General features: G+C 62.7%; 103 protein-coding genes, 1 pseudogene and 1 riboswitch (2 of these 105 cut by a window edge). Of the genes and pseudogenes, 63 read left to right on the top strand and 41 right to left on the bottom strand.

What is annotated here, in order from left to right:
• On the top strand, positions 1-5,045 hold the 3' portion of the coding sequence (locus tag LAN70_01075) for a DUF11 domain-containing protein (GenBank protein MBZ5509740.1). 7,933 nt of this gene lie to the left of the window's left edge; the window shows 5,045 of its 12,978 coding nt (coding positions 7,934-12,978); its start codon lies off the left edge, out of view; it ends in the stop codon at positions 5,043-5,045.
• Positions 5,046-5,206: 161 nt separating this feature from the next.
• On the opposite strand, the gene LAN70_01070 is transcribed toward LAN70_01075, so the two are convergent.
• On the bottom strand, positions 5,207-5,581 hold the full coding sequence (locus tag LAN70_01070; protein ID MBZ5509739.1) for a hypothetical protein: 375 nt from the start codon (positions 5,579-5,581) through the stop codon (positions 5,207-5,209).
• Between the two features lie 212 nt (positions 5,582-5,793).
• Between LAN70_01070 and kdsB the strand changes: the two genes are divergently transcribed.
• Both kdsB and LAN70_01060 read left to right on the top strand, forming a co-directional pair.
• Positions 5,794-6,522 (top strand): 3-deoxy-manno-octulosonate cytidylyltransferase, encoded by a 729-nt coding sequence (kdsB, locus tag LAN70_01065; GenBank protein MBZ5509738.1) that lies wholly within the window; start codon positions 5,794-5,796, stop codon positions 6,520-6,522.
• A 169-nt stretch (positions 6,523-6,691) separates the two neighbouring features.
• Positions 6,692-6,895: a hypothetical protein gene (locus LAN70_01060; protein ID MBZ5509737.1), complete on the top strand. Its 204-nt coding sequence runs from the start codon at positions 6,692-6,694 to the stop codon at positions 6,893-6,895.
• On the opposite strand, the gene LAN70_01055 is transcribed toward LAN70_01060, so the two are convergent.
• The 6 genes and pseudogenes from LAN70_01055 to coaD all read right to left on the bottom strand — a co-directional run bounded on the left by LAN70_01055 (position 6,896) and on the right by coaD (position 13,741).
• Positions 6,896-8,074 (bottom strand): M48 family metallopeptidase, encoded by a 1,179-nt coding sequence (locus tag LAN70_01055; GenBank protein ID MBZ5509736.1) that lies wholly within the window; start codon positions 8,072-8,074, stop codon positions 6,896-6,898.
• A gap of 154 nt (positions 8,075-8,228) precedes the next feature.
• Positions 8,229-9,668 (bottom strand): phosphoglucomutase/phosphomannomutase family protein, encoded by a 1,440-nt coding sequence (locus tag LAN70_01050; protein ID MBZ5509735.1) that lies wholly within the window; start codon positions 9,666-9,668, stop codon positions 8,229-8,231.
• Positions 9,669-9,822: 154 nt separating this feature from the next.
• A pseudogene (locus tag LAN70_01045) lies at positions 9,823-10,917 on the bottom strand (NTP transferase domain-containing protein).
• Between the two features lie 8 nt (positions 10,918-10,925).
• On the bottom strand, positions 10,926-11,918 hold the full coding sequence (locus LAN70_01040) for a class I mannose-6-phosphate isomerase (GenBank protein MBZ5509734.1): 993 nt from the start codon (positions 11,916-11,918) through the stop codon (positions 10,926-10,928).
• Between the two features lie 51 nt (positions 11,919-11,969).
• Positions 11,970-13,169, bottom strand: coding sequence for a pyridoxal phosphate-dependent aminotransferase (locus LAN70_01035; protein ID MBZ5509733.1), 1,200 nt, complete (start codon positions 13,167-13,169; stop codon positions 11,970-11,972).
• Positions 13,169-13,741, bottom strand: a complete 573-nt coding sequence (coaD, locus tag LAN70_01030; protein MBZ5509732.1) for a pantetheine-phosphate adenylyltransferase — start codon at positions 13,739-13,741, stop codon at positions 13,169-13,171. The genes LAN70_01035 and coaD overlap by 1 nt, the downstream gene beginning before the upstream one ends.
• Before the next feature lie 279 nt (positions 13,742-14,020).
• Between coaD and LAN70_01025 the strand changes: the two genes are divergently transcribed.
• Positions 14,021-15,475 (top strand): amidase, encoded by a 1,455-nt coding sequence (locus tag LAN70_01025; protein MBZ5509731.1) that lies wholly within the window; start codon positions 14,021-14,023, stop codon positions 15,473-15,475.
• A gap of 38 nt (positions 15,476-15,513) precedes the next feature.
• Here LAN70_01025 and LAN70_01020 read toward each other — a convergent pair whose 3' ends face one another.
• The 3 genes from LAN70_01020 to recA are packed head-to-tail and all read right to left on the bottom strand — an operon-like array spanning position 15,514 to position 17,096.
• Positions 15,514-15,771, bottom strand: a complete 258-nt coding sequence (locus tag LAN70_01020) for a DUF2442 domain-containing protein (protein MBZ5509730.1) — start codon at positions 15,769-15,771, stop codon at positions 15,514-15,516.
• Positions 15,752-15,988, bottom strand: a complete 237-nt coding sequence (locus tag LAN70_01015; GenBank protein MBZ5509729.1) for a DUF4160 domain-containing protein — start codon at positions 15,986-15,988, stop codon at positions 15,752-15,754. Before LAN70_01015 ends, LAN70_01020 begins: the two co-directional genes overlap by 20 nt.
• Before the next feature lie 13 nt (positions 15,989-16,001).
• Entirely contained in the window at positions 16,002-17,096 is a 1,095-nt protein-coding gene (gene recA / locus LAN70_01010; protein MBZ5509728.1) for a recombinase RecA, read from the bottom strand.
• Between the two features lie 269 nt (positions 17,097-17,365).
• Here recA and LAN70_01005 point away from each other — a divergent pair, with 269 nt between their 5' ends.
• From LAN70_01005 to LAN70_00995, 3 genes are all read left to right on the top strand, one after another.
• Positions 17,366-17,950, top strand: coding sequence for a YdcF family protein (locus tag LAN70_01005; protein ID MBZ5509727.1), 585 nt, complete (start codon positions 17,366-17,368; stop codon positions 17,948-17,950).
• A 75-nt stretch (positions 17,951-18,025) separates the two neighbouring features.
• Complete coding sequence (locus LAN70_01000) at positions 18,026-18,385, top strand: hypothetical protein (protein ID MBZ5509726.1); 360 nt, start codon at positions 18,026-18,028, stop codon at positions 18,383-18,385.
• A gap of 102 nt (positions 18,386-18,487) precedes the next feature.
• Positions 18,488-18,640 carry a hypothetical protein gene (locus LAN70_00995; GenBank protein ID MBZ5509725.1) on the top strand — a complete coding sequence of 51 codons (153 nt, stop codon included), beginning with the start codon at positions 18,488-18,490 and terminating at the stop codon, positions 18,638-18,640.
• Between the two features lie 53 nt (positions 18,641-18,693).
• On the opposite strand, the gene LAN70_00990 is transcribed toward LAN70_00995, so the two are convergent.
• On the bottom strand, positions 18,694-20,274 hold the full coding sequence (locus LAN70_00990) for an FAD-dependent thymidylate synthase (protein ID MBZ5509724.1): 1,581 nt from the start codon (positions 20,272-20,274) through the stop codon (positions 18,694-18,696).
• 192 nt (positions 20,275-20,466) lie between these two features.
• Here LAN70_00990 and LAN70_00985 point away from each other — a divergent pair, with 192 nt between their 5' ends.
• The 4 genes from LAN70_00985 to fabF all read left to right on the top strand — a co-directional run bounded on the left by LAN70_00985 (position 20,467) and on the right by fabF (position 23,421).
• Positions 20,467-21,348: a hypothetical protein gene (locus tag LAN70_00985; GenBank protein ID MBZ5509723.1), complete on the top strand. Its 882-nt coding sequence runs from the start codon at positions 20,467-20,469 to the stop codon at positions 21,346-21,348.
• A 201-nt stretch (positions 21,349-21,549) separates the two neighbouring features.
• Complete coding sequence (gene acpP / locus LAN70_00980) at positions 21,550-21,798, top strand: acyl carrier protein (GenBank protein ID MBZ5509722.1); 249 nt, start codon at positions 21,550-21,552, stop codon at positions 21,796-21,798.
• A 137-nt stretch (positions 21,799-21,935) separates the two neighbouring features.
• Positions 21,936-22,178, top strand: coding sequence for an acyl carrier protein (gene acpP, locus LAN70_00975; GenBank protein ID MBZ5509721.1), 243 nt, complete (start codon positions 21,936-21,938; stop codon positions 22,176-22,178).
• Positions 22,105-23,421 carry a beta-ketoacyl-ACP synthase II gene (fabF, locus tag LAN70_00970; GenBank protein ID MBZ5509720.1) on the top strand — a complete coding sequence of 439 codons (1,317 nt, stop codon included), beginning with the start codon at positions 22,105-22,107 and terminating at the stop codon, positions 23,419-23,421. The genes acpP (LAN70_00975) and fabF overlap by 74 nt, the downstream gene beginning before the upstream one ends.
• Before the next feature lie 116 nt (positions 23,422-23,537).
• On the opposite strand, the gene LAN70_00965 is transcribed toward fabF, so the two are convergent.
• Complete coding sequence (locus LAN70_00965) at positions 23,538-23,897, bottom strand: hypothetical protein (GenBank protein MBZ5509719.1); 360 nt, start codon at positions 23,895-23,897, stop codon at positions 23,538-23,540.
• Positions 23,898-24,133: 236 nt separating this feature from the next.
• Between LAN70_00965 and LAN70_00960 the strand changes: the two genes are divergently transcribed.
• The 7 genes from LAN70_00960 (at position 24,134) to LAN70_00930 (ending at position 32,265) form a co-directional block, all read left to right on the top strand.
• Positions 24,134-24,835 carry a PilZ domain-containing protein gene (locus LAN70_00960; protein MBZ5509718.1) on the top strand — a complete coding sequence of 234 codons (702 nt, stop codon included), beginning with the start codon at positions 24,134-24,136 and terminating at the stop codon, positions 24,833-24,835.
• A gap of 8 nt (positions 24,836-24,843) precedes the next feature.
• Positions 24,844-25,749 carry an ATP-binding cassette domain-containing protein gene (locus LAN70_00955; protein MBZ5509717.1) on the top strand — a complete coding sequence of 302 codons (906 nt, stop codon included), beginning with the start codon at positions 24,844-24,846 and terminating at the stop codon, positions 25,747-25,749.
• Positions 25,742-27,010 carry an ABC transporter permease gene (locus LAN70_00950; protein MBZ5509716.1) on the top strand — a complete coding sequence of 423 codons (1,269 nt, stop codon included), beginning with the start codon at positions 25,742-25,744 and terminating at the stop codon, positions 27,008-27,010. Before LAN70_00955 ends, LAN70_00950 begins: the two co-directional genes overlap by 8 nt.
• 161 nt (positions 27,011-27,171) lie before the next feature.
• On the top strand, positions 27,172-27,867 hold the full coding sequence (locus LAN70_00945) for a lysophospholipid acyltransferase family protein (GenBank protein MBZ5509715.1): 696 nt from the start codon (positions 27,172-27,174) through the stop codon (positions 27,865-27,867).
• A 203-nt stretch (positions 27,868-28,070) separates the two neighbouring features.
• Positions 28,071-28,976: an FkbM family methyltransferase gene (locus LAN70_00940; GenBank protein ID MBZ5509714.1), complete on the top strand. Its 906-nt coding sequence runs from the start codon at positions 28,071-28,073 to the stop codon at positions 28,974-28,976.
• Positions 28,977-29,315: 339 nt separating this feature from the next.
• Positions 29,316-29,519, top strand: coding sequence for a hypothetical protein (locus LAN70_00935; protein MBZ5509713.1), 204 nt, complete (start codon positions 29,316-29,318; stop codon positions 29,517-29,519).
• Between the two features lie 98 nt (positions 29,520-29,617).
• A riboswitch (cobalamin riboswitch) is annotated at positions 29,618-29,880 on the top strand.
• Positions 29,881-29,907: 27 nt separating this feature from the next.
• On the top strand, positions 29,908-32,265 hold the full coding sequence (locus tag LAN70_00930; protein MBZ5509712.1) for a TonB-dependent receptor: 2,358 nt from the start codon (positions 29,908-29,910) through the stop codon (positions 32,263-32,265).
• Positions 32,266-32,381: 116 nt separating this feature from the next.
• Here the strand turns inward: LAN70_00930 and LAN70_00925 are convergent, their stop codons facing one another.
• The 5 genes from LAN70_00925 to LAN70_00905 form a co-directional block, all read right to left on the bottom strand.
• Entirely contained in the window at positions 32,382-32,663 is a 282-nt protein-coding gene (locus LAN70_00925; protein ID MBZ5509711.1) for a EutN/CcmL family microcompartment protein, read from the bottom strand.
• A complete protein-coding gene (locus LAN70_00920; protein ID MBZ5509710.1) occupies positions 32,660-33,040 on the bottom strand; it encodes a EutN/CcmL family microcompartment protein in 381 nt (126 codons plus the stop codon). Before LAN70_00920 ends, LAN70_00925 begins: the two co-directional genes overlap by 4 nt.
• Positions 33,041-33,132: 92 nt before the next feature.
• Complete coding sequence (locus LAN70_00915; GenBank protein ID MBZ5509709.1) at positions 33,133-33,459, bottom strand: EutN/CcmL family microcompartment protein; 327 nt, start codon at positions 33,457-33,459, stop codon at positions 33,133-33,135.
• 137 nt (positions 33,460-33,596) lie between these two features.
• Complete coding sequence (gene eutM / locus LAN70_00910) at positions 33,597-33,896, bottom strand: ethanolamine utilization microcompartment protein EutM (GenBank protein MBZ5509708.1); 300 nt, start codon at positions 33,894-33,896, stop codon at positions 33,597-33,599.
• 113 nt (positions 33,897-34,009) lie between these two features.
• The gene (locus LAN70_00905) at positions 34,010-34,864 is read right to left on the bottom strand and encodes a class II aldolase/adducin family protein (protein ID MBZ5509707.1); all 855 of its coding nucleotides are present in this window, start codon (positions 34,862-34,864) and stop codon (positions 34,010-34,012) included.
• 174 nt (positions 34,865-35,038) lie between these two features.
• Here LAN70_00905 and queA point away from each other — a divergent pair, with 174 nt between their 5' ends.
• Positions 35,039-36,202 (top strand): tRNA preQ1(34) S-adenosylmethionine ribosyltransferase-isomerase QueA, encoded by a 1,164-nt coding sequence (queA, locus tag LAN70_00900; protein ID MBZ5509706.1) that lies wholly within the window; start codon positions 35,039-35,041, stop codon positions 36,200-36,202.
• Here queA and LAN70_00895 read toward each other — a convergent pair.
• The 5 genes from LAN70_00895 to LAN70_00875 all read right to left on the bottom strand — a co-directional run bounded on the left by LAN70_00895 (position 36,199) and on the right by LAN70_00875 (position 40,647).
• A complete protein-coding gene (locus LAN70_00895; GenBank protein MBZ5509705.1) occupies positions 36,199-36,735 on the bottom strand; it encodes a hypothetical protein in 537 nt (178 codons plus the stop codon). The two genes, queA and LAN70_00895, sit on opposite strands and share 4 nt — an antisense overlap.
• 169 nt (positions 36,736-36,904) lie before the next feature.
• Complete coding sequence (locus LAN70_00890; GenBank protein ID MBZ5509704.1) at positions 36,905-38,239, bottom strand: dihydroorotase; 1,335 nt, start codon at positions 38,237-38,239, stop codon at positions 36,905-36,907.
• Between the two features lie 39 nt (positions 38,240-38,278).
• A complete protein-coding gene (locus LAN70_00885; GenBank protein MBZ5509703.1) occupies positions 38,279-39,184 on the bottom strand; it encodes an aspartate carbamoyltransferase catalytic subunit in 906 nt (301 codons plus the stop codon).
• 35 nt (positions 39,185-39,219) lie between these two features.
• Complete coding sequence (gene pyrR / locus LAN70_00880; protein MBZ5509702.1) at positions 39,220-39,741, bottom strand: bifunctional pyr operon transcriptional regulator/uracil phosphoribosyltransferase PyrR; 522 nt, start codon at positions 39,739-39,741, stop codon at positions 39,220-39,222.
• 222 nt (positions 39,742-39,963) lie between these two features.
• On the bottom strand, positions 39,964-40,647 hold the full coding sequence (locus LAN70_00875; GenBank protein MBZ5509701.1) for a zinc ribbon domain-containing protein: 684 nt from the start codon (positions 40,645-40,647) through the stop codon (positions 39,964-39,966).
• Between the two features lie 258 nt (positions 40,648-40,905).
• Between LAN70_00875 and LAN70_00870 the strand changes: the two genes are divergently transcribed.
• On the top strand, positions 40,906-42,024 hold the full coding sequence (locus tag LAN70_00870) for a TRAM domain-containing protein (GenBank protein MBZ5509700.1): 1,119 nt from the start codon (positions 40,906-40,908) through the stop codon (positions 42,022-42,024).
• A gap of 212 nt (positions 42,025-42,236) precedes the next feature.
• Complete coding sequence (locus tag LAN70_00865) at positions 42,237-42,917, top strand: hypothetical protein (protein MBZ5509699.1); 681 nt, start codon at positions 42,237-42,239, stop codon at positions 42,915-42,917.
• Here the strand turns inward: LAN70_00865 and LAN70_00860 are convergent.
• From LAN70_00860 to LAN70_00850, 3 genes are all read right to left on the bottom strand, one after another.
• Positions 42,891-43,979 carry an IS630 family transposase gene (locus tag LAN70_00860; protein MBZ5509698.1) on the bottom strand — a complete coding sequence of 363 codons (1,089 nt, stop codon included), beginning with the start codon at positions 43,977-43,979 and terminating at the stop codon, positions 42,891-42,893. The two genes, LAN70_00865 and LAN70_00860, sit on opposite strands and share 27 nt — an antisense overlap.
• A gap of 147 nt (positions 43,980-44,126) precedes the next feature.
• A complete protein-coding gene (locus LAN70_00855) occupies positions 44,127-44,306 on the bottom strand; it encodes a hypothetical protein (GenBank protein ID MBZ5509697.1) in 180 nt (59 codons plus the stop codon).
• Between the two features lie 46 nt (positions 44,307-44,352).
• Entirely contained in the window at positions 44,353-45,786 is a 1,434-nt protein-coding gene (locus tag LAN70_00850; protein MBZ5509696.1) for an amino acid permease, read from the bottom strand.
• A 293-nt stretch (positions 45,787-46,079) separates the two neighbouring features.
• Here LAN70_00850 and LAN70_00845 point away from each other — a divergent pair, with 293 nt between their 5' ends.
• From LAN70_00845 to LAN70_00795, 11 genes are all read left to right on the top strand, one after another.
• Positions 46,080-46,562 (top strand): SAM-dependent methyltransferase, encoded by a 483-nt coding sequence (locus LAN70_00845; protein MBZ5509695.1) that lies wholly within the window; start codon positions 46,080-46,082, stop codon positions 46,560-46,562.
• A 39-nt stretch (positions 46,563-46,601) separates the two neighbouring features.
• Positions 46,602-47,378 carry a hypothetical protein gene (locus LAN70_00840; GenBank protein ID MBZ5509694.1) on the top strand — a complete coding sequence of 259 codons (777 nt, stop codon included), beginning with the start codon at positions 46,602-46,604 and terminating at the stop codon, positions 47,376-47,378.
• A gap of 52 nt (positions 47,379-47,430) precedes the next feature.
• Positions 47,431-47,985, top strand: coding sequence for a c-type cytochrome (locus tag LAN70_00835; protein MBZ5509693.1), 555 nt, complete (start codon positions 47,431-47,433; stop codon positions 47,983-47,985).
• Between the two features lie 78 nt (positions 47,986-48,063).
• Positions 48,064-48,873, top strand: coding sequence for an indole-3-glycerol phosphate synthase TrpC (trpC, locus tag LAN70_00830; GenBank protein ID MBZ5509692.1), 810 nt, complete (start codon positions 48,064-48,066; stop codon positions 48,871-48,873).
• Positions 48,870-49,316 carry a hypothetical protein gene (locus LAN70_00825; GenBank protein MBZ5509691.1) on the top strand — a complete coding sequence of 149 codons (447 nt, stop codon included), beginning with the start codon at positions 48,870-48,872 and terminating at the stop codon, positions 49,314-49,316. Before trpC ends, LAN70_00825 begins: the two co-directional genes overlap by 4 nt.
• Before the next feature lie 501 nt (positions 49,317-49,817).
• Positions 49,818-50,537, top strand: a complete 720-nt coding sequence (locus tag LAN70_00820) for a phosphoribosylanthranilate isomerase (GenBank protein ID MBZ5509690.1) — start codon at positions 49,818-49,820, stop codon at positions 50,535-50,537.
• Between the two features lie 12 nt (positions 50,538-50,549).
• Positions 50,550-51,761 (top strand): tryptophan synthase subunit beta, encoded by a 1,212-nt coding sequence (trpB, locus tag LAN70_00815; protein MBZ5509689.1) that lies wholly within the window; start codon positions 50,550-50,552, stop codon positions 51,759-51,761.
• Positions 51,751-52,581, top strand: a complete 831-nt coding sequence (gene trpA / locus LAN70_00810) for a tryptophan synthase subunit alpha (protein ID MBZ5509688.1) — start codon at positions 51,751-51,753, stop codon at positions 52,579-52,581. Before trpB ends, trpA begins: the two co-directional genes overlap by 11 nt.
• Positions 52,582-52,651: 70 nt before the next feature.
• Positions 52,652-52,972 carry a chorismate mutase gene (locus tag LAN70_00805; protein ID MBZ5509687.1) on the top strand — a complete coding sequence of 107 codons (321 nt, stop codon included), beginning with the start codon at positions 52,652-52,654 and terminating at the stop codon, positions 52,970-52,972.
• Between the two features lie 71 nt (positions 52,973-53,043).
• Positions 53,044-54,063, top strand: coding sequence for a 3-deoxy-7-phosphoheptulonate synthase (aroF, locus tag LAN70_00800; GenBank protein MBZ5509686.1), 1,020 nt, complete (start codon positions 53,044-53,046; stop codon positions 54,061-54,063).
• 36 nt (positions 54,064-54,099) lie between these two features.
• A complete protein-coding gene (locus LAN70_00795; protein MBZ5509685.1) occupies positions 54,100-54,252 on the top strand; it encodes a hypothetical protein in 153 nt (50 codons plus the stop codon).
• 37 nt (positions 54,253-54,289) lie between these two features.
• On the opposite strand, the gene LAN70_00790 is transcribed toward LAN70_00795, so the two are convergent.
• Positions 54,290-56,167 (bottom strand): lipase maturation factor family protein, encoded by a 1,878-nt coding sequence (locus LAN70_00790; protein MBZ5509684.1) that lies wholly within the window; start codon positions 56,165-56,167, stop codon positions 54,290-54,292.
• 292 nt (positions 56,168-56,459) lie between these two features.
• On the opposite strand from LAN70_00790, the gene LAN70_00785 reads away from it, so the two are divergent.
• Complete coding sequence (locus tag LAN70_00785) at positions 56,460-57,275, top strand: prephenate dehydrogenase (protein ID MBZ5509683.1); 816 nt, start codon at positions 56,460-56,462, stop codon at positions 57,273-57,275.
• A 202-nt stretch (positions 57,276-57,477) separates the two neighbouring features.
• On the opposite strand, the gene LAN70_00780 is transcribed toward LAN70_00785, so the two are convergent.
• Positions 57,478-58,455: an SEL1-like repeat protein gene (locus tag LAN70_00780; protein ID MBZ5509682.1), complete on the bottom strand. Its 978-nt coding sequence runs from the start codon at positions 58,453-58,455 to the stop codon at positions 57,478-57,480.
• A gap of 358 nt (positions 58,456-58,813) precedes the next feature.
• Here LAN70_00780 and LAN70_00775 point away from each other — a divergent pair, with 358 nt between their 5' ends.
• Positions 58,814-59,635, top strand: coding sequence for a hypothetical protein (locus tag LAN70_00775; protein MBZ5509681.1), 822 nt, complete (start codon positions 58,814-58,816; stop codon positions 59,633-59,635).
• A 220-nt stretch (positions 59,636-59,855) separates the two neighbouring features.
• Positions 59,856-60,185: an STAS domain-containing protein gene (locus LAN70_00770; protein MBZ5509680.1), complete on the top strand. Its 330-nt coding sequence runs from the start codon at positions 59,856-59,858 to the stop codon at positions 60,183-60,185.
• 90 nt (positions 60,186-60,275) lie between these two features.
• On the opposite strand, the gene LAN70_00765 is transcribed toward LAN70_00770, so the two are convergent.
• A complete protein-coding gene (locus LAN70_00765) occupies positions 60,276-61,322 on the bottom strand; it encodes a hypothetical protein (GenBank protein MBZ5509679.1) in 1,047 nt (348 codons plus the stop codon).
• A 490-nt stretch (positions 61,323-61,812) separates the two neighbouring features.
• Between LAN70_00765 and LAN70_00760 the strand changes: the two genes are divergently transcribed.
• The 7 genes from LAN70_00760 to LAN70_00730 all read left to right on the top strand — a co-directional run bounded on the left by LAN70_00760 (position 61,813) and on the right by LAN70_00730 (position 76,512).
• Complete coding sequence (locus LAN70_00760; GenBank protein MBZ5509678.1) at positions 61,813-64,158, top strand: hypothetical protein; 2,346 nt, start codon at positions 61,813-61,815, stop codon at positions 64,156-64,158.
• The gene (locus LAN70_00755) at positions 64,155-66,563 is read left to right on the top strand and encodes an adenylate/guanylate cyclase domain-containing protein (protein ID MBZ5509677.1); all 2,409 of its coding nucleotides are present in this window, start codon (positions 64,155-64,157) and stop codon (positions 66,561-66,563) included. Before LAN70_00760 ends, LAN70_00755 begins: the two co-directional genes overlap by 4 nt.
• A gap of 148 nt (positions 66,564-66,711) precedes the next feature.
• Positions 66,712-73,338 carry a FecR domain-containing protein gene (locus tag LAN70_00750; protein ID MBZ5509676.1) on the top strand — a complete coding sequence of 2,209 codons (6,627 nt, stop codon included), beginning with the start codon at positions 66,712-66,714 and terminating at the stop codon, positions 73,336-73,338.
• Between the two features lie 116 nt (positions 73,339-73,454).
• Positions 73,455-74,018: a hypothetical protein gene (locus LAN70_00745; GenBank protein MBZ5509675.1), complete on the top strand. Its 564-nt coding sequence runs from the start codon at positions 73,455-73,457 to the stop codon at positions 74,016-74,018.
• A gap of 159 nt (positions 74,019-74,177) precedes the next feature.
• Positions 74,178-74,615: an NUDIX hydrolase gene (locus LAN70_00740; GenBank protein ID MBZ5509674.1), complete on the top strand. Its 438-nt coding sequence runs from the start codon at positions 74,178-74,180 to the stop codon at positions 74,613-74,615.
• 603 nt (positions 74,616-75,218) lie between these two features.
• Complete coding sequence (locus LAN70_00735; GenBank protein ID MBZ5509673.1) at positions 75,219-75,950, top strand: ZIP family metal transporter; 732 nt, start codon at positions 75,219-75,221, stop codon at positions 75,948-75,950.
• Between the two features lie 127 nt (positions 75,951-76,077).
• Positions 76,078-76,512 (top strand): hypothetical protein, encoded by a 435-nt coding sequence (locus LAN70_00730; protein ID MBZ5509672.1) that lies wholly within the window; start codon positions 76,078-76,080, stop codon positions 76,510-76,512.
• Positions 76,513-76,551: 39 nt separating this feature from the next.
• Here the strand turns inward: LAN70_00730 and LAN70_00725 are convergent, their stop codons facing one another.
• Entirely contained in the window at positions 76,552-77,766 is a 1,215-nt protein-coding gene (locus LAN70_00725) for a VWA domain-containing protein (GenBank protein MBZ5509671.1), read from the bottom strand.
• A gap of 204 nt (positions 77,767-77,970) precedes the next feature.
• Between LAN70_00725 and LAN70_00720 the strand changes: the two genes are divergently transcribed.
• From LAN70_00720 to LAN70_00700, 5 genes are all read left to right on the top strand, one after another.
• Positions 77,971-79,779 carry a SpoIVB peptidase S55 gene (locus LAN70_00720; protein ID MBZ5509670.1) on the top strand — a complete coding sequence of 603 codons (1,809 nt, stop codon included), beginning with the start codon at positions 77,971-77,973 and terminating at the stop codon, positions 79,777-79,779.
• 418 nt (positions 79,780-80,197) lie between these two features.
• Positions 80,198-80,932, top strand: coding sequence for a Crp/Fnr family transcriptional regulator (locus tag LAN70_00715; protein ID MBZ5509669.1), 735 nt, complete (start codon positions 80,198-80,200; stop codon positions 80,930-80,932).
• 27 nt (positions 80,933-80,959) lie between these two features.
• Positions 80,960-81,376, top strand: a complete 417-nt coding sequence (locus LAN70_00710) for a hypothetical protein (GenBank protein MBZ5509668.1) — start codon at positions 80,960-80,962, stop codon at positions 81,374-81,376.
• A 205-nt stretch (positions 81,377-81,581) separates the two neighbouring features.
• Complete coding sequence (locus tag LAN70_00705) at positions 81,582-83,912, top strand: hypothetical protein (protein MBZ5509667.1); 2,331 nt, start codon at positions 81,582-81,584, stop codon at positions 83,910-83,912.
• 138 nt (positions 83,913-84,050) lie between these two features.
• On the top strand, positions 84,051-84,623 hold the full coding sequence (locus tag LAN70_00700; GenBank protein MBZ5509666.1) for an isoprenylcysteine carboxylmethyltransferase family protein: 573 nt from the start codon (positions 84,051-84,053) through the stop codon (positions 84,621-84,623).
• Positions 84,624-84,663: 40 nt separating this feature from the next.
• On the opposite strand, the gene LAN70_00695 is transcribed toward LAN70_00700, so the two are convergent.
• Entirely contained in the window at positions 84,664-85,149 is a 486-nt protein-coding gene (locus LAN70_00695) for a hypothetical protein (GenBank protein ID MBZ5509665.1), read from the bottom strand.
• 237 nt (positions 85,150-85,386) lie between these two features.
• Here LAN70_00695 and LAN70_00690 point away from each other — a divergent pair, with 237 nt between their 5' ends.
• The 6 genes from LAN70_00690 to LAN70_00665 all read left to right on the top strand — a co-directional run bounded on the left by LAN70_00690 (position 85,387) and on the right by LAN70_00665 (position 91,846).
• The gene (locus tag LAN70_00690; protein MBZ5509664.1) at positions 85,387-86,679 is read left to right on the top strand and encodes an ABC transporter permease; all 1,293 of its coding nucleotides are present in this window, start codon (positions 85,387-85,389) and stop codon (positions 86,677-86,679) included.
• 150 nt (positions 86,680-86,829) lie between these two features.
• Complete coding sequence (locus LAN70_00685) at positions 86,830-87,537, top strand: ABC transporter ATP-binding protein (protein MBZ5509663.1); 708 nt, start codon at positions 86,830-86,832, stop codon at positions 87,535-87,537.
• 115 nt (positions 87,538-87,652) lie between these two features.
• A complete protein-coding gene (locus LAN70_00680) occupies positions 87,653-90,097 on the top strand; it encodes an ATP-dependent Clp protease ATP-binding subunit (GenBank protein ID MBZ5509662.1) in 2,445 nt (814 codons plus the stop codon).
• Between the two features lie 121 nt (positions 90,098-90,218).
• Positions 90,219-91,109: a hypothetical protein gene (locus LAN70_00675; GenBank protein MBZ5509661.1), complete on the top strand. Its 891-nt coding sequence runs from the start codon at positions 90,219-90,221 to the stop codon at positions 91,107-91,109.
• Positions 91,090-91,386, top strand: a complete 297-nt coding sequence (locus LAN70_00670) for a hypothetical protein (protein ID MBZ5509660.1) — start codon at positions 91,090-91,092, stop codon at positions 91,384-91,386. The genes LAN70_00675 and LAN70_00670 overlap by 20 nt, the downstream gene beginning before the upstream one ends.
• 16 nt (positions 91,387-91,402) lie before the next feature.
• Positions 91,403-91,846, top strand: a complete 444-nt coding sequence (locus tag LAN70_00665; GenBank protein MBZ5509659.1) for a PIN domain-containing protein — start codon at positions 91,403-91,405, stop codon at positions 91,844-91,846.
• Between the two features lie 200 nt (positions 91,847-92,046).
• On the opposite strand, the gene LAN70_00660 is transcribed toward LAN70_00665, so the two are convergent.
• Positions 92,047-92,322, bottom strand: a complete 276-nt coding sequence (locus LAN70_00660) for a glutaredoxin family protein (protein ID MBZ5509658.1) — start codon at positions 92,320-92,322, stop codon at positions 92,047-92,049.
• Positions 92,323-92,520: 198 nt separating this feature from the next.
• Complete coding sequence (locus tag LAN70_00655) at positions 92,521-92,988, bottom strand: MarR family winged helix-turn-helix transcriptional regulator (protein ID MBZ5509657.1); 468 nt, start codon at positions 92,986-92,988, stop codon at positions 92,521-92,523.
• A 297-nt stretch (positions 92,989-93,285) separates the two neighbouring features.
• On the opposite strand from LAN70_00655, the gene purB reads away from it, so the two are divergent.
• A complete protein-coding gene (gene purB / locus LAN70_00650) occupies positions 93,286-94,620 on the top strand; it encodes an adenylosuccinate lyase (protein MBZ5509656.1) in 1,335 nt (444 codons plus the stop codon).
• A gap of 137 nt (positions 94,621-94,757) precedes the next feature.
• Here purB and LAN70_00645 read toward each other — a convergent pair whose 3' ends face one another.
• The 4 genes from LAN70_00645 to LAN70_00630 form a co-directional block, all read right to left on the bottom strand.
• A complete protein-coding gene (locus LAN70_00645) occupies positions 94,758-95,336 on the bottom strand; it encodes a GNAT family N-acetyltransferase (protein ID MBZ5509655.1) in 579 nt (192 codons plus the stop codon).
• Positions 95,337-95,453: 117 nt separating this feature from the next.
• Complete coding sequence (ychF, locus tag LAN70_00640) at positions 95,454-96,563, bottom strand: redox-regulated ATPase YchF (protein ID MBZ5509654.1); 1,110 nt, start codon at positions 96,561-96,563, stop codon at positions 95,454-95,456.
• A gap of 96 nt (positions 96,564-96,659) precedes the next feature.
• Positions 96,660-97,184, bottom strand: a complete 525-nt coding sequence (locus tag LAN70_00635; protein ID MBZ5509653.1) for a DUF4149 domain-containing protein — start codon at positions 97,182-97,184, stop codon at positions 96,660-96,662.
• A gap of 63 nt (positions 97,185-97,247) precedes the next feature.
• A complete protein-coding gene (locus tag LAN70_00630) occupies positions 97,248-98,207 on the bottom strand; it encodes a MoxR family ATPase (protein MBZ5509652.1) in 960 nt (319 codons plus the stop codon).
• Positions 98,208-98,403: 196 nt separating this feature from the next.
• On the opposite strand from LAN70_00630, the gene LAN70_00625 reads away from it, so the two are divergent.
• Complete coding sequence (locus LAN70_00625; GenBank protein MBZ5509651.1) at positions 98,404-100,995, top strand: protein kinase; 2,592 nt, start codon at positions 98,404-98,406, stop codon at positions 100,993-100,995.
• Between the two features lie 22 nt (positions 100,996-101,017).
• Positions 101,018-101,374 (top strand): hypothetical protein, encoded by a 357-nt coding sequence (locus LAN70_00620; GenBank protein ID MBZ5509650.1) that lies wholly within the window; start codon positions 101,018-101,020, stop codon positions 101,372-101,374.
• Between the two features lie 77 nt (positions 101,375-101,451).
• Here the strand turns inward: LAN70_00620 and LAN70_00615 are convergent, their stop codons facing one another.
• On the bottom strand, positions 101,452-102,321 hold the full coding sequence (locus tag LAN70_00615) for a zinc metalloprotease HtpX (GenBank protein MBZ5509649.1): 870 nt from the start codon (positions 102,319-102,321) through the stop codon (positions 101,452-101,454).
• A 203-nt stretch (positions 102,322-102,524) separates the two neighbouring features.
• On the opposite strand from LAN70_00615, the gene LAN70_00610 reads away from it, so the two are divergent.
• Positions 102,525-104,672 (top strand): protein kinase, encoded by a 2,148-nt coding sequence (locus LAN70_00610; protein ID MBZ5509648.1) that lies wholly within the window; start codon positions 102,525-102,527, stop codon positions 104,670-104,672.
• Positions 104,673-104,743: 71 nt separating this feature from the next.
• On the opposite strand, the gene LAN70_00605 is transcribed toward LAN70_00610, so the two are convergent.
• Both LAN70_00605 and LAN70_00600 read right to left on the bottom strand, forming a co-directional pair.
• Entirely contained in the window at positions 104,744-104,998 is a 255-nt protein-coding gene (locus LAN70_00605; protein MBZ5509647.1) for a DUF507 family protein, read from the bottom strand.
• Positions 104,999-105,048: 50 nt separating this feature from the next.
• Positions 105,049-105,327, bottom strand: coding sequence for a DUF507 family protein (locus LAN70_00600; GenBank protein ID MBZ5509646.1), 279 nt, complete (start codon positions 105,325-105,327; stop codon positions 105,049-105,051).
• A 160-nt stretch (positions 105,328-105,487) separates the two neighbouring features.
• Here LAN70_00600 and LAN70_00595 point away from each other — a divergent pair, with 160 nt between their 5' ends.
• From LAN70_00595 to recJ, 4 genes are all read left to right on the top strand, one after another.
• Positions 105,488-105,799: a BMC domain-containing protein gene (locus tag LAN70_00595; protein MBZ5509645.1), complete on the top strand. Its 312-nt coding sequence runs from the start codon at positions 105,488-105,490 to the stop codon at positions 105,797-105,799.
• Positions 105,800-105,912: 113 nt separating this feature from the next.
• Positions 105,913-107,730 carry an aldehyde dehydrogenase family protein gene (locus LAN70_00590; protein ID MBZ5509644.1) on the top strand — a complete coding sequence of 606 codons (1,818 nt, stop codon included), beginning with the start codon at positions 105,913-105,915 and terminating at the stop codon, positions 107,728-107,730.
• 18 nt (positions 107,731-107,748) lie between these two features.
• Positions 107,749-108,216 carry a hypothetical protein gene (locus LAN70_00585; GenBank protein ID MBZ5509643.1) on the top strand — a complete coding sequence of 156 codons (468 nt, stop codon included), beginning with the start codon at positions 107,749-107,751 and terminating at the stop codon, positions 108,214-108,216.
• A 198-nt stretch (positions 108,217-108,414) separates the two neighbouring features.
• Entirely contained in the window at positions 108,415-110,157 is a 1,743-nt protein-coding gene (gene recJ, locus LAN70_00580) for a single-stranded-DNA-specific exonuclease RecJ (protein MBZ5509642.1), read from the top strand.
• 67 nt (positions 110,158-110,224) lie between these two features.
• On the opposite strand, the gene LAN70_00575 is transcribed toward recJ, so the two are convergent.
• A complete protein-coding gene (locus LAN70_00575; GenBank protein MBZ5509641.1) occupies positions 110,225-111,001 on the bottom strand; it encodes a PEGA domain-containing protein in 777 nt (258 codons plus the stop codon).
• A gap of 1,183 nt (positions 111,002-112,184) precedes the next feature.
• Here LAN70_00575 and LAN70_00570 point away from each other — a divergent pair.
• On the top strand, positions 112,185-113,501 hold the full coding sequence (locus LAN70_00570; GenBank protein MBZ5509640.1) for an aspartate aminotransferase family protein: 1,317 nt from the start codon (positions 112,185-112,187) through the stop codon (positions 113,499-113,501).
• 7 nt (positions 113,502-113,508) lie between these two features.
• Here the strand turns inward: LAN70_00570 and LAN70_00565 are convergent, their stop codons facing one another.
• A complete protein-coding gene (locus tag LAN70_00565) occupies positions 113,509-114,378 on the bottom strand; it encodes a universal stress protein (GenBank protein ID MBZ5509639.1) in 870 nt (289 codons plus the stop codon).
• 358 nt (positions 114,379-114,736) lie between these two features.
• On the opposite strand from LAN70_00565, the gene LAN70_00560 reads away from it, so the two are divergent.
• Positions 114,737-115,343 carry the start of an amino acid permease gene (locus tag LAN70_00560; GenBank protein ID MBZ5509638.1) on the top strand. The gene runs 764 nt beyond the window's last position, so the window shows 607 of its 1,371 coding nt (coding positions 1-607); the start codon lies at positions 114,737-114,739; its stop codon lies off the right edge, out of view.

Below are 115,343 nucleotides of genomic sequence, written 5' to 3'. Positions count from 1 at the left end.
CCTTCAACTCTTCGAATCAGCTTCAGGTAATCGTTCCGGCCGGATCAGCCGCCCAGGAAGCGCCGTTGGTAGTCACGAATCCCAATACCGCGGCGCCGCCGAATGGGCAAAACTTGAGCGGAATCTTCACTGGCACGCCGGGCGCGATTGGCACGTCGGGCACCGGAGTGAATGGTGTAGACATCCTCTCGCCGCTCTCTTTCCAGCCGAAATATCAGGTCGCAGTTGTGGATAATGCCGATACCCAGATTAACTTTATCGAGAGAGAACTGCGGCATCGCGGCACAACCGCCGGATATTCCCATACAGGGGGGATCGCATTTGCGCCCGACGGGTCCCAGTTCTTTCTGCCAAGTTTCTTCACGCCGACGTCGCCATCCTCTACGGGCTTTGGGGTGATTGCCGGCGTGGTCGGCGGTTCCAGCACCACGATTGATCTGCCTAGCAGTAACTTTCCAAACGGGGATACGATTGCAACCGGCCCGAATCCACGAACTGGGCGGCCAGTCGCGTACGTAATGTCGGTAACCCCGACCGGGAATCTCAGGCAGCTGAATCTGATTGACGCCGACCCATACTCGCCCGCGGTCAATACCGTGATCGACAGCATCGCCACTAACACGAGCACCACACTTACGGGAGGACTGGCAGTTACTTCGGATGGAAAGTACGTTTACACCAGCATTTCTTCTGCTACAGCATCGCTGCTGATCTTCGACATTCTCAACCACACGGCTACGCCAATTACCGCAAGCAGCCTAGGGACATTGCCGGGCAGCAGCTTGCAGCACGTCGAGGTCACGCCGGATGGGCAGAGCTTGATCCTGCAGGGTGCGACTACCGGCCAGGTGCTGGTGTTTGACCTCAGCGTCAACCCGCTTACGGGGGCCAGCCCGCTCTCGCCCAAACTGCTGACAACCATCACCGGCGTCGTTCCGCCGGGCTTGGTGGCTGGACCGCTCAGCACCTCCAGGGTCGTCGGCAATCACCTGTTTATCCACAATCCGTCCCAGAAGCTGGTCGAGGTGTTCAATTTCGACCGCGCCACCTCGAACTTCTCGTTCGTGAACTACTTCATCGTCCCGACTGCGACCGGCGGGCCCGGCATGATCGTCACTCCGGATGGGCTCATCTACGTGTCGCTGGGCGCATTGGACGACGGCGTAGCCATCATTGACGGCAACGCGCTGATCGCCTCGGCGGTGCAGGGCGACCCATCGGTGCTCATCACCAAAGTTGCCACCGGTCGTCGTCCGTGGCAACTGGCTGTCAATCCCAAGCGCCTCGACACTGCGCCGGCGGACTTCGGCATTGCCATTTCCCACTCGCCCGATCCCGTGGCATTGGGCAGCAACATCACCTTTAACGTCACCGTCTCCGACTTCGGTCCATTTCTGGGTACCGGGAACGACTCCAACGGCTCTAACGGCGGCTTCTTGATCAACTTCGACAAGAGCCTCAGCGCGATTTCCAGCAGCTTCTTCAATTCCCCCTTCTTTGACTGCACGCTCTCCGGTAACCAGTTGCTCTGCGGCTTCAGCCATAACGGCCCGAACCCCGGCCCACCCCCCATTTCGATCAGCGGCACCCTCGTCCTGCAGACGACCACCCCCGGCGCCGTCACCGTGCAGGGCAAAATTGACGGCGGCAGCTACGACCCGAACCCCGCCAACAACACTGCCACCGATACCGCCAATGTGGTCGCCGCTGACCTCGGCGTGACCATGACCGCCTCCGCGGCGACCGTCGCGCCCGGCGCCAATCTCACCTACACCATCGTGGTGACGAACAACGGCCCGTCCGTTTCGAGCGGGTACACCCTGACGGACACGCTCCCGGCCAACGTCACTTTCGTGGGCGCGACCTCCGGTTGCGTGCTCACTACCGTCCTGACCTGCAGCGGCCCCGCCCTCGGCGTGGGACTCAACGCAACCTACGTCGTGGTGGTCACGCCGACCGCGCTGGGCGCGCTCTCCAACACCGCCAGCGTGACGGGCAACGAGCCGGATACGGCGCCGGGCAACAATTCCGCCACGAGTACCGTCACGGTCGCCGCCGCCGTCGCCGATGTCGCCGTGGCCATGACCGCTTCGCCTTCCCCAGTGGCGGTCCTCGGCAGCGTCACGTATCAGATTACGCTGACGAATAATGGCCCGAGTCCGGCCACGGGCGTGGTCCTCACCGACACTCTGCCCGTAGGCACCCTGTTTGCCAGCATCGACGATCTGACCGACTGCGCGGTGTCCAACGGTGCGCTGACCTGCAACTTCACTTCTATTGCTGCGGGCAACAGCCCCACTGTCAATCTCATCCTGGTCCCGCTGGCCGTGCCCTCGGGTGAGGGGACATTCACCAACACCGCGACCGTTACTGCCAACGAGCCCGATCCGGCTCTGCCCAACAATAGCGCCACTCAGACCGTGCAAGTCACGGGCGCAAACTTGTCGGGCGGTGGCGCCCTCCGCAACCTGCCTGGATTCTCCAACACCATCACCCTGCCGAATGATGACGACTCCTTCGGCCCCGTGCCCCTTGGTTTCACTGTCAACTTCTTTGGTGTGCAGGTCAGTTCGCTGTTCGTCAACAATAACGGCAACGTCACTTTTGGTTCGCCGCTCGGAACGTATACGCCGTTCCCCCTTCCCACCACGAACCTGCAGATCATCGCTCCCTATTTCTCGGACGTGGGGACCTACCAAATCGGATCTGGCCTGGTGACGTACGGCAACGACACGGTGAACGGCCGCCCGGCTTTCGGGGTGAACTGGCCTAATGTGGATTACTTCGGCGAAGCTGCGCCCACCCTGCTCAACTTGTTCCAGTTGGTTCTGGTGGACCGTTCCGACGTGAATCCCGGTGACCTCGACATTGAATTCAACTACGACAAAATACAATGGGAGACCGGCGCCGCCAGCGGCGGCGTTGACGGGCTGGGCGGTGATTCGGCCCGTGTCGGCTATTCCAACGGCACTGGGACTACCGGTTCCTATTTCGAACTCTCCGGCTCCGCTGTGCCGGGCTCCTTCCTTGACGGCAACGCGGCCACGGGGCTGATTTACAGCACCCTGAATAGTACCCAGCCGGGACGCTACATTTTCCAGGTGAGAAATGGCGTGGTGCAGTCATCTGCTGATCTGGCGATCACTGCGACCGGGCCGCAATATGCCGTGGCGGGTAGCACCGTCACCTACGCCCTCACGGCGGTCAATGGCGGACCCAACACGGCCACCGGCGTGACCGTCACCGATACGTTGCCCGTGGGCTTGACGTTCGTTTCGGCAACGCCGGGCACGATTTGTCCGACCCCGCCTATCCCCGCCGCAGACCAACCTGTCGTCGTGACCTGCAATGTCGGATCCATCGCCAACGGATCAACGGTAAATATCGCCATCCAGGCCACTGTTGCGGCCGGCGTTTCCGGTTCGCTCACCAATACTGCGGTGATTGCGGCCCCGAATAACCAGGACCTGAACCTTGGCAATAACACTGCCACGGTGGTAACCAGTGCCAATGTCGCCGACCTTGCCGTCTCCGCCGCCGGCGCGCCCAGCCCCGTGGGAGGCTTCCCCGCCTTCGCCGCCACGGTTACCAATAACGGTCCGGCCGGCGCGACCAACGTGGTGCTTACCGACCTGCTCGACAACTACGGCTTCGTCTCCGCGTCCAGCACGCAGGGCGCGTGCACCTTTAGCGCCCCGACCGTGACTTGCAGCCTGGGTGCGCTCGCCAATGGCGCCAGTGCCGTGGTAACCGTCGCTGTCACGGCGCCGAATGCCGGGTGGGCGGCCAACACCTACCACGCCAGCGCCGACCAACCCGATCTCAACCCGATCAACAACAGCTTCCGCCTCGGCCCGTCGCTCGACAGCTTCAACACGCCCGTGGGAACCAACATCGCCGTCAACATCTCCGATCCGGCCGACAACCTGATTGCTTTGACGACCTTCAGCACCGTCACCCGCATCGGCAGCACGACGATGGCTTCAATGTCCGCCACCAGCCCGCCGCCCGGCTTCCGCAGCGGGCTTCAGCCGGCCTTCTTCGACATCAGCACCAACGCAGAATACGTCGGCGCCATCGCTCTCAACATCCACTTCTCGCCCGCCAACTTCCGTCATCCCGCGCTCCTCCGCCTGTTCCACTTCGAAGGCGGAACGTGGGTGGACCGCACCACGGGCTTGAATGCGTCCTCGGGCGTGATCGCCGGCCAAGTGATGTCGCTTTCGCCGTTCGCACTGCTGGAACCGGTGGACACGATCCCGGTGGCCAATGCCGGCGGCGACCGCTCCGTGCCCGGCGCCATGACCGCCGGCGCCCGCGTCACCCTTGACGGCTCCGCTTCCGTGGACGCTGACGGCGATCCGCTGACCTATCGCTGGTCGGGTCCGTTCCCCGAAGGCGGCGGCACGGTCACAGGAGTCAACCCCACGGTGACGCTGGCGCTCGGTGTGTCGAAGGTCTCGCTCGTGGTCAACGACGGCGAGGCCGACTCGCCCGCAGTCGCGGCCAACATCGCCGTCGCCGATTTCCAGGTGAGCGCACCGGCAGGTTCGGTGGCCCTCAACCGCGGCCAGTCCACTACCTTCACCATCACCATGACGCCGCAGTACGGCGCCTTTGGCGCGCCTATCAACCTGTCGTGCGCGCCGGGCGCCGCTGACGTGACCTGCTCGTTCTCCTCGGCGAGCGTCACGCCGGGAGCAGCCGCGGCCACCGCTACCCTGACCGTTACTGCGGTTTCGACGGTGGCGCGTGCTCCAGGCCGGTCCACGCCCGCTTACATCGCTGTGTGGTTTGGAACCTTGCCGGTCTTCGGCATGGTGTTCCTCGCCGCCGGCCGCCGCAAGAAGTGGCAGATGGCGGTGCTGCTCATGCTGTTGCTGCTCTTGGTGGCGTCGCACATCGGCTGCGGCGGCGGGGGCACAACCCAGACGCAATCCTCTTCCCGATCGACGCCGGGTGCAAAGGCTGTAAGCATTACGGTGACCGGTACCTCGGGGACGTTGCAGCACTCGTCCTCGGTGACGGTCACGATTCCGCAGTAGCGCGAACGCGTCAGGTTGCGCGGGGTAGAACTTTGCCAGTTTGTGCGGGAGAGTCGACAGGGAGCAGGACCGCCGGCCTGCTCCCTGTTTTCATTCCGGGCGAGTCATCGGCAATCGGCGATGATGCGAGTACCGACAACCGAAAAGCGAAAGCCGAGAACCTAATTACCAGCCTGGAAAATGTGTTCCGCGCGGTCGCCCTTGAACACCATGCGCGCAATCACATGTTCCTTGGCCGCATTCAGCCTGTACTCGACCTGGGACTGCGCTGCCGGCGCGCTCAGCGGCCTCAGCGTGCATTTCAAACGGGCTTCAACCGGTTTGCGGCCAACCCTGGTGAACACCATGATGTGTTCATCACCCTGCATCTGGTGCGTTACCACGTAGTTGCCCGCGGGCAGCAAGGTATCGCCCACGCGGACTGTGTCATAGAACGTGACCGGCCGCGTGTCCGCGATTCCAAACTGATTGGCCGCCATTGCGGCTGTGCCGAGGATAAGGACTGCGACTGCAATCAAGAATGCCGTCTTGCGCATGAATCGTGCCTGCCTTCTGGTCCCAACGAGAGCCTAACCGTCGGACCACTAATAGCCTAGTGCTGCGCTGCGGCGCTGGCTGTGACCTGGGTCAACTGCAGTTGTGAGCAGCATTACATCATTGTGCTTCCGCTCTCCAAGCTTTTCGCCGCGATAGCCCTTCCCCACGATTCACCTTGCAAGTTGAAAGGTGAAACTCGAAACTGTATCGCATGCGGGTGCTGGCGGTGATTCCGGCGAGGCTGGCCTCCACGCGGTTGCCGCGCAAACCCCTGCGCGAGATCGCGGGACGGCCCATGCTGGCGCACGTCTATGAGGCGGTGCGGTCCTCGCCGCTGCTGCGCGCCGAAGATGTGGTGGTGGCCACCGACGCGGAGGAGATCGCGCATCTGTGCCGCACTTGCGGATGGGAATTCATGCTGACCTCGGCCGGGCACCGCAGCGGCACCGAGCGGGTGAATGAAGTCGCGGGCAGGATCGCGGCGGACGTGTACCTGAACATCCAGGGTGACGAGCCGATGACGCGCCCGGAACACATCGCCGCGCTGCTGGCGCTGATGCGCGACGCGGCCGTGCAGGTGGGCACGTTGAAGACCCCCGCCAGCGCCGCCGACGTGAACAACCCGAACGCGGTCAAGGTGGTGACCGACGCGGCGGGGCGGGCGCTGTATTTCTCGCGCGCCACCATCCCCTTCGACCGCGACGCCACCGGGGCAACCCGCTACTTCAAGCACCTTGGCTTCTATGCCTACCGGCCGGAGGCTCTGGCGCGCTTCTGCCGCTTGCCGGAATCGCCGCTGGAACAGAGCGAGCGCCTGGAACAACTCCGGTTCCTGGAAAACGGCATCGCCATCCACGTCGCCGAAACGACGCACGACACCATCGGAGTTGACACCGAGGAAGACCTGCGCCGCGTGGAAAAGCCTCTGCGCGAGCGGTAGGTCCCGCGGCCGGTTCCCGCCATTCCCCGGGGCCACGACAAATCGGCGCCGGAACCCCGGGCCAAGCGCGGCTTTCGCATGACCCAATAGTCACCAAGATGGGTTACCCCGGTCATTCGCGCTTCCGCCATTCCGGCGCTACGATGCGCGGTTTACCGGGGTCACCAACATGTTTCGTCGCCTGTGTCCACGATGCCTGTCGTGGTACGTCTACAAATCGCGATTCTTGCACCTGGAGTACCTGTTGCTGCTGCTGATGTTGCGGCCAGTGCGGTGCCGCGACTGCAACCGGCGCTATTACCGGCTGATTTTCCTGGAAGCGCTCCACCACCACAACCCGGAACAGCGCGTCCCCAGCGACTTCTCGGATTAATTATCTTGCGCGTGTGGCGCCGCGCCGGCGGCGAAACATCTCGGCAGCGCGAATGCGCCGCCAGATCGCGGGATGCGAATGGAACAGCCACTCCACCGCCGGCGACGGCCGGCGCTCCGCCAGGTTCTGCTGTGCCAGTTTTTCCATGGATGAAATGAACGGGGCGACGTCGGGGACCGACTGGAAGCAATAGCGGTCGGCCTGGCGCTCGTTGTAACGCGAATACGCGTTGAGCGCCGGCATCAGCAGCAGCGACATGACGGCGGAAACCAGCGCCAGCAGCGGAAGATTGGCGAAGTCGGTGAGAGTTTCGAACAGGTGCCGTTGTTCGACGGCGTAGCGCAGGATGGCGGCCGTCGCCCAGAAGCCGAAAAACGTGATCACCACCTGCACCAGGATGCCTTTCGCGATGTGGCGGTGCACGTGGTGGCCGAGTTCGTGGGCCAGGATCGTTTCAATTTCCTCGGGCGAATAGTTCTCCAGCAGCGTGTCGGCGAGAATGATGCGGCGGGTGCGGCCCAGGCCGGTGAGCGCGGCGTTGGCCTTTTTGCTCTTCTCGGAAAGCTTCCACTCGTAGACGCCTCGGACGCGCGTGCCGGCGCGCGCGCTGAGCCGCACCAGGCGCTCGCGCAAGTCCTCGTTCTCCAGCGGCTGAAATTTGTAGAACAGCGGGAAGAGCACGACGGGGGCGATCTGCGCGAAGAATATGGCCAGCGCCGTGAACACCGCCCACGCGATCAGCCACCAGCGCTGCGGCGCCTGGCGGATGGTCCAGTAAACCAGCTCGGCCACGATGCCGCCCAGCACCAGGCCGACCAGCCAGCCCTTGACCTCGTCCCACGCCCAGGAGCGCAGCTTCTGGTTGGAGAGGTTGTAGCGGTGCTCGAGGCGGAAACTGTAGAAGTCGAGCGGGAGGCCAAGCAGCTTGCCGATCAGCAACAGCATGGCGACGTAGAGGAACACGGCGAGCGTGTAGTGCTGCCGCGCCGCGAGCCACGCCCAGTCGCGCAGCACTTCGCTCCAGCGCGCGCCGCGTGAGGTAGTGACCAACAGCAACACCAGCAGGAAGGCCAGTCCGAGCAGGAAATCGACGACGCTGAGCCGGCGGCGAAGGCGGTTGTAGGCGCGCGCCTCGGGCGTGTCAGGTTGCTGCTCGGACGTAGTGGCAGCGAAGGTCACGGTTGATTCGCAATGTACAGCGGAGGAACGCCCCACGCGCTCATCGCTTTCATGGCCCTACCTTATCCGCCCGAAGCCTGAAGCCTAAAGCCTGAAGCCCGATGCCTGAAGCCTGAAGCCTGAAGCCTAAAGCCTAAAGCCTGAAGCCCGAAGCCTAAAGCCTGGAGCCCGCGGTGGCCTTTTCCTCGACGAAGCCGACGGCCGCATCCAGAATTTCGGTGACCAGCTCGGGCGAGGCTGCCTCGCAGTAGATGCGCATCAGCGGCTCGGTGCCGGAGGCGCGCATGAGCACCCAGGCCTCGGCGCCCTTGCCGTTGGTCGGCGCATCGAGAAAAAACTTTACGCCGTCCAGATTCTCTTTCCGCAAGACTTTGTACGGCCCGAGCCGGCGCACTTTGCGAGAATCGGCGCGGCGGATGGCCGCCTGCTTAATCTCCTCGCCAATGTGCAGGTCGCGGCGCCCGTAGTAATGCGCCCCGAATTCCTTTTGCAGGTGGGCGACGATCTCGCCCAGCGTCATGTGCGATTCCGCCATGGCGTTGGCCAGCAGCAGCGCGTTGAGCACCCCATCGCGCTCCGGCAGGTGGCGCGGAATGCCGATGCCGCCCGATTCCTCGCCGCCGATCAGCACTTCCTTGCCGCTCAGCACGACGTCGCAAACGTACTTGAAGCCGATGCCGTGCTCGATCAGTTCGCGCCCGTACTTTTTCGCGATGCGGTCGAGCATGCGCGTGGTGTTGAAGGCGCGCGTCACCGCGCCCGGCCAATTCTTGTATTCCAAGAGCCACCACAGCAGGATGGCGTAACACTTGTGCGCGTCCACGAAGCTGCCGTCCTCGGTAACGGCGCCGATGCGGTCGGCGTCGCCGTCGTTGGCGAATCCGGCGTGGCAGCGCTCCTTCACCACCGTGTCCTGCAGCATGCGCACGTGCGGCTCGATCGGCTCCGGGTTTATTCCCGGGAACAGCGGGTTGACGTCGCTGCGGATCTCCACCACGTCCACGCCGCGCTGCCGCAGAATGTTGCCGAGCACGAACCGCCCCGCGCCGTACATGTAATCAATCGCAAATTTGAAGCCGGCGCTGCCAATCAGTTCCAGGTCGGCAAACTTGGTGATCGCCGCGACGTAGGGCGCCTTGAAATCCGCCTCTTCGATATTGGCGGGAGTCCCCTGCGGCATGGCGCCCGCGGCGATTTCGGCCTCAATCTGCCGGATGATCGCCGGGCGCGCCGAGCCGCCGAATTTCTCCTTGAATTTCATTCCGTTCCAGCTCCAGGGATTGTGGCTGGAGGTGATTACCACGCCGCCGGCGGTGTCGAGGTGCTTGGCCATGTAGGAAATCGCCGGGGTCGGAATGTAATCGTTGGAGAAGCGCACGGGAATGCCCGCGCCCGCCAGCACTTCCGCGGCAGCGCGGGCGAAGCTGCGCGATCCGAAACGCGTGTCGTAGCCGACGACCACGCCTTTGCGCGGGTCTTCGTTCTTCAGGATGTAAGCAGCGATCGCGCCCGCCGCGCGGCGCACGTTTTCGAAGGTGTAGTCATCCGCGATAACGCCGCGCCAGCCATCGGTGCCGAACTTGATTTCTGACATAGGGAGTTTTCGGTTTTCGGTCGTCGGTCTTCGGTTTTCGGTGTGAGTTGCGCGCACACCCTGTAGATAGGCGCGCCACGAGACGCTCAGGTGGTCAGAGCGGATTTCGTCCAACCCGTGACCGAAAACCGTGAACCGACAACCGACGACTGTATCAAACCAGCTTGGACAGCTTCTTCTCGTCGAGGTACTGCACCACCTTGCCGACGTCCTGCGCATGCTCGCGCGAGGTCACCAGCAGCGCGTCGTCGGTCTCGACGATCACCAGGTTCTTGACGCCCACGGCGGCGACGAATTTGCCGGGCGCATGGATGTAGTTGCCGTCCGCGTTGAGGGCGAAGCTCTTCTCCGCCTGAATGACGTTGACGTTCTCGCCTGGGCGGCCACCGCGCGCCCGGTGCTCGTAGAGCGCCGCCCACGAGCCCAGGTCGTTCCAGGCGAAGTCGGCCGGAATGCAGTACAGGTTGGACGCGTGCTCACCCTTGGCGGAGCGCGGCTCCAGCACCGCGTAATCCACGCTGATGTTCTCGCACTTGGGGTAGAGCTGGCGGAAGGTGCTCTCGAATTTCTTCGTCCCGTACGCGGCGGCGATTTTCTCCAGGTAGGGTGCGGTCTCCGACAAGTGCTCGCGCAGCGCGTTGGCCAGGGTTTGCGCGCTCCACACGAACATGCCGCTGTTCCAGAAATAATTTCCCGCGGCGACGAACTCCTCGGCGCGGACCAGGTTCGGTTTCTCGGTGAAGCGCCGCACGCGCCGGATGCCGCCGGGCAATTTTTCGCCGGCCTCGATATAACCGTAACCGGTTTCCGGACGCGTCGGACGTATACCCAGCACGACGATGCAGCCATCTTCGGTCGCCATGCGAACCGCCGCTTGGATGTTCTTGCGAAAGTTTGCCGGGTTGGCGATGACGTGGTCGGAAGGGAACATGCCGATCACGGCGTCCGGGTCGCGCCGCAGCAAGATGAACGCCGCCAGGCCGATCGCGGGAGCGGTGTTGCGTCCCACGGGCTCGGCAATGATCTGCCGCCGGTCCAGTTGCGCCACCTGCCTGGCGATCCCGTCACGCAGGTCCTGGTTGCTGATGACCCAGAAACACGGTTCCGGCGCGAGCGGGCGCAGGCGCTCGACGGTTTGCTGGATCATGGTGCGGTCGCCGTCCAGCGCCAGCATCTGCTTGGCGCGGCGCTTGCGGCTGAGCGGCCAGAAGCGCGTGCCGCGCCCGCCGGCGAGAATCACGGGATAGAAACTTGCTTTCAAATCGTTGTCTCAGGCTCGGGCACGTTGCCGCCCTGAACCCTTGCGTGCAACACTTCGATGTTCCACTGGCCGCGAAGCGTGTACCGGCGCACGCTCGCCGGCACGACGACCGCCTCGCCGCGAGCCAGCGTTACCGGTTGTGCGCCGTCACATTCCACGACGCCGCATCCGTCCAGTGCGACTAGGACCTCAGCGGAAGTCGGCCTGGGTGCATCGTCAGCCTGCTTCGTCAGTTGTTTGCCGTCGCGCAGCGCGGCTTTGCTCACCATAAACCGCGGCGAATTCACCAGCGCCGTCCAATAGCCGTTGGCAGTGCTCTGCGCGCGCACTTTGCCGGCCCTTGTCATTTCCTTCAGCGCCGCCAGTCCTTGTTGCACGTGCAGCTCGCGCGGGCGCCCGTAATCATACAGCCGATAGGTGGTGTCGGAATTCTGCTGGGTCTCCAGCAGAATCACGCCCGGCCCGATCGCGTGCACCGTTCCCGCGTCCACGTAAATCATCTCGCCGGCGCGGACATCGATCCAATTTAGCAACTGCTCGGCGCGGACTTCCTCGATGGCGCGCGCGAATTCTTCGCGCGTGGTGCCCACCTTCAGGCCCAAGCCGATCTTTGCTCCCGGCTCGGCTTGCACCACGTACCAGCACTCGGTCTTGCCGCAGGGCAATCCGGCGCGCCGAGCGGTCTCGTCGTCGGGATGGACTTGCACCGACAGCTTATCGTGAGGAAAAAGAAACTTCACCAGCAGGGGGAAGCGTTCGGCCTCGGGCGCGGTTTCGCCCACCAGGTCGCGGCCATAGCGGCGGCACAGTTCGCCGAGCGACATGCCGGCCAACGCGCCGTTTGCTACCCGGCACTCATCGCCGGTGAGCCAGACTTCTCCGATCGGCGCCTCGCCCGGCGCCGGCCCATACAGCGGCGACAAATCGCGCGCACCCCAGATACGCTCGCGAAATTCCGGCTTCAACAGCAAAGGATACAGGTCAGACATGGGGAATACGGCGCCCGCGTTATGCACCGATCACCGACAACCGAAAACCGATCACCGCAGTTCAGCAAAGAACTTCCGCATGCGCTCCAGCCCGCGGTCAATCTGGCGCGGCGAGGTGGGATAGGAAATGCGGATGTGCTGCGTGGTGCCGAACGCCTCTCCCGGCACGGTGACCACCTCCGCCTCGCGCAGCAGCCGGGCGGCGACGTCGCTGGCCGAATTGATCCCCTTGCGTCCGAAAAACGCCGCGACGTTGGGATAGGCATAGAACGCCCCATTCGGCATATTGCATTGAATGCCGGGAATGGCGCGCAGCCCGCCCACCATACGGTCGCGCAGCCGTATGTATTCCTCCACCATCTCCTTGATGCAATCCTGCGGACCATTCAGCGCGCCCACCGCCGCCTTCTGCACGATCGAAGTCGCATTCGAGGTGGACTGGCTCTGCAGCTTTTGCATCGCCGACACCACCTCCTTCGGGGCCAGCGCGAAGCCCAGCCGCCAGCCGGTCATGGCGTAGGTCTTGGAGAGCGAACCGATAATCACCATACGTTCCTTCGCCTCGCTCAGCGCACCCGCGGAAAATCGCCGCCCGCTGTAATCGAGGTAGACGTAGCACTCGTCGGCGATCACCCAGATGCCGCGGTCGGCGGCCACGCGCACGATCGAAGTGAAGTCTTCCTGCGCCAGCACCGCGCCGGTCGGGTTCGACGGCGAATTGATGATGATGGCCTTCGTCTTCGGGGTGATGGCGCTTGCAATCATCGCCGGCGAGACGGCAAATCCCTTGCTCTCGTCGGTTTCGACGAATACCGGCTCGCCGCCGCCGTAGCGGATGATGTCCTTGAACGACACCCACGCCGGCACCGGCAGGATGACTTCATCGCCATGGTCCACCAGCACCTGGATGGCATTGAACAGCGCGTGCTTGCCGCCGGTGGAGGCGATGCACTCCTCGCGCTTGTAGGCGGAGCCGAAGTCCTGCGCGTGGCGGTGGATAATGGCGTCGCGCAGTTCCGCCGTGCCGCCCACCGGCGTGTACCGGGTGAAATTCGCCTGGATGGCCGCGATGGCCGCGTCCTTCACGTGCTGCGGTGTATTGAAATGGGGCTCACCCGCGCCGAAATCCACCAGGTCGGCGCCCGCCAGGCGCATGCGGTCGGCTTCGTTGACCACCGCCAGCGTGGCCGAAATCTCGATGCGGTTGATGCGCTCGGTCAGCGGCGTTCTCACTTGCGTTCCCACCGTCATTACTTCCTTCTTCCTCGCGGTTGGCGATGCCGGCTTTCTGACGTGATTTCCTGACGACTGACGACTGGCGCCTGGCGCCTGTTCTTCCCATTCAATTTTTCCGTCAGCTTCTTTTCCACCAGGTCGGGAATGAGCCCGTGCACCGAGCCGCCGAGTTGCACGATCTCCTTCACCAGCCGCGAACTGACGTAGGAATAAGTATCGGCCGGCATCATGAACACCGTCTCCAGTTTCGGATCGAGCTTGCGGTTCATCAGCGCCATCTGCAGTTCGTACTCGTAATCGCTGATGGCGCGGATGCCGCGCAGCAGCGCCCGCGCGCCGACGCGCATGGCGTAGTCCACCAGCAGCCCGCCGAAGGTGTCCACGCGCACGTTTTCGAAGGGCTTGGTGAGCGCCTCGAGCATGACGCGCCGCTCCGCCAGCGAGAACAGCGCCGGCTCTTTTTCCGGATTGCACAGAATGGCGACGATCAACTCATCGAAAATGTGGCTGCCGCGCTGGATCAGGTCGAGATGGCCGTTGGTCGGAGGATCAAACGTGCCCGGGTAGATGGCAATGACGTGCTTCAATTGGCCTCGATGTAGATTGGTCGGCCCACGTATTGGGACGCAAACGGTGGGCTTGCATGTCGACCGCAAATTCTAAGCCTGCGCACCTGCCGGGAGCAATCAAAAGCTCCGTCGCTGGCAGCGGCGAGTCCCTTTGCGGTACCATCCGCGAACCTGGCGGCCGGGACATTCCGCCGGGGAGTGGCTAGTGGCTAGTGGCCAGAACCACGAGCCCTGACTTCCGACCCCTGATTCCTGGAGTGAACCTCGGTGACTGTCGTTGATGCCGCTCACCCGCAACTGCACTTCGCCTCCGCAACCGACGCCGCGCAAGCCATCCGTACCCGCCGCATTTCTTCGGTCGAGCTGACCGGACACATGCTGGAGCGCATCCGCTCGTTCAACCCCAAGCTCAATGCGCTGGTGACCCAGACGGCCGAGTCGGCGATGGAACGCGCCCGCCACGCCGATGAAGCGCTGGCGCGCGGCGCATGGTGGGGGCCGCTCCATGGCGTGCCCTGTACGGTGAAGGATGTCTTTGAGACCGCCGGCGTGCGCACCACCGCCGGCGCGCCATTCCTGGCTGAGTACGTGCCGCAGCAGGACGCGCCGGTAGTCGCGCGCCTCAAGGCCGCCGGTGCGGTCATCGTCGGCAAGACGAATGTTCCTGTGATGGCCGCGGACTGGCAAAGCTACAACCCCGTTTTCGGCACGACCAACAATCCCTGGGACATCACTCGCACGCCGGGCGGCTCCAGCGGAGGTGAAGCTGCCGCCATCGCCGCCGGCCTGAGCTTTCTCGGAGTCGGCAGCGACATCGGCGGGTCCATCCGCATTCCGGCGCACTTCTGCGGCATCTACGGGCACAAGCCCACTCTTGACGTTATCGCGCAGGGCGGACACATCCCGCCGCCGCCCGGACTGCCGCAACGCCCGCTTGCCATGGGGGTCGGCAATCTGCCGGTCTGCGGCCCGCTCGCTCGCAGCGCCTCCGATTTAAAGATCGCCATGGAGGTGCTCGGCGGCCCCGACTCGTACGATGCTGTCGCCTATCGCTGGACCATGCCGCAGCCGCGCCACTCGCGCCTGGCCGACTATCGCATCGGTTATGTGCTCGACGATCCGCTCTGCCCGGTGTCGGCGCCGGTGAAAAAAGTGTTGAGCGACGCTGCCGCGGCCTTGCGCAAGGCGGGCGCGAGGCTGCAGGAGGGCTGGCCCGCCGGCCTCGATCCCGCGGTCCAGGTCGAGACCTATCGCTACATGGTGTTCACGGTGATGGCGAGCTTCATGCGGCCGGAAGATGTCGCGCACATTCGCGCCGCTGCCGCCGCCGGAGATCCCGGGTCCCAAGCGATGGAGATGGCCATCACCGCGCCCCATTCCGTCTTCTTTGAGGCCAACACGCGCCGTTGCGCCTCGCTGGCGCTGTGGCAGGATTATTTCCGCACCCACGACGCCTTCCTGCTGCCCACCGCTTTCACAACGGCCATCGCGCACGATCACAGCGAGCCCATGGACGCGCGCCGCATCGCCACCCCTGAAGGCGCGCGCAACTACATGGACCTGCTGTTCTGGATGACTCCTGCGACATTGAACGGATTGCCGGCCACGGTGGCGCCCGCGGGCCTCACGCCGGACGGGTTGCCCGTCGGACTGCAGATTCTCGGGCCTTACCTGGAAGACGCTACGCCCATTGACCTCGCCGGCCGCCTGGCGGACCTGATCGGCGGCTTCCGTGCGCCGCAGGGATACTGAGTGATTGTGTGGCACGCGCGCCCTCGCGTGTGCAGTGCTTACTTTCGCCTATGCTGCGGAGGAGCGAGCAGGTTCTCTACCGAAATGTCTTCATCAATGAGGGGCCAGTGGATCCCGATGCCGCCGCCAATCAGCTCCCAATGTTTCCGCTGCGAGGGCGAGGCGTTTTTCAAGCGAGGGAACCAGCTCAGGGGCACGGACAATTCGCGGCCATCTGCCATGGTCACGCGAAGCTTACCGTGACTGACTTCCACGTGGGAAGCGAGGGGTTCGAGTTTAGCCGCTGAAATGCTCATACCATGCCACCAGCAAATGTTTCTGGTGCTCCACCACTAATTGATGCAGGTAAGTCAGCTCACTTCGCCTGAAACTAATATTCCGGGCTAGTGCAACCGGATCAAGCCAAAACTTAGCATACCTTTCCGCCTGCTTCACGTGAATGTGAGGCGGTTCGCTCGTTTCATTGCTAAAGAAGAAAAATCTATACCCTTCGACTCGCAGTACCGTTGGCATCGCAGCGCCGCCGCTATTTCTTCATCGTGCCCATCGCCCGCGCCGCGATTACCGGAGGCACCGGCGCGGTGCGGCCGTCGGTCGGAACGGCGACGGGCTGCGGCTTCTCGCCCGCTCCGCCGATGTTGAGCACCCTGCGCACCTCGGCCTCGATCTTGGCGGTGATGTCCTTGTTCTCTTTCAAGAACTGTTTGGCGTTCTCGCGTCCCTGGCCGATGCGTTCGCCCTTGTAGCTGAACCACGCGCCCGATTTCTCCACGATATTGTGATTGGCCGCCAGGTCGAGCAGGTCGCCTTCCTTGGAAATGCCCTCGCCGTACATGATGTCGAATTCAGCCTCGCGGAACGGCGCCGCCACCTTGTTCTTCACCACTTTCACTTTGGTGCGCGAGCCCACCACCACGTCGCCTTCCTTGATGGCCGCAATGCGGCGGATGTCAATGCGCATGGAGGAATAGAATTTCAGCGCGCGCCCGCCGGTGGTGGTTTCGGGATTGCCGAACATGACGCCAATTTTTTCGCGGATCTGGTTGATGAAGATCAAGCAGGTGCGCGACTTCGAAACCGTGCCCGTCAGCTTGCGCAGCGCCTGCGACATCAGCCGCGCCTGCAGTCCCATGTGGCTGTCGCCCATCTCGCCGTCCAGTTCCGCCTTGGGGACCAGCGCCGCCACCGAGTCCACCACCAGCACGTCAATAGCGTTGGAGCGCACCAGCGCCTCGGTGATCTCCAGCGCCTGCTCGCCGTAGTCCGGCTGCGAGACCAGCAGGTTGTCCACATCCACGCCGAGCTTCTTGGCGTACTTCGGATCGAGCGCGTGCTCGGCGTCCACGAACGCCGCCATGCCTCCGGCCTTCTGCGCTTCGGCCACCACCTGCAGCGCGATGGTGGTTTTGCCCGATGACTCCGGCCCGAAAACCTCCACCACGCGACCGCGCGGGAAGCCGCCCACGCCCAGGGCCGCGTCGAAGGCAAGCGAGCCCGTGGGAATCACCGCGATGGGAACGATCGCCTCCTTGCTTCCCAATCGCATGATCGAGCCCTTGCCGAACTGCTTTTCAATTTGCGACAGCGCCAACTCGATTGCTCGTGCCTTCTCGTCCGCCATAAATCTGCTCCCTTACCGCCAATCTTTTTTGCGGGTTGATAAGAACCTCGCAGGTTAACGCAGAACCGCCTTCATCGCCCCAAAATCTCGGCTTGCCGGCTCGCCGGATTCCCATTCTAAACTTTGCGGAGTATACAGGCGCTTTGCGCTAAAGGCGAATGAAAAGCGAATATCTAGAGTTTTGAAGTTATCCACAATTGTTCCGCGTAGAACATTGGCCGCCACTGCCGGTCTCGGCAACCCGGGTATATTGTTGATTCCACTGCAAGATGCGATTCCTCGTCAAAGCCGGGCTGGCGTTCATCGTCATCGTGCTGATTCTGCTCGGGTTACGTCATGCCGGCCCGGCGCTGGTGGTGAACCAGCCGCAGCCCTCCGATGTCATTCTGCTGCTGGCGGGCGACGCTGACGATTCCCGCTACTGGAAGGGAATCGAGCTGCTGCGCGCCGGCTACGCACCCCGGATGCTGGTGGACGCGCGCGTGGACGCGGTCAGCTACGGGCACACACCGGCCGAGTTGACGGAAGATTTCATCCGGCGCTCGGCGGGTGGCCTCCCCATTCATGTCTGCCCGACCAGGGGCACATCCACGCTACGGGAATTGCAGTCGGCGGCGGCGTGCCTGCAGCCGGCCGCGCCGCACAGCATCCTGCTGGTCACCTCCGATTACCACACCCGGCGCGCGCTCTCGATTGCGCGCAAGGCGTACCCGGGTTACTCCTGGTCGGTGGCGGCGGCGAACAACGGTTTGCTGTCGGCGCCGCGCTGGTGGACGGACCGCGAGATCGCCAAGAACGTTTTTCTGGAATGGCAGAAGGTGGTGTGGTGGGAACTGGTGGAACGCCACAAGTGATGCGCGTAATCGTGGTGCAGCGCATGCAAGGGTTGGTAGTGTCCCAATTTGATGCGGCGTACACTGTGGTGCGGTATGCCCAACAGAAACCTCAACGCCGATGAGCTAAAGCACGCCAATGAACTGCTGGCCAATATTCGGGAACGGCTGACCAGCTTAGCAGGTGGCGACCCTCTCTTGCTGTTCGCCTATCGTCGAAAAGTGGTTAAGGAACTTGGCTACGATGAGCGAGGTAAGCCCGGTGTCCGTGCCCAACTCAAAGCGCTAAAATGGGGACAGCAGAATGGCAAATGTGCTGAGTGCGGCGACGAACTGCCTCTGAAATATTCCGAGCTTGACCGGAAGAACGCTGCGGATGGGTACACCGTAGAAAACACGGAATTGGTGCACGCAAAGTGCCATCAGGCACGCCAAGCGTCAAAACGCTATACATAACTCAACATTCAAACTGGGGCGCTATTCAATCGTTAGAACGCTTGCGATTCGCCCCAACGTCAGATTATGCACAAGGTTATGGCCACAATCCCAAAACGATCGGTGAAGAAGACAAAAATCGATGAGTTCGCAGCCAAGCTGATCGCCGAGATCAGTCGGCGCTTGGAAGAAATGTCCCCCGAAGCGCGCGCCGAAGTTGACCGGAAGATATTGGAGATCGCAGCTAGAGTCCGTGCAAAGCGCGGTAAGAAGTAACCGCCGTTTCTATCTCTTGGTCCGATTTTCCCCACGAGCGAAGCAGATCCCTCTTACCGCTGCAGCAGGTCCACGGGCTGGTTAATGTCGTGGACGCGGAACAGGGCGCCCAGCGCGGGGTGGCGGCGCGCGACCGCCTCGTACATCTGGTAGGCAATACGCCGGTAGGAGATGTGCCCGCCCGGACCGGTGCGCAGCTCCGCAATATAGACCGCCTCGGCGAAATCCATCTTGAACAGCGTGCGTTTGCGAAAGCCAAGCGGGACCAGGTATTGGGCGCTGGCCTCGGCGTCGTCGCGCCCGGCGCGCTGCAACTCTTCGCGCACATGCTGCACTGCGGTGGCCGCGCGCTGCATCGCTTCCGTGTAGCGCTCTTCGGCGCCTGCCGCCCGTACCTCGTCCGGCGTATCGAAGCCATGCGCGGTGGTGATCCCCTGCCCGATTTGGGTGCAGCGCCGGTGACGGTGCATGTCGCGGAAGCCGCCGATGTCCATGAGGATGTCAAAGCGGAAACTCTGCCCGGCATGGAAGGCGCGCAGCAGCTCGTCGTGGCGACCGCGATGCTTGACGCCGAGGTCAACGATTTCCCGGCGTCGTTGCTCTCCCAGCGCCTCGACGTGCTCTCGGACTTGCCGGTAGGGGTGGTGACAGTGCTCATACAGCAGGGTGGCGGCCACTTCGATTTCCAGCGGATCGTCGTCGAGCAGATGCACCGCGGGAGCATCCTCGATGGCGGCACTGCCCATGATTTCCCCAGCCGCCTGCTGGAGTTCACGCCGGGTTTCGATTTCGTAGGGATTCGCTTCCGCGTACTTCACCAGCGTGGGCGCGACGCGCACCGGCTTGAGGACTTGTGCCTCCAACTCCCGCCCCACGCCTTCGTCCATTCCCTTGATCTCTTCCAGGATCTTGGCCCACGTGAGCGCGTTGACGTTGTACGCGGGTTCCCTGGCGGCCTGCTTGAGCAAGCCGCCGAGGTGGCGGACCTCGGGATGGGTGTGCGACAGCAGGCGCGCGATCTGCGTCTCCAGGGTGCGCGCGTTGACGATCTGCCCCACGGAGGTGTTGGCCGCCAGCGGCAGCAGATAGCGCGAGATATCAAAGGCGCGCGCACGCAGCGTGCGCTCGTACGCCTCCAGCTTCATGTCGGCGGGTTTGGGAGTGCGACCGGCCAGATACCGCCACGTGGTCTCCGACAGCGCCTCGTATTCGGCGAAAAGCGCGGCGATGGTGTCGCGATAGCGCAGCTCGCACATTTCCAGGCCGGTGAAATCAGGGACAAAGTATCCGGCACGCTTGAAGTCCTGGTAGCGCGTGGAGCGCTCCTGGCCGTCCCAGCGCTGCTCGTCCACCAGCGCGATGGCCGCCAGGATGGAGAGCTTTTCGACGGCGATGGCCAGATGCGCCAAATCGGCGATGGAGCGATGGCCGTACTGAAAATAAAAGGTGTTGAGAAACTTTTCGGCGCGTTGTTCGTTGATCTCCCGCAGCGACTCCTTCATGGAGAGCGCGGAGCGGGAATACTTGGCCATGGCATAGGCCTGGACCTCGGGCTCGGCGCCGTAAACGGCGTACACCTCGATGGCCGGGGCCGCGGAGGTCGGCGGCGGAAGAGAGCGGTTCGCGTCGGACATGGCGGCGGCATCATAGCAGGCTTCAGGCGGCAGGCTTCAGGGGGGTGCAACCAAAACGATTCCCACTCGTCTAATCAGCCCAGGAAGAAGCAGGGCGTGAGCTCGGGACTACTCTTAGTTACCTAAGAAACTTCCCGGCCTGACGAAATTGCGGTACTCTATTGCGGTTATCGGTCGGGGTGTGGATCTTACATGAGACGGTGTATTGCCATCATCGGGGTTTTGCTGTTTTCGCTCGCCGCCTCCGCTGCGCTGGCGCAGGATGGGGCCCCGTTCGAGAACCGCGTCATCGGCGTGTCGAGAATTCATGCCCTGCTCGGGGACACTTATGCGCCGGATGACAGCGGCTCGCCCGCGCCGCTGCACGCCTTCAACCTGGCCGCGCCCGTTCCCAGCGCACGCCTGTCGCCCGACCAGGCGCTGGTCGCGTACTTGAACGGCGCGCAACGGCAGCTCGCCGATCTGGGCGCGTACTCCGATGCGACGGTGATCGAAGCGGACCTGCCGGCAACGGCGCAGCATGGAAAGTACGAACTGCGCCGCATGTACCAGGCGCCGCGATCGCTGGTGTTTGCCGCCATCCGCTTTGCCGGCGACAGTTTCGTGAAGACGAACATCATTACCAAGCTGCTGCAGTCCGAGGTGGAACACGTGCAGAAGGGCGAAGGCGCGCAAACCGCCATCACCGCGGACAACTACAAGTTCAATTTCAAGGGCACGGACACGATAGACGGCCGCCTGGCGTATGTGTACCACGTGAAGCCGCGGCACAAGGGGCCGGGACTGTTCAAGGGGCGCATCCTGGTGGACGCGGCGAGCGGACGGCTGCGGCGCGCCGAAGGCACGATGGCCAAGTCGCCGTCCCTCTTCGTCAAGAAAATCGAATTCGTGCAGGACTATGGGGAATACGGCCCGTTCAGCCTGCCGGTGCACATCCATTCGGTGGCCAAGACGCGCCTGGTGGGCCGCGCCGTGGTGGAGATCTATCACAGCGGCTACGAGGCCAAGACGGTCGCCGAAACGCAATCGGGGGCCGGCAGTTCCGCCAGCGCCGGCAGCGGCGGTACCAACTGACAGTAGCTGGTAGCGGGTGACCGAGCCCGCGAGAAAATCGAGGCCCTCCCCAGCGCTGAGTAAGTTCAAACTGACCCACGACTTTCCTGCCCCTTGAATTGACGCTGCGCATCCCGCCATGTACCATCGCCAATTGCTTTACAGGCAGAATGACCGCCAGATAGACTGGTGGGTTTACTGAGTGCAGGGAGGGCCGCCCAGATGGCGCAGGTAGATGAGAAGGTCAAGCAGATCATTGTGGAACAGCTCGGCGTGGACGAGGCCGAAGTCACCTCCAACGCGTCTTTCGTAGACGACCTCGGCGCCGATTCGCTCGACACGGTCGAGCTGGTGATGGCGTTCGAAGAAGCCTTCGACATCGAGATTCCGGACGAGGACGCCGAGAAAATCCGCACCGTCCATGATGCCGTGGACTACATCACCAAGAATGCCAAGGTGAGCAAACAGTAGGAGCGCACCGCCGATCAGACTGGGATGCATCTCGAGTCCCGGCGCGATTGAGGTCGGCGAGGAGGCGGAGGCGACCAGCGGCAGCAAGCCGCCCGCCATGGCAGGGCCGGCGCAGGAAGCCAAGCAAGGAGACCCCGATGGCAGCCGTAGACGAGAAGGTGAAGCAAATCATCGTCGAGCAGTTGGGAGTGGAAGAAGCCGAGGTCACCTCCAACGCGTCCTTTGTGGACGATCTCGGCGCTGACTCGCTGGACACCGTGGAACTCGTCATGGCGTTCGAGGAGGCCTTCGACATCGAAATTCCCGATGAAGACGCGGAGAAGATCCGCACCGTTCAGGACGCCATCACCTATATCGGTGGGCACGCAAAGGGGAAATAGTTTGGGGCGGCGGGTGGTAGTCACCGGCATCGGTCTTCTCTGCGGCACCGGCAACAGCACCGAGGAAGTCTGGCGCAACCTGCTGGCCGGGAAGAGTGGCATCGCAAGAATCCAGCAGTTCGATGCCTCGCAGTTCGCCTCGCAGATTGCCGGCGAAGTCCGCAACTTCGACCCGCTGCAATTTATCGAGAAAAAAGAGATCAAGAAAATGGGACGCTTCATCCACTTCGCCATCGCGGCGGCGGATGAGGCGATGAAGAGTTCGGGCCTGCAAGTTTCCCATGAGAACGCCGACCGCGTAGGCGTGCACATCGGCAGCGGCATCGGCGGCTTCGACGTGATCGAGCGCGAGCACCGGAACCTGCTGGAGGGCGGCCCGCGCAAGATCTCGCCCTTTTTCATTCCCGGCGCCATCGCCAACCTGGCCGCGGGGCACGTCAGCATCCGCTTCAACGCCAAGGGTCCGAACGAGTGCACCTCGACGGCGTGCACCTCGAGCGCGCACTCCATCGGCGACGCGTTCAAAATCATCGCGCGCTGCGACGCCGACGTCATGATCGCCGGCGGCACCGAGGCCGCGATCACTCCCATGGGCGTCGGCGGCTTCGCTGCCATGCGCGCGCTTTCCACCCGCAACGACGAACCGGAGCGCGCCTGCCGTCCCTGGGACAGGGAGCGCGACGGGTTTGTCATGGGCGAAGGCGCGGGAATCCTGATCCTGGAAGAACTGGAGCACGCGCGCAACCGCGGGGCAAAGATTCTGTCGGAAGTGGTGGGCTACGGCATGAGCGCCGACGCCAACCACATCACGCAGCCGGCGCCCGAGGGTGAAGGCGGATTCCGCGTGATGATGAACGCGCTCAACGACGCCAAGCTCCGCCCCGAACAGATTGGCTACATCAACGCCCACGGCACCTCCACCGACCTCGGCGATCGCCTGGAGACTCAAGCCATCAAGCGCGCGTTCGGCAACCACGCCTACAAACTGGCGGTCAGCTCCACCAAGTCGAGCACCGGGCACCTGCTGGGCGGCGCCGGCGGCCTGGAGGCAGGCATCACGGTGCTGGCGCTCCGCGACCAGATGCTGCCGCCGACCCTCAACCTGGAAAATCCCGACGAAGGCTGCGACCTGGACTACGTTCCCCTACACGCGCGCCACGGCGAGGTCGAGTTCGCCGTGTCGAACTCGTTCGGCTTCGGCGGTACCAACGGGTGCCTGATCTTCCGGCGCTGGACGGAATAGCCACCGACCTTACAGCGTAGTACTGAAAAACCGATAAGCTGGAAAGCTGAGACATAAAGACAAACAAAAAAGCGCAGCCCGTTGGCTGCGCGGCGCAATGTTGCCCCTGAACTCGCTTACTTGCCCTTGGCGCCCTCCATGGTGCAGGTCGCCGAGAGGTGCTTCAGGCTGGCGACTTCGAACATCTTCTTGGCCCCTTTTCCCGACCACTGTCCCGTCAACTGGACCGTGTGCCCGGCGTGTCCCTTCACCTTGTCGGTGGGTCCGATCTCCACGCCCTTCTTATAGTGCCCGTTGGTCAGCGCATACATGCCGTTCGCGCCAGGTTCCTTGCTCACGCAACCGGTCACCGTCGCTTCCTTGGTCGTCTTCGTTGTCTGGTCTGATTCATCCGTACCGCTCGAATAGCCGATCTGCGCCACGCTGGTGAATGTGAACGCCAGGACCGCGGCCAGCAGCAGTAGCAGTTTCTTCATAATCCTCTCCGTTAACCGTTAGTCTCACAGGTGCAAGAAATCCCTGGCCGAATAGATGCCGCTCCGGCTTGGAAGGTTACGCTGCACCAGGAAAGGGGCCGGCGCCGGTACTGCCACTTCAGAACTCGCAAAGACGGCGCTTTCCGGTGGCCCGTTGCCGCCGCAAAACGTGTTGCCAAATTCCGAAACCGACGCCAGAATATCCCTTAATTCCCTCAGGCTAAGGAATCCCCAACATGGAGAGTGCGGCCGGTCAAGGTGTGTCGCCGGAACAGGCAGTGGCGACGGCGGCGCTGGCCGGCGTGGACGAGCCGGCGGCGGCGCTGCTGACCGAATGTTTCCGGCAGTTCGGCATCTCGACCGTGGCCATTCCATCGCAAGACATCTCGCGCCTCAGCCGGGAGCGCTTTGCCGCCTTCGTGCTTCCTCTGGATGCCGCCGCCGAACCGGTCCTGGCGGAGATCCGGCGCTCGCCGGAAAACATGCATGCCGTCATTTACGGGTTGTGCGGGAGCGTGGCCCAGGCGATCCGATTCTCCTCTTACGGGATCAATGCGATTTTCATGCAGCCGGTGGAGCGCAACGCGGTGCTGCGCGTCGTGCGCACCACGCACCTGATGGTGCTGCGCGAATTGCGGCGCTACGTGCGGGTGCCGCTGGTGTCGGCGGTGATGCTCCAGACTGGCACCGAAATCGTACCGGCCAGCACCTTAGAAATCAGCTCGGGCGGAGTGTCGCTGCGCACCAAAGCGCGGCTGGCGGTGCCGCAGAGCGTGCAGGCAACGCTGCAGCTCCCCGGCTCGGGCGAGATGGCGGTGCGCGCCGTGGTGTGCTGGATCCGCCGCGACGAGGATACGGCCGGGCTGCGCTTTGAACCCGGCGACGAACGCCGCCTGCAGGTGCGCGAGTGGATTGAACATTTTCTTGGCGACGACTGAACCCTCCTATGCCGAACACGGTTGAACTGGAAAACGTCTGCAAATCGTACGATCACTTCGTCGCTGTGGACGCGCTGTCGGTGGAGATCCGCGCCGGCAGCGTCTACGGCCTGCTCGGCCCCAACGGCGCCGGCAAAACCAGCACCATCCGCATGATGATCGGCATCACCGTGCCCGACTCCGGCGCCATCCGGCTGTTCGGCGAGCCCTTCCGCCGCCCGCACCTGTCGAGCATCGGATATCTCCCGGAAGAACGCGGCCTGTACAAGCGCATGAAGCTGCTCGACCAGCTGGTATTTCTCGCCGAGTTGAAGGGCGTGCCGGCCGCCGAGGCGGCGCGCAAGGCGGCGTGGTGGTGCGAGCGGCTGGAACTGAGCGCGTGGATGGGCAAGAAGGTCGAAGAGCTTTCCAAGGGAATGCAGCAGAAGGTGCAGTTCATCGCCACCCTGCTGCACGATCCCGCGCTGCTGATTCTGGACGAGCCTTTCGCCGGACTCGATCCCGCGAATGTGGTCGCGTTGAAAGACGTGCTGCTGGAAATGAAGCAGGCGGGCAAGACGATCCTGTTTTCGACGCACCGCATGGACCAAGTGGAGCGGCTGTGCGATTCCATCTGCCTGATCGACCACGGCAAGGCCGTGCTCCAGGGGGACCTGAAGCAGATCAAGGCGAAATTCGGCCGCCACGACGTGCAACTGAAATACGAGGGCGAAGACGGTTTTCTCAGCGACGGCGAACTGGTGCAGTCGTTCAACAACTACGGCAATTACGTGGAGGTGCGGCTCAAGCCCGGCGCCGATCCGCAGGAGCTGCTGCGCAGGGCGGCGTCGCGGGCGCGGGTGGACAAGTTCGAGCTGATGGAGCCGTCGCTGGAAGAGATTTTCCTGGAGGTGGTGGGGAGGCGCGATGCGTAATACGTGGCTCATTCTCCGGCGCGAGTACCTGGAGCGGGTGCGCACCAAGTCGTTCATCATCTCCACGCTGGTGCTGCCGGCGCTGATGATCGCGCTGATGGTGCTGCCGAGCAAGCTGGCGATGCTGAAGGCGTCGGGCACCAAGCGGCTGGCGGTAGTCTGCGGCAACGCCGACTTCGCGCGCGCCGTGCAGTCACAGCTGGAAACCAGGAAAACGGGAGCCGAAAGTCTCGACTCCTCTCCCCGTTACCGGGTCGAGATCGTTTCCACACCGGACGAAGCGACGCGCGCCGCGCTCAAGGGCCGGATCGGCGCCGGGACGCTCGACGGATATGTCTGGCTCAGCGATGACGCGCTCGCGTCGCGCAAGATCTCGTATGTGGCGCGCGAGACCAGCGACTTTATCGAGGCGGAGACTATGCGGGCCGCCCTGAAGACCGCGTTGCTGAGGCAGGAGCTGCGCGCGCGCGGCGTCGCCGCCCAGGACGCCGACAAGCTGATGAAGGGAGTGGACCTGGACACGGTCAGCATCAAGGGCGGGCAGGAGAAGAAAGGCGGCGGCCCGCTGCAGTTCATCAGCGCCATCGTGCTGGTGATGATGCTCTACATGACGCTCATCCTCTACGGCGTCGCCGTCATGCGCTCGGTGCTGGAAGAAAAGACTTCGCGCGTGATGGAGGTGGTGCTTTCCTCGGCGACGGCCCGGGAACTGATGGCCGGAAAAATCCTCGGCGTGGGCGCCGTGGGGCTGACGCAGATCGCGCTGTGGGTCGTAATTGGTCTGGGCGCAACCACGCCCGGACTGCTGGCCGCCCGCAGCCAGCTTTCCGAGATCAATCTTTCGCCCGCCGCGCTGCCCGCGTTTGCCGTGTTCTTCGTGCTCGGCTTCCTGCTCTACAGCGCGCTCTACGCCGCGCTCGGAGCGATGGTGAATTCCGAGCAGGAGGCGCAGCAGTGGCAGTTCCTGGTGATTATGCCGATCATCATTCCTATCATGATGATGACCTACGTGATCCGGCAGCCGAATGCGCCGCTTTCCATGTGGATGTCGCTGGTGCCGTTCTTCGCGCCCATCCTGATGTATATCCGCGTGGTGGTGCAGATGCCGCCGCTGTGGCAGATCGGGGCGTGCATTGCGCTGCTGCTGCTGACGTTGTGGGGCGTGGTGGCGCTGTGCTCGCGCATCTACCGCGTCGGCATCCTGATGTACGGCAAGAAACCCACGCTGCCGGAAATCGTGAAGTGGGTCCGCTACGCGTGAGCGATTTAGTAATTTGGTAATTTCGTAATTTGGTAATTTGCAGAGCACCGAAGGTGCGTGCCCTGGTCTACACACGGCGGCAGCCGGGGAGACGAACTGGAGAGAACAAGTCCCGTAGGCCGCGAAAAATTACCAAATTACCAACTTACGAAATTACCAAATTGCAGACGACCACTTCCTCAGCCGCAGTCGAACTCGCCGAGCGTTTCACGTTCCGGCAGCGCCTCGCCCTCGCGCTCATCACCGCGGCGGGATGGCTGCTGGTGAAGCTGATCGGCCCCACGCTGCGCTACACCGTTTCCATCGAAGAAGGCGGCCCGGCCAGCGAGTGGATGTGCCCGGCGGTGTATGTTTTCTGGCATCGCTGCGTGATTCCGGCGCTGTACTGGTACCGCGGCAAAGGCATCGCCGTCATGACCAGCAGCAGCTTCGACGGGGAATACATCGCGCGGATCATCGAGAAATTCGGCTACCGCGCCGTCCGCGGCTCCTCGACCCGAGGCGGGGTACGCGCGCTGCTCGGCATGCACACCGAGATCGAGCAGGGCCGCGCCGTGGCTTTCACCATTGACGGCCCGCGCGGCCCACGTTACGTCGCCAAGCCCGGGCCGGTGCTGCTGGCGCGCAATGTGAAGCTGCCGATCCTGGCGTTTCATTGCGCCGTGGAGCGCGCCTGGGTCCTCAATTCCTGGGACCGGTTCATCATCCCCAAGCCTTTTTCGCAGGTCGTGCTGCGCGTCAGCCGTGCCGTGAACGTGTCGCCCGAGGCCGACGGCGCGGCGCTGGATGCGATTCACGCCGAAATGCAGGCGGCCCTCGACCGCGCCCGCCAAAGCGCAGAAGCCGCATTGAGCTAACTCGTTCCGTATTGGCCACCGGCGCCGCAAACCGGGGAAGAAGGTGGTGGACAGATGCGGCTGTTCTCCGTGACCTCCCCATGGGAGTCGACCCTGCCATTTTGGACCCGGTTCCAGGAAGGGAAGCAATTCTTGGAGTGAGAAAGGGGAGTTATTGCAGTGGCCGGAATGCGGGGCTAAAGTGCCGGCAGGTTAGCGACGCAATGAAGCCTTTGCTGACATATTTGGCGCCATTACGAAAACTCCTCCGCCGTACTCTTCCCTACTGGGCCGTGGCGATGCTCAAGTCGGCCTGGGCTGAGTATTCATTTCGAAGCTTTAACGCCCGGGTTGTTCGGCACCGGTACGGCGCCTACGACTTGCAAGTCGAACTGATTGACTTCGACGGTGCTTCGTGGCTCGACAAGGATTACGACGAGAGCGCCTTTGCTGAAATCGCAATGCTCAAGCGGCATAAGCTTGCTCCGGGCGCAAAAGTATTCAATGCGGGCGCCAACCAGTGCCTCCAGGCAATGATGATGGCGAGAGAAGCGAAGCCAAACGGATTCGTGTGGGCCATTGAGCCCAATCCCCATAACGTGCAAGCGGGCCGCAGAAATTGTGAACTCAACGACATCGACAATGTCAAGCTGATCGAGGCGGCGGCATCGTCAACGCGCGGGCAGCTTTGGTTTAACCGAGCCATGAATGGGCAAGTCGCGGTGAGCCAGCACGAGGCCGGCGCTCATTTGGTTGAGGTGGTCACCATCGACGATTTATCGGCCACCTTCGGTCCCCCGGATGTTCTCTACATTGACGTGGAAGGGTTCGAATGCGAAGTTCTCGAAGGTGCCAGGGCCACTCTCGGGTCGCACGCCCCCGACTGTTTCGTTGAGGTCCACTTGCAAACGGGGTTGGAACGGTACGGCGGCTCCATTGGGAAGGTGCTTGCCTTCTTCCCAAGCAGCCGATACGACCTCTACTACAGCAGTGGAGACGACGGCGTTTTTCGCCAAGTCGCAACCAACACTGTGCTCCCACAAAAGCGTTTCTACTTGGTCGCTCTGGCTCGGAGTCATGCTCGCAGTTTGTATTCGACCGAGGATATGGTGCTCTCCTCGGTGGGATAATGCCGCTGGGCCGCTAGCTTGCTCCGCTCAGGAGCAACCCCACGCCCGCCAGTCCGCCGAAACCGCGTTCGGCGAGAACAGCGCAGGTGCGTAACTAGCGCCAGGCGCTGTTCACGCCAGTCCCACTGATGCAAAAGGACGCGATGAAGGTGGGTGAGATGGCCATACACTTATCGCCGTGTTTCAAGGTCAGCCCGGGATTCTGGTTTACAATCCCCAAAGCTCGCAACGAACCGGCGAAGCCACGCGGTTTCGTCCAACGGAGACGGGAACAGAATGAAGATCGAGATCGTTCACTGCCCGACGTGACAGAACAACAGGGCCAAGGTCGCGAGTCTCGTGACCCTCATCAAAAAGCGCCTCAACATTGATGCCGTGACGACGCCTGGCAAGACCGGTCAGTTCGAAGTGATTGCTGACGGCGAGCGGATTGCCGAGCGCGGCGGAAACTGGCTCACACGGAGCCTTGGCGCCGGTTATCCCGATCTCGATAGCGTGGTCGAGCAACTCGAGAAGCGCCGCGCGAATCAAGCAGCGCGGTAGGCCATCGCACAGGTTACGCTTCGTGCCGTAGCGCAGAGCTATCAGCCACCCGCCATCGCCGCCGACATTGACATAACTTCCAATCGGCCATAGAGTCGTACCGCTCACGCGCTCGCGTGACGTTCTTTGACAACCTTGGTTCGCGCGTACGGGAAGCGGGTGCAAAGCCCGCGCTGCCGCGCAACTGTAAGCGACGCTGTACGCCGGCGCTGCCACTGTCGAAAGATGGGAAGGCGCGTCGAGTTCTGAGTTGTGAGTTCTGAGTTTTGAGCAATCGCATTCTTGCTCAGAACTCAAAACTCACAACTCACAACTGAAGAAGTCGCAAGCCAGGAGACCGGCGCGAACCGCCAACCACAACCCCTTTCGCGTGCAAAGGAGGATGGCCGTGCTTGTCCCTGTGTCGCGCCGCTGGCGCTCTGCTTTCTTCTTCCAGCTTTCCCACCGCTTCCGCGGTGGGCTAACGAATTCCGCCCGCTTTGCGGGCTGGTTCCCATTGCTATCGCGTTGCATCATTGCCACTCTTATCTTGGTGGCGAGCGTGGCCGTCGCGAGCAGCTTTGCCTCCGAGCTCAAGGTCAAAGTCGTTGATCCGCAGTCCGCGGTGGTGGCGGGCGCGCGCGTCACCGTATATCCGCAGAACAGCTCGACCGCGGTCGCGGTGCGCACGACGAATGCCGAGGGAACATGCGCGTTCAGCGGACTGAGCGCAACAACATATCGCGTGGAAGTGCTGGCCCCGGGATTTGCACCGGCGATGACCAACGCGTCGGCTGCGCGGGAAAAGGTCAATCTCGTGCAAGCGGCTTCGGTCGCTCACGAGGCCGAGATCACGGTCAAGCTGGAGCTGCCAAGCGCGGCGGCAACCGTGGTGGTGAGCGCGGAGCGCACGCCCCTGCCCAGTCAAGACACAGGTTCCGACACGTCGTCGCTTGGTCCGGACGCATTGACATCCACCCAGCCCGTGAGCGCGATTGACACGCTGCGCTTCCTTCCGGGAGCCATCGTGAGCGCCAGCGGACGGCGCGGCGGATTGTCGTCGCTGTTCGTGCGCGGCGGCGACTCGCGCTACAACAAGGTCATCGTGGACGGCGTCGCGGTGAACGATCCCGGAGGCACCTTCGATTTCGGCGTGGCGCCGATGTACCAGGTGGACCGGCTGGAGTTCGTGCGCGGCGCGGAGAGCACGCTCTACGGCTCGGACGCGATGACCAGCGTCATTCAGACCTGGACTGCGACCGGAACCACGCGCACGCCGGAGGTGCGCTTCGGCGCGGAAGGCGGAACCTTCGGCACGGCGCGCGGCTACGTGTCGCTGGCGGGCGCGCGCGGACGATTCGACTACAACCTGTTCGGCGAGCAGTTCAACACCAGCGGGCAGGGGAGCAACGACCAATATTCGAGTTCGCTGGAGGGCGCCAACATCGGGGTACAGATTGCGCCGCGCGCCACATTCCGGCTGCGCACGCGGCATTTCACCGACCGCACCGGCGTGCAGGGTTTCTGGAACTTCAACGGCCAGCCGCTGTTGCCGCCGGACAGCGACGCGCGCGCGCGGCAGAACAACTTCCTGGCAAGCGCCGAGCTGACGATCGCGGGCCCATCGCGCTGGCAGCACCGCTTCAGTGGCTTCGAATATCACCACCGGCGCTCGGTGGTGGACACGTTCATGGATCCGGGACGCGTCTCGCCGGCGTTCGGCAACTTCGATTTCCCGTTTTCCGATTTTGCCAACCTCAATCGCGCCGGCTTCGACTACCAGGGCGATTACGTAGCGCGAAGCTGGGCGCGAACCACGGTCGGCTATCACTTCGAGGACGAGAACGGCTGGGTGGGAGACCTGACCTCGCTGCCGCTCGGCCACGGGCTGCGGCGCAATCACGCGGTGTTCGGGCAGGAGGTGCTGACCTGGACGCGCGTGACGGTGATCGCGGGCGCGCGCTTCGAGCGCAACGAGAGTTTCGGCAATCGCGTGCTGCCGAGGATTGCCGCCAGTGTGCTGGCGCTGAAGGGCGGCCGGAGTTTTTCCGGCACGCGGCTGCGGTTTGCCTACGGCACCGGGATCAAGGAGCCGAGGCTGGAGGAATCGTTCGGCGTCGGCGGATTCGGGATCATTCCCAACCCCAACCTGAAGGCGGAGGAGAACCGATCGCTGGAAGCGGGCGTGCAGCAAAGCTTTGTCGGGGGTAAGTACTGGCTGGGCGCGACCTACTTCAACAACCTGTTCACCAACCAGATTGAGTTCAACTTCGATCCGGTGCTGTTTGTCAGCCAGTATCTGAACATCAACCGCGCGCTGGCGCACGGCTCGGAGGTGGAATTCCGGGCACGGCCGTGGTCGCGGTTGAGCGTGGACGCGTCGTATACCTACACCTCAACCCAGATCCTGAACGCGCCGCTGGCGTTCGATCCGCTGCTGAGCGCGGGCGCGCCGCTGCTGCGCCGGCCGAAGCACGCGGCTTCGATGCTGGCGGTGTACGCGGCGCGGCGCTGGGGCGGCGATGTGGGCGTGACCGCTCTGGGACGCCGCACGGATTCCGATTTCCTGGGGCTGCTGCCGCCGGTGACGCACAGTGCGGGCTACGCGCGCGTGGATTTCGGCGTGTGGCGCGCGATCAACAGCCGCATGACCGCGTATGTGAATATCGAGAACGCACTCAACCGGCATTACGAGGAGTCGGCGGGATATCCGGCGCTGCGGGCGAATTTCCGCGCGGGAATGAGATTTCGCATCGGAGGAGAGTAGGAGTTCACCACCGAGACACCGAGGACACCGAGCCGCACCGAGGAGTCAAGTCATTCTCGGTGAACCTCGGTGCACTCGGTGACTCGGTGGTGAAGAAGGTCTTCGATCAGCGTTGATCAGCGTTCGTCAGCGGCTAGTTCGATCTCGTCCACCACGCCGATGACGCTCATATCAATCGGAGAGTTGGGGCGGCCGGCGGCGGTCATGGCGCCGTAGCCTTCCTGGACGACGAGCACGCGGTCGCCGACGCCGGCGTCCACGGTGTCGAGGGCGAGGATGGGCTCGCCGCGGGCGGAATCGTCAAGCGCGAGCGGCTGCACCAGCAGCACCTTCCGGCCTTCGTGCGACTTGTGCTTGCGGGTGGCAACCACTTCGCCGAGGATGCGTCCGATGATCATCGGCGGCCTCGCTTCTCGGCGGCAGCGCGCGATTTCACGGCAGGCGCCGCGGGGGACGCCGGACCGACAGCCGTGCAGGCGGGACCAGCGGCCGATGAGGCGGAGCCGGACTGATCGGCGGCGGTGATCTCGTCCACGATGCCGACAATGCTGGCGTCGCTGACGACTTCATGATCGAAGGCGAGAGCGGCTTCGCGGCCACGGCACCAGTACACGGTTTCGCCGACCCCGGCCCCGACGGCGTCAATGCCGACCAGGGTCTTGCCGCGCGGAACGCCGTCCTTGTTCACCGGCTGGAGCACCAGGAGCTTGCAGCCTTCCAGCGTCGGGTACTTGACGGTGCAAACCACGGTGCCGATGACTTTCGCGAGCATCATGAGCTAACCCATTGCGGAATTGCGGAAGTGCCGAACTGCCGAATTGAAAACCAATTCACCGATTCCGCAGTTCGGCAATTCGGCAATTACCCTCAGTGTTTCGATTTGCCGGCGACGGCGGTGGTGCGCTTGTTGTAAGACGAAGACTCGGAGTCGTTCTCGGTGCGGACCTCGTCCACAATGCCGACGACGGCGCTGTCCACCGGCGATTCCTTTCCGCCGGCCATGCGGGCCGAGGAACCGCTCACCAGCAGCACCGTTTCATGAACGCCGGCGCCCACCGTGTCCACGGCGACGACGTAGCCGCCCTCCACCGTGCCGTCCGGCGTGACCGAACGGCAGACCAGCAGCTTGCGGCCTTGCAGGCGGTCGTCCTTGCGCGTGGCGACTACCGTGCCTACTACGCGTGCGAGAAGCATCGCAATGATCCTTGCGGGCGCGAACGGCCCGCTGCATTTGTAATTTGCAATTTGTAATTTGCAATTGAAAACGAAAGCTCGATTGCCAACGGGCTTCGGACAAATTGCCCAATTACAAATTACCCGATTACCAATTCCTAGGCTCCGGCCTTGGCGGTGATGACGCGGCCGATGGGCAGCACGTCTTCCAGGCTGGCGTGCGGACGCGGGATCACGTGCACGGCGATGAGTTCGCCGACGCGGCGCGCGGCGGCGGCGCCGGCGTCGGTGGCGGCTTTGACGGCGGCCACATCGCCGCGCACCAGGGCGGTGACGTAGCCCGAGCCGATCTTTTCCCAGCCCACCAGCGTGACCTTGGCGGCCTTCACCATGGCGTCGGAGGCCTCAATCATCGCCACCAGACCGCGCGTTTCAATCATTCCCAATGCTTCACCCATGTGAGTCTCCCGTTATGAGTTCTCGCTTTTCGGTTGTCAGTTGCCGGTTCCCAGTAATGTAAGAACCGGAATCTTACGCGGCCCATAGCCAATTGCCAATGGCGAATTGCCAATTACCAGCGCCGCTTGCCGGTTTGGCGCAGCGCGTCTTCCACGATGGCGGCCAGTTCCTCGCGCGTAACCGTGATCTTGCCGCCTCCGTCCTGCGGCTTAGGACCTTCCCCACCTTTGGCGGGGGCGAAGGGCAGGACGCCGGCTGATTCCCGCGATGGCGGCGGCGCAGAACCCGCCGTCACCGGGCAGGCAACGGTTCCTTTCGCCGGTCCGGTAAGGCCGTAGCGCTCGCGCGCGTCAATGAGCTTGCTGACGTCGTCCTGGGTGAGCAGTTGCTGGCGGCCGAGCAGGTGCGTGACCAGCGTGATCTGCGCGAAGTGCTCGACAGTTTCCATTTTCATGTAGGCGCGCGTCAGGTCCTCGCCGTAGGTGACGACGCCGTGGTTCGCCATCAGGATGGCGTCGTACTGCGGGACGAGCGGCTCCAGCGCCGCCACCAGTTCAGGCGTTCCGGGCGTCGCGTAGCGCGCCAGGGGAATGCATCCCAGGGAAAGCACGATTTCGGAGATCAGCGCCTGATTCAGCGGCAGGCCGGCGGCGGCGTATCCCGTGGCAGTAGGCGGATGCGCGTGCACGATGCCGTGGGTGTCCGGACGCAGGGAGTAGATGAGCAGGTGCATGCCGATTTCACTCGACACCTGGCGGCGGCCAGTGACCTTTTTGCCCTTCATGTCCACCACCACCAGGTCCTCGGGCTCGAGCATGCCCTTGCTCATGCCCGTTGGGGTGGAGAGAACGGTCTCGGGGTCGATGCGGACGGAGAGGTTGCCGTCAGTGGCGGCAATGTAGCCGCGCTGGTGCAGCATGCGGCCAAAGCGCACGATGTCTTCCCGGTGCTGGCGTTCGCTCTTCATTAACTACATATGTAGTAATTGCGCTGGCCTTCGGGGCCCGAGCATGGTAACGCACGGGAGCGGGGGCAGGCAAACGGCCGATTTCGTAATTTGGTAACTTCGTAATCTGGTAATTTGCCGGAACACGGCCCGAAAAATTACTAAATTACCAAATACAAAATTACGAGATTACCCGTGCTCGTATCTGCGTTCGACTACCACCTTCCGGAAGAACTGATCGCGCAGGCACCGCTGGCGGACAGGGCGGCGTCGCGCATGCTGCACCTGGCGCGGGAGACTGGTCGAATGGAGGACCGCTGGTTTCGCGAGCTGCCAGACCTGCTTCGTCCCGATGACCTGGTGGTGTTCAACGACACACGTGTGTTTCCGGCCCGATTGTATGGACACAGGAGCGGGGCAAGATCGCAGCCGGTAAGCAAGCGCAATCCCGCGGCCAAGGAATTTCTGAAGGGTAGAGTGGAAGTCTTGCTCACGGGACCGGTGGAGTCGACGGTCGACGGTCTACGGTCGACGGCGGAAAATCCCTTGGTGTGGAATGCATTGGTTCGACCGGGGCGAAAGATCGGGGTTGGAGAGAAGCTGTTTTTTGGCGAAAACCGGGAGCTGCGGGCGGAGGTGATTGCGCGCGGGGAATTTGGCGAGCGGACCCTGCGATTCGAGCCGGTGGAGGACTTTTTCGCGGTGGTGGAGCGGATCGGGCACGTGCCGTTGCCACCCTATATTGCGCGTCCGGATGCGCCGGCGGACCGTGAGCGGTATCAGACGGTCTATGCACGGGCGCGGGGGTCGGTGGCGGCGCCCACCGCCGGGCTGCATTTCACGCCGGGAATTTTGGAGCGGATGCGGGCGCGGGGGATGGAGACGGCGGAGATCACGCTGCATGTCGGGCTGGGGACGTTTCAGCCGGTGCATGCGGAGAAGGTGGAAGAGCACAAGCTGCATCGCGAGTGGTACCGGATATCGGAGGAAGCGGCGGCGCAGATCAATGGCGCGCTGGCGGCGGGGAGACGGGTGGTGGCGGTGGGGACCACGACGGTGCGGACGTTGGAGTATGCGGCGCTTTCGCGAGTACCGAGTACCGAGTACCTAGTACCGAGCAAAACCGTGGAGATCGCACCCGGGAGCGGAGAGGCAGACATCTTCATTTACCCGGGATTTGAATTTCGCATTGTAGGGGCGATGCTGACGAATTTTCATCTGCCGAAATCCACGCTGTTAATGCTGGTGAGCGCGTTTGCCGGGCGGGAGCAGGTGCTTTCAGCGTACAAGCATGCGGTGGAGAAGAGGTACAGGTTTTATTCGTACGGGGATTGCATGTTCGTGGAGAAGCTCTTCTAGTAAATCTTGTTTGATGATGTGTAGCGCACGAGCACCATATCGCCAGGGCCTTCTTGGCCGTTCTCTTTCCACTTCACAGGCCCAGCAAATGCAATCGTCGGTTGCAAGAATCCGCTCACGGTAGGGCTGGCGGTATGCGTGACGTTACAGCCGTAGTCGTGGTTTGTGACTTGAGACGAAATCTCCAGCCTTAACCCGCCGTCCTGCTGGTAGACGGGCCCTTCGCCCTTCATGAACTCGACCCATGTATCACGACACCGCTGTTTCACATCGACCTTAGCCCTTAGACGGCCGCTCTCATCGTTGGTGATGGTGAGCCCCCCTATCCAGCGGTCCCCAGCCCATTGCCACTCATACTTCCCCCCGATCGTCTGCAGCTGTGCCTGCAAGTCTCTGATCGTGGCTTGAGCCTTGCTGCGGTCAATAAGCGCGGCAACCGCAGTAAAGGCAGAAATCACCGCAAGGAAGAGGGCAAAAATCGCTGTCCACATCTTGATTTTCTCTGTTTTGTGCTCGGTTGTTCCTTCAGCCATAATTACCTCCCACACTGATATACGTTTGGTACCTCGTGGAGTGCCTCCTTCGTTGCTAGGACTCCGCTCAAGCGAAGCCACCCCGACGGAAGCATAAACTACCATGTTAGATTCAAACTTGAAACCCGGACTAATACGCTTGTTGGTTAGAAGGGCTAACAGGTACAAGCTAGGAGCTGCGGTACACAAAATTCCCACTCACAATCGTCGCCATCACTTTGCCGGTGAAGGTCCAGCCGTCAAATGGCGTATTGCGCGACTTGGAGAGTGACTGGGAGGCCTGGTAAGTCCAGCGCTTCTTGGGATCGAAGATGACGACGTCGGCGTGCGCGCCGGGTTCCAGGGTGCCGCGTCCGCGCAGGTTGATGATGCGCGCAGGGTTGGTGGAAAGCAGTTCGACCAGGCGGCGCAGTGGCACGTTTTTTTCGCGGTGCAGGCGGGTGATGGCCAGCGCCAGTGCGGTTTCCAGTCCGATGACGCCGAAGGGAGCGCGATCGAACTCGACCTCTTTTTCGTGCTCGGCGTGGGGGGCGTGGTCGGTGGCGATGGCGTCAATGGCGCCGTCGGCGAGGGCGGCGAGCAGGGCCTCGCGATCGGCGGCGGAGCGCAGCGGCGGGTTCATCTTGAAATTGGAATCGTACTCGCCGACGTTTTCATCGAGCAGGGTGAAATGATGGGGCGTGACCTCGCAGGTGACGTGGATGTGGTCGCGCTTGCCGCGGCGCACGGCTTTGAGGGCGGCGGCGGTAGATAGATGGGCGACGTGCAGATGTGCCTGGGTGGCGCGCGCCAGTTCGATATCGCGTTCCACGATCCTGGACTCAGCTTCGGCGGGCATGCCGCGGAGTCCGAGACGGAAAGCCATGGGGCCGTCGTTCATGGTGGCGCCGGCGGTCAGGCACGTGTCCTCGGCGTGCTGAATGACCGGAACCTTGAGGCGCGCGGCGAGGCTGAGCGCTTCGCGCATGAGCTTGTCATCGAGAACCGGCTTGCCATCGTCGGTGAAGGCGACGGCCCCGGCGCGCTGCAGAGCGTAGAAATCGGCGATCTGCTCGCCGTTGCTGCCCAGGGTGGCGGCGGCGACGGGGAAGATGTTGACCACGGCGCCGCGCGCTGCCTCCTGCATCCAGGCGGTGATTTCGACGGAATCGTTGACCGGCGAAGTATTGGGCATCGGGCAGACGGAGGTGAAGCCGCCCGCCGCCGCGGCCGCGGTGCCGGTGGCGATGGTTTCCTTGTGCGACTGGCCGGGCTCGCGCAGGTGGACGTGGAGATCGATGAAGCCGGGGGCGACGATGAGGCCGCGGGCATCGAGGGTTTCGGCAGCCCGCCCGATCAGCTTGGAGCGGGGGGCGAGTTCGGCGACGCGACCGTCGCGCAGCAGGAGGTCGAGTTCGGCATCAGTGTTGGTGGCAGGGTCGATGACGCGGCCGCCGCGAATGAGCAGGGAATTGGGCGATGGTTTGTCATCGCGACGGGTTGCGGGTTGTGGTTTCTTCGCCATCGATCGAAAACCGAAAACCGAAAACCGAAAACCGAATACCTAAACTCGAATCTCCAGCGCGCGGGCCAGGATTGCCATGCGTACGGGAATGCCGTTGGCCACCTGTTCCAGCACCACGGACTGCGGGCTGTCGGCCAGTTCGCCGGTCAATTCCATACCACGAATAATCGGGCCTGGATGCATGAGGACGGCGTCGCGCTTGGCCAGCTTCAGCCGCTCGGGCGTGACCTGGTATTGCGCGATGTACTGTTCGACGCTGATCTGTTTGCCGGCGAGGCGTTCCTTCTGGATGCGCAGGACCATAACCACGTCGGCGCCGCGCAGGGCCTCGCCGAGGTTGCGCGTCACCTGCACGCCGGGAGCGAGGCTTGCGGCCGAATCGGGCGCCAGTTCCGGCGGCCCGCACAGCATGACCTTGGCGCCGAAGCGGCCCAGCAGGTGCACTTCCGAGCGCGCCACGCGGCTGTGAAAGATATCACCGACAATCGCCACGCGCAGTCCGCGCAAGGTTTGCTTATGTTGCAGGATGGTGAAGGCATCAAGCAGCGCCTGCGAGGGGTGCTCGTGCATGCCGTCGCCGGCGTTGATGACCGGGACATCCACATGGCGGGCGAGCACGTGGGGCGCGCCCGACGAGGGATGGCGAATGATGATGACCTGGGCGCCGAGGGCGCGGATGGTCAGGCCGGTGTCAATCAGCGACTCGCCTTTCTCGACGCTGGACGCGGTGGGGTGCACGATGGTGGTGGTGGCGCCCAGCACTTTGGCGGCAAACTCGAAGGAGATGCGGGTGCGCGTCGAGGCCTCGTAGAAGAGCAGCGCAACCCGTTTTTCCTTGAACAAGGGGCGGGGGCGGGCACGCTGAAAGCGCTTGGCGAGCCGCAGAATGGCGACGATCTCGTCGGTTTCGAGCTGTTCAATGCCCAGCAACGACGCGTGCGCCAGCTTGCGCCGCGCCGCCGGAGCGTTGGCGTTCGCGATCAGGTTTCCTTCTCCACCAGCAGCACCTTCTCCATGCTGTCAGTTTCCTGAAGCTTAACCTCGATGATCTCGTTGCGCGTGGTCTGCACCGTGCGGCCGACAAACCCGGCCTCGATGGGCAGTTCGCGATGGCCGCGATCGATCAGGACGAGCAGTTGCACGCGGCTGGGGCGGCCGTGATCCACCAGCGCGTCGAGCGCGGCGCGGGTGGTGCGGCCGGTGTAGAGAACGTCGTCGCAGAGGACGATGTTCATGTCGGTGACCGGACATCCGATGTCGGCCTTTTGCACCAGCGGCTTGGGGCCGACGGTGGACAGGTCATCGCGGTAGAGCGAAATGTCGAGGATGCCCACCGGGATGGCCGTGCCTTCGATGCGCTGGATGATTTTGCCGAGGCGCTGCGCGATCGGCACTCCACGCCGGCGAATTCCCACCAGGGCAAGGTCCTTGATGCCGTTATTTTTCTCGATGATTTCGTGCGCCAACCGCACCAGCGTCCGTTCGATCTCGGAGGCGGACATCAGTTGCGCCTTCAGACGCAGCTTGGGTGTTGAGGTGGGAGTGGAACTCATGGCCGGGGAATCATAAAGAAGCGATTGGCGATTGGCAATTAGCTTTTGGCCATTCGCCATTGGCCCTTGGTCAGGCATGCGCGCGTTTCCGCGCAGCTGATTGCGCATACCTTGGATGTCAGGGCTGGTCGCGGTTGGCACACGGCTGGCGGCTAATGGCCAATGGCAAATCTAGCTTTGCCGGTCGCGCGGACTCTTGCCCAGCAGCCAGGCGCCGAGAGCCCCGCCGATACTGGATAAGGCGAGGAAGGCGGCGAGGAACACCACCAGGACGATAGTGACCAGCAGGGCGAGGCCGGCGGGGGTCATCATCTGCTGGATGGCCTGTTGGGCGCGGGGATCGGCGTTGCGCGCGGCGGCCTGCTCGACGATCTGCTGCAGCATCTGGCGAAAACGGCCGCTGCCGCGGCTTACCAGCAATTCCAAGCCGAACAGAACGGCGAAGACGACGAATCCAAACAATCCCGTGACCGCCCCGATGCGGGCGCCCAGACCCGGGGTGAGCGTCGCCTGTGGCACGCGGCGGCGATACATCGCGATCCCCAGCACGCCCCCGACAACCAGCCATAACAGAAAGCCAAGAAACGGGATAACCCAGGCAATCGCCAGGAAGAATCCGGCCAGCGCGGCGGCGGGCACAGCCTGGGACCAGTCAATGCCGAGGGGCGCGGCTGGCGTGGCGCCACCCAGGGAAACCGGTTCGGCGGGCGGCTGGATTTCAGCCGGAGTACCGGGGAGAAGGGGCTCGGTAGCGCGCTCCTCCCCGATTACCCGGATCTGAGGGGCGCCGCAGTGCTTACAGAAGGCGGTCCCGTCTTCCACCGCAGTACCGCACTGATGGCAGGGATGCTCCATAACTCCAAATTCAACGTAACAGGTGGAAGTAACGGTGGCAAGGAACCTGACCCCGGGGTGCAGGCAGCGTCTGGAATGCCATGCCGGAATGGGACTTGCGGTTTGCGCCGACGCAATTTGGCGTGCACGGCGGGCTAATCAGGTGATATAAAAGCATACATTTATAACCTCGTTATCCCGGGTTGATCGGAACCCCCGAACCGGTGAACTCGTGACGGTACTTCAGCCGACCCGTTTTTCGGCTGGGGGGAGGTTCAGTTGGACATTGTCCTCATACGGGCAATTTTTGTCGTCGTGGTGGCCGCCGTCTGCTACTTCCTGCAGCCGTTCGGGCTCAATCCCGTGCCGGATATGGTGGTGGGGGCGGGAATCGGCCTGGCCATCGTGCTGTTCGAGATGCGGCTGCGGCAGATCAGCCTCAAGCGCCTGATCGGGGCGGCCATTGGCAGCATTCTCGGCATTATCGGCGCCTACCTGTTCAGCATCGTCATCCGCAATTCTCTCAAGCCCGGCGCGACGCAAAGCTTCCTGCAATTGCTGGTCATCCTGTTGATGGCTTACGTGGGGCTGATTGTCGGAGCCAACAAGGGCGACCTGCTGAACCTGTCGGCGCTGGGCGGAATTTTCGGTGGAGAAAAACAGTCCAAGAAGAGCTACAAGATCCTGGACACCAGCGTCATCATTGACGGGCGGATTGCGGATATCGCCGAGACCGGGTTCCTGGATGGCGTGCTGGTGATTCCGCAGTTCGTCTTGCGCGAGCTGCAACTGGTGGCCGACAGCGCCGATTCGCTGAAACGCAATCGCGGGCGGCGCGGACTGGACATTTTGCAGCGCGTCCAGAAGATCGCGACCCTGCAAGTGCAGATCGTGGAAGACGATTTTCCCGCGGTGCGGGAAGTGGACATGAAGCTGATCGAGCTGGCCAAGCTGATGGAGGGGAAGATCGTGACCAACGATTTTAACCTCAACAAAGTGGCGCAGCTCCAGGGCGTGGAAGTGCTCAACATCAACGAGTTGGCGAACTCGCTGAAGCCGATCGTGCTGCCGGGCGAGGCCATGCGCGTGTTCATCCTGAAGGAAGGCAAGGAGTACAACCAGGGCGTGGCCTACCTGGACGACGGCACCATGGTCGTGGTGGACAATGCGCGCAAGATGATCGGCAAGACCGTCGATATCGCCGTCACCTCCGTGTTGCAGACCACGGCGGGGAAGATGATCTTTGGAAAGTTCGATGAGCGGGCGACGGTACGCACGGAACTGCCGCGCACGGCCAACGTCCGTCCCGGGTCGCCGCAACCCTCCGGACCGCCGCAGTCGGCAGGATCGCAGGCATCGCCCGTGGCGGCGGCGGAACGGCCGGTTGAACCGGTGTAAAGAAGCTCTTAGCTATTAGCTCTTAGCCGCTAGCGTTTCAATATTGGAAAGTCCCGGCCTTGTGGCCGGGACTTTGCTTTTCTCGGGCAGAGGCAGCAGCTCTTAGCAGAATCTCGAGCTCAGAGCTTAAAAGCTAGGATTATTATGCCTTTGACGAAGTAAAAGAGTGCATGATTCTATTGAGACATGCATCCAACTCCCCGAGGTCGCGCATGACTATTGCGGTAGGGATGCTGTGCGACGGGGGCGTTGTCTTTGGAGCGGACGTTGACGAAACCGTCGGTGACATGCGCCGACGAGTTCACAAAATTCCGACGAAGATTGAAGGACAGCGCGCGCTGATCACGGGAGCGTGTGAGAACGGCCATCTTATGGACACGGCGGTCGAGCGCATCTTCGACGGCCTGACTCCGGAAAAGGCCCAAACAACGAAGTCTACAGGCGCCTTTCTGCAAGAAATCATGCTTGGGCTCTATCGAGACGAGTTCCCAACATATCCGGATCAAAACAGCACGAGAATGAGGTTGCTCGTCGCTACGAAGCCACAAGAAGAGAACAAGGCAGCAGCGTGGAGCATTGATTGCAGTAGTGTTCACCGAATGAAGCCGATGGAAATTGTGGGTTGTGGCGACTTGGTTCAGTTTGTCGGCGATCATCTATATACGCCCTACATGGCCTTGGAGTCCGGCAAGGTGGCGATAGTGCAAGTGCTGTCCGCGGCAAAGAAGATTGTTCAGTACGTCGGCGGCGACAGCTACGTGCATGTACTCCGCGATGATGAGGGAATAGAGAGGAAGAATTTTTGCTTTTCTCCGGATGAAGAAGACTTATACGAGTTTTTTTTCACACTCGGGCGCGGCTTGCTGCTAGTGTCCTGTGCCGGAAATACGTGAACAAAGTCGCGCGATCTTTTGCAGGATCGAATCGGCCGTTGCTGTCCAGGCGAAGGGGCGATGGGAACGGTTGTAGTTTCGCACAAAAGCGTCGATCTTTTCGATCAGGTCCTTCACGCTACGGAAGGAGCCGCGACGAATCGCCTGCTGGGTGATGAGAGCGAACCAGCGTTCCACCTGGTTGAGCCAGGAGGAGTAGGTGGGGGTGTAGTGGATGTGATAGCGGGGGCGTTGCCCCAGCCAGGTGCGGACCTTGGGGTGCTTGTGGGTGGCGTAGTTGTCCACGATGAGGTGCACGTCGAACCCGTCCGGGATGGAGGCATCCAAACGGCGCAGGAAGGAGAGGAACTCCTGGTGCCGGTGGCGCGGCTTGCACTCGGTAAAGACCACGCCGCTGGCGATGTCGAGGGCGGCAAACAGGGTGGTGGTGCCGTGGCGGACGTAGTCGTGGGTGACGCCCTCGACGTAGCCCAGTCCCATGGGCAACACCGGCTGGGTACGGTTCAGGGCCTGGATCTGGCTTTTTTCATCGACGCACAGCACCAGCGCGTGATCGGGCGGGTTCAGATAGAGGCCGACGATGTCGCGGACCTTCTCGACCAAGAACGGGTCGGTGGAGAGCTTGAAGCTGCGGCTGCGGTGCGGCTGCAGGGCAAAGAGTTGAAACACGCGATGAACGGTGGACTTGGAAATGCCGCTGGCCTGGGCGGCTTGCCGGACGCTCCAGTGGGTGGCGCCCGCCGGCTTGCGCGCGAGGGTTCGTTTGAGCAGGGCCGCGATCTGCTCATCCTCGATGCTGCGCGGTCGGCCGGGACGCAGCTCATCGTACAGTCCCGCCAGCCGGTGCTCGACAAAGCGCCGCCGCCAGTTGCCCACGGTGGCGTTGGTCCAGTGCAAGCGGCGGGCAATTTGCGTGTTGCTTTGCCCCTGGGCCGACCACCGCACCAGCCGGGCGCGGCACACCAAGGCGTGGGGCAAAGTGCGAGAAGCAGCCCAACTGCGCAGTTGGGTTTGTTCCTCTGGGTTCAAAGTAAGCGCAGGTTTGGGGCGACCGGTTCGCATGTCCGGCAGCTTAACCCAAAGCCGTTACTTATGCTAGTTACTTATGGGACACTACACTAGCGACTGGCAACAAAACCGTGTCCGATACCGACTTTGAAAGGATTGCCACGGAATTTATTGCTAATCTTCGATGGAAGCGAGCACAGGTTATTGAGCAGTGAGTTTCTCAAAAGCGAGTATTGGTGCCGTGACCATGTGCCGCAGCGTATCCACGAAAAGATCAGGATTCTTGCGGCGATTGAAACGAAAGGTCATCTCGTCTAGATCGGTTGTAAGGTGCTTTGCGCTGATTTTACGCCACGTCCCAACGATGCCGCGCTTGAGCAGAGAGAAGGCGGATTCGACTGCGAGCCAAGAGCTAAAAGCTTAAGAGCTAAAAGCTTTTCTTCCAATACAAATACCCCGGCAGCCCGATTGCCGAGAGTACCAGGCATGACACCGCTTCCCTGGGCCGCTCGAAGGTCGTGTTCGCCAGCCATCCGGCGATCAGCACCACGTACACCGCCGGCATCCACGGATAACCCCAGCAGCGGTAGGGCCGCAGCGTGTCGGGACGCTTGCGGCGCAACACGAACAGCGCGCCCACCGTCGCCACGTACGACAGGATCATCCCGAACTCCGTGTAGGTGAACAGCTGATCGTAGGTGCCTGACAGCGCGAACACGCACGCCAGCGCGCCCTGCGCCATCAGCGCGAACGCCGGCGTCCGGTGCTGCGGATGAACATTGCCCATGCGGTGAAAGAACAGCCCGTCGTGCGCCATGGCGTAGGAAATCCGCGCCCCCGCCAGGACATTGCTCGAGGTCGCGCTGAAGCACGCAATCGCGATCACCACCGTGATCCAGTACGCCGCCACCGGCGAGAACAAGACCTGCGCCGCCGCCTGGCCGATCGCGTCCTGTTTCGCGATTGCCGTCACCGGCAGGGCGTACAGGTAGGCAGCGTTGATTGCGCAATAAATCAGGATGACGGCCAGCACACCCATGATCAGCGCGCGCGGCACGTTGCGCTCCGGTTCGCGCACTTCGCCCGCTACCCACGCCACGTACACCCAGCCTTCGTAGGCCCAGAACACGGCGATAAACGCCACGCCCATCGCCGCCATGAACGGGCTGAGACCGGGGGCCAGCGCTTCCCGCACGCCGCCCATGTTGAAATGCGACCAGGAGCCTCTGCCCATCGCAAAGCCGAACACGATGAACGCCGCAATCGCCACGTACTTCATCCACGTGGTCACGTTCTGCAACAGCACCGCGGGACGCAGGCCGCGCACGTTGATGAAGGTCAGCAACACAATCGCCGCCACCGCCACCAGGTCGCCGCGGGTCAGGTTCCATGCCGTCTGCACCACGTGGCCGGACTTCCAGCCCAGTCCGGGCAAAGACAGCACCGCCACAGTCGCTTCCAGCGGCCGCACCACTTTCCCGAGATAGACCGCGAACGCCACCGCGATAGTGGCGATGCCGCCGCCATTGCCGGCGACAAACATGAGCCAGCCATAGAGGAACGCCGCGAAATCGCCATAGGCTTCGCGCAGGTAGACGTATTGCCCGCCGGCTTCGGGGAACATCGTGCCCAGTTCGGCAAACACCAGCGCTCCCATCAGCGCCAGCGCTCCGCCGGCCACCCACACGCCGAGAAACAGCGGAGGTGAAGGCAGCGCTGTGGCCACGTCCTTCGGCACCAGGAAGATGGCGCTGCCGATCACGCCGCCGATCACCAGCAACACGCCATCCCACGCCGAAAGCCCGCGTACCAGGCCGGTGGGTTCCTGCTTTGCGGTCTGCGCCGGAGCTTCGGCAGGCATAGGGTTCAATTTTCCAGGAGGCGAACGAGACCCCGGTCATCCTTATAATCGTGGCCGGAGGTTATCCGCACATGGCCGACAGCGTCAAGGCGAAGGCGGCGGCCGCGCCGGGCATGCGGCGATGAGTCCTTAGTTGCGAGTCCCGAGTCCGGAGCACCGAACCAGACCTGTCCGTCTCAAGCAGCGAAAAGCAAAACCGCAGAGGACGCCAAGTACGGAAAGGGAAAATCATCAAACGAGAAGCCTTAGCGTCCTTCGCGGCCTTCGCGGTTCAGCTTTTGTACAATTCGACCATGTCCTCCCCCGTAACGCTCACTCCCATAGGCGTTGTGCGCAGTGCTATCCGCGAGCCGCTCGATGAAGTCTTCGGCGGACTGACCGCGCGCATCGAACTCGACCCGGCGCGCTTCACGCCCGAATCGCTCAAGGGCCTCGACGAGTTCTCGCACGTCGAAATCCTTTTCTACTTCCACCAACTTGACGAGTCCCGGATCGTTTACACCACGCGCCACCCGCGCAATCGCCCGGACTGGCCCGACGTCGGCATCTTCGCCCAGCGTGCCCGCATGCGTCCCAGCCGCATCGGCTCGACCGTGTGCCGCCTCGTTTCCGTCGCGGGACTCACCATCACGGTGGAAGACCTCGACGCCATTGACGGCACGCCGGTGCTCGACATCAAGCCCTACATGCTGACCTTCGGCCCGCGTGGCCCGGTGCGCGAGCCGGCTTGGGCACGCGAGCTGATGACCACTTACTGGCGTCCACTGGCAAAATAGGGCAACCTGGCCGGTTGGTTCACATCGAATCCAACGAACATGAGCCGACTCCTACTCGTCCTGGTTGCCGCGCTGTGCCTCGGCCTTCCCGCGCTGGCGCAGGACAATTACGAAATCCAGGTCTACGCTTCCGACACCGTCGAGCCCGGCGCCACCATGTTCGAGACCCACACCAATTTCACGCCCTCCGGCCACGGGTCGCAGAACGGGCTGCGTCCTACCGACCACTCGTGGCACGAGACCTTCGAAATCACTCACGGCTGGAACGACTGGTTCGAAACCGGGTTCTACATTTTCACCTACGCACATTCCGGTTACGGTTGGGAGTATGTCGGCTCGCATATCCGGCCGCGGGTGCGCGCGCCCGAAAAATGGCACTGGCCGGTCGGCGTCAGCTTGTCCAGCGAGTTTGGCTGGCAGCGGCGTATCTTTTCCGCGGATACATGGACGCTGGAACTGCGCCCCATCGTGGACAAGAAAATCGGGCCTTGGTACCTTGCCTTCAATCCCACGGTGGGGAAAGCGCTGGTCGGCGCCAATGCCGATAAGGGGTTCGATTTCTCGCCCAACGTGAAGGTCAGTTATGACCTGACCAAGAAAGTCGCCGTTGGGGTGGAATACTATGGCTCGCTCGGCCCGATCGGAAATTTCGATCCGCTCGCCGAGCAGGAGCAACAGATTTTTCCGGCGGTGGATCTGAATCTGTCCCCCAACTGGGAATTCAACGCCGGCGCCGGTGTGGGCACCACGCGCTCCACCGACCGCCTGATCCTGAAAGTGATCATCGGCTACCGGTTTGTGAAGAAGAAGAAATAGTACCGAGTACCTGAGTACCGGGCGACCATGAACGCTCGCGAAGCGAGGACACATGAAAGGCTTCATTCTCGGCATCATCGTCACACTGGTCTGCATCGCCGCCGGCGCCTACATCTACTTTGCCGGCGGCTACGCTCCGGTCGCCACCTCCGCCCAGGCCATGCCCTTCGAGAAAAAGCTGGCCAACATGGCGCTGGAGGCGCACATCGAAAAGCAGGCGCCCAAGAACGCCCCCATCCAGGCCGACGATGCCGCTTATACGACTGGTGCGTTGATCTACAAGTTGCATTGCGCCGTCTGCCATGGCCTGCCCGGCGCGCCCGAACCCCCAATCGCCAAGGGCGAATATCCCAAGCCGCCGCAACTGTTCAAAGGCCACGGCGTCACCGACGACCCCGCAGGCGAGACTTACTGGAAAGTGTCCAACGGCATCCGTCTCACCGGCATGCCTGCTTTCAGCCAATCGCTGTCGGAAACTCAGATGTGGCAGGTCAGCCTCCTGCTGAAAAACGCCGACAAGCTGCCCGCCTCCGTACAGCAGGAACTCGGTGGGACCATGCAGATGCAGGCGCCGACCGGCGGCGGCGCACACCAGCACGACCACTGAACACATCGGGTGATCGGGTGATCGGGTGATCTAACTACCGCCCCAACGCCGTTTCCCCTCTATAATCAAAGCTTCGCCATGCCCACGACTCTGGACCAGATCGTAGCCGCGGCCCGCCGGCGCGTGGCCAACAACCAGCCGCTGGCTAATCGCGCCGAACTCGCCAAGCGCGCTGCGGAGCACGTCCCGCGCGGATTTGCTGCCGCCCTGCGTCGCGTCTCCGCCGAAGGTCCCGCTGTCATTGCTGAGCTGAAAAAAGCGTCGCCCTCCTGCGGCGTCATCCGCGGCAGCTTTCATGTCGCCGGCCTCGCCTCGCAACTCGAGGCCGCCGGCGCCGCCGCACTTTCCGTCTTGACCGACGAAGAGTATTTCCAGGGCTCCCTCGCGAACCTGTGCGAGGCCTCTGCCGCCGCTGAATTGCCCTGCCTGCGCAAGGACTTCATCGTGGACGAGTTCCAGTTGCTGGAATCGCGCGCCAATCACGCCGACGCCGTTCTCCTGATTGTGGCCGCGCTCGACCCTGCCGAACTCCGCCGCCTGCACGCCGTCGCCCGCGAGTTCTCCCTCGATGTGCTCTGCGAAGTGCACGACGAAAATGAACTCGGACGCGCCCTGGATCTCGGCTGCGACATCATCGGCGTCAACAATCGCGACCTGCGCACCTTCCAGGTGGATCTGAATACCGCCGTGCGCCTGGGCCGCAACATTCCTCCCGGCGTGCTCAAGGTGGCGGAAAGCGGCCTGCAGTCCGGCGCCGACATTCGCCGCCTGCGCGACGCCGGCTATGAAGCCTTCCTGATTGGCGAGTCGCTCATGCGCGCCGAATTTCCCGGTCAGGCGCTGCAGGAGCTTATTCGACGCGGGCGGGAGGCGTTTGAAAACGCGTGAAGCTGGTCAACAAAGAGAACTATGTTCATCACTTGACGCGCGCCGATGCATTCTATTTGACAATGCAATTAATAGGCGGCGATCCAGAGTATTCTGGTGGTGGGGCGTACGCAACCGCCATTCCACTTCTTGCAGTGCATACGGGTATCTCGATGGCAGATGCTCTTCTCGTTTTCCAGCGAGCGAGACGCGGAAGTGACCCGAACCATCGAGAAAGCGTACGCGAATTGATGCGGTTGTGCTCGGAAATGCACGTGGACGATGCTGGCGTGTCGCATTATGCATGGTTAGTGGAAAACAAAACGAACCTCGTGTACGACGATCAACGCACTGACCAAGAGCAGCACATTAAGAAAGCGGCGCTCCACGCGGAGCGGTTTGTCAGGTGGGTTTTCAGGACCTTTCCTGATCTTGCGCGGGCCTCGAACTTGGGGGAGCCATGAGAACACGACAGACGACACGCCAGCCAGCGCGGATTTCCGGTCGAAGGATGGAGTTGCGGGCACGAGATGCCGTCGCGCGCCTTATGCTTCAACGGCTCGTTGTGCCCAACATCTACTTCGACGCGCCCTGGCCGTCTCACCCTAATAGAGTAGATATGCTCGCCATCGATCGGGCGGGTGCGGGTGACGTACACGTATTCGAGTTCAAGAGTGCGGCGGGTGCAACGCGGACACATTTGCAGCGCCTCTTTGCAATGCCCGCAAGCCATCGGTGGCTGGTCGTGGTGAGCCGGCCACATGAAGAACCGACTCCGGTGGGGAGGAGCATGTTAGACGCACCACAGGGTATGGGTCGTATCGGAGTCATCGAAGTGGAGCAGGATAGCGCCGACACGCTTGATGCCCGCGTCGCTGTGCCGGCGGAGCGGTTCGGTGGATCTTTTTATGATCTCGCGGACCGATTTACCGCCGTGACTAAACCGGACTTGGCGCGCTGAAATCATGACTTGGATCAAAATCTGCGGCACCACCACTCGCGCCGACGCTTTGGCCGCGGTCGAGGCCGGCGCCGATGCCGTCGGCTTCGTCTTCGCGGCTAGCCCGCGGCGCATTGCGCCCGAAGCCGCGCAGGAGATCGCCGCCGCCCTGCCGCGTCCGGTGGACAAGGTCGGCGTCTTCGCCAACGAATCCGCGGAGCGCATCGAGCGAGTCGCGCGCCAGGTCGGCCTCACTGTCATTCAGCTCCACGGCGACGAGAGTGCGGATTTCGCGCGCCGGCTGTTTCGCAGCAGTGACGGCCGTGCCGACGGACGCGCCCGCCTGCGCGTCTTCAAGGCGGTCTCCGTGATGCCGGGCGTGGAAGGCGTGCTGCGCGATTTTGCCTCCTCCGATGCGGTTGACGGCATCTTGCTCGACTCCGCCGTGCTCCGCGTCGCATGCATGGGCCAGGGCACGGAACTCGTGCGCGGCGGAACCGGCGTCACCTTCGACTGGAAGCGTGCCACCGACTTTGTTCCCGGCATCGCGCAGCGCACGAGAATCATCCTCGCCGGCGGCCTCTCGCCCGCCAACGTCGCCGAAGCCGTGCGCATCCTCCAGCCCTGGGGCGTGGACGTCTGCACCGGCGTCGAAGCCTCGCCCGGCGCCAAGGATCACGCTAAGGTTCGCGCTTTTGTTTCTGCCGTTCGCGACGCCGCGTCACCACCGGCCACCAGCCACTAACCGCCAGCCACCATGTCCACATCAGCCAAACACGCGCTACCCACCCCCGGACGCTTCGGCGACTACGGCGGACGCTACGTTCCGGAAACCCTTGTCGCCGCACTCGAGGAACTGGAAGCCGCTTACAACCGCGCCCGCCGCGACAAAAAATTTCAGCGCGACCTCGCTTACCTCCTCAAGCAGTACGCTGGGCGTCCCACGCCGCTCTTCTTCGCCCGCCGCCTGACGGAAAAACTTGGCGGCGCGCGCATTTACCTGAAGCGCGAAGACCTGCTCCACACCGGTGCGCACAAGATCAACAACTGCATCGGCCAGGCGCTGCTTGCCGAACGCATGGGCAAGCGCCGCGTCATCGCCGAAACCGGGGCCGGTCAGCACGGCGTCGCTACCGCCACCGTCTGCGCGCTGTTCGGATTCGACTGCGTCGTCTACATGGGCACCGAGGACATGCGCCGCCAGGAACTCAACGTCTTCCGCATGCGGCTGCTGGGCGCGGAGGTGCGCGGCGTGGACTCCGGCTCGCGTACCTTGAAAGACGCCATCAACGAAGCCATGCGCGACTGGGTCACCAACGTCCGCAGTACGCATTACCTGCTCGGCAGCGTGCTCGGCGCGCATCCTTATCCCACCATGGTGCGCGATTTCCAGTCCATCATCGGCCGCGAAACGCGCGCGCAAATTCGCCGCGCCACCGGCAAATTGCCCTCGGCGATCATCGCCTGTGTCGGCGGCGGCTCGAATGCGATGGGAATCTTTCATGAGTTCATAAAGAAAAAAGACAAGCGCGTGCGCCTGATCGGAGTCGAAGCCGGCGGCCGCGGCGAAAAGCTGGGCGAGCACGCCGCCCGCTTCCACGGCGGCTCTCCCGGCGTGTTGCAGGGCACGTTCTCCTACGTTTTGCAGGACGACGCCGGCCAGATCGCCGCCACGCACTCCGTTTCCGCCGGTCTCGACTATCCCGGCGTCGGCCCCGAGCACGGCTGGCTCAAGGACATCGGCCGCGCTGAATACGTCTCCGCCAGCGACCAAGAGGCGCTGGAAGCCTGCGTGCTGCTGTCGCGCACCGAGGGCATCATCCCGGCGCTCGAGTCAGCGCACGCCGTCGCCGAATGTCTGAAACGCGCGCCGAAGATGAAAAAATCCGACATCCTGATCGTCAACATTTCCGGCCGCGGCGACAAGGACATGGGAATCCTGCAGGAGAACCTATCGATTGGCAATTAGCTTCAAATCTCGCCCCGGCCTGGTCGCCTACATCACCTGCGGCGACCCGGACATTGGTACGACGAAGGAAATCGTTCTCGCGGCGATCGACGCCGGCGCCGAGGTCGTCGAGCTCGGCGTTCCCTTCAGCGACCCGGTCGCCGACGGCCCGGTGATCCAGCGCGCCTGCGAACGCGCCCTGCGCAATGGCACCACCCTCCGGGACGTGCTGAAGCTTGCCCGCGAAGTGCGCGAGCAAAAACCAGGCGCCGGCCTGATCATCTTTTCTTACCTGAACCCGATTCTCCGTTTCGGCCTGGAGCGCTTCTGCGCCACCGCCGCCGCCGCCGGGGTTGACGGTGCGCTGGTGACCGATCTTCCCGTCGAAGAAGCGCACGACTATCTGGCCAACATGCGCCGCCGCGAACTGGCGACAATTTTTCTCGCCGCGCCCACCTCGACCGACCAGCGCCTGAAAAGCATCGCTGAGGTTTCCACCGGTTTCCTGTACGCGGTCTCGCGCACCGGCGTTACCGGCACGCGCCAGGAGCTCGCCACCGACGCGCGCCGGCTGGTCAAGCGCCTGCGCCGATACGCCAAGTTGCCCATCGCGGTGGGTTTCGGCATCTCCACCGCGGAACAGGTTCAAGAAGTCGCGCAGTTTGCCGACGCCGCCGTCGTCGGCAGCGCCATCGTGCAGGCGGTGGAAAATGCTGCGTCCCGGGGCAGCGCGCCCCAAGCTGTGGCAGAATTGATAAAGCAGCTCTCAGCTTTCAGCTCTCAGCTATCAGGCGGTTCGACGGCGGCTCCGAGAAAACCTCGATCTGCCGCGATACCGTGACCGGTGTCGCGCACTCAAAGTCATACGTGTTTAGCTGAGAGCTGATAGCTGATAGCTGATAGCTTGTCTTATGGACATCGCGGATTGGCGCAAGAAAATCGATGACCTCGACCGCAAGCTGGTGGACTTGCTCAATGAGCGCGCCCACTGTGCGCGGGAGATCGGGCGTTTGAAGCGCGGCACCAACCAGCCGGTGTACGAGCCCGACCGCGAGAAGGTGATCCACGAAAACGTGCACCGCGCCAATCGCGGCCCGCTCGCCGATCGCGACCTGACCACGATCTACGAGCGCCTGATTGACGTCATGCGCAAGATTCAGAAAGAAGAATCCGTCCCCAAGGTCAAGGCCGATGGCGGCGACACCGAACTTGAGGGCGAACTGAACGATTGATGACGCAGCACGCCACCATCACGGGACCAGGAGGTTGTAGCTGAAGGCTGATACCTGACAGCTCTTTTCATATGATTGTGACTATGCAGGAAGGCGCCAGCGAACCGCAGATCCAGAACGTCATTGAGCACCTTGTCGGCCTCGGGTTCTCCGTCCACCGCTCGACCGGCGAACGTCACACCGTGCTCGGCGCGGTGGGCGCGCGCAATGACTTCGACACCCGCGATCTCGAAGTCCTCGACGGCGTGCACCTCGTGCATCGCATCAGCGCGCCGTACAAGCTTGTCGCCAGGCATTTCCGGCCGGAAGGCACGGTGGTCAAGTTGCCCAACGGCCTCACCGTCGGCGGCGACAAGGTCCTGGTGATGGCCGGCCCGTGCTCGGTGGAATCGCGCGAGCAGCTCTTCTCCACCGCCGAGCAGATCTCGCAAGCCGGCGCGCGTGTGCTGCGCGGCGGCGCTTTCAAGCCGCGCTCTTCCCCGTATTCCTTCCAGGGCATGGGCGAAGAGGGCCTCAAGCTGCTCAAGCAAGCGGGCGAAAAATACCATCTGCTGGTCATCAGCGAGGTCATGGAAATTTCCCAGATCCCGCTCATGCTCCCCTACGTTGACATCCTGCAGGTGGGAGCGCGCAACATGCAGAACTTCAACCTGCTGCGCGAACTCGGCAAGGTGCGCAAGCCGGTGATGATGAAGCGGGGCATCGCCGCCACCATCGAGGAGATGCTGCTCTCCGCCGAATACATCATGGCCGGCGGCAACTACGACATCATCCTCTGCGAGCGCGGCATCCGCACCTTCGAGACCTACACCCGCAACACCATGGACATCTCCGCCATTCCCATCGTGCACAAGCTCTCGCACCTGCCCATCTGCGGCGATCCCTCGCACGGCACCGGACGCCGCGACAAAGTCGCTCCCATGGCCCGCGCCGCCGTCGCCGCCGGCGCCGACGCCATCATCGTCGAGGTGCACAGCAATCCCGACAAGGCGCTCTCCGACGGTGCTCAGTCGCTCTACCCGAAGCAATTCGCTGAGCTGATGGACCAGTTGCGCATCATCGCCCCCGCGGTGGGGCGCACCATCGCCTGACCAGGGGACGCGCTGGGAAAGAATTCAGAAGGACGGATGAAAGACGATCTTAATGACCGCGGACGTCTGGCGAGGGAGACATCCCATTACTTCGCCGAATTGGATGACCGCGCCGCCAAAGAAGAAAACTGCCTTGCGCGGGATTTGGCTGCGGCGGCCACCTGCATTGACTTGGACACAACAATCTAAGTCCTCAGCCTTGCGCCTGGCGCCTGAAGCCTGCAGCCTATTGCATCCCCGCCCGCGCAAAATCCTCGCGCGTCAGACCTGGCAGATACAACCCTCGGTACTCCCGTTTCCACCACGCTCCCGTCGCACTGCGCTCCGGCCAACTGGTAAACCTGTACTCGTACACCAGCGCCCGCACGTACACCGGCGGAGCTTGGGCAAAGGGGTTCCAGCCCAACAACCGGGTCGCCTCCGGCGATCCCTGCAGCAGCCGCAGCATGAAGCGCAGCAGCCACGGATTCTGTTCGTAGTTCCCCAGCGCCGCGAACCACATCTGCCAGTCCAGACGCGGCTGGTACGGCGCCACCCATGCCGGACGCCGCTTCGCGTCTCCCGGCTTGTACTTGAATTCATACGCCTGCCAGGTCACGCCGTCGCTCGATCCTTCGATCACGATCTCCATGCGCGTCGTGGTCATCACCGCGAACAAGCCGTAGGAATTCACGATTTCAAACGGCGCCAGCGATCCCAGCGCCGCGTCCGCTCCCGGCGGCCTCCAGTGCAGGACCGGCCCGGTGACCTCGCCGATGCTGACGAACAAAATCAAGATCGCGACTCCGGTCCCAATCGCCACCCGCGGCACGCTTTTCGTCCGCTCCAACCATCGCTTGCGCGCCCGCGCCACAAACTCATCAATCGCGCGGTTGCCCCACCCTTGTCGCTGGCTTTGGAGCGACAGGGTGGGGGTGTTCCGTCCCAGCCGCTGGTCATCCACCAGCCACAGGCACAGCGCGATCGCCAGCAGGTTGAAGAACGCATAATTGCCCGTCAGCATGATCAGCACCTGGAACAGGATCAGGATGCCGGCCGCCAGCAATCGCACCCGCCGCGGAAACCAGATCAGGAACGGCGCTCCCAGTTCGACCGCCAGCACCACGGCCGTGCTGCAGCTCTGGAACCACGCCGGCAATTGGTGCAGGTACCAGGCCAGCGGCGTCGGCAGCGGCTGCGTCCAGTAGTGGTAACGCATGGCTGTCAGCGTGCGCCAGCTTGGGTCGCCGCTCGCCAGCTTCACCACTCCCGACATGAACATCAGCCGGAACAGCAGCCAGCGGAACATCCACGGCGCCAGGTTCGACCAGCCGAGAAAAATCGCCAGGAAGCCCGCCTCCAGCAGCAGCGCGTCCCATTGAAAGCTCATGAACGCCTGCCCTGCCGTCACGATGGACAGATACAGGATGAATGCGCCCAGGCACGCCGCACGCCGCGCGACTCCCAGCGTCAACAGTATTCCCAGCGCCGCGCCCGCGATCCACACCGCGGCCACAAACCAGTTGCTGGAGTTGAGGAAGAACACGCTGGGAAGCGCGCGAAAGGCGGCGTCGCCGTAGTACCGTTTCACCGCGACGATGGTTTCCGCGACCGGATCAATCCCGTTGCTTCCGATCAGCCCCGAAGCCTGCACGCCGAACGAAACGAACGCGATCAGGTAGATGATCCCCAGCGCGCGCAGGAACAGCTCGGTCGCCAGCGCATACGTCACGCGCCGCACCGGAGCGCCCCACAGCAGTTTTGTGATGGTGTACGCGGCGGAGCGATGCGCCGCGATCGTCCTGTACGCTGCTTCCGCAACCGCCGCGAATCCCGGCACATGCTCGTACGCCGACAGCAGCCAGGTCTTGTCTCCAATCGCCCTCGCGGTGAGCGCCGCGTGCGCTCCACTGCGCTGCTGGCCGTCGGGAAGAAAGATCTGTACTGCCTCGGCGAACTGCTCGCGGGGCACGTTTGGAAATTGCGCCGCCGCCTCCTGAAACGGCGCATACGCCACGCGCTCTCCGGTCAGTTCCTTCCAGTACTCGATCCAGGCGCGGCAGAATCCGCAGTCCCCATCGAACACCATCAGCGGCTTTTCAGGTTGCTCTTCCGCCGTCTGCAATTCAGCGCCTCGTGTGCCAACTGTATCCGAGATTGAGCGGCGGAGGCACGTACGCTGGTAGTCCAGCACGGAAGAGTATGTGCAAGAACGGTGCCGCGCCACTGGCGCTCCGCGATATTGATCCACTTTTCCCACCGCTGCCGCGGTGGGCTAACGAATTCCGCCGCTCTGCGGCTGGAATTTCGGTCGCCCAAAGCCTGAAGCCCGAAGCCCGAAGCCTTTCTTCTCCCTACTCCGTGTCCTCTGTGGTTAAATCGCACTTGTGCGCCAGCTCACCATCGTCGGCACCGGCATGATCGGCGGCTCGTTGGCGCTTGCGCTCAAGCACCACGGTTTCCTCGGGCGCATTATCGGCTGCGATCGCCCGCCGGTCCTCGCCGAAGCCAAAGCGCGCGGCGTCATTGACACCGGCTTCGACGATCCGGCGCAAGCTTGCGCCAACAGCGAGGTCGTCGTCCTCGCCACGCCCGTCGGCCCGATCATGGATCTGCTGGAGCGTCTCGGCCCGCTGGCGCCTTCCGACACGCTGTTCACCGACGTCGGCAGCACCAAGGCCGACGTCATCGCCCGCGCCCGCGACATCTTCGGCGATCGCGTGGGGGAGCGTTTTCTTGCCGGTCATCCCATGGCAGGGAAAGAGAACAGCGGAATCGAGCAGGCTGACGCCAGTCTTTTCACCGGCGCGGTGTGGCTGTTCACGCCGCTGCCCGGCCAGGACATCCGCCGCGGCCGCCTGGGCGAATACGTGCAGTGGATCGAGCGCATCGGCGCGCGCGCGCTGGCGATGGACGTGGAGCGTCACGACCGCATCTGCGCCTGGATCAGCCACCTGCCGCAGATGCTTTCCACCGCCCTCGCCGCCACGTTACGCGATGAATTCGGAAACGACCCTGAGCTGGAGGCGATCGGCGGGCGCGCGCTGCGCGAGATGACCCGCTTGGCGCAAAGTCCGTACAGCATGTGGCGCGATATTGCGCTGACCAACACCGCCAATATCCAGGAAGCGCTGCTGTGCCTGGAGCAGCGCCTGGCGCATCTGCGCGATAACCTTCGAAGCCGCGAACTGGAAGCGGAATTCGACATCGCCCGCCGCTTCCGCAAACCGTAGCGCAATCCTCACGCGCACAGGAAAGTCGCCGCGCGCCGCCAGCCCTGATCTGCCGGGGCGACCTGCCCTTTGGCGTCGTGGTGGATGCGATGGTGAGACTGGAAGACGGGGAAGCGGCGCTGGTGGGCGCGGTTGATCGCCTGCTGCTGAACGCGCCCAACCACTTCATCCAGCGGCCCGATCCCAGCGGCACCAGTCTGGCTTAAGGCCCCTTGAAATCCGCCTGGATATCGGCGTTGGAATCGAAGTGCGCAGTGCCGTTCGCCGCCATGGCAGCAGGCTCGCGCGCCGGGCGGTATCCGCGCTGCGCTGCCCGGGCGAACCATGCCTGCGCTTCGCTGTCGCTCTGCGCCACGCCGCGTCCTTCCAGGTAAAGGATGGCGAGATTGTACTGCGCCTCGGCCACACCTGCCTCCGCCGCTTTGCGGTACCAATTCACGGCCTCGGCGAGGCTGAGCGCCACGCCTGTGCCGTGCTCATAGCACCAGCCGAGGTTGTTGGCTGCGCCCGCCGAGCCCAGCGCCGCCGCTTTCTGGAACAGGCGGATCGCCTCGGCGACGTCTTGCGCCACACCGCGGCCGTGCAGTTTCATTTCCCCGAGGTTGTCGAGGGCGGGCGCGAAGCCGCGGTGCGCCGCTTTCCCGTACCACCGCACCGCTTCGCGATCGTCCTGCACCACGCCCCAGCCCTGCGCGTACATGTAGCCAAGGTTGGACTGCGCCGGCGCGTAGTCCTTCTCCGCCGCTTTGCGGTACCAGCGCACCGCGGCTTGGTAGTCCTGCGCGATGCCGCGCCCGGTGGCGTACATGTAGCCCAGGTTGGTCATGCCCGGCGGGTATTGCTGCACCGCCGAGCGCATGTACCACTTGACGGCGGTGGCGTCGTCGCGCGCGATGCCCGCGCCGTCGGCATACATCCGCCCGAGATTGCATTGCGACGCCGGCTCGCCGCGGTCGGACGCGCGCTGGTACCATTTCAGCGCTTCGGCGTAATCCTGGCCGACCTCGCGCCCTTCCTGGTAGTCGCGCGCCAGGGTAAATTGCGCGATTGCATCGCCCTGTTCCGCTTTCTTCAGCAGGTTGGAAATCCTTGGCGAGACGTGAACTGCCGGTGCGCTCAGCTGCGCCATCGCGCCGGCGCTGAGCGCCAATACCGCGAGTACTGCCGATTTTAGCCGCATTATCCCCCACCCACTTTGCCCGGCGCCCCACGCGCCGCGCATCAAGACCGGAAAAATGTTGCCAATCGAGGACGAATGCGAGTCAGGGAAAAATGAAAAGTACCGCGGAACAAGACCCCACTTGCGAGCACAGTATTCCGCCCGCACAAAGCATGTCAAACGAAAATGTGAGATGGCTCACATCGGTTTGGGACGCGTTCCGACCGAACCTGATCCTCCGGGTGGCGTGTACTTGCGGCCACACCGTGTCAGGGCGAACACAATCATCCTGTGCGCCGAAACGCGTAACCCACCGGCAATCAATGCGGCGTGCGCTGGACCGCGGTTTGCACTCCCACCAGCGGCCAAGGAGGCCGTTATGAAAGCCAACACGCACCTCGCAACATCCATTGGCAAGATCGGCGCAGCGATCCTGCTCGGCACTCTTGCTGTGACTACCGTCGCCTGCTCCACCCGGTCGAAGCCGGCTGTGAGTTCGTCTTCGTCCATGCCGGTGAGCGCAAGCCTGCACCCGGTGGTGCTTCAATCCGGCGCACCCGTCGTCGAACAGCCGGCGCCGGTGGCGGTCAGCAAAAAAAGGTCTACGAAGCCGTCGGCAGCGCAGCCGATCGTCTACCGCAGCCGCGATTACGGAGTTTCGTTTGTCTACCCGTGGCAGTACTCGTTTGTCAGCGCGCGAGCGGTTGCCAACGGTGGCGATTCGCTGCGGCCGAAATCCGACGGTCATGAAGGCCAGTTCACGCTGGCCAGGGTCGAAATTCCCAAGGGGTTTTATTCCGACACCGACTACGAAAGCGGGTATTTCACCCTCAGCCTGAACCAGGACCTGAACCAGCAGGAATGCGAGTCGGTGCTCAATCCTGGTAACGATGCCAAGCTGGAGACGGAGACCATCAACGGAGTGGAATTCCGCTGGGTGGAGACCGACAGCGGCGGCCGCGGTCAGGCAGCCAAACTGCGCCAGTATGTGACCTTCACCAACGGCACCTGCTATGAGCTGGAGGTGGGAGTGAAGACCAGCAATGACGGCGGCTTGGTCCGGGAAGTGAATCCCGACCAGGTGCTGCGCCGCCTGGATGGAATTCTGAGGACGGTGAAAATTCAGCCGTCAACGGAAAAGCCCGCCGCAGCCGTGGCGGAGAGTCCGAAAGCGGAGCCGGCGCCGGTTTCACAACAGTGATTGCGTTGAGCAAGGTCCCACATCTGCCAACTGCAGGCAGATGTGGGGCACCTGCGCTCCAGGGAGACGTACCAAATTCTTCACCCGTCCCCAATCAATTTTAAAAACTTCCGGACCGCGGAAACGTCTAATACATAGATCGATCTGATTTCGAACTACCCGTTCTGAAAATTCGTATTCACCTGTATGAGCAAGCCTGCAAACAGCATGGGAGTGCCAAGTGATAACGCTGGAAATCCGGAACTATCCGCATCTTGCCGTATTGCGCTGTTCGGGCCGAATCGTTCGCGGCGACGGAGCCGATGACCTGCTGCGGGCAGCGAAATCGCAAGACAAACGCCATCTTCAGATCGACCTCAGCGGGGTTGAGTCCATTGACGCAGGTGGATTGGGAGTTTTGGCCGCATTGGAAAAATGGGCGGAGGATGGGAATCGCACAATCGAGATCATCAATCCCTCGATGCGGGTCCGGCAGGCGCTGGAGGCGACGAAGCTGAGTTCAGTTCTCCAGGTTTGGCCCGCCATTGAGGATCGAGAGGACGTCGCGTAGGCGCAGCCGCCGGCGTTATCAGTCTCTTTTCACCACTGATTCCCGCAAAGTTCCACATCTGCCAACTGCAGGCAGATGTGAAGCACCGGCTCACTCCACCCAGTCGGCGATGAAGACGTTGGTTTCGTGGGGGCGGCTGGCGTTGCGGTTGGAGGAGAAGACGAGCTTCTTGCCGTCGGGGCTGAACATGGGGAAGCCGTCGAAGGCGGGACTGTAGGTGATGCGCTCCAGGTTGGAGCCGTCCACGTTGACGGCGAAAAGCTCGAAGTTGCCCATGCCGCCGCCATCCACCAGGTTGGAGCTGAAGATGATGCGCTTGCCGTCGGGAAAAAAATAAGGCGCGAAGTTGGCGGCGGAGTTGTGCGTGATCTGGCGCTTCTGGCTGCCGTCGGCGCGCATGACCCAGAGGTTGAGGCGCGTGGGGCGAATCAGGTTCTGCTTCAGCAAGTCCTGATAATCGGCAATCTCTTCCTTGGTTTCCGGGTGATAGGCGCGATAGACGATCCACTTGCCATCGCGCGACCAGAACGGGCCGCCGTCGTAGCCAAGTTCGTGGGTAAGCTGGCGGACGTGGGTGCCGTCGCTGTTCATCACGTAAATATCCAAGTCGCCGTTGCGGGTGGAAGTGAAGGCGATCCTGCGTCCATCCGGGGAGATGGTGGATTCGGCGTTGTAGCCCCGGTTGTGGGTGAGGGCGTGGGGAGCGCTGCCGTCGGGGTTGGCGACGTAGATTTCGTAAGTGGGATAGATGGCCCAGCGGTAGCCCTTGGACCAATCGGGCGGCGGCGGACATTCGGGCGCGGCGGCGTGGGTGGAGGAGTAGAGGATGTGCTTGCCGTCGGGGAAGAAGTAGGCGCAGGTGGTGCGGCCGCGGCCGGTGGAAACCATGTGGGCGTCGGAGCCGTCGGTGTTCATGGTGAAGATCTGGTCGCATTTCAGGTCGCCGCGGCGGGACTGAAAGATGAGCTTGGAGCCGTCGGAATTGAAGTAGGCTTCGGCGTTTTCGCCGCCGAAGGTCAATTGGCGGAGGTTGCGCAGGTGCTTTTCTTCCGGCGTGCGCAGGTCTTGCGGGGAAGGCGACTGGGCGAGCAGGGCGGCAGATAGTAAGAGCGTGAGGACGGTCGCAGTTCTTAGCATGAGAGTGAAGACTTAATGTACGAAAAGAAGGGGCCGCTGGCTAGGGCTTCGCTGATCGGATGATCTGGCGATCGGGTGACTCCTTGGCCACTTGAAGGGTGTGCGGCAATAAACCGGTCGAGAGTGACCGGCCCACATCGGTGCAATGCCGGCATTATACGCCCCGCCGGCGGGGAGAATTGGGCCAAAATACCCATCTGCCCTAGTCCCAAAGCGAGAGATTTTCAGGTGTCAGATTAGGGACTTTCCCGGCAACAAATAATTGACTTCGAGTGGTTTTGTTGTAGTATCCGGGAGCTAATCGCTTTTAAAGAAAGTAAAGGCTGGCCGGATGGAAGTAGTCTGAAACTGGACACTTCCGTCGGATATCCTCCCCCCAACACGAATTTTGCAATCGCTCCGCGACGCTGCTCTGCTACGTCCGGAGTGGGAGCGTAGGTGTCCGATGCGATTGTTCCGATTGCCCTGTTGCGTCCTGGCGCTAGCCGTGATGGCCGCCGTTCCAACCTCCTCCGCCCAGACTGGGAACCAGCAGAACGCGCCCGCGCCGACTGCCGGCCAAGCGCCGGCCAACCCGATCCAGGACGCGACCCAATCCACCTCGCTGACCCAGCAGAACCAGCAACAACAACAGCAGCAGCAGGCCGAAGCGGCGAAGGGCAAGCCGTCCAGCTTCGACATCGGAGCGGCCGGCGCCGGGCAGCAGGACCAGGAGCTGGGCGAAGTGCGGCTGATGACGCGCCATAGCGAAATCAACAGCGGCAGCTCGCAGGGACTGGAGCGCTCCTTCCACAACGAAGGCGAGAACGACCTGGCCGAATTCAATTTTTTCCTGGACAAGAAATTTTTCAGCACCGGACACCGGTACCAGTTCCTGACCATGTACCGCGGGACCGACGATTCCAGCATTGACCCGGAGCGCAACAGCGCTCAGAAGGGCTACCTGCGGATCTACGGGCCGCGCGACGAGTACATCTTCGGCGACGCGCTGGTGAATTACTCGCGGTTGACCTTTAACCAGAACATCAAGGGCGCGAGCGCGTCGTGGAAGCTGGCGAAAAAATGGAAGCTGTCGGCCACCGGCGGCGTGTTCGTCGACCGCTGGGGGTCGCTGTTCAAGGACCAGCGGCTCGATTTGCAGGGGTATGCGATTAATCCCCTAACCGGCCTGAGAACGCCATTCCTGCTGGATGCGAACGGCAATCCGGTGCTGGATGCCGGGGGAAACCCGATCCGGCTGGTGTCGGGGTGCCAACCGACGGTCTATAACCCCACGCCGAACAATTTCGTGCCGTTGAACGATCCGCTGTGCGGCCGGCCATTCACCGCGGCGGTGAGCGGGGCGCGGCTGGAGTATGCGTTCGCGCGCGACTCCGTGGTCGGTTTCAACTGGGCCTCGAGCAACGACCTGGGGGACACACGGGCGCCGCTGGCGCCCAATACTCCGCAGCCGTTTCCGTCGCCGCTGCCCGCCGGCAACAAGGTCGGATCCATCGACTTCAAGTACCAGCTCGGCCGCTTGCGGATGGACGGCGAGTTCGCGTACTCGGCGACCAATTTCGATACGCGGGCGACGCCTTGCGGTGGCGACTCGACTCTGGCGCCGACCAACCCGGCGATCAACCCGACGCCTTGCGATTCGCGCGTTCCGACCGCGGGCGAAGGCGTGCAGGGCGACTGGGGCGCACGGCTGGACGCGACCTATCGCTGGCACAAATTCAACTTCCGCTCGTCCTACGTGCGCTACCAGCCGAATTTCGCCTCCATCAACGCGCGCCAGATCGCAGACTTGCAGGATTTCCTGTTCCGCGTGTCGTACGACCTGCTGCCGTGGCTGACCATGGACGGCACGATGCGGCGCAACAACAACAACCTGAAACAGCAGTTGCCGTATGAAACGACGATCCTGGGGCCGGAAGCGCGGCTCATATTCCATGACCTGTCGTTCTACCGGCGCGCCTCGCTGGAGGTGGGCTACCGCCACCGGATCATTGACGGATCGGCGGCGACCCTGCCGCTGGACGCCACCACCGGGCTGCCCACGCTGACCGCCAATTGCGTTTCCCACAGCGACGGCAAAGGCCAGGTTTGCATTGACCGCATTTTGCGCCAGCCCTACGCCGAGTTGACGCTGCCGATCCACACCACATTCCTGACCTTGGGCTACGAGCGCCGGCAGTCGATCGACTTGATGAAGGCGGGCGCGACCGACAATACCAACAATACCAACCGGGTCTACATGTCGCTGCGCGGCATTTACGACTTCGGCGGCTGGCACGTGAGTCCCAACTTCCGCTACGAACTGGAGCGCCAGAGCCACCGGCTGGATTGGGACACTTTCCTGATGCCGACGACGCCAACCACCTACGTCAATCCGCTCCAGTTGCTGTTCCTGGACTACGACAGCAACCGCCTGGGCACGGCGAGCCTGCTGGTAGAAGCGCCGAAGTGGTTCATCCTGGAGGCGCAATTCCGTGACACCTCGGCGACCATCACCGTCCCGGCTTTCATCGACGTTTGCCTTCCCGGTCAAGTGCAGAAGGTCGGGACGCCGCCCGCCTGTCCCGCCGGCCTGACCCCAAGCCAGCAAGTGGTGAATGGCGCCAGCGGCTACAGCCGTCCGTCGTATCGCGTGGCGCTGACGTACAAGCTGCTGAACGACGAAAACAAAGTGCTGATCTTCTCCTTCGAGCGCAACAGCAACTTCTACTTCGGCGCGCCGAGTGGAACCGATTACGTCGGCATTCCGCCGGGCGGTGCGCCCAATCCGCTGAACTTCGACGAGCGGATTGCGGGCGTGACCTTCGTCTACAAGTTCGGGAAGCACGGCAGATGAATTCGGTCCTGAAAAAGATTGGCGAGACGTGGGGGAAGTTTGCCGACCTGGTCGGAAGGGTGCCGGCCAAGCGGGTGGACATGGGCATTGCCGCGGCGGTGACGCTGCTGGCGATGGTGGTGTATGTGCTGGTGGCGATTACGGCGCAGACGCGGGCGTTGTTCGGGTTCCTGGACACCATGGAGCTGCGTTCGCTGGATGCGCGCTACAAGACGCGCGGGCCGCGGCACAGTTGCACGGGACAGGCGGCCAGCCGCGATTGCATTGACGACCGGATCGTCATCATTGGGCTGGACGAAAAGACGCTGCAAAAGGTGGGGTCCTACCCCATCGCGCGCAATTACTACGCCAAGGCGGTGGACCAACTGACGGCAGGCGGGGCGCGGGTCATCGGATTCGACTTTGACTTCCCCACGCCGGAGAAGAACTCGGCGGTCGAGAAGCTGAAGGAACTGGAGAGCCAGGTGAGCGGCTCGGTGTCGCCGGCGGTGCTGGAGAAGATCCGCGAGATCGAGCGCACCAGCGATAACGACGCGATTCTGGCGGACTCGATGAAGCGCGCCGGCAACGTGGTGCTCGGACACATCTTCCTGGGCGAGGATCGCGCCAAGCAAATTGATGCCAAGGCGTCGGAGGATTACTACAACGTGCTTTGGGGGCACCCGTTTCCGCAGATGCAAAAGCTGACCGGGAACTTCGACCTGGGCAAGGCGTGGTTCGATCCGGTGGCCGGTCATGAAGGCGGCGTGGGCTACGGGATCGAGTCCAACATCCGCATCCTGGCGGAGGCGGCGCGGTCGTACGGGTTCTTCAACTACGGCCCGGAACGCGACGGCATTTACCGGCGCGCCCCCGCCCTGATCCGGTACCAAGATCGCGAATGGTTTCCGTCGCTGCCCATTGAGATGCTCAAGGTCTACGAGAACATCAAGGACCAAAGCGAAGTGGCCTACATGGGGTCGAACGGGCTGGAGCGGATGGAAGTGGGGCCACACTCTTTTTTCACCCAGCCGGATGGCAGCTTTCTGATCAACTTTGCCGGCCCGTTCAAGACCTATCCGCACTACTCCATGGCCGACGTGATGGACGGCACGGTGCCACCGCCGAGGTTCAAGGGCAAGATCGTGATCCTGGGAGCGACCGCGCTGGGCATCGGCGACTTGCGTCCCATGCCGTTCCAGACCACCGACTACATGGGAGTCGAGCTGCACGCCAATGTGCTCGACAACCTGCTGAACAACGACATTCCCGGGCGCGGATTCCTGAAGCGGGGGATTTACGAAGAAAGTATCGACATCGTTTTCATCCTCCTCTTCGGCGTCGGGATGGGGTACCTGTTCGCGCGCCTGCAGCCGCTGTACTCGACCTTTTCCGTGATCGCCGCCCTGGTCGCCTTTTACGGCATCACGTATTTCGCCTTTACCCACTACGGGATGTGGCTGTATTTCGTGATTCCCGCCGGCGCGCTGGTGGTGAACTACGGCGCCATCACCAGCTTCCGCATGGTGTTTGAAGAACGCGAAAAGCGGAAGGTGCGGAAGATGTTGAGCAGCTACGTCTCGCCGGGCGTCATCCATCTGATCGAGCAGGACCCCAAGAAATATTTCAAGACGGGCGGGGAGTCGAAGGAGCTGACCATCATGTTCAGCGATATCCGCTCCTTCACCACCATTTCCGAAGGCCTGACGCCGGATGCGCTGGTGACGCTGCTGAACGAGTACCTGGGCGAGATGACCGACATCCTGTTCACCCGCTGGGGCACGTTGGACAAGTACATCGGTGACGCGCTGATGGCGTTCTGGGGGTCGCCGTTTCCGCAGGACGACCACTCGGTGCGCGCCTGCCATGCCGCGCTCGACATGAGCAAGCGGCTGGAAGAGCTGAACCTGAAGTGGGAAGTGGAAGGGAAGAAGCCGCTGTCCATCGGTATCGGGATCAACACCGGGACGGTGAACGTGGGCAACATGGGGTCGAGCCGGCGGTTCGCATGGACGGTGATGGGCGACCCGGTGAACCTGGCTTCGCGCCTGGAAGGGCAGAACAAGGAGTACCACACGGCGCGCATCATCAGCGAGTTCACCTATGCGCAGGTGAAAGACCACTACGTTTGCCGCGATCTGGATCGGATCCGGGTAAAGGGCAAGCTGAAGCCGGTGAAGATCTACGAGCTGATGGACTTCGGCAAGAATGCCGAAAAACACCGCGACCTGCTGACGCGCTGGCACGACGCGCAGGACGCGTTCTACCGCATGGCGTGGGATGAGGCGGTGCAGAAGTTCGAAGCATTGCTGGGCAACTATCCCGATGACGGACCGACGGAGACGTTCCTGAAGAGGGCTTACGACTACTACAAGGAACCCCCGGCGGCGGGCTGGGACGGCGTGTACGTGGCCAAGACCAAGTGACGGCAGGGTACCGTCATCTTGAGCGAGCGGCCCCAAGGCCGCGAGCTGCGCGATAGGGTGGTTACGAAGGTAATTATCGGGGGGAGTGCCCGTTGTTAGACGATTCTGCGATAGCCCGAACCAGGTGGCGTAGAAGGGCAGGAAGAAAATGACGAAGCAACGACTGCTGCTCGGGGTTGTCATGACCGTTCTGTTGGCGGGGTTGGTAGTGCCCGCGCACGCCGCCCCGGCGCCAAAAACACCGGCCCCCAAAGTGGGACAGAAGGCGGGCGCCATCAGCGCGCTGCTGCCGGTCGCCACCATCACTCGCGGGACGGGCAAGGCTGCGGTGACCAACGAGGCGAAGAAGGGTGACGACCTGGTCTGGAACGACCTGGTGAAGACGCTGAAGGGCGGGCGCGCCCGCATCACGCTGACCGACCAATCCATCCTGTCGCTGGGGTCGCAGTCGGAATTGAAGATCGTCAAGCACGACGACCGGTCGCAGCAAACGGCGCTGCAACTCTACGGCGGACGGATGCGGGCGGAAGTGGCCAAGATCACGCGCCAGGGCGGCAGCTTCGAACTGCGTACGCCCACGGCGGTCGCCGGCGTCATCGGCACCGACTTCGGCTCCGACGCCTCCAGCGTCGGGACCACAGTATTCTTGTGCATTTCCGGCATTACCCAGATTTCCAGCAGCGATCCCAGTATCCAAGGCTCGGTGCAGTGCGCGGCGGGATTGACCACCAGCGTCACCGCCGGCAAGCCGCCGACCATCCCGACCAATGCCACGCCGCAGCAGATCCAGCAACTGATTCAGGATACGGAACCGGCGAACATCACCGCTATGTCGCCGACCTCGGCGATGCCGGGCACGACGTTTGATGCCGCCATCGGTGGAACCAAGCTGGCCGCGGTGAACGCGGTGAGCGTGACCGGATCGGGCGTGACGGTGTCGTTGTCGGGCGCGCCCACAGACACAGCGGTGACGGTCCACATGGTGATCGCCGCCAATGCAGCCCCGGGGCCGCGCACCCTTACGCTGACCAAGCCGAGCGGGGCGGCCTCGGCCGCCGTCTTTACCATTTTGGTTCCGCCCACAGCCGCGGGCTCGGGGGACCTGAAGAAACCCTACCACGACCTGTTCGACCAGGAGCGACAAACCAACAAGGCAGGACTGACGGCGCTCGTCGCATCAGTGCAGCAGGCGGTGAACCAGACACTGCAGCAGTTGCAGTCCGCCAACCAGGGCAACGTGGTGGACCTGTCGCCCGCGACGAACAATTTGAACCAGCAGGTTGCCACCATCCAGAACTCCATCAACCAGGCGGGCGGGCAGGTGGACCAGGCGGTGACGAGCGCGCTGGCGACCTTTGATTCGCAGTACCAGTTGGCATGGAACGCGCTGCTACAGCGCAATCCCGCGGGAGTGCCCGACGACACGTTCAACCAGGCGCTGCAAGCCGCGTACAACCAGGTGAACGCCAGCCTGGGCCTGGCATTCGCGAACATTGCCGGCAGCCTGAACACCAACGTGCAAGCCGCGACGGGCACGGTCACGCAGTTGGGGCAGACGTGGATGACGACGATCGCCAACGCTGCCATCGCGGCCCCGACACCGGCCGCGAACAATACCGAGTTTTCCGCCTTCCTGGGCGCGGCCTTCGGTTCAGGAAGCGTTACGGCCCCGGATGCGAGCCGGTCGAAGGGCAACAACGGCGCGTCCATCGTGCGCTACCAGTGGGTGCTGTGCGATTCCGGGTACCGTCCGGCGCAATTTGGCGTGCCCATTCCGGCGAATGCGACCGGCTGCAATCCGCTGGCGGGCTATGCGTCCACCAGTTCGGACTTCCAGTTCCCGACCTGTAACCTGACCGCGGCCGACTACATTGCGCGCGTCACCGTGACCGACACCAACAACCAGCAAGCGGCCATGGACGTGAAGGTCCACGTGCTGGCCTCGACCTATGACGACCCCACCACGCGCGTGCTGAACCTGGCCGCGGCGTTCGGCACGCTGCAGGTGACCCAATTCCTCTCGTTCTTCGACCAGACCGCGTTCTCGGGCTACAACTCACTAGAGCAAAACGTGCGCAGCACCTTCCCGGTGCTGGCGTCGATGAACATCAACCCGCGCGTGTCGCAGGCCAACATCTCGTGCAACGACGTGACGGTGCGCGCCGACTGGGTGCAGAATTACACCTTCAAGGCCAACCCCAACATCCCATTCAGCCAGGGCGAGCAGCTTTCCATCCGCATGAGCCGCGCGCCGGGGAAGGGCTGGTACATCACCGACTTCCAGGGCGATAACGGAACGGTGCAAGGGCAATTGCCGGGTCCGGCGGTGACCACGAATCCGCTACCCGATTTGCAGGTCACCTCGGTGTACGCCACCTATACCGGCGGCAGCTCCGCGGCGGCGCAGGTCGTGCCGCCCGGACCGCAGTCCTTCACCGCAGTGGTGGCTAACACCGGCGGCGCCGACTTGAGCGCGGCCACCATCGTCCGCTTCACCCTGCTGGACAGCAATAACACCGCGCTGACGACCACCGATGTTGGCCTGCCACTGCCGCTGACGGCTGGCAGCACGCAGAACCTGACCGCATTGCTGACCGTTCCCGGCACGCTGGCGCTGGGCTCGCCCTTGCTGGTGCAGGCGACGGTGAATCCGACCTGCACGGTGGCGGAGGCGCTCTGCGACGCCGCCAACACGTCGGCGCAGCCGCTCACCCTGGGTACGCCGGTGCACCTGACCCAGACCGCCACGCCGAATTTGTCGTCCGGCGGGGCGGCGGCAGTGCTGACGGTGACCGTGGATGGCCCAGGAACCTTCGCGCTGGTGCTGCCGACGGGCATCATCGGGTGCGCGCCCGCCCCGTGCGCTCCCTCGGCGGAGAACGCCAGTCCGATCGCGCAAACCGTGACCTCCGCTACGGGCGGCACCTTGAGCTGGGACCTGCAAGCGGGGTTCACGGCTTTGACCGGGCCCGCGCTCACCACCAACATCACCTTTCTGGGCTTCAACTTCCCGGTGAACTATGCCGTGACCGGGCAGACTAATTATGTGGTCCAGAGCGTTTCGTTCGCCGGGCATACGCCGCCCTTTACGGGTGCGCAGGGTGTCCAGGTGGGCGAGACCCTGGTCATCAATGCGGTGGTGGCCAACGTCGGCAACGTAAGCCAAGTGGGACAGATCACGGTGGCTGCGAGTTGCAGCGGCGGTCCGGCCGGGAACACAGCGTGCAACGGTGGCGGTGGCGGCACCGGGAATCCGACCACAACGATTGCGGCGCCGGCGGCAGGAACCACGACTACGGCAACCATGATCGCCACCACCAACAATTTCCTGCCGGGCACGTATTTGGGCATGGTGGCCTTGACGACCACGCTGGCGCAAAGCTCCACGGCCGACGACTCGCTGACCCTGCCGTTCGAAGCGGTGGACTTCAACCTCTCGATCGTGGTACCCCCTGGCTTCCTGGAAACGCAACCGGGCGGCGGGGCCGCCGCGGCAGCGACTGCGCCGACGCAGAATGTGCTGCTGGGCGGCACGGCGCAGATCAGCGTGAATTTGGACGAGACCGGCAATCCAACGGCGTTCCCGCTGCTGGTGACTGCGACGACCGACAATACTGCCGTTACGATCACGCCGCCCTCGTTCACAGGGCCGGGCTCCGCGAGCACAGCCACGAGCGGGTCGCCGAGCGGCGCGGTGCCGGTCACGGCGGTGTACAGCGCCACCAATCACGGAGTAACCAAGAACGCCACCCAGGTGCTGAACTATGTGACGGCCTCGGTGACGCCGACCAATCTGTTCCTCAACGGTCCCAGCGACCCGCTGAAATTGCAGATGGGGCAGACAAGTTTGACGTGCGTCATTACCGCAGGCCAGCCGCCCGCCGGTTGTCCGGCAAACCCCGATATCACACTGACCGTCAGCTCAACGCCCAGCTTTGCCGGCGCCGCCGGCAATGCCGCGACCGTGACGCCGCCAGCACCGACCGCGGGCTTTACCGCGACGGTAACGCCAACCACCGTGACGCAAGGTGGAACGTTTGACTTGCGGGTTGCAGCGGCGATCGGCGCTAATACGTCCACGGTGACGGCATTGCCGGTAGTGGTGACGCTGCCCAACAGCAATCCCCCGGCGAATGTGACCTACACGTTGTATGTGCAAGCGATAGGCGTTCCCGACCTGCAGGTGGTGAGCGCCACCCCGGCACGCACGCTGAGTACGGCTACGCCCTGGCTATCGGGCGAGGGGCTCGACTTTACCGTCGTGGTGAGGAATGGCGGCAACACCGCCAGCGCGGGCAATGAAACTCTCACCATCAATTTGAATGGGTACCAGGTGGACTCGGGCGGCAGGGGGCCTGCCGTGAAAGTTCCTTCGCTTGGGCCCAACACCAGCACCAACATCGTGGTCCACGCGATCGCACCCGACGTGGGTGTGGGGGCATTGTCCAGCGGCACACTGGTCACCAAGGTGGCCGCAGACACGGCGGGCGACCTGAATTACGCCGATAACAGCCTGACGCAGGGCGTGGCAGTCTCCAACTGGCGCCTGGGAGTGAGCAACCCCGGCGCGTCCGACGCCACACCGTTGGTTGTGACCATCACCTCGGGCGGACCCTCGTGGTCGAACCAGGCGTTAGTGGCTGGCACGATTGACAGTGGCGGCACGACCGCCCTGACCTTCATTCCATCGCCGGGCGTAGTCGGCAGCAAGCTGGCGATCACGGGCTTCGCCCCCGGGACATCACCGGACAGCTTTTTCGCGACGGTCACGGTCAGCGACACGACGACGCAAAGCGGGTTGTACCCGGCGCAGGTGCTCGTGCAGTTGATGGATGGCGGTGCGGTGACGGCGCAGCGGCAGGCGACGATTCACGTGCAGGTGAACAACACATTCATCGCCGCGCCGAGTTATCCGCTGGCGGTCCAGTGCACGCACAACGGTGCGAGTTGCGTGGCGGGATCGGCGCCTGCTGTGCCCATCCAGGTCAATGGCGCATTGACCGAGCTCTACATCGCAACCGTGGTGCCCGTGTCGTGCACGCCGACCGAAGGTGTGACGTGCCAGGGCACGGCGGACATCGTGATCACGGACGGGACGAATACCTCAACCACGCCGCCGCAGGCAAAAGGACAGCCGTTCAACTCCGGCGCGGTGTTCCAGGTAACGGCGAACCAGGATGCGAACGGCAACATCACCACCGGCGCGGCCAGCGGGTACAGCATTACCATCAACGGCATCCAGCGGTCGCTGACGACCTCGCCGGATCCGGTCGGGCAGACGGTCGGTGTTCCGGTGAACGTGGGCGACATCATCATCACGACCAATGCGGGCGCGAACGGCTGCACGGCGGTGGCGCCCAACGGTCCGCCGGTTCCGTTGACCGTGAACTGGGCCATCGCGAGCATGGGCGGCTTCAACGTGCCGACTATCGCCTGGGAATGGGAGGATGCCAACCACGTTCCGGTGGGTGCGGCCCCGTTGAGCTTCACCAATCCGAGCGGAACCAGTTCAGGCGCGCCGAATTACAGCAACCCACCGGTATTCAACCTGACCAACACCCCCGCTCTCAACGTCCCGCCCCCGGATGGATTGCTGCTGTACTTTTTCGCAGCGACGGTCACCAATGGGACCTCCAGTGCGACCAAGTACTTCCCGTTTTATTTCGACGCGTCGCTGAGCCAGAATTTCTGCGGCGCAGCCGCTTCGGCTCGCGGGGGCTTCACGCGGATTAACGGCTCGTGGAACCGGAGCGCGGGCGGCGGCGGCGCCATCCCGCTGGGGAAGCGCCTGGCAACCGGCGCGGTCCCGCTCAGCGGGATGGACTTGCACGTGAGCGCCGCGGACGTTTCCTACACGCCGTCCCTACCCAAGTTCGGCGACACCGTCCAGGTTCGTTTCCGGGTGCGCAATGACGGCACCGCGGACGCGAAGGGCGTCCCCATCGCGCTGCAGGTGAACGGCGTCACGGTGGCAAGCGACACGTTTGACGTCGGCGCGGGCCGTAGCGCGCTCGGCGGACTGCAGTGGAACTCGTCCCGCTCAGCGGGAATGCCGGTGGCCGCGGGCACACGGCCGGCGGCATTACGTCCGGCGAGAATCGGCGCACGAACCGGCGGCGGCCCGCTGAATGACACCGGCGGTGGCAGTGGGGACCGGCCCGCCGGCCTGACGCGCGTCTCCGCGCTGCTGGTCATTGATCCGCAGCACACGGTGCCGCAAAAGACGACGCTCGACAAATCGGCTCCGCTGGCGCACTTCACCATGAGCAGCGGTCCCGCTCAGCGGGATGCCGCCGGCGGCGTGGCCGCGGGCCCGTCGCAGCGCGTGCTGCTGGAAATTCAGGAGGGCGCCTGCGCCGGAATGCGGCTTTCGACGGGGAGCGTCGGCCCATGCGGCACTGCCGACCTGGAGCTGACCGTCGCCGATATCGCCAAGGGGATCTACATGCTGAGCGCCGACTCCGGCGTGGCCGACCTGGGTGCGGCGTTTGGCGGCGTTGCCCCGGACAGCGCGCGCGCCAGTTCGGAACTGGCGGGAGTCGCCGGCCACAGCTACTCAGTGCAGTTGAGCGGCGGGCGCACGGCGGTGATCACCATTGACTCCATCCGCAACCCGGGGCAGTTGGATGCCGCGACGCGTGCCCTGTTCCGCAATAGCGCGGTCCTCGTCATGCGCAGCCTCGGTTCCGCCTCCGGAGCCGCGGCGACCGGTGATCTTGCCGGCGGCGTGCGCGGCGCCACCGTGTTCGTGCAGTTGAGCGTGCAGGTGCAGTAAGCACCCGCGAGGCAGAACGGGTCCCCGGCTGCCGCGCGCAGCCGGGGCTTTCCATTCCGGCGCAAGCAAGCAGCCGGAGTAGAATGAGCAGCATCTCAGGAATGAGAGGATCTCGTATGCGCAGGCTTGTGCTCACGATCGCAACCCTTTGCCTCTTCAGCTTCAGTAGCTTCAGTTTGTGCCTGGCCGCCGCGCAGCAGGCCCCGGATTCCTCCTCGCCGCCGCAGGAACAGCCCAAGAAAGACAGCGACAAGGACAAGGACAAGAAAGACAAGAAGAAGAAAGATAAGGCCAAGTCCCAGGACCCGTACGACAGCGCCGTGTTTTCGCAAGCGGTGGCCAACAGCGTGCTGAATGATCTGCGCGACGGACTGGAAGGCCACAGCCAGCGCCTGGTACTGTCGGCGTTCGACCAGGACAAAATGGAGGGTTACCTTTCCTTCGAGGACCAGATCGAGGCGATGATGCAGCGCTACGACTCGTTCCGCGTGCATTTCCGCATCTCGCAAAGCACCATTGAAGGACCCAACGGCGTGGTGCTGGCGGACTTCGAGATGGAAGAGATTCCGCGTGCCGGGGGAGCGCCCATCCGCCGCAACGGCCAGGTGAAATTCGAAATGGAACGCGGACGCAAGGGATGGAAGATTGTGGACTTCAATCCGCGGGGATTCTTGTCGTAGCTGTCAGCTGTCAGCTATCAGCTATCAGCTTTCAGCTTTCAGTCAGCGCGCGGCGTCAGCCGCGCGTTCTTTCTTGCAGAATCATGTCGCTGCCGACAGGTGCACACTCTGGTAGGCTTTGTTCCGGCTGATAGCTGATAGCTGAGAGTTGAGAGCTGCATGAAACGTGATTATCCCGACCGCCCTCTCGTCGGTGTTGGCGCGGTCATCGTACAGGACGGCCGCGCGGTGATCGTCGAGCGCTCCACCGAGCCGCTGAAAGGGCAGTGGTCCATCCCCGGCGGCGCGCTGGAGCTCGGCGAAACCCTGCGTCAGTGCGCCGCGCGCGAGGCGCTGGAGGAAACCGGGCTGCAGGTGGAAGCGGTGGACGTGCTGGATGTGTTTGACAGCATTTATCGCGATCCGGACGGCCGCACGCGCTATCACTACGTGCTGATTGATTTCTTCTGCCGCGTGGTGGGCGGCGAGTTGAAGGCCGGCGGGGATGCGGCGCAGGCGCGCTGGATGGCGCGCGAGGAGCTGGGGAATTTCGCTATCACCGAAACCGCGCAGAAGGTGATCCGGAAGGCGCTGGAGAGGCAAGGGGGTTGCGAGTAGCCCGAGTTTTTGGTTCGCCAGGACGGTCGGTAGTCGTTGGTCGTTAGTCGTTCGCAATTTCTAATGGCGATCGGCCAACGACCATCGACGCTTTTCCAAACAAAACGACCCGCGGCTCGATTGCGGCACGCGGGTCGCCGGTAATCTGTTGGGATTGGCCTGAGGCGGTCACTCTAATCTGCCCGGCACGACTTGCGGCCTGGGCGACTGCGACCTGCTTGCCTCCGGGACTCCAGCACTGACTCTGGAGTGGCGTTGGGCCAAACACACCGGAACTTGAGGTTGGTTTAGAGCGAACCGCTCTAAGCCTCAGACACCTCACTGCGGTTTTGTATATGACTGTCAATCATGTTGACCTGGACCACCTCCTTTCTCAGTGTAGGGGCAGATTAATACAGCTCGCGGAAGACGGTCAAATTCAGCTTTTCCGCCGTTCATTACTGTCCGGGTGCTGCTTTCCCAGGTTCCGCCGCGGAATTCGCTTGATTTTGGAAAACGAGTACTGAGTACTGAGTACCGAGTACTGAGTGCGGCGACACCGTGGATTTGTGAACTCGGTACTCGGTACTTGGTCCTCGGTACTGTTATCCTGCTTCCTTCCCCATGAGCCCCGTTTCCCTTAGCGTGCTGCTCGGGCTGACCGCCGCCGCCGCCAACGTGGTCGGCGGCGCCGTCATTGTGCACAGGCAGTGGCACCAGAACTATCTGAAGTATTTCGTGGCGCTCGGCGCAGGATTCATGCTGGCCACGGCGCTGGTGGAAATGGTGCCCGCCAGCGTGCGCCTGCGCGGCAATGACGCCGGCTTTCTGGTGCTGGTGGGGTACCTGATCGTCCATTTTTTTGAGCACACGGTGTCGCCGCATTTTCATTTCGGCGAGGAGACGCACGAAGACGAGTTCGTGCAGAAACATAAGTCCTGGTCGGTGCTGCTGGGGCTGATCATCCACACTTTTTTCGACGGGATCGCCATCGCCTCCGGCTTCCTGCTTTCCACCTGGCTGGGATGGATCGTCTTCATGGCGGTGTTCCTGCACAAGATTCCGGAAGGCTTCACGGTGGCGTCGGTGATGCTGGCCAGCGGCCGCAGCCGCGCCATGGCGTGGGGGTCGTCGGTCCTGCTGGGCGGGGCGACCCTGCTGGGCGTGCTGACGATGGTGATCACGCGCCAGGCGGTCAGCGTCGGGCTGCCGGTCTCGGCCGGAGTCACCATCTACGTGGCCGCCTCGGACCTGATCCCGGAGGTCAATCGCGAGCCGGGGATCAAGATGGCGCTGGTGGTCTTCTTCGGCGTCGGGTTTCTGTTCCTCATGGACCGCCTTTTCCACATGCACTAGCCTGCGTCGCGGTGAAGCGGTTGAGGTACAATCCGCTCTCGTGGCCACGTCCAGCAATGCGTCTGAGTGTTGCGGTGCTTCTCTCGACGAGGAGAGAGGCGCGCCTCTACAGCGGTTGCGGCTGTCGATGCTGACACGCAATCTTTGGCCGATTGCCGGCGCGGTGGGCCTGGTGATGTTCGTTGCCAGCGTGGGCTTCGACTTTGTCCTGCTGAGGCACCAGGAAACGCCGGCGGCCGTCGTGATCTCCAACGGGCTGGTCGCTTTGCTGGCGGCCATGCTGGTGTTCACGCTGCTGGCCTATGGCCGCCGGCAGCGGCGGCTCATCATGGAACGCATGGAAGCACTCAACGAAGTGAACCACCACATCCGCAACGCGCTCCAGGCGCTGGTCTTCACCGAGGGCGCGCTCAAAGGCACGAAGGAAGGCGCCATCGTCAGCGAGTCCATTCAGCGCATCCAGTGGGCGCTGCTGGAAGTTCTGCCGAAGGTCGAACCCACCTACGAGCCACTCCAGGGCAGCGCACGCCAGGCGGACGCCTTGCGCCGCGACCTCGGCTAGCGCCGGCAGCTTCAGCGCGGGCGCTGCACTAACCCCTAACTATTCGACCTGGTGCTTGGCCGTGTAGCCCTCGCGGGCGATGACCTGGAACTTCAGGTCTTTCCCCTTCTGATCGCGCACGTGGAACGGGCCGCCGTCGGGCGCGACAACCTCGACCTTCAGTTTGCGATAGGTGCCGTCCAGCTTCGAGTTGGCGGGGTGATAGGCCAGCACGTACTGGTTGCGGATGTTGGCGCCGATGTCGCGGAAAATTTCCGGCAGTTCGCCTTGGAAGCGCGGTTTGAACCAGCGGCCGCCGGTCATCCTGGCGAAGGTGTTCATCTGGTTGTCGGCCTGCAAGAAGTCAATGCTGGAGCTGACGCTGCACGGCATGATGCCGGGTCCGCGTCCGCCGCCGACAGCATCCGCCCAGATGCGCAGCGCCTCGCCGGTGCTGATGGTGAAGATGGTGACGTTGGGCGTGTCCTTGACCTTCTTCAGCACTTTGTCGTAGGTCATGCGGCTGAAGGTGTCGCAGCCGCTGGCCACCAGCACGATGTACTTGCGGCCTTCGATGCCCTCCACCCGGTCGAGCGTGTCGTAGAGCGCGTCGAACACGTTGGTCTCGCTGAAGCCCGGAATGCGCAGGCTGCTGATCGCCGCCATGACCTGGCGCTTGTCCTGGGTGAAGTCGGCGACAATCGTGGGCCTCATGTCGAAGGAGACCACCGCGATCCAGTCCTCGGGTTTGAGCGTCTGGGCGAACACATAGGAGGCGTTGAGCGCGTCGTAAACGAACCGGTAGTAGCGGGCGGCGAATTCCACCACCAGCACGGCCGTGATCGGCGCCTTGGAAACCTCAAACTTGGTGATCCTCTGCGGCACGCCGTCTTCCAGCACGCGGAAGTTGCCTTCCCTCAGGCCGGGGATGAACTGGCCGTCCTTGGTGGTGACCAGTACCGGCACCTGGACAAGCGAGGTGTCCACCTTGATGGAATACTCGGGCATTCCCTCGATTTTTTTTGCCGGCTGCGGCTTGGGCTCCGGCGGCGCTTCCCCTTTCTTGGGAATGGCCATGGGACCGATGTCACCCTGCGGCCCGCCCGCCTCAGCCGGCGCGGGTTGCGAGGGCTTGCCCTCCGGCGGCGGAGGCGGCGCCTGTTGGGCGAGGGCCGGCCCGACCAGCATGACGGTGAACGTGGCAACGAGAAGGATGGCTACCACGGCCGGGCGAACCCGCGTGGCGCCGGTACTAAGGTGTTTCAGATACAACATGGGGAATTCCCTTCGGACTCTCAATACGCTAGTATAGATGCGTAACGCCGCTTTTTCACTGCGCGCGATTTGAATTCGTCCCCCTCCACGCAGAGGATCGCGGTCCCGCAACTCTCGCCTCCCAGGCGGGTTTGCGGAAAGGATGGACCGGCTGCGGGCGAGTCCGGGGTGGCAGGATGAACGCTTGCGGTCAAACCAGGTGGTATGAAAAAAGTTGTGCTCTCGTGGCTCCTCTCCTACGTGCTCGTCCTGATGATTACGCCGCTCGCGCTGTGCGCCGAGACGCCCGCGGCCACCGCCAAGGTGAAGACGCCAATCCTGCCGCTGTCTGAGGTCAAGGCCGGCATGCATGGCGTCGCCTACACCGTATTCGAAGGCGTCACGCCGGAGCCGATGGATGTGGAAATCCTCGGCGTGCTGCGCAATGTCAACGGCCCCAAGGGCGACATCATCCTGGTTCGCTTGCATGGCAAGAAGGTTGAGTACACGGGCGTGGTCGCCGGCATGAGCGGCAGCCCGGTGTACGTGGACGGCAAGCTGGTGGGCGCGCTTGCGTTCCGCATCGGCGAATTCTCCAAGGAGCCGATCGCCGGCGTGACCCCGATCGGCGCCATGCTGGAGATCAACGCGCTCGACAAGACTCCTGCGGCCGACGCGCAATCGGCACCGCCGGCCGCCACCACCGAGACCACGCGCACCAGCAACCCGGGCGCGGCGAACGGGATTGCGGGCGTCGCCGACCTGCTGCGGCCGATCGAGACGCCGCTGGTGTTCAGCGGATTCACGCAAGATGCGGTCAACCGTTTTGCGCCGCAATTCGCCGCCGCCGGCATCGTGCCCGTCATGGGCGCCGGTTCCGTGTCGGATGAAAAGCAGCCGGAGCCGATCGAGCCCGGCTCGGCGGTCAGCGCCATCCTGGTGCGCGGCGACGTGAATATCGCCGCCACCTGCACCGTCACCTACATGGATGCGCAGCGCCTGCTGGCCTGCGGCCATCCGCTGCTGCAATTCGGCCTGGTGGACATGCCCATGGCCAAGGCGCGCGTGCTGGCCACCCTGCCCTCGCCGCTCAACGCGTTCAAGATCGTCAATACCACCGAAGCGATCGGCGCTTTCGTGCAGGACCGCCACACCGGAATCCTGGGGCGCTTCGACAAGCAGCCGGAGATGATTCCGGTGACGCTGACCATTCATGGCGCCAACCAACCCAAGCAGTTCCATTACGAGGTGCTGAACAACAGCCGGCTGACCCCGGTGGCGATCATGGCTACGGTGTTCAGCTCGCTGCAGGGCGTGAATGAAGCGGGCGAAGACGTCACCTATCGGATGAACGGCAGCATCAGCGTGAACCGCTACCCGGAAGTTCACCTGCAGAACATGTATGCGCCGTCGGACGCAGGGCTGCCGACGGCCTTCGCTGCCGCCATCTCGCTGGGCGAGCGTTTCGGGCGCATCTACCAGAACCCGTACGACAAGCCGAAGATCAAGGGCGTCGAACTCGACTTCGACATCGTTCGCGAGCGCCGCTCCGCGCAACTGGAAAGCGCGCGCACCGACGTGACCGAGGCGCGGCCGGGGGACGAGATTGTGGTCGAGTCCGTGCTTCGTCCTTATCGCGGCGAGCGCATCGTGCGCCAGGTTCCGGTGAAGATCCCGACCTCAACCCCCAAAGGAACGCTGCGCATCCTGATCAGCGACGGCAATACGCTGGACCGCATGCGCAACATCGGCGTCGCATTCGGCCGCCGCATGGACCTGGCGTCCACCATCGCGCTGCTCAACAAGGAACACTCCAACGACCGGCTGTATGTCTCGCTGCTGGAGGCCAACCCGCAGGCTATGGTGGAAGACAAAGTCATGCCTACCATGCCGCTGTCGGTGATGACCGTGATGGAAGGCATGCGCGGCACGCAGGACATGGTGGTGGTGGGCGAGTCGTCGGTGAACGAATCCTCGACGCCGCTGGACTACGTGGTTTCGGGCGCGCAGATTATCACCGTCAATGTGAAGTAGGCTGTAAGCTTCAGGCTTCAGGCGCTGAGGCAGTCTTTCCGGCTACCACTCGCAATTGAGAACTCGTCCCCCCTGCGCTATTTCACCCATAAAGCCCCAGCGAAGTGCGCTTACGCTCACAGGAACGTGTGATGCCGCGCACAGCTCCCCGGCGCGACATCTGTAAGTCATTGATTCTAAAGACTAAGATTTAGACATGAGCGGCTGGGCGGTTTGGCCGCGGTCGTGCTTTTGCATTCCCTGGAAACAGGTCTCGAAGGTTTCGAGGAGGCAGGCAAGCCTCCGAGGAAGGGAAGCAATGTCTACCTACCGCACACCGTACAACCTTCAGCCGAGCGAATCCTGTGATCACTGTGGCGCTCACTCAGCCGGGTTCTTCTGCCAGTTGCCGCCGGCGACGCTGAAGAGGCTGGAGGCAATGTCATTCGTGACCTCGTACCCGCAGGGCGCCGTGCTGTTCGTGGAAGGACAGGCACCGCGGGGGGTGTACATGATCTGCCGCGGCGAGGCCAAGCTGTCGGTGGTCTCGCAGGACGGACGCACGCTGATCCTGAAGATTGCCGGTCCGGGCGAGGTCCTGGGCCTGAGCGCGTGCGTCATGAACAAGGGCTACGAAGCGACGGTGGAGACTCTGAGCCCGTGCCAGGTGAACTTCATCCGCCAGGATGATTTTCTCCGCTTCATCCGCGAGGACTCGGAAGCCTGCCTGGGCGCCGCCCACCAGATCAGCCGGCAGTACAACAATGCCTGCCGCGAACTGCGCTGGGTGGGCCTGTCGCGCTCGGCCGACTGGAGGCTGGCGAGCCTGCTGATCGGCTGGTGCGAAGATCACGCCGAAGGTAACGTTACCAACGGGACGCCGGCCTTCAAACTCACGTTGACCCATGAAGAGATTGCGCAGATGATCGGCACGACTCGCGAGACCGTGACGCGCGCCATGGCACGATTCAAGAAGCAGAAGCTGATCGAAGTCCGCGGCGCGACGCTGGTGTTGCGGAACCAGTCGGCGCTGCAGGAGATCGCCGGAAGGGCCGAACCGGTCGCGACGCACGATCGCACCGCGCTCCTTGGGGCCGGAAAAGAACCTCGGGAGCGACTAGATTCTCCTTTTCGGGTTTTGAAGGAAAAACAGGCAGCTTGCGCGGTCGTTTAACGCTCAGGTTTGGCCTAGGAGGCTCCGATGAGCCGGGTCCAAAATTACAAATGCGAAGTCTGCGGGATCGAGGAGCGCGATCATAGCCAGTGGCTTCTGGTCAGTGACCAACCCCGCGCGCGGCACATTGACATTCTCAAGTGGAACGACAAGCTCGCCGAGCAGCCGGGCATTTGCCACCTGTGCTGCACCCAGCATTTGCATGTGCTGGTCGGCTCCTGGATGATGCCCGACCTCGGCATCCCGGAGACGCCGGGAGAACGAGACGCGGCCGGCGATGAGGGCTCGTCCCTCCTGGGTGAATTGAATCTCGACCGCGCCTGCCTGAGCAGCGGCCTCAATACCGATCGCGATTCGATGATGTCGGTGCTGGAAGCGGTGGAAATCGTTCTGCAAAGCTCCCAGTTCCAGGAAGAGGACCAGGCCCCGGTTTACGACGCCTGAGTGTTTCCCCTCCTCCCAGCCCCTGCGCGAATAGCAGGGGCTTTTTAATTGCAGTGGCCAGGGAGAGCGTCTATCGGTCTTTCGGTGATTCAGCCCATGATTGCTGCTCTGAGTATCGATCACGGATAACGGCGACCGATTGACCGAGAGACCGACAGACCTTCCGCTGTGTTACGCTGTTGGCAATTCCCTCTTAGGATTCGTGATGCGAAAGCTGTACTTGCCGCTTTGCTTGCTTCTTCTCTCCATTCTTGTGTTAGCCGAAGGCACCCGCACCTGGGAACAGAGCAAGTTTGACGAACTGGAGAAGGGCACGGCGAAGGGAGTAGCCATGCGCAGCGAAGGCGGCCTGGAACTGGCGCCCTCGCTAAAGCCGATTTTCACCACCCCATCAACCTATGTGTGGGCGATCGCCGGAGACGCGCAGGGCAACATCTACGCGGCTGCGGGCGCGCCTGCTCGGGTGTATCGCGTGACGCCCTCCGGCCAGGCCAGCATCATCTTTCAGCCGCAAGAACTGCAGGTGCAGGCATTGGTGGTGGATGCGAGCGGGGCGATCTACGCCGCCACCTCGCCCGACGGGAAGGTGTACAAGATTGTGCACGGCGCAGCGCCGGGCGCCCAGGCGGCACCGGACTCCAACGCCGCCGCCGCGCCGCCGCAGGCAGCGAAGCTTCCGCTGGACCCGAGCTACACCTCCGCGGTCTTCTTCGATCCGAAAACCAAGTACATCTGGGACCTGGCCCAGGACGCGCAGGGGCGAATCTATGTCGCCACCGGCGACCAGGGGCAGATTTTCCGAGTCGAGAAAACGGGCGAACATGCGCTGTTTTTCAAGAGCGACGAAGCCCACATCCGCGTCCTGCATTTCGATCCGCGGGGCAACTTGATTGCCGGCTCCGACGGAAGCGGACTGGTCTACCGCATTTCGCCGTCCGGCGAGGCGTTCGTTCTCTATAGCGCGCCGAAAAAAGAGATCACCGCGCTCGACATCGACCCGGCCGGCAACATCTATGCCGCGGGTGTCGGGGAAAAGCGCGTGGGAACGCCGCCGCCCCAAGTTATAGCCGTACCAACACCAGCGCCCACCATCACGGTTACGGCGGGCGCGCCTGCGGGCGCGGTGCAGGCTGCACCGGCGCCGATTGCGATGACCATTCCGTTGCCGGCATTCGGGGCAACCGGCGGATCCGAGGTCTACCAGATCGCCCCCGACGGCTCGCCGCGCCGCATTTGGAGTTCGCGGGAAGACGTGGTCTATGCGCTCGCCTTCGATCAGCGCGGGCAGTTGCTGGCCGGCACCGGCAACAAGGGACGCGTGTACGTCATCCGGGATGTGGGCAGCTTCACCGACCTGGTGAAGGCCAGCGCCACCCAGGTGACCGCGCTGGCGCAGGCGCCCAACGGCGGGGTGTACGCGGCCACCAGCAATCTGGGAAAGATCTTCACTCTCGGGGCGGCGCCCGATGCCGACGGCACCTACGAGAGCGACGTCTTCGACGGCCGCATCTTCTCGCTCTGGGGACGCGCCGAAGTCCGCGGCAGCGGCGCTTTCGACGTTTACGCCCGCAGCGGCAACGTGGACAATCCCGACCGCAATTGGAGCCCGTGGAAGAAAATCGATTTCGCGGCGGGCGCCGCGCTCGACGTCCCGCCGGCGCGGTTCGTGCAGTGGAAGGCGGTGCTGCACCCGGGCAAGCCCACCCCCTCCATCAGCAGCGTGCTCATCAATTACCTGCCCAAAAACGTGGCGCCGGTGATTGACGAGGTGTACGTGCAAACCGGCGCGCGCTTCCAGTCGATGCCCAAGCCGAGCGTCGAAAATGTTTCCGTCGGCGGCACTCCCGGGCCGCGATTCGAGGCGCAGGCGCCGGCGGTGCGCGACCGCGGATCCATGGCCGTGCGCTGGACCGCCCACGACGAGAACGACGACGAGCTGGTCTATTCCGTCTACTATCGCGGCGACAACGAAACCCAGTGGAAGCTGCTGAAGGACAACATCACCGACAAGTTTTATTCCTTTGACGCCGCGCTGCTGCCCGACGGCGGCTACACCATGCGCGTGGCCGCTTCCGATGCGCCTTCGCATTCGCCGGAAGAGGCGCTGAACTCGGCGAAGGAAAGCCAGCGCTTTGAGATTGATACCACGCCGCCGCAGGTGGTGAACCTGAACGCCGCCTTCGACAACCATGCGCTGCACATCACCTTCCGCGCCATGGACGGCTTCTCCACCATCAAGCGCGCGGAGTACTCGATTGACGCCGGCGAGTGGCAGTACGTCGAACCCGTCGGCCGGCTCTCCGATTACCGCGTCGAGAACTATGATTTTCTGGCCGCGATTCCCGGCGACCCGGCGAAAACCGTCGCGGAGAGCGTGTCTGGAGAACCGGTTCGACCGAAGCCGGGCCGCCGCGCCGCCGGAGAAGGGGATGGGGCGGCCTCGACCGGCCCGAAGCAGGAGCATGTCATCGTAGTGCGCGTCTACGATCGCTTCGAGAACATGGGCTCGGCGAAGTTCGTAGTACGCGGGCGGTAGATCCCAAGGCTCGCGGAAAGCGCGACGACAAGTCGACCACGGATTTCCACGGATGCACGCGGATAAGAAATCAAGAATTCTGATCCGTGTGTATCCGTGGTGATCCGTGGCTAATCCTGGGTGGCGTTGATTCGCGGAATGTCCATTCTCTACACCGCCGCGTGGGTGATCTCCATCATCTACGCGACCGTTCCTTGTTATTGGCTGCTGGTCCACCCGCACATTGAATTCTGGCGCGCGCGCAAGGTCCGGCTTCGCACCATCGGACTGATGTGGAAGGGGCTGTGGGTTCTCGCCGGCGCGATCACGTGGCGCTGGCGGCTGGTGACGCTGTACACCACGCCTTGGACATGGATTCCCGCGGGCGCCCTAATCTTCGCCGGGTTCTGGATCTACTCACGCGCGCGCCGTGAATTCACCTTGGACCAGGTGCTGGGCCGGCCTGAACTCGAGCCGGAAAAGCACGAGCAGCGCCTCAACACCAGCGGCATTCGCGCCCACGTCCGCCATCCCTACTACCTCGGTCATATGTGCGAATTGCTCGGCTGGGCCGTCGGAACCGGCTTGGCGGTGCTGTACGCGCTGCTTATCTTTGCCGTGATCACCGGTGCGCTGATGATCGCCGCCGAAGAACGGGAATTGGAATCGCGCTTCGGCCAGGCCTACCGTGACTACAAGCAGCGCGTCCCTGGCATCCTGCCGCGTTTCTAACCGCGGCGTTCCTGGCTGAAACTGAAACTCGAAACTGAAACTATTTCTGTGACGTGTACTCGCCGCTGCAGTCATCGAGAAACGTGCCGTCAGGTTGCGGATGGAGTTTGCAGATTCCCTTGCCCCTGAACCCCTTGTAACTGCCCGTGCCACCGCTGACCTCCCAGACATCTTCGCCGGAGGTGAAAGTGCCGTTGTTCAGCACGCCTTCGCCGTGGTGCCGGTAGTAGAGCTTATCGCCGTTGCTCATGGTCTCGGTGAACACGCCGTGCCACTGGGTGCGCGTGCCGGTGGTTTCGCTGAAGACGACGTCCTCACCGGCGACCTTCTTCGCCACGCCAATATTGCCCGGCTTGGGATAAGTGCAGCTGTTATGCGAAATGCTGTAGACGTGCCCCGGCGCGTCGCCGACCGGGATGGCGTACTGCCGATCCGGCTGCCCGCATTTGATCTGCTCGGTCATCTTCTGCGCCGCTGCTGCGGCGGCGAACAGCAGCACACAAGCAAGCACAAGCCGACTGCGCATGATGTAACCTCCGAATGCGATTCGCGAATTCCTGGCCGTGATATCGTACGCGTACTTTACCGCGCCGGCCTCAAAACCTTCAGGAACGCGAGCTGCTTGGGAAGACCGATTGACTGATAGACCGATCGACTGACAGACTGTTTTCGCTCGCATGTCCTTCGAACTTGAGGCGCATAGCGGGCGTGAGCGAAGCGGGAGCCCGCTGCCGAAATCCCGAGCGCAGCGAGGGATCTACCCATGAGATTCGAACTGTTCATCGCGTCGCGCTACCTGCGTGCCAAGCGCCGGCAAGCCGTGATCGGCATCATCACTGCCATCTCGATTGCCGGTGTCACCGCCGGGGTCGCCTCGCTGATTATCGCTCTCGCCATCAACAACGGCTTCCGCCAGGACCTGCAAAACCGGCTGCTCGGCTCGACCTCGCACGTGCAACTGCTGCGCGTGGAAAGCGACGGCATCCGCAACTGGCAGCCGCTGTTGTCGCGGCTGAGCCAGCAGCCGCACGTCGCCGCCGCCTCGCCCGCGATTTACGAGCAGGTGCTGGTATCGCGCGGCGCGAGGGCCAAGGGCGCGATCCTGAAAGGAATCCTGCCGGAGTACGAGCGCAAGGTCAGCGACATGCTGAAGAACGTGACCGTGGGCTCGGCGGCGGCGCTGGAGCCGAACGCGCTCGAGGGTGAGCGCGCTCCATCACCGTCGCCGGATTCGCTGGCGGCAGTGCAGCAGCGCGTGGCCGCCATGCCGCCCGTAATTCTCGGCAAGGAAATGGCCGACGACCTCGGGGCCACCGTTGGCTCGGTGGTCATGGTCATCAGCCCGCAAGGCGAGCTTACGCCCTTCGGACTGGTGCCCAAGTACGCGCGCTTCAAGGTAACCGGGATCTTCAACTCGGGTTTCTTCGACTACGACAGCTCGTGGGCATTCATCCGTCTCGCCGACGCGCAGCAACTGTTTGGTCTCGGTGATCTGGTATCGGTGATCGAATTCAAGATCGACGACATTTACCAAGCGGGGCAGGTGGGCACAGAACTGCAGCGTGCCGCCGGTCCGGGATTCATGGCCACCAACTGGATGGAACAGAACCGCGCGCTCTTTCGTGCGCTGCGTCTGGAGCGCGTCGTCACCTTTATTACGATTGGACTGATTGTGTTCGTCGCCGCGCTCAATATCCTGATCTCGCTCATCATGATGGTCATGGAGAAGACCCGTGACATTGCGGTGCTGATGTCCATGGGGGCGAAGAAGCGCCAGGTGCGGCGTGTGTTCATTGCGCAGGGGGTGCTGGTAGGAATCGTCGGCACCGCGCTCGGGCTGGTGGCCGGCTATGCGCTCTCCTGGGCGGGCGGGCATTACCACTTTATATCCCTCTCACCCGAGGTGTATTCGATTGATTACGTCCCCTTCGCCCCGCGCCTGGTGGATGGGATTTGGGTGGCCGTGGTGGCCATCGGTGTCTCTTTTGTCGCAACTATTTATCCCTCGTGGTCGGCGTCGAGCATTCTGCCCGCCGAAGCGCTGCGCTATGAGTGACAGTGACGCAGAGTGGATCACCAAGGTAATAGGGTTGTGTACAACTTAGGCTTCCATCCCGTGTCATGATAGGCAAAGCGCAGGCCGGATGTGGGTTTTGCCGAGTGTGAGCCGGGGATTGTTGCACCGTGGGAGAAAGATCTGCATCCAATGGAAAAGACCGAGATTCTGCGGGTGGAAAACCTGAAGAAGGTCTTTCGCTCGGGCAGGTCCGATCTGGTGCTCTTTGACAACTTGTCCTTCCGGGTGCACACGGGAGAGATGGTAGCCATTGTGGGACAATCGGGTGCGGGGAAATCCACACTTCTGCACATCCTCGGAGCGCTTGATAGCGCTTCCGAAGGTGACGTATACTGCGCCCAAGTAAAGCTGCAATCGCTGACCGACGAGGCGGCAGCCGAGTTTCGCAACCGCGAGATTGGATTTGTCTGGCAGTTTCATTATTTGCTGCCGGAATTCACCGCAACGGAGAACGTGGCCATGCCCCTCATGATCCGGGGCCAGGCACGGACCCAGGCGGAATCGGAGGCCGCGCGGTGGCTGCGCGAAGTGGGGTTGGAGGATCGCGCGCACCATCGTTCCGGCGAGCTTTCCGGGGGCGAGCAGCAACGCGTTGCATTAGCCCGGGCTCTGGTGACGAGGCCGCAATTGCTGTTGGCAGACGAACCAACCGGCGATCTGGATAACCGGACTGCTGAGGCGGTATTTGAATTGATCGCCAGGTTACATCACGACTACCAGCTAACTTCTTTCCTTGCCACCCATAACTTTGCGTTTGCGCGCCGTTGCAGCCGCGTCCTGCGGTTGGAGAATGGGCGGCTGGAGGAAGTTTCTCCGGGGTCGTTGCCAATGGCATAAGGATTGCTAGAGTCAAGGGGACGGGTTCCGCTTCCGTGTCCGACGCCGAACCGGGCGTCGCCGTCGTAGGCGGTGGATGGGGTGAGAGGGTCCTAGGTTATGGGGAGAATAACCAATGTTTGAACGGTACACGGAAAAAGCCAGGCGCGTCATCTTCTTCGCCCGCTACGAGGCCAGCCAGTTCGGTTCTCCTTACATCGAAACCGAACACCTGCTGCTGGGCCTGCTGCGCGAAGACAAGGCCCTGACCAATCGTTTCCTGCGCTCGCACGCCTCGGTCGAGTCGATCCGGAAACAGATTGAAGGCCACACCACCATCCGGGAAAAGGTTTCGACCTCGGTGGACCTGCCGCTCTCCAACGAGTGCAAGCGCGTGCTGGCGTATGCGGCGGAGGAAGCCGAGCGCCTGTCGCACAAGCACATCGGCACCGAGCACCTGCTGTTGGGCCTGTTGCGCGAAGAAAAGTGTTTTGCCGCCGAAATCCTGCACGAGCGCGGCCTGCGCCTCTCCACCATCCGCGAGGAGCTGGCGCGCAGCACGCAGGAAAAAGCCACGCCGCAGCGCAATCGCGAATCGTCGCTGCTCAGCGAGTTCTCCCGCGACCTCACCCAGGCCGCCATGGACAACCAGCTCGACCCGCTGGTCGGACGCGAGCAGGAGCTGGAGCGCGTGGTCCAGATTCTCTGCCGCCGCACCAAGAACAATCCCGTCCTGATCGGCGAACCCGGCGTGGGCAAGACCGCCATCGTCGAGGGACTGGCGCAGCGCATTGCCGACGGGGAAGTTCCGTCGTTCCTTTCCGATAAGCGCATCCTGGGGCTCGACCTGTCGCTGATCGTGGCCGGCACCAAGTACCGCGGCCAGTTCGAAGAGCGCCTCAAGACGATCATGAAGGAACTGATGGAGTCGCAGAACGCCATCATCTTTATTGACGAGCTGCACACGCTGGTGGGCGCGGGATCGGCGGAAGGCTCGCTGGACGCCGCCAACATCCTGAAGCCGGCGCTGTCGCGCGGCGAAATCCAGTGCATCGGCGCCACCACTCCCGGCGAGTACCGCAAGTCCATCGAGAAGGACCGCTCGCTGGAGCGCCGCTTCCAGTCGGTCAAGGTTCCGCCTCCCACCGAGGAAGACGCGGTCAAGATTCTCAACGGTATTAAAGATCGTTACGAGAAATTCCACGCGGTCAGCTACACCGACGAGGCCGTGGGCTTCGCTGTGTCGCACTCCAACCGCTATATTCCCGACCGCTTCCTGCCCGACAAGGCGATTGACCTGATTGACGAGGCGGGCGCGCGCGTGAAGCTGCGCCAGACCTCGCTGCCCGACGAGATCACCGAAGTGCAGAAGCGGATCAAGTTCATCGTCCACCGCATGGAGAACGCCATCGCGAACCACGAGTTCGAGAAGGCGCGCTTCTACTCGGACGAGGAGCGCAAGGAGCGCGAGAACCTGCGCGCCCTGCGCGAGAAATACCATCTCGACGAGTCCTCCACCGGCGTGGTCGGCCGCGAGGACATCGAGGACGTCGTCTCCCGCTGGACCGGCGTGCCCATCACTTCCATCAAGGAAGAGGAATCGCAGAAGCTGCTGCGCATCGAAGACGAGCTGCACAAGCGCGTCATCTCGCAGGAAAAGGCGATCTCGGCGCTGGCCCGCGCCATCCGCCGCAGCCGTGCCGGACTGAAATCTCCCAACCGGCCTATCGGCTCCTTCCTGTTCCTGGGCCCGACGGGCGTGGGCAAGACCGAAGTCGCGCGCACCTTGGCGCAGTTTATGTTCGGCAGCGAGAAGTCGCTGGTCCGCTTCGACATGTCGGAATTCATGGAGAAGCACTCGGTCAGCAAGCTGATCGGTTCGCCTCCGGGATACGTCGGTTACGAAGAAGGCGGCCAGTTGACCGAGCGCGTCAAGCGCGCCCCCTACTCGGTCGTCCTGCTGGACGAAATCGAGAAGGCGCACCCGGATGTCTTCAACATCCTGCTGCAGGTATTTGAAGACGGCCAGTTGACCGACGGTTTGGGCAACACCGTGGACTTCAAGAACGCAATCATCATCATGACCTCCAACATCGGCGCCCGCCACCTGCAGAAGCGCAAGGGGCTGGGCTTCGAGGCCGCCAGCGAGGACGCGGTCTCGAAGACCGTCGAGGACATGGTGCGCAACGAAGTCAAGCGTACCTTCAACCCCGAGTTCCTGAACCGTCTCGACGAGGTCATCCTGTTCAGCTCGCTCAGCGAGCAAGACCTGATCGCCATCGTGGAACTGATGGTCACCCAGTTGAACCAGAACCTGGCGCAGAAGTCGATTACCGTGACCGTGAACGAGGAAGCGCGCAAGTGGATCCTGGACAAGACGCTGGTGGACCGCAGCTACGGCGCGCGTCCCCTGCGCCGGGCTCTGCAGAAGTACATCGAGGACCCGCTCAGCGAAGCGCTCATCCAGGGCGCCATCAACGTGCGCCCGGCGTTTCTGGAGGTTTACCTCGACGGCGACCGCCTCTTCTACCGCCAGGTCGGCGAAGAGAAGCAGGAAGGCGTGCTGCTGTATAGCAATTAGCTGTTAGCCATCACGTATGAACAGGTAACCGGAGATGCTGTGTGGAGATTGGGTCAATCTCGGCGTTAGCGCAGAGGCAAGCGCAAACATGCTGTAACGAGAGACCGCCCAAGGTCATTAAATGAGTGTAGCGGTCCTAATCGGCGTTCACGATGGCGTAGTGCTAGCAGCAGATAGCGCGTCAACTTTGACTGTCCCTGTGCCGCCGGGCGTTGTGCTCCCGCCGGGACAGCAGGGCGTCGTCGGCAATGTGTATGACAATGCAAATAAAATTTTCAACTTGGTGAAGGGTCAACCTATCGGGTGCATTACTTTCGGTAACGGTAATATCGGAAACGCATCAATAGGTACATTGATAAAGGACCTAAGAAAGAGGCTGACCGATACACCAGCAGAGATGGAATTCAATGCCAAGAAGTACACCATGGAGGGGGTCGCAAAGATTCTGGCGAAGTTCTTGGGGGATGAGTGCGAAAAATTGCGGCAACCCGCAAAGCTCAACACGAACATGGGATTTCTCTTGGGCGGCTATTCCGTGCCTGGGGATCTCGGCGAGTCATGGTCAGTAGAAATACAGAAGGGAATTCCACAACCCCCCAAGAAATTGAGGGCGAATCATGAAGTAGGGCTGAGTTGGGGCGGTGTGACCGAGGTGTTGCAGCGTATTATTCTCGGTTTCAGCCCGCAGCTCTTTCAAGCCCTAGGGGCGGTCACTCAGCCGCCGCAGGATCCCGCGATTCTTGCAAGCCAGCTTGGACCGTTGTTGGCAGCACAACTGCAAGCACCTCTGGTCTTTCCTCCAATGCCGATTCAGGACGTCATTGATCTTGCCCGGTTCTTGGTACATGCGGCAATCATGTTCTCGCGTTTCTCGCCGGGACCGAATGTCGTTGGTGGTCCTATTGAGATCGCTGCAATCACGAAACACGAGAATTTCAAGTGGATTAGCCGGAAACACTACTATGACCAACCCTTGAACAAGGAGCCGATTCATGTTGTTGTTGATAAATGAGAAAAAAGTCGCAAAATTGCTGAAATCCAGCAGCGGTGGATATGCAGTATTTACTGCGGATGATGTGCCAACGGTAATCGAGAATTACAATTACAGGCCTATGTATCCTGCGACGTCCGAAGCTTCTGGAACTATCTACACTGCTCCTGCGGTTGCCACTGAGACAAGGGAGCATTTAGCGTCGGTGCGCCGCAAGATTGAGGAATCAGGTGCCCCACTGAAAAGCTTTGATGAGTTGGAAAAGGAAATTGACGAAATGAGGGGCAGGAGCCGCTAGGTTAGGATGCGCATCGGTGACTCTCACCTATGTAGATTCAGGCGTGCTGATCTTCGCGGCCAAGGGAACAACTGAGGCAGCCGCGTTAGCCTTGCCCTTCCTCCAAGACCCCGCCCGTGAATTCGTTACCAGTGAATATGTTCGGCTTGAAGTGCTTCCTAAACCTATCTGCTTCCGCAATGAGGTCGAAGTCGAGTTCTACAATACCTTCTTTCGTTTGAATACTCGCACAATACCTACGAGCGTGGCACTCTTAGAACTTGCCATGGAAGAGGCTTGCAGAACAGGTCTCAGCGCACTTGATGCGATCCATATCGCGTGCGCAGTATTTAGCGGTGCCGAAGAGATAGTCACGTCGGAAAAAGTCACCAAGCCCATGCATCGCACCCGTTTGGTAAGGGTAGTGTCGATATTCCCCGCTGCACAGCAAAACGCAGTTCCACCGGAGCAACCAGCATGAACATCGAGACCAAGTGCCAAGGCAACGGTTTGAGAAGTTCGATTCTGTGATGAAGGCGCTCGTCGCTGTTCCAAAGGCAGAAATCGCTGAGAAGCCGAAAAAGGCAAAGCGCCGCAAGAAGAAACAAAAGAAAAACTAAGCTACTGCGCAGGCCTGCGTTCGCCGGGCGTCTTGCTGAGTCCGATATATCCTTGCCCTATTCAGTCGTTGGCGGCGGCAGGATCGTCGCTGATACCGAGCAGTTTGCTCATCTCTTCGTAGAGGAAGCCTTCGCCCGGGCGATAGGGCTCGACCCAGACGCCGTTGATGACAAACTGCGGGATGGCACGCTTGCCGGTGCGGGCGAGAATCTCCTGCGCTGCGCCGGGCGTCTCCTCGATATCAACCTCTTTGTAGGGAACGTGGTGCTTGGCGAGAAATCGTTTGGCAATGCGGCAGTCCGGGCACCAACTGGACGAGTAAACAATAAGTTCCATTTCGCTCTGCGAGTCCTCACATCCGGGGAATACGGGGAACCCCACTCTACTGCTTGGATGATCCAGAGCCGGATTGGACGCGAAAAAACAGCCTGCGACATGTTCGGTGGCGCTGCTGCTTCGCGCGGAAGCGTTGTCAGGATTGCGCGGGGGTGTTCGGGCGGTCCTTGGGTTCGGTCATCCTGAAAACGATTTACCTCAACTGCGGCTTGCCTTGCTCCTGCCGGATCGCGACCCGTTGTTTGTCTGGGTTTCGCGGATCAATTTTTTCAGCGAGACAACCAGGTCGGGCGCCATCTCGCGGTATTCCGCCCAGTGGCGCAGCGCAATCTCCTCGACGATTTTATCGCCTCGCGGCGTGAGTTCCAGCAAGACCTCGCGGCGGTCCGAGTCGCTGCGGCGGCGCTTGATCAACCCGCGGCGCGCCAGCCGGTCCACAAGCTCCACGGTACTGTGATGCTGAATCTGCAGGCGCTCGGCGAGCTCACCGACACGCGGGCGGACGTCGGCGGCCATGCCCTTGAGTGCCAGCATGAGCTGATACTGCTGCGGCTCCAGACCTCCGGCGCGTGCCGTGTCTTCGCTGAAACGCAGGAAGCGGCGAATCTGGTAACGAAATTCCGCCATCAGCTTGTAGTTGGGATGCAGGATGCCGCGCGGGCTCATCAGATCACCTCTCCCGGAAGGTCTTGGCCGCCATGGAACGTGCAATGGTGTGGTACGAGCTTGGTGCGATAGTTACCCAGCGCACCGCCCCCGGCCTGCCGCAAAGCCGGAGAATCTTAGCGCAAGTCGCGGGAAATTCAATCCTGTTACGATGTATTTTCCCCTACCACCTTTGTGCACTGGCGCAGCCGTAACCGGGCGCCCCCGGCGGCCGGAAGACGCCGAGCTAGGTGGCGGGGCCTGCTGCATTTAGAATAACGGGTTCGGCTATTCGCGAAGTTCGCGACAGGAGGGTCCTTGATCGCCCGCTATACGCGCCCGGAGATAGGCCGCATCTGGAGCGAGGAGAACAAGTTTCGCCAGTGGCTGGCGGTGGAGATTGCCGCCACCGAGACACTGGCAGAAGCGGGCCTGGTACCCCGCCAGGCGGCGAAGGTGATCCGGCAGAAAGCGGACTTCGACCTGGCGCGCATTCACCAGATCGAGGCCGAGGTGAAGCACGATGTCATCGCCTTTACCACGGCGGTGGCGGAGAAGATCGGCCCGGAGTCGCGCTGGCTGCATTACGGCCTGACCTCCAACGACGTGGTGGACACGGCGCAGGCGCTGCAGGTGAAGGCGGCGTCGGCGATCCTCCTGGACAACATGACGCGGCTGCGCGACGTGTTGCGCCGGCGCGCCTTCGAATTCCAGCACACGCCGATGGTGGGACGGACGCATGGCATGCACGCCGAACCCATTACCTTTGGCCTGAAGCTGGCCAACTGGTACGCCGAAATCGTCCGCGGCCTTGCCCGGTTTGAGCGTGCAGCGGAGGAGATGCGCGTCGGGAAGTTCTCCGGCGCGGTGGGCAACTTCGCCCATCTCGATCCGGAGTTGGAAGAGAAAATCTGCGCCCGGCTGGGGCTGGAGGCGGCGGCGATTTCCTCGCAGGTGATCCAGCGCGACCGCCACGCCAATTACCTGGCAACGCTGGCGGTGGTTGCCTCTTCGCTGGACAAGATCGCGGTGGAAATCCGCCACCTGCAGCGCACCGAGGTGCGTGAGGCCGAGGAGTTCTTCAGCGAAAAGCAGAAGGGTTCGTCGGCCATGCCGCACAAGCGCAATCCCGTGAACTTCGAGCAGATCAGCGGGCTGGCGCGCGTGGTGCGGTCGAACGCGCAGGCGGCGCTGGAAAACGTGGCGCTGTGGCACGAGCGCGACATTTCACACTCTTCGGTGGAACGCATCATCCTGCCCGATTCCACCATCCTTGCCGACTACATGCTGGCGAAGATGGCGGACCTGGTCGAAACCCTGGTGGTGTACCCCGAACGGATGCGGCAAAACCTGGAGAGTTCGGGCGGGCTGGTGTTCAGCGGACAGCTCCTGCTCGACCTGGTGGAGGGTGGCACGCTGACGCGCGAGGATGCGTACCGCATCGTGCAGCGGAACGCGATGAAGGCGTGGCAGGATGGCGCGAATTTCCGCGAACTGATCGCAGCCGAGCTGGAGATTACGTCGCGCATTTCGCGCCAACAGATCGAGCGCGCCTTCGACCTGAAGCGGCAGTTAAGGAATGTGGACAAAATTTTCGCGCGCGTGTTCGGGGAAAAGCAAACCAAGTCGCAGAGGACGCAGAGGAAGACATAGGTAGAAGTGCATTTCGACGACTGAGTGCGGTCGGGCTGGTAGGGGTCCCCTCGGCTTCGCTCGGGGCAAGCTCTTCTACTCGGGCGTGCGCCCCTTCGACTGCGCTCAGGGCAGGCTCTCGCTCAGGATGACAGACCTTAGGTTCTCGTGGTAGCCCAGTCCTCGCGCAGGATGGCATACATGCGGGCATCGCGCGGCCGGCCGTGCAGGATGATGTTCTGCCGCAGCACGCCTTCCAGCTTCATTCCGACCTTTTCCATCACGCGCCAGGAGCCGGTGTTCTCGACATCGCAACGCGCTTCGATGCGGTTGAGGTGCAGGGTGTTGAATCCGTAATCGAGCATGGCGCGCACGGTCTCGGTCATCAGGCCCTGGCCCCAGTATTTGCGGGCGAGCGCGTAGCCGATCTCGCCGCGCGCGTTCATCGCGCTGACCTCGTGGAATGCGCAACCGCCAATGATGACGCCGTCGCCGAGGTGCTGGATGCCCCAGCAGGGCGAAAGCCCGTCCGCATATCCCTGCAGCGTGCGCTGGAGAAACTCGCGCGTATCATCGATGGTGCGGTGCGGCTCCCAGAAGACGAACGGTGTCATCTGCGGATCGGAAGCATAGGCAAAGATGTCGTCAGCATCTTCCATGCGCAGGCGGCGCAGGAGCAGGCGCGGCGTGCGCAGATCGGGAAAGTTGCGGATAGCGTCCTGCAGCGCCGCTTGCATGGGCGCAGCTTAACACGTCAAATCAGAACCTAAGTACCTGGAGTACCTGAGACTGACTGGGTCGGCCAGATCATCACAATGGAATCACTCAGGTACTTAGGTACTCAGGTACCGCTTTTACCCGCTGTGTCGGATGTGCATGACGTCGCCGTCCTTGACGATGTAGTCCTTGCCTTCCAGGCGCAGAGTTCCGTGCGCGCGGGCGTTGGCTTCCGAGCCGGCTTCGAGAAGATGGTCCCAGCGGATGACCTCGGCGCGGATGAAGTGGTGCTCCAGGTCGGTGTGGATGACGCCGGCTGCGTTGACCGCCCTGGTGCCGTTCTCGATCGTCCAGGCGCGGCACTCGTCCTCGCCGACGGTGAAGAAAGAAATCAGGCCGAGCAGTTCGTAGGTTTTGCGGATCAGGCGGGTGAGGCCGCTCTCGTTCATGCCGTAGCTGGAGAGGAACTCGGCGGCATCGGCGTCGGACATCTCGGCGAGCTCGGCTTCGACTTTCCCGGCGATCGCGGTGGCGCCGGTTCTGGGGCGAGCGGTGACTTCCTGCAGGCCAAATTTCTCGACGACCTGCCCCAGTTCGCGGCCGAGTTCCGGGCTCTCGCCGATGTTGAGCACGTGGAGAATGGGCTTTTCGCTCAGGAACATGAAGCCGCGGATGCGCTTCTTGTCTTCCGGCGTCATCTCCATTTCGCGCAGCGGGCGCTCCTGTTCGAGGAAGGCCGTACAGCGCCGGAGAAGATCGAATTCTTTTTCCAGCTCGGGCGTTTTCTGCTTCTTCAAATCTTTTTGCAGGCGCTCCAGGCGTTTCTCCACCTGGCCGAGGTCGCTGACCATGAGGTCGAAATCAACGTTTTGAATGTCGCGCAGCGGGTTGATTTCGCCGACGTGGGCGATGGAGGGATCGTCGAACGCGCGGACCACGTGCGCGATGGCGTCCACCTGGCGGATATTGGCGACGATGGCGTCGCTCAGGCCGGCGCCGGCCTTGGCCTCCGCGTGCGAGGCGTGCGCCGGCATGGCGGCAACGTCCACGTACTCGACCGAGGCGTGCAACAGCTTGCGCGGGTTGTACAGCGCGGCGAGGCGGTCGAGGCGGTCGTCGGGGACCCTGGCGACGCCCACGTGCGCTTCCCGCGGATTGACGTGCTGCGGCGAGAGCTGCGCCTTGGTCAGGATCTTGAACAGCGATGTCTTGCCTACCTGAGGCAGGCCGATGATTCCTGTTTTCATAGTGGTCAGTGGCTGGTGGTCAGTGGCCAGCGAGTCGCGCGACAGGCGGATTCGTGGCCTCCTGCAAAACTAATGATGATACCAACTGCGCGGGATTTAGGCGCGGGTGGAGAGCGAGCGCGCGCTCAGGGAATTCATTACGGGAATGGCCCAGTTACGCGCAATGAGGTACAGAGTCGCCAGGCCGAGCAGGAGGACGATGACCTCCAGTCCGGTAGACCATTGGTGGAGGTGGTTGAAGGCGACGCGGCGCGGGTCGGTGACCGGAATTTTGTCAATCTCGCCCATCTCGGCTCGCAGGGCCGCCATCTTCGTGCTGACGCCCATTTGCGAGAACAGGGTGGCCACCACCATGGCGAACACCAGCAGGTTGCGTGCGGCGCTGGCCTGCACGCTGCCCGAGGTATGGTAGGCCGCGAAGGTGGAGCAGATCAGGAAGATGCCGCCGCAGACTATGCCCATCCAGTGCAGCGAGGTAAGAGTGCGGGTCACCACCAGGCCGGAGAGATGACGCGTGGGCAGCACGCTGAACAGTGCGGGCGCAACCACGAAGGAGAAGAAGATGATCCCGCCCACCCAGATCACCATCGAGAGCAACATGAAAAAGCGCAACACGGACATATAAGTGGACCCACTTCTTATTTCTGACTTCTGATTTCTGACTTCTTAATTCTGACTTGATTGCTACACCGGCACCGGGACGCCGTCCACGATCTCGCGCAGGATCTCTTCCCCCTGCTGCGATTTTTTCAAGGTAGACGAATAGCGTCCGCTGACCACGACGCGGTGCGCGAAGACGTGCACCGCCAGCGTCTTGAAGTCGTCCGGGGTGGCGAAGGTGCGGCTGTCGAGGAAGGCCATGCCCTGCGCGGCGCGATAGAGCATGATGCCGCCGCGGGGCGAGACCCCGAGGGAAAGATACGCCGATTCGCGTGTGCGATTCACCATCGCCAAGGCGTACTCCACCAGCGAATCGTCCACGCGGACGCGCGTGACCTCATCCTGGATGCCGATCACGTCGGCGGCGCTCAGCACCGGGCGCACGCTGTCGAGCTGGGCCGCGCCCGCCTCGGAACGCAGGATCTCGCGCTCGCTTTCACCCGAGGGGTAGCCCATGTGCACGCGCATCAGGAAGCGGTCCATCTGCGATTCGGGCAGCGGGTAGGTGCCGTGATGCTCGACCGGGTTCTGGGTGGCCATCACCAGGAAGGGCTGCGGCAGGGAATAGGAGTGGCCGTCCACGGTGACATGCGATTCGTTCATCGCCTCCAGCAGCGCGGACTGGGTTTTGGGCGTGGTGCGGTTGATTTCGTCGGCGAGCAGGACGTTGGTAAACACCGGCCCACGCTTGAATTCGAAGCGCTGTTCGACGGCGGAGTACATGGAGATGCCGAGCACGTCGCTGGGCAGCATGTCGCTGGTGAACTGGATACGCTGAAAGGCGCAGTCCAGGGCGCGCGACAGCGCTTGCGCCAGCGTGGTCTTGCCGACCCCGGGCACGCCTTCGATGAGCAGGTGGCCGCGTGCAAACAGCGTCACCAGGGCGAGACGGATGACCTCGTCCTGGCCGCGGATGATGGTGCGCAGCGCCGCCTGCAACGCGGCCGCGCGGGCCGCCGGGCTTTGGATGGTGTGGGGAGACATTGCCAGCGATTGTAAACCAGCTTGCGCTAACGGTCGCGCGTCGAAATGGGAGGAATAACGGAACGAAAGTGCCTGTGCCGCCCGCGCCGCTTGCATTTCCGGGCCTCCGGCGTGACAATCTGGCCGTACAACGGTCCGCAATCTTGAACACGCTGCTCGTGCCTTTAATGTCACGATTCGGAACCAGAGGTCCGCAATGGCCACCTCCCCGGTGTGCGGCCAGACGTACGGCCACTACCGTCTCATCGAACGCATCGGTGAAGGCGGCATGGGAGTGGTTTATCGCGCGCATGACGAGGTCCTGGAGCGCGACGTTGCGCTGAAGCTGCTGCCCGCCGGCGTAGTCCGAGACGAATCCACGCGCAAGCGCTTTCGCCAGGAAGCGCTGACGCTCGCCCGCCTCAATCACCCGAACATCGAAACCCTGCACGGATTCGAAAGCGCCGGCGACGCTGATTTCCTGGTCATGGAATTCGTTGCCGGGCACACATTGGCCGACCGGCTGGTGCGCGGGCCCATGAAGCAGGCCGACATTTTGACCTTCGGCATGCAACTGGCGTCAGCGCTCGATGAGGCCCACAAGCAAGGTGTGGTGCACCGCGATTTGAAGCCGGCGAACATCCTGATTACGCCATCCGAGCAAGCCAAGGTGCTGGACTTCGGGCTGGCGCGGTTGTTGCCGATGAGCGACCAGTCCACCAACCAAAGTGAATCGCAAACCTCGGCCCTGGCCGGCACGCTGCCGTATTTGTCTCCCGAACAACTGCACGGGTCGCAGCCCGACCACCGCTCGGACTTATACGCGCTGGGAGTTGTGCTGTACGAAATGGCAACCGGACGGCAGCCGCACTCGCACCCATCGGTGGGCGCGCTGGTGGAGGCCATTCTTCACCAGGAGCCCCCGCCGGTGCGCTCGCTGAACCCGGAGATTTCCCCGGAGCTGGAAGCGATCATCCGCAAAGCGATGGACAAGGACCCGCGGCTCCGGTACCAGGGAGCGCGCGAGATCCAGGTGGACCTGCAGCGGCTGGTGTCAGGCCGCAATCTGGAGCAAGTCGCTGTGCCACAACGACCCGTGACGCGCGTGGGGTGGCTGGCAGTCATCGCCATTAGCGCCCTGTTGCTCGCCGGCGTGGCGCTGCCGCCGTTTTTGTCGCGCCGGAGTGCGCCTGCGCAACTAGTCTCCGCGCCGCCCAGGGCCAAGGTGGTGGCCGTGTTGCCGTTTGAGGCGATCGGCGGCAAGGCGGAGAACCAGGCTCTCTGCCGTGGCTTGACCGAGTTGCTGACGGCCCGGCTGGCGCAAGTCAGCAAGCGCTCCGGCGTAGAGGTGGTCCCGAGCAGCGAAGTCCGGTTGCAGGGCGTCAGCTCGGCGGAGGACGCGCGCAAGAAACTTGGCGTCACCCTGGTGGTGGAAGGCAGTTGGAATTTCGCGGCCAACAACCAGGTGACGTACAGCCTGGTGGACGCGCAGACTCGGCGCAACCTGAATGGCGCGGTGGTGAATGCCGATCTGCGGAACCTGGCGGCAGCCGAGCGTGAGGTGGTGGACAAGTTACTGGCCATGCTCGACGTGGAGGCACGGCCGGGCGAAGCGGCAGCCGTGGCGGCGCGCCCCGATGCCTATCAGTACTACGTGCGCGGGCGGGGATACTTGCTGGATTACGCCGATCCCAACAATCTGAAATCGGCGGTCGAGCTGTTCAACACCGCCATTAAGACGGATCCCGGATTTGCGCTGGCCTACGCCGCGCTTGGCGAGGCGTACTGGCGGCAGTTCCAGGAGAGCAAGGACTCGGCTTCGATTCCGAAGGCGATGCAAGCCTGCCGCAACGCCGCCCGTCTTAACGATCGGCTTGCGCCGGTGCACGTCACCTTCGGCCTGATCTACCAGGGGACAGGCCGCTACGAAGATGCCGTCAAGGAATTCGGACGCGCGCTCGACCTGGATGCGACCAGCGATGCCGCCTACCGCGGCTTGGCGACCTCCTATGCGTCGCTGGGAAAAACCAAGGAGGCCGAGGACGCTTACCGGCGCGCGATCGAGATGCGCAAGGATTACTGGGGAGGCTACAGTGCGCTCGGCGCCTTCTACAACCAGGCTGGCCGCTACGACGAGGCGGCCGCCCAGTTCCGCCGAGCCATCGAGTTGGCGCCGGAGAACGTTCGCGGGTATACCAATCTCGGCGGCGTCTACTTCTTTCAGGGCAAGTACCAGGAAGCGCAGCAGCTCTTTGAAAAGTCGCTCGCCATCCAGCCCAACTACCGTGCCTACGTGAACCTGGGCGCGCTATATTTTTCGGCCGGGCGATACAGCGATTCGGCGCGCATGTACGAGAAGGCGCTGCTATGGAACGATAAGGATTCCCGCATCTGGCAGAACGCCGCGTCAGCCTACACTTGGGCGCCCGGACAGAAGGACAAGGGCCGCACTGCCTACCAGCGCGCAGCGGAGATGATGGAGCGGGAGCTCAAGATCAACCCTCGCGACAACGCCAAGAAGCTGGCCCTGGCAGACTGTTACTCCGTGCTGGGACGCCCCGCGCGCGCCCGCGATCTGCTCCAGCAGGGGCTGCAAACGCCGCCTTCCGATCCTGAGACGCTCTTCCGCGCCGCCGATGTTTACCTCCAGCTGGACGATCGCGACGCGGCATTTACCTGGCTCGCCAGGGCCATTCAGGCTGGAACCCCGGTCGCGGAAATCGAACGCGATCCCACCTGGAACGATCTTAGGACAGACCCCAGGTATCAACGGCTGGTGCAGCCAGCCAAGGCCAATATGCAGCATTGAAAGAGAGAGAGAGAGGTGATGTATGGCAACTCAGCCAAAGATGGTAACAATCCCGGAGCGGAGGGGCAGCCGACCCTGGCGCGATGATGAACCGGTCATCGTGGGCAAGTTCCTCGACGACAAAGGAACGCCCGAGCACAGAGTCGTGCCCCCACATAAGTTCGCCAGCGCCGGCGACACGCTGGTGTTCAAGTATTACGACTGCAAGATCGACATCCAGGGCGATATCTTCGAGCCGCCCGATTACTCCATCCCTAACGAAGTGCGTGCGACTCTGAAGAAAACCCTGCCTCGCGGAATCCACCACTACAAGGTTTTCTGCGATGGCAAGGTGGAAGCCAAAGGCGGATCGCCGCCGACTGTCATCATCGATCCGTAGGCAGCAGCGGCACGGGTGGCCCACATTTGCCCGTCGTTGGCAAATGTGGGTCTTTTCCCGATGTCACGGATACAGGCTTAAACGTCGAATTCAGCCGGACGGCCGGTCAGGCGCTCGATGCGCTTGGCGATGGGCGGATGAGTCGAAAACAGGTTCGCCAGGTTCAATCCGCTTACGCCGAGAAACGGCGCCACTATGAACAGGTGCGCGGTTGAGGGCGATGCCGGCAGCGGCACACGCCGCGAGTATTCGTCGAGCTTGCGCAGGGCGCTGGCGAGCGCGTAGGGATTGCCGGTGAGATGCGCGCCGGTATCGTCGGCGGCGTATTCCCGCGAACGCGACACCGCAAGCTGGATCAGCATGGCCGCAATCGGCGCCAGGATGATCATGAACAGCCCGCCGATGCCGCCGCCACGATTGCGCTCGTCACGGCCGCCGTATCCGCCGAACATCGCGCCCCACATCGCCATGCGTGCCGCCAGGGTAATGGCGCCGGCGATGGTGGCGGCGATGGAGCTGATCAGGATGTCGCGGTTTCGCACGTGCCCAAGCTCGTGGGCGAGCACGCCTTCCATCTCGTCATCGGTAAGCAGGTTCAGAATTCCCTGCGTCACCGCGACGGAAGCGTGGTTCGGGTTGCGGCCGGTGGCGAAGGCGTTGGGCGAATCGCTGGGAATGACGTAAATCTTCGGCATCGGGATGCCGACGCGCTGCGTCAGGCGCTCCACGATCTGGTAGACGCGCGGCAGGTCTTCTCGCGTGACCGGCTGTGCGCGGTACATGGTCAGCGCGATCTTGTCGGAGAAAAAGTAAGAGACAAAGTTCATCACCCCGGCGAAGACCAGGGCGAGGATCATCCCGTTCTGCCCGCCGAAGTACTGGCCCACAAACAGCAGGAAGCCCGTCAGCAGTCCCAGCAGCAGCGTGGTTTTCAGTGCGTTACCCATAAACTCTTTCCTGTCTAGTTGATGCTACGCCAAGGTGAAAGATTCTTCCCGCTTAGATATACGCATAACCGGACACCCAAGTTTCCCCTCCCGAAACGGAGCCGCCCGCTGCCCGCAAGCAGGCGGTAAGTGCCGGGCCGGGTTTGACTTGCCCGGGGTGCCGACCTACGATGCCGAGTGGGTGAGGAGAAGGAGCCGCTGCCATGCCGGGCGACGCCGTTGCCGCCATCCCCGCCTCGCGCAAGCTGGGGCACTATCGCATTTTGGACAAGATCGGGTCGGGCGGCATGGGCGAGGTGTACCGCGCCCGCGACGAGCGACTCGACCGCGAAGTGGCCGTCAAAGTTCTATCCGCGGGCGTCCTGGCCGATGAGACCGCGCGCAAGCGCTTCCGCAACGAGGCGCTGGCGCTCTCGAAGTTCAATCATCCGAATATCGCGACAATTTACGACTTCGACGCCGATGAGGGCGCGGACTTCATTGTCACCGAACTGGTGAACGGCGAAACCCTGGCACAAAAGATCGCGGCGGGGCGCCTGCCGGAGAGGGAAATCCTGGACTTGGCGGCGCAGCTCGCGGAAGGACTGGCCGCGGCCCATGAGCGCGGCATCGTCCACCGCGACCTCAAGCCGGCCAACCTGCGCGTGACCATCGACGGCCGGCTGAAGATTTTGGACTTCGGCGTCGCCATGCCGCTGCCGGCACTGCCGGACAGCACCACGGCCGAAAGCGACGCGCCCCCGCCGGCCTTTGCCGGAACCCTGCGCTACATGTCGCCCGAACAGTTGCGCGGCGAAGCGGTGGACGTGCGCAGTGACCTGTACTCCGTCGGAACCGTGCTTTACGAGATGGTCACCGGGCGCCACCCATTCGAGGCCCGGCTGTTCACCGCCCTGCTCGACGGCATCCTCAACCAACCCCCGGCGCCGCCCTCGCGCCTGCGGCCGGAGATTTCTTCGAAGATGGAGGAGATCGTTATCCGGTGTTTGGACAAGCAGCCGGCGCTGCGGTACCAGTCGGCGCGCGAGCTGGCGATGGATCTGCACCGGGCCGCTGAGAGCGGCGGGCAGGCGAGGAAATCCATCGCCGTGCTCTACCTGGAGAATATCGGAGGCAACAAGGAAGACGAGTACTTCCGCGACGGCATCACCGAGGACATCACCACCGAGCTGGCGAAAATCGCCGAGTTGCGCGTCTTTTCGCGGTCGGCGGTCCTGGCCTTCCGCGACAAGCCGGTGATGCCGACCGAGGTGGGACGCCAGCTCAACGCCTCCCACGTGCTGGAAGGCAGCCTGCGCCGTGAGCGAGCGAGGTTGCGAATCACGGCCAAGCTGGTGGACACGCGCACCGGGCACGCGGTATGGGCGGAGCGCTATGACCGGCAATTGGAAGACGTGTTCGCAATTCAGGATGAAATCGCGCACAGCATTGCGCGCGAGTTGCGCCTGGCCTTGAGCGAGCACGAGCAGCGCGCCATCCGCAAGATTCCCACCGCCGACTTACAGGCCTACGATTTCTACCTGCGGGGCCGGCAGTTCTTTCACCAGTTCCGCCGCAAGGGATTCGACTTCGCGCGCGAGATGTTCGCCAAGGCTATCGAGCTCGACCCGTCGTTTGCGCGTGCCTACGCCGGCATCGCCGATTGCAGCGCGTTTCTGTATTTCTACTGGGACTCCAGCGAAACCAACATCCAGCAGGCCGATGAGGCCAGCCGCAAAGCGCTGGAACTTGATCCTGAGCTGGCGGAAGCGCACGCTTCGCGGGGCCTGGCTGCATCCCTGCGCAAGAACTATGACGACGCAAAACGGGAGTTCGAGACCGCGATGCGCCTGGGGCCGAACCTCTTCGAGCCCTACTACTTTTATGCGCGCAATTGGTATGCGCAAGGCGAACTCTCGCAAGCGGTGGCGTGGTTCGAACGCGCCAGCCTGGTGAATCCGGAGGACTACCAGGCTCCGATGCTGATGGCGAGCGCCTTGCACGGGATGGGACGAACGGAGGAAGCGACCGCTGCGTACCGCCGGGGACTGTCGGCGGCGCAGAAGCACCTGTTGTTGCATCCGGGCGACGCGCGCGCGCTGTATTTCGGGGCGAATGCGCTGTCGCAGGTCGGAGACCGCGAGCGCAGCCTGGAGTGGGCGGGACGCGCGCTCGCACTGGAGGGCGAAGAGCCGCAGGTGCTCTATAACGTCGCCTGCGTGTACGCGCTGTTGGGAGAAGCGGAACGCGCCATTGATTGCCTGGAAAAGTCGCTCACCCACGGCTGGGGCCAGCGGCAGTGGATGGAACACGATCCCGACCTGGCCGGCCTGCGCGAGCACCCCCGGTTTCGCGCCCTGATGCGGCAATAGAATTAGGATTGTGAGCTGGTTCCTCAGAGCTGAGAACTCACAACTCGAACTGAAACTGAAACTGAAACTCTCTAAATTCCGAGCTTCTTGACCGCCTCGTTGTAGTACTTGCGGTAGAGGATGTCCCACTCCTGGCTGCCTTCCAGGATCGTACGCTTCTGGGACTCGATCTTGCGGCGTGCTTCCAGGTCGATCTTCTTCTCCTGCGCCAGCAGTTCCTCCAGCAGCCGGCGGACTTCCAGGCGGACGGTGTTCTTTTCCTTGAGCAACTTCACGCCTTCCATGGCGGCCAGAGCTTCGGTGACAGCCCGCGCCAGCACGTTCATCTTGTCGCGGCTGACGCGATACGGCTCTTCCGACCTGATGTCCACCCGCACTACAGCACCGCCTTGTACTTGCGCACCAGTTCGTTCTTCACTTTCTTGAACATTTCCTGGTAATTGGCGCCGGTGCGGCGCATTTCCTCGGAGTAGGTTTCCAGAATGATGCGGACTTCGTCGTTGATGCGGTCTTCCAGCGTCATTTCGTCGAGCATGGCCCCGTGGACGCGCTCGGTGACGGCGGGCAGATTCTTGGTTTCGATGAATTCGCCCTTGAGCAGTTTTTTCGAGATCTCGCGGGCCAGGTAGCCCACATATTCTTTGGACAGGACCATAGAGCGTAAAAGTTGGTGGCGTTAAGCACTGAAGTTTAACACACGGAAACGCGGGCGCGCGGGAGGGAGCGTTGACCCATGGCGGTCTGCGTAGTAAGGTACGCAGGCACTCGTAACTGTTGCGCGCGGCCCGTGTCCGCGCGGGTTCCAGGGAGCGAACATGATGGATGCGCTGGGAATGATCGAAACCAAGGGCCTGGTCGGCTCGATTGAAGCCGCCGATGCCGCGGTCAAGGCCGCCAACGTGCAGTTGGTTCACAAGGAATATATCGGCGCGGGATTCGTGACGGTGATCGTGCGCGGCGACGTGGCCAGCGTGAAGGCCGCCACCGATGCCGGCGCTGCTGCCGCACGCCGCGTCGGCGAACTGGTTGCGGTGCACGTGATTCCGCGTCCGCACGGCGACCTGGAAACTTCGATGCCGATGATCAGCGGCGCCGCCCCGAAAGCGAAAAAGGGAAGCGCCGACTAAACTGATTTTGTAATTTGGTAATTTCGTAATTTGGTAATTGCAGGCCGCTTTGCAGCCGCTCGTTACTCACCAAATTGCCCAATTGCCAAATTGCCCAATTACCAAATTCCTCCGTGGCCCACGATCCCACATCAGCCGTTGCTGTCGCCCCGGCGGCGCAGTCCCCGGGGCAAACCAAGGACGAGCGCTCCGTCGCCGAGGCGCGCGATCTGATCGAGCGCGCCTACAAGGCCTTTCTCGAATTCCAGACCTTTACCCAGGAGCAGGTGGACCGCATCGTGGACGCGGTAGCGGCCGCGGCCACCGCCAATGCGGAAAAACTGGCACGCATCGCGGTGGAAGAGACCACCTATGGCGTGGTCGAGCACAAAGTAATCAAGAACCTGTTTTCGTCGCAGCGGGTGTATGAGGCCATCCGCCCGTTGAAGACGGTCGGCGTGGTGCGCGAGGACAAGGCGCAGGGCATCATCGAAGTTGCCGTACCGGCGGGCGTGGTGGCGGCGATCCTGCCGTCCACCAACCCGACTTCCACCGCGATTTACAAAATTCTGATCGCCATCAAGGGGCGGAACGCCATCGTGCTCAGCCCGCACCCGACCGCTCTGCGCTGCAGTTGCGAGGCGGCGGCGATCATGAAGGATGCGGCAGTAAAGGCGGGCGCGCCGGCGGACGTGATCTGCTGCTTCAATACTCCCAGCCTTCCGGGCACGCAGGAATTGATGAAGCACCGGCGCACCAGCGTGATCCTGGCTACCGGCGGGATGGCGATGGTGCGCGCGGCGTACAGCTCGGGCAAGCCGGCGTTTGGCGTCGGGCCGGGGAATGTTCCGGCCATGATTGACAGCAGCGCCGATCTGCCCAAGGCCGTCGCCGACGTGGTGTTCGGCAAGACGTTCGACAACGGGACCATCTGCTCGTCGGAGCAGGCGATTGTCGCCGAGGAATCGGTGCGCGGGCCGATCCTGAAAGAGCTGGCGAAAAATGGCGCGCACATGCTGAGCCGCGACGAAATCCAAAAACTCGGGAAACAGATGGTCAACACCGAGACGCATACCATCTGTCCGAAATTCGTCGGCAAGAGCGCGGTGAAAGTCGCTGAGCTGGCGGGATTGCAGGTGCCCGCGGGCGTGCGCGTGCTGGTCGCGCCGTTGGACAAGGTCGGACGCGATGAGCCGCTGTCGGCGGAAAAGCTTTCGCCGGTGCTGGCACTCTATTTTGAAAAAGACCGCGCGGCGGCCATGGCGCGCTGCGCCGAACTGCTGCGCTTCGGCGGCTTGGGGCACACCTGCGCCATTCACGCCAAGGACGATGCCGTCATCCGCGAGTACGGCATGAAGATGCCCGCGTACCGGGTGGTGGTGAACAGCCCGGCGCCACAGGGCTCAATCGGCTCGTCCACCAATTTGTTTCCCGCGATGACGCTGGGCTGCGGCGCCGCCGGCGGCAACATTACCTCCGACAACATTTCACCGCTACACCTGATCAACCTGCGGCGGATCGCCTACGAGGCCAGGCCGGTGACTTCAGTGGTCGGTGGCCAGTGGCCAGTGGCTAGTGCGGCCCCACCCGCAAGCACGGCGACAACCTGCGGCGTGTGCGCAACACCTGCGGAAACGGCTGCGCCGGCAGCCGGGACGGGCGTCAACTGGTCGGTAGCGCGCGCCGTGGACCGCTTCCTGGCCGGCAAGCAAGTTGCGCCGCCAGCCGCGAAGCCGGCAGCGATCCCAACGCAAGCCGCGCCGGCAAAGACCGACGCGCCGCCATCGGCTGCGCCTCCTCCCAAGCCGCGCGCGGTGGATTTCGTGAGCGAGGCGGAGATTCGCGCCGCGGTGAAGCGCAAGGCGAAAATTTTCGTAGGTCCGAAAACCATCATCACGCCCGCCGCACGCGACCTTGCCGCGGAGTATGATGTACTGGTTAGAGTGGATTAAGTGCGACACTTGTCAGTCATGCTAGACGACCTTACCAGCCTGAAGGACGACATGACCGCCTTCATCGAAGGCCACGGCATGCGCCGCTTCCACGGTTATGTCAACGACGAAGTCACCAGCGTGATGTGGGACCCGCACGGCAACGTGGACGCCTGGAAGGATTTTGTCGAACTCGCCAAAGCATCGGGCGCGGCTTTCCTCACCATGAACGACGTGGTGCTCGACCGCGAAGATGTGGACTTCATGGTCGAGCGCCTGCGCAATTCCAATTACACCAACGAAGAAGACGTTGACGAAGCCCGCTGGCTGCGCACCTACATCGGCAAGACCGGGTTTCTGCAACTGGGCTGGCCGTACCAGGGAGCGATGTTCCTGTGCGAGGTTTCCACCGAGTGGTACGACCGCTACCAGCGCCTGCTGGACGTCGCCGAGGAGTATGGCGGCATCATGATTGACGAGCCCGACGATCCCGACGAGGAAAGATAGTCGCGAGACGCGAGTCCCCGGCGACCTCTAATATTCACCACCGAGACACCGAGGCCACAGAGCAACACCGAGGAATAATCTTCTCGGTGTGACTCGGTGAACTCGGTGCCTCGGTGGTGACGTTTGACCCGAGAACACACGGTTCCCTCGGGTAATTGCCCGGGACTCGGGACTCGCAACTCGTGATACTTTTCTTCAGTGCGCTGGCAACTGCGAACCGCCGATGAGCAGCAAGCAACCCGACTCGCGGCCGATCTCAAACTTCCCCCTGTCATTGGCCGCCTGCTGGTTGCCCGCGGCATCACGACCGGCGAACAAGCGCACAACTTCTTGCACCCGAGTCTCGACCAGCTTCACTCGCCGCACCTGATGCTCGGGATGGACACGGCCGCCGAGCGTCTGCGCCGCGCCATTGCCAACCACGAGCAGGTCCTCATCTACGGCGACTACGATGTGGACGGCACCACCGCGATCGTGATCCTGAAAACCGCGATCGAGCTGTGCGGCGGCAGCGCCGACTTCCACGTCCCGCACCGCATCCGCGAGGGCTACGGCATGCAGGACGACGTCATCGAGCGCGCCGCCTCCGCCGGAGTGTCGCTGATCATCAGCGTGGACACCGGCATTCGCGCCTTTGCCGCCGCCGAAACCGCGCGGCGTCTCGGCGTGGACCTGATCGTCACCGACCATCACCTGCCGGAAGGGCAGGGCGTGCCGCCGGCGCTGGCGGTGCTGAATCCCAACCAGGCGGGTTGCGCGTATCCCTGCAAAGCGCTGTGCGGAGCGGGGGTAGCGTTCAAGCTGGCGCAATTGCTGCTGGAGGAAAGCGGGCGGGCGCGCCTGCTGCCGTCGTTTCTGAAGATGGTTGCCATCGCCACCATCGCCGACGCGGTGCCGCTGGTGGGCGAGAATCGCGTGTTCGCCTCGCTCGGACTCGACGGCCTGCGGCATCCGGTGAATGCGGGCTTGAAGGCGCTGTTGGAGGTTGCGGCGCTGAGCGCAAAAAAGCTGAGCGCGACCGACGTGGCCTTCCGCATCGCGCCGCGGTTAAACGCGGCGGGAAGAATGGATGTCGCACAGGACGTCATTGAATTATTCAGCGTCAAAGACGCTAGACGCGCCCAGGAAATTGCGGCGCGGCTGAACCAGCTCAATGCCGACCGCCAACTGGAGGAAAAGCGGATATTCGAAGCGGTCGAGGAGCGGCTGGCGAGCGCGCCCGAGGTGCGCGACTCATTTTGCCTGGTGGTGGACGGCGACCAGTGGCATCGCGGCGTGATCGGTATCGCCGCCACGCGCGTGGTGGAGCGCTACGGCCGTCCGGCGCTGGTGCTCTCGCGCGAAGATGGCGAGGCGTACGGTTCCGGGCGATCGATTCCCGCTTTCCACTTGCTGGACGCGCTGGAATCCTGCCGGAAGATGTTTACGCGCTTCGGCGGACACGCGCATGCGGTCGGCTTCTCGCTGCCCTGCGACCGCGTCCCGGCGCTGCGGGCGGCGCTCGATCGCTACGCACGCGAGCGGCTCACGCCTGCCGATTTCGAACGCGTTCTGGAATATGACGGCGACCTGCCGCTAAGCCAGGTCACGCCCGCCTTCTATGAATGTGTGCAGCAGTTGAATCCGTTCGGCATGAGCAATCCCGAGCCGGTGTTTGCCGCCCGCGGCGCGCGCGTCGCCCTGGCGCCCAAGATTCTGAAAGAGAAGCACGTGAAGATGCGGCTGGCCAATGGTCCCGGGAAATTCGCGCGCGGGATTGATGCGCTCGGATGGCGCATGGCGGAACGGGTGCAGCAAGCCTCGATTCTCGCCGGCGACGCGGTGGATGTGGCGTTTACGCTGGAACTCAACGACCATCCGGAATACGGCGGGCTGGAACTGCGGCTGGAGGATATTGTCAAATCAGCGCTGGTGCAGACCGCCAGCGCCTCGTCGCCTTAGACTCCCGCTCCAGGACGCAACTTGTGATAAGACGATTTATCGCCAGTTACGCATCAAGCAGCCAAAGTTAGTTCGGTTTCTGAGGGTCCCCTTTTTCCATTTGCACGACCAGAACTAGCCCTGCCCTTAGCTTGGCGGTCACTGGCTTATAGCCATCGGCGATAACGGACACATCGTACTGCTCACTGGGCTGTAGGACGAAAATCAGCGGAGTCAACCCTAGCGACTTCCCCTCCATCATGACTTCTGCACCGATTGGGTATGACGAAATGTAGGTCGTCCGCGCGCCGGCTCGTATCATGCGTGCGACTTCTGTTGACGGCAGAGATGAAACCAGTCTAGGAGCAGGGGTTCTTAGTGATTTTGTTGAATCAGTGTTCGATGGAATTTCTGGTGGCGGTTGAAAATTGCCGCAGCTCCTGGATCCGTCATCGCTCCAGTAGGTGTCGTCCGAAAATCTTACCTTTTCCACCCATGCCATCGGCTTCTTCTCGGTGCCAAAAATTTCTGAACTAACGACGCCATAGCTCTTCCCTGGTTTCAAAAGGTGGCTGTCCTTTGTGTCGACAGTTCCCACGTATGACAGCTCGTGCATGGAATTTAGGTAACCAACCCCAAATCGAATGGCCGCAACTGGCTTGTCCGAGCGATTGGCATATCGGATTTCAAGTGGGTGCCCCAAAGGGCCAGCACCAAGAAGTCCAGCCATCATCCCAGCTTTGGCTCCGTTTCCGATCTTCTCGATTTGAACCGGGCAGGTTTGCTGGGACTCTACGGCTACGACGGCTGATAATATGAACACGGCTGCAATTACGTGGCGCTTCATACCAGCGAACGCTGCCATGAATAGGGGCATCCGTCAATCTTTCGCCCGCTCTTCGCCGCGCACCGCCTCACCATCCCTTCAGCGCGGGTAGATTCCTCAGCAGTTGCGCCTACTGGCGCTTACAGTCAAAGAGTGCCCGCATCTCCGTAGGCAACGCGGCAAGGAAGTGGGTTATGAGTTGCTCGATATGAGTGAATTGTTCGTCGGGTTGCCACGCAGGTTGCTGTTCGAAGTCGAACCTATACATCGTCAGGTGAGCGAGTCGCCAGTCAAGCTGGTCCCGATGGTGTTGGAGCCAAGACGGCTGCATGAGCAATGCACGAAATCCCGGGCTCAGCAGACCGGGGTCGGGCAAGTAGTCAGACCAGATCACATCCCTGTGTTTCCCGCTAGCCGCTCCGCCGCGCGGATAGAAAAAGTCAAGGAGCAACCGGAAATGGATCAAAGCCGACTCCCGGATCATCGCGTCTGCAGGTACTCCATACCTGGACTTACCCCAAAGCGAGGCTGCTGCACGAAATCTATTTATTTCAAAGCTCACGTGCTTGCGGAGCATCCTCTTAAGTTCGTCCGGCGTTGGCCTGTGTCTGAGTTTTCCTACGCGTTTCCTTAGCCTCACGTGCCTCACCATCCATTCCGAGCTGGCAGCTTCATCCGTTTCCAGATCACAGCGCGGGAAGACTTCATCTTCCGGGTAATCTGCGATAAGGCAATCCCTGCCGTCGTAACCTCAGCGCGTTATGCTCTGTGTCAACTGGCGTGAACGGCCCTTATCATTATCTATGCCCCCGCCGCCATCCCAATTTGGCAGCATCTCACAAATTTTCCTGCTCTTGTCACAGACAAAACCGTTGACAACTCCTACTCTGGTTCTGTGCCCAGTGCGCGCGAGTTTGTGGTGTCTCTATAAGCTCGTTTACTGACTTGGTAACAAATGCTGCCCGTTAGCGCCCGTCAAAGTTGTCCTCGCAGTACACGCCCGATCCTCCAGGTAACCTTGGGTTACTGGCCGGTATCCCGGGCCTATGTTGTTGATCCTTCGTTCGGGGAGGGGGAGGGGGGGGCCGCAACAGCAACCAGCCAGAGTTATTACCACATCAGTTACCGCACGCTTGGCCCCCACTAATTGCCGACGGCCAATGGCTAACAGCCAATCACGGTGCTATATTTCCCGGTCTGCAATTCCTTCTGTGAGGCGCCCATGACTCGCGACGAAATCATCGCCAAATACAAGCAGTACCTGTTCCCCTCCGTTACCACCTACTTCACCGACCCGCTGGTGACCGAGCACGCCAGCATGCAGTACCTGTGGGACACCGAAGGCAAGAAGTACCTGGATTTCTTCGGCGGCATCGTGACCATCTCGGTGGGGCACTCGAACCCGCGCGTCACCACCAAGATCAAGGCGCAGATTGACAAAATCCAGCACGCTTCGACGGTGCTGCCCAATGAAGCCATTGTCGCGCTGGCGGAGAAGCTGGCAAAGATTGCGCCCGGCGAGATCAGCAAAACGTATTTCACCAACAGCGGCACGGAGGCGAACGAGACCGCCGTCCAGTTCGCCCGCATGCACACCGGGCATTTCGAGATTGTGGCTTTGCGCCACGGATACAGCGGCCGGTCGCAGGCGGCGCAGTCCATGACCGGCATGCATAGCTGGCGCGCGTCATTGCCGGCTGCCTTCGGCGTGGTGCACGCCATGAATCCGTACTGCTACCGCTGTCCCTTCGGACTGAAGTATCCGGACTGCGGCGTGAAGTGCGCCGAAGATGTGGAGAGCGTGATCCAGACCTCGACTTCGGGCGCGATTGCCGGCATGCTGGCCGAACCCATCCAGGGGCTGGGCGGATTTATCACGCCGCCGCCGGAGTACTTCAAGATCGTGTTCAAGATCGTCAAGAAGTATGGCGGCGACTTCATCAGCGACGAAGTGCAGACCGCCTGGGGCCGCACCGGAAAGAAATGGTTCGGCATCGAGCACTGGGAGGTCACACCCGACATCATGACTTCCGCCAAGGGTCTGGGTAACGGCGTGCCGGTGGGTGTCACCATGACGCGCCCGGAGATCGCCAACAGCTTCAAGGGCCTGCAAATCTCGACCTTCGGCGGCAATCCCGTGACCTCGGTCGCGGCCAAGGCGGTGATTGACCTGATCGAAGAAGACAGGCTGATGGACAACGCGCACACCGTCGGCCAACATTTTCGCGAAGGACTGGAAGGACTGAAAGACAAGTACGACCTGATCGGCGACGTGCGCGGCATGGGCCTGATGCAGGCGCTCGAACTGGTCAAAGACCGCAACACCAAGGAACCGGCGCCGCAGGAAACCAACCGCGTGCTCGACGAGGCGCGCCGCGCGGGATTGATCATCGGCAAGGGCGGGCTCTACGGCAACGCCATTCGCATGTCGCCGCCGCTGAATATCAGCAAGGCGGACGTGGATGAAGCCATCCGCATGCTCGACCAGGCATTTGCGGCGGTGACCGCCGCGCAGCCGGCGACCGCAGCAGCGAGGTAACTGAAGATTACTTCTGGCTTCCAGTAAGTTCCGCCCCGAAACTTCTCGGGCGGATCATCGGGATGGCATAGCGCACGGCCATGACCGGGCAGGCGACGTAACGCGCGATCTGCGGCAGCCGTGAGCCCAATCCCGGCGCCAACATCACCAGATCGGCGCCTTCTCTTTCGGCCAGCATGACCGTGACCTGCTCCACGCTTCCCACCTCGGCCACACGCTCGACCCCCGGTTGGCCGGGAACGAGCTTGCTCAGCCACCTTTCCGCCGAGTCGGTTTCGCTGAGCGGAGAATGCGGATGCAGGGAGTGGGCTACCCATAGCTTGGCGCCCTGCGCTTGCGCAAACCAGTGCGCATAGGAGATTCCGGCGGCCGCGCCGGGGTTAAGGCCGGTCGCCAGGACAATATTGCGGATTGGCGCGTCGACGGCCACCGGGCGAGCACGGGGGCCGACAGTCAGAACCGGGCACGGCGCGGATTCCGCGAGCTGCTCGGCGACCGAGTGGGCAAAATAGTGGATGAGGCCGTGACGCGAACGCGTCCCGGTCACCACCAGGTCCGCCGCGTATTCCTGGGCGATGCGCAGGATTTCAGCGGTTACTGCGCCGTCGCCCACGACCATCTGGCTGCTGATGCCGCGCAATTCCGGCAGGGCGAGGGTGTAATCGAGCCGGCGGGTGGCATCAATACGGAGTTGCAGAGCCGCTTCGGTCGAGATTTTCCACGCATGAATCTCAATGATATGGGCGAGGTAAAGCCGGGCCCCTGAATTCCTTGCCAGGCGCGCGGCCTGCGGCAGGGCAGCCAGCGCGGACGCCGAGAAATCAGTGGCAAAGAGGATGCGCCGCAGTTTCAGGCCGTCATTGAAGGTCGCAGCCATGGTGCTATACCGGGGCAGACCCAATGGTGGGCGGTCGCCCCGCGAACAGTCTCTGATGTATGGCGGCGCGCCGGATAGGGAGTCGATTACAGTGGGGCGTGATGCACATCACGCTTGGAAGTGATCCTCCCGCCATGCGAAGGCTCCCGTCGCAGCCAGGGCAAATCCCTACAGTCACCCACGTCTGCCAAAGGCGGGCAGATGTGGGGCACCATCGTTAGTGGGCCTGCGGGATATACTCTCGGCACCCGTGGGGAACTCTTTGAAGGCCGAAAGCCGCTCGCTCGCCGACATTTCGTCTGTGGTGGTGGACAAGGAAGCCGGCCTGCATCGCCAGCTGTCGTCGCGGCAGTTGGCGATGATCGCGATTGGCGGCGCCATCGGCACCGGATTGTTCCTCGGCAGTTCGCTGGCCGTGCGCGCCGCCGGGCCGGCCGTGATCCTCACCTTCGTGCTCGGCGCGGCGATCACGTTGCTGCTGATGGGCGCGCTCTCGGAAATGTCGGTGGCGCATCCCACCGCCGGGTCGTTCGGCGTTCATGCCGAAATTTATCTCGGCCGCTGGGCCGGCTTCGTGGTTCGTTACACCTACTGGGCGGTACAGGCGATTGCCATCGGAGGCGAAGCCACCGCAGTCGCGGTGTACTGCCGCTGGTGGTTCCCCAACGTGCCCTCGTGGCTGTGGATCGTCGGATTTTCGGCGGGGCTGCTGTGGGTGAACGCCCGCAGCGTGGGCAGCTTCGGCACGTTTGAGTACTGGTTTGCGATGATCAAGGTGGTCGCGATTGTTCTCTTCATCGTGTTTGGGGCGGCCATGCCGCTGGGCGCCGGTCACCCGGCAATTGGCGCGCGCAATTTCACCGCGCACGGCGGATTTTTCCCGCGCGGCTTGTCCGGAATGTGGATGGCGATCGTGTTTGTCATCTACGGTTACATTGGCGCCGAGATTGTCGCGGTGACCGCCG

It is taken from the genome of Terriglobia bacterium (assembly GCA_020072845.1).
Taxonomy (GTDB): domain Bacteria; phylum Acidobacteriota; class Terriglobia; order Terriglobales; family Acidobacteriaceae; genus JAIQGF01.
Note: the sequence above shows the minus strand (reverse complement) of the source record. Positions and strands in the feature narration are given on the sequence as shown.

Excerpts from the sequence above, each read along its gene's own strand:
- LAN70_01070 (MBZ5509739.1), bottom strand. The coding sequence starts at position 5,581 with ATGCGCAAGACGGCATTCTTGATTGCAGTCGCAGTCCTTATCCTCGGC.
- kdsB (MBZ5509738.1), top strand. The coding sequence starts at position 5,794 with ATGCGGGTGCTGGCGGTGATTCCGGCGAGGCTGGCCTCCACGCGGTTG.
- LAN70_01060 (MBZ5509737.1), top strand. The coding sequence starts at position 6,692 with ATGTTTCGTCGCCTGTGTCCACGATGCCTGTCGTGGTACGTCTACAAA.
- LAN70_01050 (MBZ5509735.1), bottom strand. The coding sequence starts at position 9,668 with ATGTCAGAAATCAAGTTCGGCACCGATGGCTGGCGCGGCGTTATCGCG.
- LAN70_01040 (MBZ5509734.1), bottom strand. The coding sequence starts at position 11,918 with ATGTCTGACCTGTATCCTTTGCTGTTGAAGCCGGAATTTCGCGAGCGT.
- LAN70_01035 (MBZ5509733.1), bottom strand. The coding sequence starts at position 13,169 with ATGACGGTGGGAACGCAAGTGAGAACGCCGCTGACCGAGCGCATCAAC.
- LAN70_01020 (MBZ5509730.1), bottom strand. The coding sequence starts at position 15,771 with ATGAGCATTTCAGCGGCTAAACTCGAACCCCTCGCTTCCCACGTGGAA.
- LAN70_01015 (MBZ5509729.1), bottom strand. The coding sequence starts at position 15,988 with ATGCCAACGGTACTGCGAGTCGAAGGGTATAGATTTTTCTTCTTTAGC.
- recA (MBZ5509728.1), bottom strand. The coding sequence starts at position 17,096 with ATGGCGGACGAGAAGGCACGAGCAATCGAGTTGGCGCTGTCGCAAATT.
- LAN70_01005 (MBZ5509727.1), top strand. The coding sequence starts at position 17,366 with ATGCGATTCCTCGTCAAAGCCGGGCTGGCGTTCATCGTCATCGTGCTG.
- LAN70_01000 (MBZ5509726.1), top strand. The coding sequence starts at position 18,026 with ATGCCCAACAGAAACCTCAACGCCGATGAGCTAAAGCACGCCAATGAA.
- LAN70_00990 (MBZ5509724.1), bottom strand. The coding sequence starts at position 20,274 with ATGTCCGACGCGAACCGCTCTCTTCCGCCGCCGACCTCCGCGGCCCCG.
- LAN70_00985 (MBZ5509723.1), top strand. The coding sequence starts at position 20,467 with ATGAGACGGTGTATTGCCATCATCGGGGTTTTGCTGTTTTCGCTCGCC.
- acpP (MBZ5509722.1), top strand. The coding sequence starts at position 21,550 with ATGGCGCAGGTAGATGAGAAGGTCAAGCAGATCATTGTGGAACAGCTC.
- acpP (MBZ5509721.1), top strand. The coding sequence starts at position 21,936 with ATGGCAGCCGTAGACGAGAAGGTGAAGCAAATCATCGTCGAGCAGTTG.
- fabF (MBZ5509720.1), top strand. The coding sequence starts at position 22,105 with ATGAAGACGCGGAGAAGATCCGCACCGTTCAGGACGCCATCACCTATA.
- LAN70_00965 (MBZ5509719.1), bottom strand. The coding sequence starts at position 23,897 with ATGAAGAAACTGCTACTGCTGCTGGCCGCGGTCCTGGCGTTCACATTC.
- LAN70_00960 (MBZ5509718.1), top strand. The coding sequence starts at position 24,134 with ATGGAGAGTGCGGCCGGTCAAGGTGTGTCGCCGGAACAGGCAGTGGCG.
- LAN70_00955 (MBZ5509717.1), top strand. The coding sequence starts at position 24,844 with ATGCCGAACACGGTTGAACTGGAAAACGTCTGCAAATCGTACGATCAC.
- LAN70_00950 (MBZ5509716.1), top strand. The coding sequence starts at position 25,742 with ATGCGTAATACGTGGCTCATTCTCCGGCGCGAGTACCTGGAGCGGGTG.
- LAN70_00940 (MBZ5509714.1), top strand. The coding sequence starts at position 28,071 with ATGAAGCCTTTGCTGACATATTTGGCGCCATTACGAAAACTCCTCCGC.
- LAN70_00925 (MBZ5509711.1), bottom strand. The coding sequence starts at position 32,663 with ATGATCATCGGACGCATCCTCGGCGAAGTGGTTGCCACCCGCAAGCAC.
- LAN70_00920 (MBZ5509710.1), bottom strand. The coding sequence starts at position 33,040 with ATGATGCTCGCGAAAGTCATCGGCACCGTGGTTTGCACCGTCAAGTAC.
- LAN70_00915 (MBZ5509709.1), bottom strand. The coding sequence starts at position 33,459 with ATGCTTCTCGCACGCGTAGTAGGCACGGTAGTCGCCACGCGCAAGGAC.
- eutM (MBZ5509708.1), bottom strand. The coding sequence starts at position 33,896 with ATGGGTGAAGCATTGGGAATGATTGAAACGCGCGGTCTGGTGGCGATG.
- LAN70_00905 (MBZ5509707.1), bottom strand. The coding sequence starts at position 34,864 with ATGAAGAGCGAACGCCAGCACCGGGAAGACATCGTGCGCTTTGGCCGC.
- LAN70_00895 (MBZ5509705.1), bottom strand. The coding sequence starts at position 36,735 with ATGGCTGAAGGAACAACCGAGCACAAAACAGAGAAAATCAAGATGTGG.
- LAN70_00890 (MBZ5509704.1), bottom strand. The coding sequence starts at position 38,239 with ATGGCGAAGAAACCACAACCCGCAACCCGTCGCGATGACAAACCATCG.
- pyrR (MBZ5509702.1), bottom strand. The coding sequence starts at position 39,741 with ATGTCCGCCTCCGAGATCGAACGGACGCTGGTGCGGTTGGCGCACGAA.
- LAN70_00875 (MBZ5509701.1), bottom strand. The coding sequence starts at position 40,647 with ATGGAGCATCCCTGCCATCAGTGCGGTACTGCGGTGGAAGACGGGACC.
- LAN70_00865 (MBZ5509699.1), top strand. The coding sequence starts at position 42,237 with ATGACTATTGCGGTAGGGATGCTGTGCGACGGGGGCGTTGTCTTTGGA.
- LAN70_00860 (MBZ5509698.1), bottom strand. The coding sequence starts at position 43,979 with ATGCGAACCGGTCGCCCCAAACCTGCGCTTACTTTGAACCCAGAGGAA.
- LAN70_00850 (MBZ5509696.1), bottom strand. The coding sequence starts at position 45,786 with ATGCCTGCCGAAGCTCCGGCGCAGACCGCAAAGCAGGAACCCACCGGC.
- LAN70_00845 (MBZ5509695.1), top strand. The coding sequence starts at position 46,080 with ATGTCCTCCCCCGTAACGCTCACTCCCATAGGCGTTGTGCGCAGTGCT.
- LAN70_00840 (MBZ5509694.1), top strand. The coding sequence starts at position 46,602 with ATGAGCCGACTCCTACTCGTCCTGGTTGCCGCGCTGTGCCTCGGCCTT.
- LAN70_00835 (MBZ5509693.1), top strand. The coding sequence starts at position 47,431 with ATGAAAGGCTTCATTCTCGGCATCATCGTCACACTGGTCTGCATCGCC.
- trpC (MBZ5509692.1), top strand. The coding sequence starts at position 48,064 with ATGCCCACGACTCTGGACCAGATCGTAGCCGCGGCCCGCCGGCGCGTG.
- LAN70_00820 (MBZ5509690.1), top strand. The coding sequence starts at position 49,818 with ATGACTTGGATCAAAATCTGCGGCACCACCACTCGCGCCGACGCTTTG.
- trpB (MBZ5509689.1), top strand. The coding sequence starts at position 50,550 with ATGTCCACATCAGCCAAACACGCGCTACCCACCCCCGGACGCTTCGGC.
- LAN70_00805 (MBZ5509687.1), top strand. The coding sequence starts at position 52,652 with ATGGACATCGCGGATTGGCGCAAGAAAATCGATGACCTCGACCGCAAG.
- aroF (MBZ5509686.1), top strand. The coding sequence starts at position 53,044 with ATGATTGTGACTATGCAGGAAGGCGCCAGCGAACCGCAGATCCAGAAC.
- LAN70_00795 (MBZ5509685.1), top strand. The coding sequence starts at position 54,100 with ATGAAAGACGATCTTAATGACCGCGGACGTCTGGCGAGGGAGACATCC.
- LAN70_00785 (MBZ5509683.1), top strand. The coding sequence starts at position 56,460 with ATGATCGGCGGCTCGTTGGCGCTTGCGCTCAAGCACCACGGTTTCCTC.
- LAN70_00780 (MBZ5509682.1), bottom strand. The coding sequence starts at position 58,455 with ATGCGGCTAAAATCGGCAGTACTCGCGGTATTGGCGCTCAGCGCCGGC.
- LAN70_00775 (MBZ5509681.1), top strand. The coding sequence starts at position 58,814 with ATGAAAGCCAACACGCACCTCGCAACATCCATTGGCAAGATCGGCGCA.
- LAN70_00765 (MBZ5509679.1), bottom strand. The coding sequence starts at position 61,322 with ATGCTAAGAACTGCGACCGTCCTCACGCTCTTACTATCTGCCGCCCTG.
- LAN70_00760 (MBZ5509678.1), top strand. The coding sequence starts at position 61,813 with ATGGCCGCCGTTCCAACCTCCTCCGCCCAGACTGGGAACCAGCAGAAC.
- LAN70_00755 (MBZ5509677.1), top strand. The coding sequence starts at position 64,155 with ATGAATTCGGTCCTGAAAAAGATTGGCGAGACGTGGGGGAAGTTTGCC.
- LAN70_00750 (MBZ5509676.1), top strand. The coding sequence starts at position 66,712 with ATGACGAAGCAACGACTGCTGCTCGGGGTTGTCATGACCGTTCTGTTG.
- LAN70_00745 (MBZ5509675.1), top strand. The coding sequence starts at position 73,455 with ATGCGCAGGCTTGTGCTCACGATCGCAACCCTTTGCCTCTTCAGCTTC.
- LAN70_00740 (MBZ5509674.1), top strand. The coding sequence starts at position 74,178 with ATGAAACGTGATTATCCCGACCGCCCTCTCGTCGGTGTTGGCGCGGTC.
- LAN70_00735 (MBZ5509673.1), top strand. The coding sequence starts at position 75,219 with ATGAGCCCCGTTTCCCTTAGCGTGCTGCTCGGGCTGACCGCCGCCGCC.
- LAN70_00730 (MBZ5509672.1), top strand. The coding sequence starts at position 76,078 with ATGCTGACACGCAATCTTTGGCCGATTGCCGGCGCGGTGGGCCTGGTG.
- LAN70_00725 (MBZ5509671.1), bottom strand. The coding sequence starts at position 77,766 with ATGTTGTATCTGAAACACCTTAGTACCGGCGCCACGCGGGTTCGCCCG.
- LAN70_00720 (MBZ5509670.1), top strand. The coding sequence starts at position 77,971 with ATGAAAAAAGTTGTGCTCTCGTGGCTCCTCTCCTACGTGCTCGTCCTG.
- LAN70_00715 (MBZ5509669.1), top strand. The coding sequence starts at position 80,198 with ATGTCATTCGTGACCTCGTACCCGCAGGGCGCCGTGCTGTTCGTGGAA.
- LAN70_00710 (MBZ5509668.1), top strand. The coding sequence starts at position 80,960 with ATGAGCCGGGTCCAAAATTACAAATGCGAAGTCTGCGGGATCGAGGAG.
- LAN70_00705 (MBZ5509667.1), top strand. The coding sequence starts at position 81,582 with ATGCGAAAGCTGTACTTGCCGCTTTGCTTGCTTCTTCTCTCCATTCTT.
- LAN70_00700 (MBZ5509666.1), top strand. The coding sequence starts at position 84,051 with ATGTCCATTCTCTACACCGCCGCGTGGGTGATCTCCATCATCTACGCG.
- LAN70_00695 (MBZ5509665.1), bottom strand. The coding sequence starts at position 85,149 with ATGCGCAGTCGGCTTGTGCTTGCTTGTGTGCTGCTGTTCGCCGCCGCA.
- LAN70_00690 (MBZ5509664.1), top strand. The coding sequence starts at position 85,387 with ATGAGATTCGAACTGTTCATCGCGTCGCGCTACCTGCGTGCCAAGCGC.
- LAN70_00685 (MBZ5509663.1), top strand. The coding sequence starts at position 86,830 with ATGGAAAAGACCGAGATTCTGCGGGTGGAAAACCTGAAGAAGGTCTTT.
- LAN70_00680 (MBZ5509662.1), top strand. The coding sequence starts at position 87,653 with ATGTTTGAACGGTACACGGAAAAAGCCAGGCGCGTCATCTTCTTCGCC.
- LAN70_00675 (MBZ5509661.1), top strand. The coding sequence starts at position 90,219 with ATGAGTGTAGCGGTCCTAATCGGCGTTCACGATGGCGTAGTGCTAGCA.
- LAN70_00670 (MBZ5509660.1), top strand. The coding sequence starts at position 91,090 with ATGTTGTTGTTGATAAATGAGAAAAAAGTCGCAAAATTGCTGAAATCC.
- LAN70_00660 (MBZ5509658.1), bottom strand. The coding sequence starts at position 92,322 with ATGGAACTTATTGTTTACTCGTCCAGTTGGTGCCCGGACTGCCGCATT.
- LAN70_00655 (MBZ5509657.1), bottom strand. The coding sequence starts at position 92,988 with ATGAGCCCGCGCGGCATCCTGCATCCCAACTACAAGCTGATGGCGGAA.
- LAN70_00645 (MBZ5509655.1), bottom strand. The coding sequence starts at position 95,336 with ATGCAAGCGGCGCTGCAGGACGCTATCCGCAACTTTCCCGATCTGCGC.
- ychF (MBZ5509654.1), bottom strand. The coding sequence starts at position 96,563 with ATGAAAACAGGAATCATCGGCCTGCCTCAGGTAGGCAAGACATCGCTG.
- LAN70_00635 (MBZ5509653.1), bottom strand. The coding sequence starts at position 97,184 with ATGTCCGTGTTGCGCTTTTTCATGTTGCTCTCGATGGTGATCTGGGTG.
- LAN70_00630 (MBZ5509652.1), bottom strand. The coding sequence starts at position 98,207 with ATGTCTCCCCACACCATCCAAAGCCCGGCGGCCCGCGCGGCCGCGTTG.
- LAN70_00625 (MBZ5509651.1), top strand. The coding sequence starts at position 98,404 with ATGGCCACCTCCCCGGTGTGCGGCCAGACGTACGGCCACTACCGTCTC.
- LAN70_00620 (MBZ5509650.1), top strand. The coding sequence starts at position 101,018 with ATGGCAACTCAGCCAAAGATGGTAACAATCCCGGAGCGGAGGGGCAGC.
- LAN70_00615 (MBZ5509649.1), bottom strand. The coding sequence starts at position 102,321 with ATGGGTAACGCACTGAAAACCACGCTGCTGCTGGGACTGCTGACGGGC.
- LAN70_00610 (MBZ5509648.1), top strand. The coding sequence starts at position 102,525 with ATGCCGGGCGACGCCGTTGCCGCCATCCCCGCCTCGCGCAAGCTGGGG.
- LAN70_00605 (MBZ5509647.1), bottom strand. The coding sequence starts at position 104,998 with ATGAACGTGCTGGCGCGGGCTGTCACCGAAGCTCTGGCCGCCATGGAA.
- LAN70_00600 (MBZ5509646.1), bottom strand. The coding sequence starts at position 105,327 with ATGGTCCTGTCCAAAGAATATGTGGGCTACCTGGCCCGCGAGATCTCG.
- LAN70_00595 (MBZ5509645.1), top strand. The coding sequence starts at position 105,488 with ATGATGGATGCGCTGGGAATGATCGAAACCAAGGGCCTGGTCGGCTCG.
- LAN70_00585 (MBZ5509643.1), top strand. The coding sequence starts at position 107,749 with ATGCTAGACGACCTTACCAGCCTGAAGGACGACATGACCGCCTTCATC.
- LAN70_00575 (MBZ5509641.1), bottom strand. The coding sequence starts at position 111,001 with ATGGCAGCGTTCGCTGGTATGAAGCGCCACGTAATTGCAGCCGTGTTC.
- LAN70_00570 (MBZ5509640.1), top strand. The coding sequence starts at position 112,185 with ATGACTCGCGACGAAATCATCGCCAAATACAAGCAGTACCTGTTCCCC.
- LAN70_00565 (MBZ5509639.1), bottom strand. The coding sequence starts at position 114,378 with ATGGCTGCGACCTTCAATGACGGCCTGAAACTGCGGCGCATCCTCTTT.